Annotated in this window: 105 protein-coding genes (2 of these 105 running past the window's edge); 52 read left to right on the top strand and 53 right to left on the bottom strand. The window is 70.7% G+C overall.

What is annotated here, in order from left to right; genetic code table 11:
* From OHS16_RS17925 to OHS16_RS17915, 3 genes are all read right to left on the bottom strand, one after another.
* On the bottom strand, positions 1-133 hold the start of the coding sequence (locus tag OHS16_RS17925; RefSeq protein ID WP_328538217.1) for a hypothetical protein. 191 nt of this gene lie to the left of the window's left edge; only the first 133 of its 324 coding nucleotides appear in the window; it begins with the start codon at positions 131-133; the stop codon falls past the left edge of the window.
* Entirely contained in the window at positions 130-741 is a 612-nt protein-coding gene (locus OHS16_RS17920) for a hypothetical protein (RefSeq protein ID WP_328538216.1), read from the bottom strand. Before OHS16_RS17920 ends, OHS16_RS17925 begins: the two co-directional genes overlap by 4 nt.
* A gap of 505 nt (positions 742-1,246) precedes the next feature.
* Positions 1,247-2,077 (bottom strand): TIGR03619 family F420-dependent LLM class oxidoreductase, encoded by an 831-nt coding sequence (locus tag OHS16_RS17915; RefSeq protein WP_328538215.1) that lies wholly within the window; start codon positions 2,075-2,077, stop codon positions 1,247-1,249.
* A 205-nt stretch (positions 2,078-2,282) separates the two neighbouring features.
* Between OHS16_RS17915 and OHS16_RS17910 the strand changes: the two genes are divergently transcribed.
* The 3 genes from OHS16_RS17910 to OHS16_RS17900 all read left to right on the top strand — a co-directional run bounded on the left by OHS16_RS17910 (position 2,283) and on the right by OHS16_RS17900 (position 7,441).
* Complete coding sequence (locus OHS16_RS17910; RefSeq protein WP_328538214.1) at positions 2,283-3,785, top strand: CehA/McbA family metallohydrolase; 1,503 nt, start codon at positions 2,283-2,285, stop codon at positions 3,783-3,785.
* A 336-nt stretch (positions 3,786-4,121) separates the two neighbouring features.
* Positions 4,122-7,067, top strand: coding sequence for an AfsR/SARP family transcriptional regulator (locus OHS16_RS17905; RefSeq protein ID WP_328538213.1), 2,946 nt, complete (start codon positions 4,122-4,124; stop codon positions 7,065-7,067).
* A 212-nt stretch (positions 7,068-7,279) separates the two neighbouring features.
* The gene (locus OHS16_RS17900) at positions 7,280-7,441 is read left to right on the top strand and encodes a hypothetical protein (protein WP_328538212.1); all 162 of its coding nucleotides are present in this window, start codon (positions 7,280-7,282) and stop codon (positions 7,439-7,441) included.
* Positions 7,442-7,549: 108 nt separating this feature from the next.
* Here OHS16_RS17900 and OHS16_RS17895 read toward each other — a convergent pair whose 3' ends face one another.
* On the bottom strand, positions 7,550-8,059 hold the full coding sequence (locus OHS16_RS17895) for a hypothetical protein (protein ID WP_328538211.1): 510 nt from the start codon (positions 8,057-8,059) through the stop codon (positions 7,550-7,552).
* 195 nt (positions 8,060-8,254) lie between these two features.
* Between OHS16_RS17895 and OHS16_RS17890 the strand changes: the two genes are divergently transcribed.
* The gene (locus OHS16_RS17890; RefSeq protein WP_328538210.1) at positions 8,255-8,884 is read left to right on the top strand and encodes a hypothetical protein; all 630 of its coding nucleotides are present in this window, start codon (positions 8,255-8,257) and stop codon (positions 8,882-8,884) included.
* 81 nt (positions 8,885-8,965) lie between these two features.
* Here the strand turns inward: OHS16_RS17890 and OHS16_RS17885 are convergent, their stop codons facing one another.
* Positions 8,966-11,302: an outer membrane protein assembly factor BamB family protein gene (locus tag OHS16_RS17885; protein ID WP_443042642.1), complete on the bottom strand. Its 2,337-nt coding sequence runs from the start codon at positions 11,300-11,302 to the stop codon at positions 8,966-8,968.
* 446 nt (positions 11,303-11,748) lie between these two features.
* Here OHS16_RS17885 and OHS16_RS17880 point away from each other — a divergent pair, with 446 nt between their 5' ends.
* The 3 genes from OHS16_RS17880 (at position 11,749) to OHS16_RS17870 (ending at position 14,501) form a co-directional block, all read left to right on the top strand.
* Positions 11,749-12,396 carry a TetR family transcriptional regulator gene (locus OHS16_RS17880; RefSeq protein ID WP_328538209.1) on the top strand — a complete coding sequence of 216 codons (648 nt, stop codon included), beginning with the start codon at positions 11,749-11,751 and terminating at the stop codon, positions 12,394-12,396.
* A 96-nt stretch (positions 12,397-12,492) separates the two neighbouring features.
* Entirely contained in the window at positions 12,493-13,152 is a 660-nt protein-coding gene (locus tag OHS16_RS17875) for a pyridoxine/pyridoxamine 5'-phosphate oxidase (RefSeq protein WP_328538208.1), read from the top strand.
* Positions 13,153-13,364: 212 nt separating this feature from the next.
* Positions 13,365-14,501 carry a flavin-containing monooxygenase gene (locus OHS16_RS17870; protein ID WP_328538207.1) on the top strand — a complete coding sequence of 379 codons (1,137 nt, stop codon included), beginning with the start codon at positions 13,365-13,367 and terminating at the stop codon, positions 14,499-14,501.
* On the opposite strand, the gene OHS16_RS17865 is transcribed toward OHS16_RS17870, so the two are convergent.
* Both OHS16_RS17865 and OHS16_RS17860 read right to left on the bottom strand, forming a co-directional pair.
* A complete protein-coding gene (locus tag OHS16_RS17865) occupies positions 14,437-15,729 on the bottom strand; it encodes a hypothetical protein (RefSeq protein WP_328538206.1) in 1,293 nt (430 codons plus the stop codon). The two genes, OHS16_RS17870 and OHS16_RS17865, sit on opposite strands and share 65 nt — an antisense overlap.
* A 170-nt stretch (positions 15,730-15,899) precedes the next feature.
* The gene (locus OHS16_RS17860) at positions 15,900-17,216 is read right to left on the bottom strand and encodes an MFS transporter (protein ID WP_328538205.1); all 1,317 of its coding nucleotides are present in this window, start codon (positions 17,214-17,216) and stop codon (positions 15,900-15,902) included.
* A gap of 207 nt (positions 17,217-17,423) precedes the next feature.
* Between OHS16_RS17860 and OHS16_RS17855 the strand changes: the two genes are divergently transcribed.
* Entirely contained in the window at positions 17,424-18,404 is a 981-nt protein-coding gene (locus OHS16_RS17855) for a GlxA family transcriptional regulator (RefSeq protein WP_328538204.1), read from the top strand.
* A 33-nt stretch (positions 18,405-18,437) separates the two neighbouring features.
* Here the strand turns inward: OHS16_RS17855 and OHS16_RS17850 are convergent, their stop codons facing one another.
* The 3 genes from OHS16_RS17850 to OHS16_RS17840 all read right to left on the bottom strand — a co-directional run bounded on the left by OHS16_RS17850 (position 18,438) and on the right by OHS16_RS17840 (position 21,713).
* Entirely contained in the window at positions 18,438-20,021 is a 1,584-nt protein-coding gene (locus OHS16_RS17850) for an alkaline phosphatase D family protein (protein ID WP_328538203.1), read from the bottom strand.
* Between the two features lie 399 nt (positions 20,022-20,420).
* Positions 20,421-20,912 carry an ATP-binding protein gene (locus OHS16_RS17845; RefSeq protein ID WP_328538202.1) on the bottom strand — a complete coding sequence of 164 codons (492 nt, stop codon included), beginning with the start codon at positions 20,910-20,912 and terminating at the stop codon, positions 20,421-20,423.
* A gap of 405 nt (positions 20,913-21,317) precedes the next feature.
* Complete coding sequence (locus OHS16_RS17840) at positions 21,318-21,713, bottom strand: STAS domain-containing protein (protein ID WP_328538201.1); 396 nt, start codon at positions 21,711-21,713, stop codon at positions 21,318-21,320.
* Between the two features lie 267 nt (positions 21,714-21,980).
* Between OHS16_RS17840 and OHS16_RS17835 the strand changes: the two genes are divergently transcribed.
* Positions 21,981-22,589, top strand: coding sequence for a sigma-70 family RNA polymerase sigma factor (locus tag OHS16_RS17835; RefSeq protein WP_328538200.1), 609 nt, complete (start codon positions 21,981-21,983; stop codon positions 22,587-22,589).
* Positions 22,590-22,615: 26 nt separating this feature from the next.
* Positions 22,616-23,833, top strand: coding sequence for a zf-HC2 domain-containing protein (locus tag OHS16_RS17830; protein ID WP_328540888.1), 1,218 nt, complete (start codon positions 22,616-22,618; stop codon positions 23,831-23,833).
* Between the two features lie 47 nt (positions 23,834-23,880).
* Here OHS16_RS17830 and purU read toward each other — a convergent pair whose 3' ends face one another.
* On the bottom strand, positions 23,881-24,732 hold the full coding sequence (gene purU / locus OHS16_RS17825) for a formyltetrahydrofolate deformylase (RefSeq protein WP_328538199.1): 852 nt from the start codon (positions 24,730-24,732) through the stop codon (positions 23,881-23,883).
* Positions 24,733-24,761: 29 nt separating this feature from the next.
* Entirely contained in the window at positions 24,762-25,208 is a 447-nt protein-coding gene (locus tag OHS16_RS17820; RefSeq protein WP_328540887.1) for an SCO4402 family protein, read from the bottom strand.
* A gap of 170 nt (positions 25,209-25,378) precedes the next feature.
* On the opposite strand from OHS16_RS17820, the gene OHS16_RS17815 reads away from it, so the two are divergent.
* Positions 25,379-26,686 (top strand): ABC transporter substrate-binding protein, encoded by a 1,308-nt coding sequence (locus tag OHS16_RS17815; protein ID WP_328538198.1) that lies wholly within the window; start codon positions 25,379-25,381, stop codon positions 26,684-26,686.
* Positions 26,687-26,801: 115 nt separating this feature from the next.
* Here the strand turns inward: OHS16_RS17815 and OHS16_RS17810 are convergent, their stop codons facing one another.
* Both OHS16_RS17810 and OHS16_RS17805 read right to left on the bottom strand, forming a co-directional pair.
* Positions 26,802-28,229 carry a hypothetical protein gene (locus tag OHS16_RS17810; protein ID WP_328538197.1) on the bottom strand — a complete coding sequence of 476 codons (1,428 nt, stop codon included), beginning with the start codon at positions 28,227-28,229 and terminating at the stop codon, positions 26,802-26,804.
* Positions 28,230-28,482: 253 nt separating this feature from the next.
* Positions 28,483-29,871, bottom strand: coding sequence for a transcriptional regulator (locus OHS16_RS17805; protein WP_328538196.1), 1,389 nt, complete (start codon positions 29,869-29,871; stop codon positions 28,483-28,485).
* Between the two features lie 257 nt (positions 29,872-30,128).
* Between OHS16_RS17805 and OHS16_RS17800 the strand changes: the two genes are divergently transcribed.
* Genes OHS16_RS17800 through OHS16_RS17790 form a run of 3 tightly spaced genes read left to right on the top strand, consistent with a single transcriptional unit; the run spans position 30,129 to position 33,292 of the window.
* Positions 30,129-30,797, top strand: coding sequence for a bifunctional DNA primase/polymerase (locus tag OHS16_RS17800; protein ID WP_328538195.1), 669 nt, complete (start codon positions 30,129-30,131; stop codon positions 30,795-30,797).
* Between the two features lie 54 nt (positions 30,798-30,851).
* On the top strand, positions 30,852-31,628 hold the full coding sequence (locus OHS16_RS17795) for an ABC transporter ATP-binding protein (RefSeq protein ID WP_328538194.1): 777 nt from the start codon (positions 30,852-30,854) through the stop codon (positions 31,626-31,628).
* Positions 31,625-33,292 carry a transporter gene (locus OHS16_RS17790; protein WP_328538193.1) on the top strand — a complete coding sequence of 556 codons (1,668 nt, stop codon included), beginning with the start codon at positions 31,625-31,627 and terminating at the stop codon, positions 33,290-33,292. The genes OHS16_RS17795 and OHS16_RS17790 overlap by 4 nt, the downstream gene beginning before the upstream one ends.
* 31 nt (positions 33,293-33,323) lie before the next feature.
* Here the strand turns inward: OHS16_RS17790 and OHS16_RS17785 are convergent, their stop codons facing one another.
* Entirely contained in the window at positions 33,324-34,190 is an 867-nt protein-coding gene (locus tag OHS16_RS17785; protein ID WP_328538192.1) for an alpha/beta fold hydrolase, read from the bottom strand.
* A gap of 553 nt (positions 34,191-34,743) precedes the next feature.
* Positions 34,744-35,436: a metal-dependent transcriptional regulator gene (locus OHS16_RS17780; protein WP_328538191.1), complete on the bottom strand. Its 693-nt coding sequence runs from the start codon at positions 35,434-35,436 to the stop codon at positions 34,744-34,746.
* A gap of 126 nt (positions 35,437-35,562) precedes the next feature.
* Here OHS16_RS17780 and OHS16_RS17775 point away from each other — a divergent pair, with 126 nt between their 5' ends.
* The 3 genes from OHS16_RS17775 (at position 35,563) to OHS16_RS17765 (ending at position 37,349) form a co-directional block, all read left to right on the top strand.
* The gene (locus OHS16_RS17775; protein ID WP_328538190.1) at positions 35,563-36,333 is read left to right on the top strand and encodes an SIS domain-containing protein; all 771 of its coding nucleotides are present in this window, start codon (positions 35,563-35,565) and stop codon (positions 36,331-36,333) included.
* A gap of 70 nt (positions 36,334-36,403) precedes the next feature.
* Entirely contained in the window at positions 36,404-36,766 is a 363-nt protein-coding gene (locus OHS16_RS17770; RefSeq protein ID WP_328538189.1) for a DUF1304 domain-containing protein, read from the top strand.
* Positions 36,767-36,770: 4 nt separating this feature from the next.
* The gene (locus OHS16_RS17765) at positions 36,771-37,349 is read left to right on the top strand and encodes a TetR/AcrR family transcriptional regulator (RefSeq protein ID WP_328538188.1); all 579 of its coding nucleotides are present in this window, start codon (positions 36,771-36,773) and stop codon (positions 37,347-37,349) included.
* Positions 37,350-37,437: 88 nt separating this feature from the next.
* Here the strand turns inward: OHS16_RS17765 and OHS16_RS17760 are convergent, their stop codons facing one another.
* Both OHS16_RS17760 and pdxH read right to left on the bottom strand, forming a co-directional pair.
* Positions 37,438-38,856: a PAS domain-containing protein gene (locus tag OHS16_RS17760; protein WP_328538187.1), complete on the bottom strand. Its 1,419-nt coding sequence runs from the start codon at positions 38,854-38,856 to the stop codon at positions 37,438-37,440.
* Between the two features lie 516 nt (positions 38,857-39,372).
* Positions 39,373-39,996, bottom strand: a complete 624-nt coding sequence (pdxH, locus tag OHS16_RS17755; protein WP_443042776.1) for a pyridoxamine 5'-phosphate oxidase — start codon at positions 39,994-39,996, stop codon at positions 39,373-39,375.
* Between the two features lie 250 nt (positions 39,997-40,246).
* Here pdxH and OHS16_RS17750 point away from each other — a divergent pair, with 250 nt between their 5' ends.
* Entirely contained in the window at positions 40,247-41,359 is a 1,113-nt protein-coding gene (locus OHS16_RS17750) for a citrate synthase 2 (RefSeq protein WP_328538185.1), read from the top strand.
* A gap of 83 nt (positions 41,360-41,442) precedes the next feature.
* Here OHS16_RS17750 and OHS16_RS17745 read toward each other — a convergent pair whose 3' ends face one another.
* The 9 genes from OHS16_RS17745 to OHS16_RS17705 all read right to left on the bottom strand — a co-directional run bounded on the left by OHS16_RS17745 (position 41,443) and on the right by OHS16_RS17705 (position 52,811).
* Complete coding sequence (locus OHS16_RS17745) at positions 41,443-42,096, bottom strand: TetR/AcrR family transcriptional regulator (RefSeq protein WP_328538184.1); 654 nt, start codon at positions 42,094-42,096, stop codon at positions 41,443-41,445.
* On the bottom strand, positions 42,084-42,824 hold the full coding sequence (locus OHS16_RS17740) for an enoyl-CoA hydratase family protein (protein ID WP_328538183.1): 741 nt from the start codon (positions 42,822-42,824) through the stop codon (positions 42,084-42,086). The genes OHS16_RS17745 and OHS16_RS17740 overlap by 13 nt, the downstream gene beginning before the upstream one ends.
* The gene (locus OHS16_RS17735) at positions 42,821-44,416 is read right to left on the bottom strand and encodes a 4-coumarate--CoA ligase family protein (RefSeq protein ID WP_328538182.1); all 1,596 of its coding nucleotides are present in this window, start codon (positions 44,414-44,416) and stop codon (positions 42,821-42,823) included. Before OHS16_RS17735 ends, OHS16_RS17740 begins: the two co-directional genes overlap by 4 nt.
* Positions 44,417-44,476: 60 nt before the next feature.
* Positions 44,477-45,622 (bottom strand): acyl-CoA dehydrogenase family protein, encoded by a 1,146-nt coding sequence (locus OHS16_RS17730; protein ID WP_443042775.1) that lies wholly within the window; start codon positions 45,620-45,622, stop codon positions 44,477-44,479.
* Between the two features lie 125 nt (positions 45,623-45,747).
* On the bottom strand, positions 45,748-47,661 hold the full coding sequence (locus OHS16_RS17725; protein WP_328538180.1) for an acetyl/propionyl/methylcrotonyl-CoA carboxylase subunit alpha: 1,914 nt from the start codon (positions 47,659-47,661) through the stop codon (positions 45,748-45,750).
* A 7-nt stretch (positions 47,662-47,668) separates the two neighbouring features.
* Positions 47,669-49,270, bottom strand: a complete 1,602-nt coding sequence (locus OHS16_RS17720; RefSeq protein ID WP_328538179.1) for an acyl-CoA carboxylase subunit beta — start codon at positions 49,268-49,270, stop codon at positions 47,669-47,671.
* Positions 49,267-50,958, bottom strand: coding sequence for an acyclic terpene utilization AtuA family protein (locus OHS16_RS17715; protein ID WP_328538178.1), 1,692 nt, complete (start codon positions 50,956-50,958; stop codon positions 49,267-49,269). The genes OHS16_RS17720 and OHS16_RS17715 overlap by 4 nt, the downstream gene beginning before the upstream one ends.
* On the bottom strand, positions 50,958-51,827 hold the full coding sequence (locus tag OHS16_RS17710) for a TIGR03084 family metal-binding protein (protein ID WP_328538177.1): 870 nt from the start codon (positions 51,825-51,827) through the stop codon (positions 50,958-50,960). Before OHS16_RS17710 ends, OHS16_RS17715 begins: the two co-directional genes overlap by 1 nt.
* A 204-nt stretch (positions 51,828-52,031) precedes the next feature.
* Positions 52,032-52,811 (bottom strand): SDR family NAD(P)-dependent oxidoreductase, encoded by a 780-nt coding sequence (locus OHS16_RS17705; protein WP_328540886.1) that lies wholly within the window; start codon positions 52,809-52,811, stop codon positions 52,032-52,034.
* Positions 52,812-53,147: 336 nt separating this feature from the next.
* Between OHS16_RS17705 and OHS16_RS17700 the strand changes: the two genes are divergently transcribed.
* On the top strand, positions 53,148-53,696 hold the full coding sequence (locus OHS16_RS17700; protein ID WP_328538176.1) for a hypothetical protein: 549 nt from the start codon (positions 53,148-53,150) through the stop codon (positions 53,694-53,696).
* 135 nt (positions 53,697-53,831) lie between these two features.
* On the opposite strand, the gene OHS16_RS17695 is transcribed toward OHS16_RS17700, so the two are convergent.
* Both OHS16_RS17695 and OHS16_RS17690 read right to left on the bottom strand, forming a co-directional pair.
* Complete coding sequence (locus tag OHS16_RS17695; RefSeq protein ID WP_328538175.1) at positions 53,832-54,758, bottom strand: EamA family transporter; 927 nt, start codon at positions 54,756-54,758, stop codon at positions 53,832-53,834.
* Positions 54,759-54,795: 37 nt separating this feature from the next.
* Positions 54,796-57,609 (bottom strand): FAD-binding and (Fe-S)-binding domain-containing protein, encoded by a 2,814-nt coding sequence (locus OHS16_RS17690; RefSeq protein WP_328538174.1) that lies wholly within the window; start codon positions 57,607-57,609, stop codon positions 54,796-54,798.
* A gap of 212 nt (positions 57,610-57,821) precedes the next feature.
* On the opposite strand from OHS16_RS17690, the gene OHS16_RS17685 reads away from it, so the two are divergent.
* The 7 genes from OHS16_RS17685 to serC all read left to right on the top strand — a co-directional run bounded on the left by OHS16_RS17685 (position 57,822) and on the right by serC (position 64,314).
* Positions 57,822-59,255 (top strand): sensor histidine kinase, encoded by a 1,434-nt coding sequence (locus OHS16_RS17685; protein ID WP_328538173.1) that lies wholly within the window; start codon positions 57,822-57,824, stop codon positions 59,253-59,255.
* Complete coding sequence (locus OHS16_RS17680; protein ID WP_328538172.1) at positions 59,252-59,653, top strand: roadblock/LC7 domain-containing protein; 402 nt, start codon at positions 59,252-59,254, stop codon at positions 59,651-59,653. The genes OHS16_RS17685 and OHS16_RS17680 overlap by 4 nt, the downstream gene beginning before the upstream one ends.
* Positions 59,650-60,027, top strand: coding sequence for a DUF742 domain-containing protein (locus OHS16_RS17675; RefSeq protein ID WP_328538171.1), 378 nt, complete (start codon positions 59,650-59,652; stop codon positions 60,025-60,027). The genes OHS16_RS17680 and OHS16_RS17675 overlap by 4 nt, the downstream gene beginning before the upstream one ends.
* On the top strand, positions 60,008-60,619 hold the full coding sequence (locus OHS16_RS17670; protein ID WP_328538170.1) for a GTP-binding protein: 612 nt from the start codon (positions 60,008-60,010) through the stop codon (positions 60,617-60,619). The genes OHS16_RS17675 and OHS16_RS17670 overlap by 20 nt, the downstream gene beginning before the upstream one ends.
* Positions 60,616-61,830 (top strand): cytochrome P450, encoded by a 1,215-nt coding sequence (locus OHS16_RS17665; protein ID WP_328538169.1) that lies wholly within the window; start codon positions 60,616-60,618, stop codon positions 61,828-61,830. Before OHS16_RS17670 ends, OHS16_RS17665 begins: the two co-directional genes overlap by 4 nt.
* A 46-nt stretch (positions 61,831-61,876) precedes the next feature.
* The gene (locus tag OHS16_RS17660; RefSeq protein WP_328538168.1) at positions 61,877-63,106 is read left to right on the top strand and encodes a cytochrome P450 family protein; all 1,230 of its coding nucleotides are present in this window, start codon (positions 61,877-61,879) and stop codon (positions 63,104-63,106) included.
* 89 nt (positions 63,107-63,195) lie between these two features.
* A complete protein-coding gene (serC, locus tag OHS16_RS17655) occupies positions 63,196-64,314 on the top strand; it encodes a phosphoserine transaminase (protein WP_328538167.1) in 1,119 nt (372 codons plus the stop codon).
* A 66-nt stretch (positions 64,315-64,380) separates the two neighbouring features.
* Here the strand turns inward: serC and OHS16_RS17650 are convergent, their stop codons facing one another.
* The 3 genes from OHS16_RS17650 to OHS16_RS17640 form a co-directional block, all read right to left on the bottom strand.
* Positions 64,381-64,959 carry a TetR/AcrR family transcriptional regulator gene (locus tag OHS16_RS17650; protein WP_328538166.1) on the bottom strand — a complete coding sequence of 193 codons (579 nt, stop codon included), beginning with the start codon at positions 64,957-64,959 and terminating at the stop codon, positions 64,381-64,383.
* The gene (locus OHS16_RS17645; RefSeq protein WP_328538165.1) at positions 64,956-66,455 is read right to left on the bottom strand and encodes an MFS transporter; all 1,500 of its coding nucleotides are present in this window, start codon (positions 66,453-66,455) and stop codon (positions 64,956-64,958) included. Before OHS16_RS17645 ends, OHS16_RS17650 begins: the two co-directional genes overlap by 4 nt.
* 77 nt (positions 66,456-66,532) lie before the next feature.
* Positions 66,533-67,051, bottom strand: a complete 519-nt coding sequence (locus OHS16_RS17640) for a GNAT family N-acetyltransferase (RefSeq protein ID WP_328538164.1) — start codon at positions 67,049-67,051, stop codon at positions 66,533-66,535.
* A 154-nt stretch (positions 67,052-67,205) separates the two neighbouring features.
* Here OHS16_RS17640 and OHS16_RS17635 point away from each other — a divergent pair, with 154 nt between their 5' ends.
* The 3 genes from OHS16_RS17635 (at position 67,206) to OHS16_RS17625 (ending at position 68,807) form a co-directional block, all read left to right on the top strand.
* Positions 67,206-68,024: a pentapeptide repeat-containing protein gene (locus tag OHS16_RS17635; RefSeq protein ID WP_328538163.1), complete on the top strand. Its 819-nt coding sequence runs from the start codon at positions 67,206-67,208 to the stop codon at positions 68,022-68,024.
* Positions 68,025-68,145: 121 nt separating this feature from the next.
* Positions 68,146-68,280 (top strand): hypothetical protein, encoded by a 135-nt coding sequence (locus tag OHS16_RS17630; protein WP_328538162.1) that lies wholly within the window; start codon positions 68,146-68,148, stop codon positions 68,278-68,280.
* A gap of 113 nt (positions 68,281-68,393) precedes the next feature.
* On the top strand, positions 68,394-68,807 hold the full coding sequence (locus tag OHS16_RS17625) for a PPOX class F420-dependent oxidoreductase (protein WP_328538161.1): 414 nt from the start codon (positions 68,394-68,396) through the stop codon (positions 68,805-68,807).
* Positions 68,808-68,815: 8 nt separating this feature from the next.
* Here the strand turns inward: OHS16_RS17625 and OHS16_RS17620 are convergent, their stop codons facing one another.
* The gene (locus OHS16_RS17620) at positions 68,816-69,805 is read right to left on the bottom strand and encodes a WD40 repeat domain-containing protein (RefSeq protein ID WP_328538160.1); all 990 of its coding nucleotides are present in this window, start codon (positions 69,803-69,805) and stop codon (positions 68,816-68,818) included.
* Between the two features lie 50 nt (positions 69,806-69,855).
* Between OHS16_RS17620 and OHS16_RS17615 the strand changes: the two genes are divergently transcribed.
* Positions 69,856-70,545, top strand: coding sequence for a GDSL-type esterase/lipase family protein (locus OHS16_RS17615; RefSeq protein WP_328540885.1), 690 nt, complete (start codon positions 69,856-69,858; stop codon positions 70,543-70,545).
* Positions 70,546-70,675: 130 nt separating this feature from the next.
* Here the strand turns inward: OHS16_RS17615 and OHS16_RS17610 are convergent, their stop codons facing one another.
* On the bottom strand, positions 70,676-71,083 hold the full coding sequence (locus OHS16_RS17610; RefSeq protein WP_328538159.1) for a hypothetical protein: 408 nt from the start codon (positions 71,081-71,083) through the stop codon (positions 70,676-70,678).
* 84 nt (positions 71,084-71,167) lie between these two features.
* Between OHS16_RS17610 and OHS16_RS17605 the strand changes: the two genes are divergently transcribed.
* The 4 genes from OHS16_RS17605 (at position 71,168) to OHS16_RS17590 (ending at position 74,019) form a co-directional block, all read left to right on the top strand.
* Complete coding sequence (locus OHS16_RS17605; protein ID WP_328538158.1) at positions 71,168-71,983, top strand: helix-turn-helix domain-containing protein; 816 nt, start codon at positions 71,168-71,170, stop codon at positions 71,981-71,983.
* A complete protein-coding gene (locus tag OHS16_RS17600; protein WP_328538157.1) occupies positions 71,980-72,243 on the top strand; it encodes a DUF397 domain-containing protein in 264 nt (87 codons plus the stop codon). The genes OHS16_RS17605 and OHS16_RS17600 overlap by 4 nt, the downstream gene beginning before the upstream one ends.
* A 79-nt stretch (positions 72,244-72,322) precedes the next feature.
* Positions 72,323-72,979 carry a hypothetical protein gene (locus OHS16_RS17595; protein WP_328538156.1) on the top strand — a complete coding sequence of 219 codons (657 nt, stop codon included), beginning with the start codon at positions 72,323-72,325 and terminating at the stop codon, positions 72,977-72,979.
* Complete coding sequence (locus OHS16_RS17590) at positions 72,961-74,019, top strand: hypothetical protein (RefSeq protein ID WP_443042774.1); 1,059 nt, start codon at positions 72,961-72,963, stop codon at positions 74,017-74,019. Before OHS16_RS17595 ends, OHS16_RS17590 begins: the two co-directional genes overlap by 19 nt.
* A gap of 188 nt (positions 74,020-74,207) precedes the next feature.
* Here OHS16_RS17590 and OHS16_RS17585 read toward each other — a convergent pair whose 3' ends face one another.
* Genes OHS16_RS17585 through OHS16_RS17575 form a run of 3 tightly spaced genes read right to left on the bottom strand, consistent with a single transcriptional unit; the run spans position 74,208 to position 76,514 of the window.
* The gene (locus OHS16_RS17585) at positions 74,208-74,978 is read right to left on the bottom strand and encodes a contact-dependent growth inhibition system immunity protein (protein WP_328538155.1); all 771 of its coding nucleotides are present in this window, start codon (positions 74,976-74,978) and stop codon (positions 74,208-74,210) included.
* 43 nt (positions 74,979-75,021) lie between these two features.
* On the bottom strand, positions 75,022-76,191 hold the full coding sequence (locus OHS16_RS17580) for an RNase A-like domain-containing protein (RefSeq protein WP_328538154.1): 1,170 nt from the start codon (positions 76,189-76,191) through the stop codon (positions 75,022-75,024).
* Entirely contained in the window at positions 76,191-76,514 is a 324-nt protein-coding gene (locus tag OHS16_RS17575) for a hypothetical protein (RefSeq protein WP_328538153.1), read from the bottom strand. Before OHS16_RS17575 ends, OHS16_RS17580 begins: the two co-directional genes overlap by 1 nt.
* Positions 76,515-76,960: 446 nt before the next feature.
* On the opposite strand from OHS16_RS17575, the gene OHS16_RS17570 reads away from it, so the two are divergent.
* Positions 76,961-77,959 carry an aldo/keto reductase gene (locus OHS16_RS17570; RefSeq protein WP_328538152.1) on the top strand — a complete coding sequence of 333 codons (999 nt, stop codon included), beginning with the start codon at positions 76,961-76,963 and terminating at the stop codon, positions 77,957-77,959.
* Between the two features lie 189 nt (positions 77,960-78,148).
* On the opposite strand, the gene thpR is transcribed toward OHS16_RS17570, so the two are convergent.
* Positions 78,149-78,694: an RNA 2',3'-cyclic phosphodiesterase gene (thpR, locus tag OHS16_RS17565; protein WP_328538151.1), complete on the bottom strand. Its 546-nt coding sequence runs from the start codon at positions 78,692-78,694 to the stop codon at positions 78,149-78,151.
* 116 nt (positions 78,695-78,810) lie between these two features.
* Here thpR and OHS16_RS17560 point away from each other — a divergent pair, with 116 nt between their 5' ends.
* The gene (locus OHS16_RS17560; RefSeq protein ID WP_328538150.1) at positions 78,811-79,392 is read left to right on the top strand and encodes a Uma2 family endonuclease; all 582 of its coding nucleotides are present in this window, start codon (positions 78,811-78,813) and stop codon (positions 79,390-79,392) included.
* Positions 79,393-79,475: 83 nt separating this feature from the next.
* Here OHS16_RS17560 and OHS16_RS17555 read toward each other — a convergent pair whose 3' ends face one another.
* On the bottom strand, positions 79,476-80,804 hold the full coding sequence (locus tag OHS16_RS17555) for an MFS transporter (protein WP_328538149.1): 1,329 nt from the start codon (positions 80,802-80,804) through the stop codon (positions 79,476-79,478).
* Between the two features lie 40 nt (positions 80,805-80,844).
* Positions 80,845-81,282, bottom strand: coding sequence for a MarR family winged helix-turn-helix transcriptional regulator (locus OHS16_RS17550; protein ID WP_328538148.1), 438 nt, complete (start codon positions 81,280-81,282; stop codon positions 80,845-80,847).
* A 133-nt stretch (positions 81,283-81,415) separates the two neighbouring features.
* On the opposite strand from OHS16_RS17550, the gene OHS16_RS17545 reads away from it, so the two are divergent.
* Positions 81,416-81,598: a ribbon-helix-helix protein, CopG family gene (locus OHS16_RS17545; RefSeq protein ID WP_328538147.1), complete on the top strand. Its 183-nt coding sequence runs from the start codon at positions 81,416-81,418 to the stop codon at positions 81,596-81,598.
* A 22-nt stretch (positions 81,599-81,620) separates the two neighbouring features.
* Here the strand turns inward: OHS16_RS17545 and OHS16_RS17540 are convergent, their stop codons facing one another.
* Positions 81,621-83,066: an NCS2 family permease gene (locus OHS16_RS17540; protein ID WP_328538146.1), complete on the bottom strand. Its 1,446-nt coding sequence runs from the start codon at positions 83,064-83,066 to the stop codon at positions 81,621-81,623.
* 195 nt (positions 83,067-83,261) lie between these two features.
* Between OHS16_RS17540 and OHS16_RS17535 the strand changes: the two genes are divergently transcribed.
* Positions 83,262-83,525: a DUF2530 domain-containing protein gene (locus OHS16_RS17535; protein ID WP_328538145.1), complete on the top strand. Its 264-nt coding sequence runs from the start codon at positions 83,262-83,264 to the stop codon at positions 83,523-83,525.
* Positions 83,526-83,671: 146 nt separating this feature from the next.
* A complete protein-coding gene (locus OHS16_RS17530; RefSeq protein ID WP_328538144.1) occupies positions 83,672-86,086 on the top strand; it encodes an HAD-IC family P-type ATPase in 2,415 nt (804 codons plus the stop codon).
* A gap of 37 nt (positions 86,087-86,123) precedes the next feature.
* Here OHS16_RS17530 and OHS16_RS17525 read toward each other — a convergent pair whose 3' ends face one another.
* The 4 genes from OHS16_RS17525 to OHS16_RS17510 all read right to left on the bottom strand — a co-directional run bounded on the left by OHS16_RS17525 (position 86,124) and on the right by OHS16_RS17510 (position 92,451).
* Complete coding sequence (locus OHS16_RS17525) at positions 86,124-86,867, bottom strand: calcium-binding protein (RefSeq protein ID WP_328538143.1); 744 nt, start codon at positions 86,865-86,867, stop codon at positions 86,124-86,126.
* A 123-nt stretch (positions 86,868-86,990) separates the two neighbouring features.
* On the bottom strand, positions 86,991-87,842 hold the full coding sequence (locus OHS16_RS17520; protein ID WP_328538142.1) for a DUF5707 domain-containing protein: 852 nt from the start codon (positions 87,840-87,842) through the stop codon (positions 86,991-86,993).
* A 172-nt stretch (positions 87,843-88,014) separates the two neighbouring features.
* Positions 88,015-91,200: a sacsin N-terminal ATP-binding-like domain-containing protein gene (locus OHS16_RS17515; protein ID WP_328540883.1), complete on the bottom strand. Its 3,186-nt coding sequence runs from the start codon at positions 91,198-91,200 to the stop codon at positions 88,015-88,017.
* Positions 91,201-91,542: 342 nt separating this feature from the next.
* A complete protein-coding gene (locus OHS16_RS17510; RefSeq protein WP_328538141.1) occupies positions 91,543-92,451 on the bottom strand; it encodes a DUF3027 domain-containing protein in 909 nt (302 codons plus the stop codon).
* Between the two features lie 440 nt (positions 92,452-92,891).
* Between OHS16_RS17510 and OHS16_RS17505 the strand changes: the two genes are divergently transcribed.
* Genes OHS16_RS17505 through OHS16_RS17490 form a run of 4 tightly spaced genes read left to right on the top strand, consistent with a single transcriptional unit; the run spans position 92,892 to position 96,268 of the window.
* Positions 92,892-94,235, top strand: a complete 1,344-nt coding sequence (locus tag OHS16_RS17505; protein ID WP_328538140.1) for an MFS transporter — start codon at positions 92,892-92,894, stop codon at positions 94,233-94,235.
* Positions 94,236-94,261: 26 nt separating this feature from the next.
* Entirely contained in the window at positions 94,262-94,744 is a 483-nt protein-coding gene (locus OHS16_RS17500) for a DUF2771 domain-containing protein (RefSeq protein WP_328538139.1), read from the top strand.
* Between the two features lie 5 nt (positions 94,745-94,749).
* The gene (locus OHS16_RS17495) at positions 94,750-95,388 is read left to right on the top strand and encodes a futalosine hydrolase (RefSeq protein ID WP_328538138.1); all 639 of its coding nucleotides are present in this window, start codon (positions 94,750-94,752) and stop codon (positions 95,386-95,388) included.
* Positions 95,381-96,268: a 1,4-dihydroxy-6-naphthoate synthase gene (locus OHS16_RS17490; RefSeq protein WP_328538137.1), complete on the top strand. Its 888-nt coding sequence runs from the start codon at positions 95,381-95,383 to the stop codon at positions 96,266-96,268. The genes OHS16_RS17495 and OHS16_RS17490 overlap by 8 nt, the downstream gene beginning before the upstream one ends.
* 121 nt (positions 96,269-96,389) lie before the next feature.
* On the opposite strand, the gene OHS16_RS17485 is transcribed toward OHS16_RS17490, so the two are convergent.
* Positions 96,390-96,773, bottom strand: coding sequence for a cold-shock protein (locus tag OHS16_RS17485; protein ID WP_328538136.1), 384 nt, complete (start codon positions 96,771-96,773; stop codon positions 96,390-96,392).
* Between the two features lie 150 nt (positions 96,774-96,923).
* On the opposite strand from OHS16_RS17485, the gene OHS16_RS17480 reads away from it, so the two are divergent.
* Complete coding sequence (locus tag OHS16_RS17480) at positions 96,924-97,181, top strand: hypothetical protein (RefSeq protein ID WP_328538135.1); 258 nt, start codon at positions 96,924-96,926, stop codon at positions 97,179-97,181.
* Here OHS16_RS17480 and OHS16_RS17475 read toward each other — a convergent pair.
* Positions 97,151-97,795, bottom strand: coding sequence for an HAD family hydrolase (locus tag OHS16_RS17475; RefSeq protein ID WP_328538134.1), 645 nt, complete (start codon positions 97,793-97,795; stop codon positions 97,151-97,153). The genes OHS16_RS17480 and OHS16_RS17475 overlap by 31 nt on opposite strands.
* A gap of 57 nt (positions 97,796-97,852) precedes the next feature.
* Positions 97,853-98,884, bottom strand: a complete 1,032-nt coding sequence (locus OHS16_RS17470) for a hypothetical protein (protein WP_328538133.1) — start codon at positions 98,882-98,884, stop codon at positions 97,853-97,855.
* 177 nt (positions 98,885-99,061) lie between these two features.
* On the opposite strand from OHS16_RS17470, the gene OHS16_RS17465 reads away from it, so the two are divergent.
* The gene (locus OHS16_RS17465) at positions 99,062-101,617 is read left to right on the top strand and encodes a helicase C-terminal domain-containing protein (RefSeq protein ID WP_328538132.1); all 2,556 of its coding nucleotides are present in this window, start codon (positions 99,062-99,064) and stop codon (positions 101,615-101,617) included.
* Here the strand turns inward: OHS16_RS17465 and OHS16_RS32140 are convergent.
* The gene (locus OHS16_RS32140) at positions 101,598-102,473 is read right to left on the bottom strand and encodes a VanZ family protein (RefSeq protein ID WP_443042639.1); all 876 of its coding nucleotides are present in this window, start codon (positions 102,471-102,473) and stop codon (positions 101,598-101,600) included. The two genes, OHS16_RS17465 and OHS16_RS32140, sit on opposite strands and share 20 nt — an antisense overlap.
* 94 nt (positions 102,474-102,567) lie before the next feature.
* Between OHS16_RS32140 and OHS16_RS17455 the strand changes: the two genes are divergently transcribed.
* A complete protein-coding gene (locus tag OHS16_RS17455) occupies positions 102,568-104,226 on the top strand; it encodes a DNA repair helicase XPB (RefSeq protein WP_328538131.1) in 1,659 nt (552 codons plus the stop codon).
* 466 nt (positions 104,227-104,692) lie between these two features.
* Positions 104,693-106,759, top strand: a complete 2,067-nt coding sequence (locus tag OHS16_RS17450) for a HelD family protein (protein ID WP_328538130.1) — start codon at positions 104,693-104,695, stop codon at positions 106,757-106,759.
* Positions 106,760-106,807: 48 nt separating this feature from the next.
* On the opposite strand, the gene OHS16_RS17445 is transcribed toward OHS16_RS17450, so the two are convergent.
* Complete coding sequence (locus OHS16_RS17445; protein ID WP_328538129.1) at positions 106,808-107,497, bottom strand: copper homeostasis protein CutC; 690 nt, start codon at positions 107,495-107,497, stop codon at positions 106,808-106,810.
* A 129-nt stretch (positions 107,498-107,626) separates the two neighbouring features.
* Between OHS16_RS17445 and OHS16_RS17440 the strand changes: the two genes are divergently transcribed.
* The gene (locus tag OHS16_RS17440) at positions 107,627-108,274 is read left to right on the top strand and encodes an HD domain-containing protein (protein ID WP_328538128.1); all 648 of its coding nucleotides are present in this window, start codon (positions 107,627-107,629) and stop codon (positions 108,272-108,274) included.
* A gap of 24 nt (positions 108,275-108,298) precedes the next feature.
* On the opposite strand, the gene OHS16_RS17435 is transcribed toward OHS16_RS17440, so the two are convergent.
* Positions 108,299-108,550: a hypothetical protein gene (locus OHS16_RS17435; protein ID WP_328538127.1), complete on the bottom strand. Its 252-nt coding sequence runs from the start codon at positions 108,548-108,550 to the stop codon at positions 108,299-108,301.
* A 128-nt stretch (positions 108,551-108,678) separates the two neighbouring features.
* Here OHS16_RS17435 and OHS16_RS17430 point away from each other — a divergent pair, with 128 nt between their 5' ends.
* Positions 108,679-109,890: a Cmx/CmrA family chloramphenicol efflux MFS transporter gene (locus OHS16_RS17430; RefSeq protein ID WP_328540882.1), complete on the top strand. Its 1,212-nt coding sequence runs from the start codon at positions 108,679-108,681 to the stop codon at positions 109,888-109,890.
* Positions 109,891-109,907: 17 nt separating this feature from the next.
* Here OHS16_RS17430 and OHS16_RS17425 read toward each other — a convergent pair whose 3' ends face one another.
* A complete protein-coding gene (locus OHS16_RS17425; RefSeq protein ID WP_328538126.1) occupies positions 109,908-110,174 on the bottom strand; it encodes a DUF4031 domain-containing protein in 267 nt (88 codons plus the stop codon).
* Positions 110,171-110,521, bottom strand: a complete 351-nt coding sequence (locus OHS16_RS17420; RefSeq protein WP_328538125.1) for a hypothetical protein — start codon at positions 110,519-110,521, stop codon at positions 110,171-110,173. The genes OHS16_RS17425 and OHS16_RS17420 overlap by 4 nt, the downstream gene beginning before the upstream one ends.
* Positions 110,522-110,606: 85 nt before the next feature.
* Between OHS16_RS17420 and OHS16_RS17415 the strand changes: the two genes are divergently transcribed.
* The 3 genes in view from OHS16_RS17415 to OHS16_RS17405 are tightly spaced (at most 51 nt apart) and all read left to right on the top strand, a layout consistent with a single transcriptional unit that may run on beyond the window.
* A complete protein-coding gene (locus tag OHS16_RS17415; RefSeq protein ID WP_328538124.1) occupies positions 110,607-111,530 on the top strand; it encodes a MurR/RpiR family transcriptional regulator in 924 nt (307 codons plus the stop codon).
* Between the two features lie 35 nt (positions 111,531-111,565).
* Positions 111,566-112,525, top strand: coding sequence for an N-acetylmuramic acid 6-phosphate etherase (gene murQ / locus OHS16_RS17410; RefSeq protein ID WP_328538123.1), 960 nt, complete (start codon positions 111,566-111,568; stop codon positions 112,523-112,525).
* Positions 112,526-112,576: 51 nt separating this feature from the next.
* Positions 112,577-112,600, top strand: the 5' end (the start) of a protein-coding gene (locus OHS16_RS17405; protein ID WP_328538122.1) for a PTS transporter subunit EIIC. 1,566 nt of this gene lie beyond the right edge of the window; the window shows 24 of its 1,590 coding nt (coding positions 1-24); it begins with the start codon at positions 112,577-112,579; its stop codon lies off the right edge, out of view.

Genomic DNA, 112,600 nt, shown 5'->3' with positions numbered 1-112,600 from the left:
CGCCGGCGCCGGGGGCCGTGGGCAGGCGGGGCGGGATCTTGTCGTGGAGGCGGCGGCGTACGAGGGCGGCCGGGGAGGCGACCCGGACGGGGAGGCCGGAGGTGAGGGCGTGGGTCAGGTAGTCGGTGGTCACCCCCCGGTCCAGCCACCCGGCTGCCAGCTCTTCCAGTGCCCCGCAGTCCACGGCCGAGAGGCAGAGGCGGGGTTCGACCCGGCCGAGTCGGGCCAGGGCGAGATAGGCGGGCGAGAATCCGTCCGTGGACGAACCCAGGGCTCGATGCCCCGGTACGGAAGGTCCGGTAGTGCGGAAGGTCCGGTGAGCACGGGAGCGGGCGGGGCGAGCCGGGGTGAGTGCTCGGGAGGGGCTACGGGAGCCTCCGCGCCGGTCTGTTCGGTGGGGGCGTCCGTGGGGGCCCACGGCGATGGGGGCACGGTCTCGGCCGGGGCGGCTTCCCGGGCGGCCCGGCCGTTCTCGGCTTCGGCGAAGACGTCCCACCACGCGTTGTCGCGGGCGGTGCGGGACCAGTACGTGAGGGTGACCCAGCGGCTCTCGCTCTCGCCGACCCGGCAGCGGGCGTGCCGCAGGTGTCCGGCGACGGTGAGTGCCCGGAGGGCGCTGCCGACGGCCATCTGTCCGTAGAGGGGGATGTTCCTGGCCAGCGTCTTGATGTCCATCGGCGCACCGTCGGGCAGGTGGTCGACGTATCCGGCGATGTAACGCTCCCGCTCGGGCAGCAGCATGAAGTCGTCCGACCGCGACGGGTGTTGACCCGGTGCGGATCGTTTGCCGTAACGGTGGTGGGCGGCCGGGCACGGGCGAGTGGACGCGGGTGCGCTCAGGGCAGGGCTAAAGTTCTCGGTAGCCACGAGATCGCTCTTTTCGATCTTGGGGTGAGACCCCGGCCTGGTGCTCTAACACCGTGTCGGGGTCGTTTCGTTGGGGGCACCGTAAGCAGGCGTGACAGTGCGCCGCAAGCTGTCACGATTAGTCATACTTGCCTGGCCGGGACGGCTGGGGAGGGCGGGCGGTTTTTCTCAACCCCCGTCATTCACCCCCCGGTTGACCAAGAGCGCTCGGGTCCCGGCCCCCGGGTCCCGACACTCGGATCCCGAAGCTCGAGCGCCGGGCCCGGCCCTCTCCGCGTACCCACGAAAGAGTGAGTCTGCCGGTCCCGGAGCTCGGGTCCCGAGCCCCGGGACCCGAGCACGGTGGCGGCACGGGAGGCATGTTCAGTCCGCGAGGGCGTCAGCTCAGGTACTGCGCGTAGTCGTCGAGCACCTTGAGCACGGTGGCCTCGTCCGCCGGTGGCAGCTGGAGCACGACCTCCTCGATGCCCAGTTCCGCGAAGTGCGCAAGTTTTCCCGCTCCCGGCAGCACGGCGTACGGCACGATGTGCAGTTCCCCCGGATCACGCCCCGCGTCCTCCCACACCCGGCGCAGGGCCGGGATGGACTCGCCCAGGCCTCGGCCGCCGATCGGCAGCCAGCCGTCCGCATGCTCGGCGATGCGCGAGAAGAGCTTGGGCCCGGCGGCCCCGCCCACCAGGGTGCGTACCGTGCCGCCCTTCGGCTTCGGATAAGCGTGGCTGGCCCGCACCGAGCCGAACTCCCCCGCGTACGCGGTCGGTTCGGCCGCCCAGAGAGCCCGCATCAGCGACACCCGCTCCCAGCCGAGTTCACGCCGCTCCGCCCACTCCACGCCGTGGTCCGCTGCCTCCTCCTTGTTCCAGCCGAAGCCCAGCCCCAGAGTGAAGCGGCTGCCGGACAGATGGTCGAGAGTGGCGATCTGCTTGGCCAGGTCGATCGGGTCGTGCTGGGCGATGAGGGTGATCCCGGTGCCCAGGGTCAGGGTGTCGGTCACAGCGGCCGCCTGGGCGAGTGCCACGAAGGGGTCGAGCGTCCTGCCGTACTCCTCGGGAAGTTCACCTCCGGCCGGGTACGGCGTGGTCCGCTCCACCGGGATGTGGGTGTGCTCGGGCAGATAGAGGCCGGCGAAGCCCCGCTGCTCCAGCTCCCGTGCGAGGCGCACAGGGGCGACCGTCCGGTCGGTCAGGAAGATCGTGGTGCTCAGCCGCATGCTGTCAGCCCTCTCCGTCGCTCTGGTGGCCGCCCGAGGGTATGCCGTGGACGGCGGGAAACCGAGGGGGCGTGTCCGCGCCGCCGCCGGGTCTCCATCTGCGCGCACTCTTCCCTTCTCGCCGCGTTCACGGCTCAATACCAGGGTTCTCCACCGCACCGTTCATGTCCCCCACGGACCCCCACACACCCCTGGAGCCGTCGGTATGACCACTGGAGAGATGGGCAGGCGAGGACTGCTCGTGACAGGCGCCGCCACCGCCCTTACGTTGGGAAGCGTGAGCTTCGCGGACGCCGAGGGCACCCCGGCCGGAGGCGGAACCCCCGAGGACCGGACCGAGACCGTGCACGGCACGCTCCCGCCCGGCGCACCGGACTACGTGTATCTCCCGGTGGACGTACCGCCGGGGGTGCGGGAGCTGGCCGTCGCGTACACCTACGAGAAGCCGCCCGTTCCTGCCGGAACCCAGGGCAACGCCCTGGACATCGGCATCTTCGACGAGCGGGGCACCGCGCTCGGCGGGGACGGCTTCCGCGGCTGGTCGGGCGGCGCCCGCAGCGAGTTCTTCATCCGCGCCGACGAGGCGACCCCCGGCTATGTGCGCGGGCCGGTCGGGGCCGGCCGCTGGCATATCGCGCTCGGCCCCTACACCACCGCACCCGACGGCCTGCCGTACACGGTCACCGTCACCCTGAAATTCGGTGCGACACCGGCGACACCTGAGCCCGTCTACCCGCCCGAGCGGGCCAGAGGGCGCGGCCGTGCCTGGTACCGGGGCGACTGCCATATCCACTCCGTGCACTCGGACGGAAAGCGCACCCCCGCCGAGATCGCGGCGCTGGCCCGGGCCGCCGGGCTCGACTTCATCAACACCAGCGAGCACAACACCAGCTCCGGGCACAGCGCCTGGGACGGACTGTGGGGCGACGACCTGCTGATCCTCACCGGTGAGGAGATCACCACCCGCAACGGGCACGTGGTCGGCATCGCCACCGACCACGGCACCTGGGTGGACTGGCGCTACCGCGCCCGCGACAACCGCTTCGGCCACTACGCGCGGGAGATCCACCGCGCGGGCGGCCTGGTCGTCCCCGCCCATCCGCACGCCACCTGCATCGGCTGCAACTGGAAGTTCGGCTTCGCCGATGCCGACGCGGTCGAGGTCTGGAACGGCCCCTACACGGTGGACGACGAGGTGTCGGTGGCGGACTGGGACAACACCCTGGTCAGCGGGAAGGGCTGGACCCCGGCCATGGGCAACAGCGACGCCCACCGGGACCCCGACAGGATCGGCACCCCGCAGACCGTGGTGCTGGCCGACGATCTGAGCCGCGAGTCGATCCTGGCGGGCATCCGCGCGGGCCACTCCTACATCACGGAGTCCTCGGCCGTCTCCCTCGGCTTCGGCGTATCGGGCGGCCGGGCGCAGCATGCGGGAATCGGCGAGCGGCTGCGGGTCGATGCGGACACCCCGGTGACGGTCCGTCTGGAGGTCGCGGGGGCCCCCGGATGCACCGCACAGTTCGTCACCGACCAGGGCACGCTGTACACAAGCGCGCTGCCCGGCTCGGGGTCCGGGGTGATGGAGTGGCGGACGACTCCCGCCTACGCGGCGTATGTGCGGGCGGAGGTCCGCCATGCGCCCACGGTGGCGGGGCTGCCGGGAGCGCTGGCGGCGCTCACGAATCCGGTCTTCCTGGGGCGGTGAGGGCGGACGGCGGGCTCCCGTGTGTGAGAGGTGGCGGCGTCCGCGCCGCGCACCGGAAGAACGACACCCCACCGGCCTGCTCGACCCGGCACTGCGGCGCCGCCGACCGTCCGAACCCCGGAGGGACACCCGGTCCGTTTCCGTACAAAGCGCCATGTTTGCCAGGGCGGAAGCTTTTTGACGGCGCCTCAGTCGCAGGCCGGGAGCCCTGCCCGCGCGAAGAGCTTGTGCAGAGGGACCACCCAGAGCTGACGTACTCGCCATGAACAAGGCAAACTGGGCTCAGCGACTTGAGCGATACCAGCAGGGCCGGCATGGCAGGGGGCAGAGGCAGCTATGGACCGTGACAGCGGGCCGCGCGTGCCGGAGCAGAGGGCTCCGCAGCAGGGCCGGGGTACGGGGCTGGGTTTCAGCGTTCTCGGACCCGTGCGCGCCTGGCGCGACGGCGAGCCGCTGCCCTCCGGGTCACCCCAGCAACGCGCCCTGCTGGCCGCGCTGCTGATGCGGGACGGGCGGACCGCGACGGCCGGTGAGCTGATCGACGGGATCTGGGGCGAGGAGTCCCCCTCGCAGGCACTCGCCGCGGTACGCACCTACGCCTCCAGGCTGCGGAAGGTTCTCGGCCCCGGCGTCCTGGTCAGCGAGTCCGGCGGCTACGCGATCCGGATCGGCTCCGACACGGTCGACGTCAACCTGGCCCAGCAGCTGGCCGTGAGCGCGGAGAAGGCGGCCGCGTCCGGGGACCGTGCGCGGGCTCGTGAACTGATCGACGAAGCGCTGCGTGTGTGGGACGGCGAACCGCTGGCCAACGTGCCGGGACCCTACGCCGAGACCCAGCGCGCCCGCCTGGAGGAGTGGAAGCTCCAACTCGTCGAGTCGCGCCTGGACATGGACCTGGAGGTCGGCGCGCACGCGGAGGCCGTGTCCGAACTGACGGCCCTGACCGCCGCCCATCCGCTGCGTGAGCGGCTGCGCGAGCTGCTGATGCTCGCCCTGTACCGCAGCGGCCGGCAGGCGGAAGCCCTGGCGGTGTACGCCGACACCCGCCGGCTGCTCGCCGACGAACTGGGCGTGGACCCACGGCCGGAGCTGTCCCGGCTCCAGCAGCGGATCCTCCGGGCGGACACCGAACTCGCCCGGCCGGCCCAGGAGGCGGCGCCATCGGCCCCCGGCGCGCTGCGCCCCGCTCAACTTCCCGCCACAGTGCCCGACTTCACCGGTCGCGCCGCCTTCGTCAAGGAACTCAGCGACCGGCTCACCAGCGCCGAAGCGTCCGTGATGGCGGTGTCGGCGCTCGCCGGCATCGGCGGTGTCGGCAAGACCACCCTCGCCGTGCACGTGGCGCACACGGCCCGCCCGCACTTCCCGGACGGACAGCTCTACGTGGATCTGCAGGGCGCCGGAGGGCGCGCCGCCGAGCCGGAAACCGTGCTGGGCGCGTTTCTGCGCGCCCTCGGCACCAGCGACTCGGCCATCCCCGACTCGCTCGACGAGCGCGCCGCGCTCTACCGCTCCGCGCTGGACGGCCGCCGGGTCATGGTGCTGCTGGACAACGCCAGGGACGCGGCGCAGATCCGCCCGCTGCTCCCCGGCACGACGGGCTCGGCGGCCCTGGTCACCAGCCGGGCCAGGATGGTGGACCTGGCCGGGGCCCATCTGATCGATCTGGACGTGATGTCGCCCGAGGAGGCACTCCAGCTCTTCACCAAGATCGTCGGGGAGGAACGCGTCACCGGCGAACGCCAGGCCTCGCTGGATGTGGTGGCTGCCTGCGGATTCCTGCCGCTCGCCATCCGGATCGCCGCCTCCCGTCTTGCCGCCCGCCGCACCTGGACGGTCTCGGTACTGGCCGCCAAGCTCGTGGACGAGCGCCGAAGGCTGGACGAGCTCCAGGCCGGCGACCTCGCGGTCAAGGCGACCTTCGAGCTGGGCTACGGCCAGCTCGAGCCACAGCAGCAGCGGGCGTTCCGGCTGCTCGGCCTCGCGGACGGCCCGGACATCTCGCTCGCCGGGGCCGCCGCCGTACTGAACCTGGAACTCCACCAGGCCGAGGACCTGCTGGAATCGCTCGTCGACACCTCGCTGCTGGAGTCGGCCGCACCGGGGCGGTACCGCTACCACGACCTGGTGCGCCTCTACGCGCGTGCCTGCGCGGAGCGCGACGAACAGCCGCCGGTGGAAAGGGAGCTGGCGCTCTCCCGTCTGCTGGACTTCTATCTGGCGACGGCGGCCCGGGTGTACGCGATCGAGCGGCCCGGGGACCGGTCGGTCGACCATCTGGAGCCCACGACGTACGAGGGGCTGGTGTTCCCGGACCGGCCGTCCGCGGTGGACTGGCTCTACGCCGAGGCCGGTTGCCTGCTGGCGTGCGCACATCAGTGCGCCTCGCACGGCATGCTGAGGCGGGCCACCGACCTCCTTTGTGCGGCGAAGGATCTCGCGGAGTCGGGGACCAACTCGCGTCAGTACGAGATCACGGCCATCTCGCTGCGCGACGCCGCGCAGGCGGCGGCGGACGGGCACGCGGAAGCCCGGGCCCGTGCCGCCCTGTCCACCGTGTACCTCGTCTCCGGAAGGTTCGCTCAGGCCGAGGAGGAAGCGAAGAGCGCGATGAAGCTGGCGCACGGTTCGGGGGACCCGATCCCCAGCTGCTGGGCGCCCAACGACCGCGGGATCATCGCCTTCTACCAGGGCCGCCACGTCGACGGGGAGACGTTCCTCCGTGAGGCGATCAGCAACTACCATGCCGACGGCAATCAGGTCGGCGAGGCTGCCGCCCTGTGCAACCTGTCCCGCATCCACGTGAACATGGGGCGCACGTCGAGCGCGGTCGAACTCGCCCGGCAGGGCACGGCCATCTTCGATGCCATGGGCTTGAGCCTGCGCACCGCCAACGGCCGGTTCGCCCTGGGCATCGCGCTCACCCGGGCCGGCCGGTCGGACGAGGCGCTGAAGGAACTCTCCAAGGCGCTCGAGGTCTTCCAGGAGAACCGCCAGCGCCTCTGGGAGGGTTCGACGCACTTCCGTATCGCGGAGGCGCATCTCGCCGCCGGGCGGCCCGCTCAGGCGGCTCCACGCGCCGAACAGGCCCTGGCGCTGCGGGTCATCGGCGGTGACTGGATGCGGGGGAACGTCCTGACCGTGCTGGGCCGCGCGCTGGAAGAGCTCGGTCAGTCCGACCGGGCGCGGGCCTGCTGGCGGGAGGCACTCGCCATCTACGAGCAGTCGGGTGCCGCGGAAGCAGACGACGTCCGGCGGCTGCTGAGCCCGGCAGCCGCGTAACGTACCCTCACCGGCTGGGCGTTCATCGATCGTTTATCGCCCTCCGGCAGTCTTCTTCTCAGCGGCCCGTAGCGTCGGGGGACAGACGGTTCGCCGCGGGGACACACCGTTACGGTGAACGGCCCCAATGTGCCCGTCCGGCAGCCCCCGGGGGAGTTGCCGGACGGGCACAGCCGATCGCACAAGCCTTGATCTCGATGGAGCTGACGACGATGACCGAAGCCAAGAAGGCCACGACCACCACCAACCAGGAGAACCACGCGGGGAGCCCCGCCGCCGACGGCGCCACGGCCACCCCTCTGGAGAACCACGCGGGCTCGGAGCCGAAGGTCATCAAGCCGGCCGAGAACCACGCGGGTTCCGAAACCGCCTAGTAACCACATCGCGGGGGCGACGGCCGCGGTGGCCCGGAGGGGGTGCCACCGCGGCCTCTGCGCGTCCGGGCACCGGGCACCGGGCACCGCCGACCGGTCGGTGCGCGATCAGTACAGCGTGCGTACCGAGCGGACGACACACTTCGTGACGCCGGAGACCTTGGCAGGGTCGTCCATCGGGACCTTCAGGGTCGCCCGCGATCCGCTGTACACCTGAACTGCCGCTTCGCCGCTGTCGACGGTCGTGCCGTCCGCTCCGAGGAAGTCCATCGTGACCTGGTAGTTGTGCGTACCGCTGCCCCGCGAGGCGGACACCTTGACGGTCGCCGATGTGGAGCCCTTCGTCACACACGTGACGACGGTCGCAGCGGCCGACGGCGTGGGACCCGGTGTCGGCGTGTACCTGCTGGACGTCGACCCGCTGGTCGACCCGCTCGACGAGCCGGAGTAGTCGTCGTCATCGTCGTAGTAGTGGTGGTGAGTGGTCGAGCTGCTGTGGCTCTTGCTGCTGGAACAGCCGCCGCCCGAACTGTGCCCGTGGTGGCTCCGCGAGAACCCCGTCAGTGAAAGCACCACCGCCACCAGGACCGTGCCGAACCTCAAACGCCTTGCGAACATGATGTCTCCCCCGTTTCGGCCGTCAACGTAGCAGCCCTCCGACCGCAGTCCCAGGTGCCGGGTTCCTTGCATGCCGTGCCTGTGTCCGGATCGGTGCAGGGCTGATACACCCCGGGTACACGGGGCATACGGTCCCTATGGCGGGGCCCGGAGCCCCGGCGTAGCGTCTGCATTGAGATCCGCCGAAGGAGACCGATGATGATCCGCAATGTCCTTGGCTCTCTGGTGGCTCTCCTCGGAGCGGCGGCCGCCGTATTCAGCCCCTTCCGTATCTGGTACGACGGCCGTCACGGCAGCGCCTACCGCATCCAGGACCTCTTCAACGGCATCACGGACAACAGGCCCGACGCGGGCGGATCCATCCTGATCCCGTTCGCCTTCGCTGCCCTGGTCGTCCTGATCGGCGTGCTGCTGCGCTCGCGGCTGCTCGTCCTGCTGGCCGGACTGATCACCATCGGGTTCACGGTGCTGTGGATGGTCCGGGTCGGCATGGCCGAGCACACCCTGGCGATCAGCAGTGACGGCTCGGGGCTCGGTGTCGGCGTCGCTTCCGCACTGGCCGGCGGGTTCCTGATGCTGGCCGGCGCCGGGCTGATGAGCGGGCGCCGCCGGGCCCGCGCGGAGCGGGCGGAACGGACCGACAGTGCACCCGGGGCTCCCGAGGCCCCTGGGGCGCCCGGCTACGAGCCGTATCCGCCGTACGAAGGCGAGGCCGGGCCTGACACGATCCGGTTCTCCTCGTCCGATCTGCCGGCGGACCTGACGGCTCCCGACGAGCCGGGTGCGACGAGGGCACAGCCGGGCACCTGGCAGCCGCGCAAGTAGCAGCGGCCCTGCCGGGAGCCTCCGGTCCGGCCCGGGGACGGAACGGCGGCGTAACAGCCCCCGGACCGGCCCGTCCCGGTCTCAGCGTCCCGTCCCCGTGCCCTTCACCGCGTCAAGCGCGTACACACAGCGGTCCTTGCTGCATGCGTACACCACCCCGGCACGGGCCACCGGAGACCCGGTGATCTCTCCCCCGGTAGCCAGCTTCCAGCGCAGCTGCCCGCCCACCGCGTCCAGCGTGTACAGACAGTGGTCCGCCGATCCGAAGTGCAGGCGGCCGTCGGCCACCACGGGCGCACCCACGACCTCGGCGCCCGCCGCGAACCGCCACTTGGGGGTTCCGGTCACGGCGTCGAGTGTGTAGAGCGCGCTGCCGCTGCCCACATGGACGTTGCCCTGGACGACCAGTACGGGGTGCACCGACTGGCGCGACTCCGTGGCGATGCGCCAGCGGTCCTTCCCGGTGGTGGCGTCGAGCGCGTACACCGTGCCGAGGTAGTCGGCCAGGTAGACACCCCCGCCGGCCACCGCGGGACCCGGTACGAAGGCCGGGGCGGAGAGGAAGACCGCGGGGGCCTCGAAGTGCCAGCGAACCCGGCCGGAAGCCCGGTCGATGGACAGGACCCGGGTGCCCGCGGCCACATAGACGCAGCCGTCCTCCGCGGACGTGATCCGCACCGGTACGCCTCCGCAGGCTGCCGCGTCACCGACGGGGTACGACCAGCGCTCGGCGCCGGTGCGCGGGTCGAGGGCGAGGAGTCTGGCGTCCTTCCAGACGTACGCCGTGTCGTCGTGGACCGCGGGGCCGGCCTCGGGCGTCTCGAAGTCCGTCTGTGCCCCGGCGATCTCCCACAGCTTCTCGCCGTTGGATGCCTCCCAGGCCTGCACACCGCCACCGCGGGTGCCGGTGACCACAGTGCCGCGGTCGACCTGGAGCGAGTAGACCCAGGCGTCGGTCGTCAGCCGCCAGAGGTCGCTGCCGTCGGCTCCGTCGAGTGCGTAGAGGGTCGGCCCGTCGGACGCGTGAATACGGCCGCCGGACGCGGCCATCGCCCAGGCGACGTCCTTGGTCTTGAACTGCCGCCGCCCGCTGGCCACATCCAGGGCGTGCACCTCGAAGGAGGTGACGTACAGCAGGTCCCCTTCGACGACCGGGGTGCCCCACACGTCGTTCGACATGCGGAAGCGCCACGGCCGCCAGCGGGCAGGCCCCTCGGGGGCCGGGACGGGCTGCGGTGCGGGAGCGGGCAGCGCCGCATCGGCGCTGCTCACACCGGCGGGTGGCCGCACCCAGCCGGTGGCGGGCCCGGTCTGCAACACGGCGTGCGCACGGGCCTCGGCGACCCGGGGGCCCGGTCCGATGGGCAGCTGCGCGCCGGGCAGCCTGACCGGGCCTTCCGGCGGGCCGTGCTGCGGCTGATGGTGCGGCTGCTGCCGGTGCTGACCGCGCTGCGGCGCGGGCGGCTCGTAGGCGGGCCTCGGCGGTGGCGAGGGACTCGCGGGCCTGGGCACCACGGCGGGCCGTCCGCCCCGGCGGGTCTCGATCATGGCGGTGGCCCGCTCGGGCAGCCATGCCGACGCCGTCCCGCTGTCGTCGCCGCCCGAAGCGAAGAGGTGAGGGGCCAGCTGGGCCTGCAGATCCTCCGGGCTGGGCCGCCGGAGGAACTCCGGCTGCATACACGCGTCGATCAGCGGTCTCAGCTCATCGGGCAGGCCCTCCAGATTGGGGCCCTCCCTGAGCAGCATGAACACCGTTTCGACCGGATTGGCGCCATGGAAGGGCGCATGGCCGGTCGCCGCGAACACCAGCGTGGAGCCGAGCGAGAACACATCGCTCGCGCCCTTCACGTTGCGCGAGTCCTTCGCCTGCTCGGGCGACATGTACGCCGGTGTGCCGACCGCGACGTTCGTCATGGTCAGCCGGGTGTTGGAGACCCCCGATGCGATGCCGAAGTCGATGACCCGCGGCCCGTCCTCCACCACCAGCACGTTGGAGGGCTTGAGGTCGCGGTGCACGAGTCCCGCGCCGTGAATGGACTGCAGCGCCTCGGCGATACCGGCCGCCAGCCAGCGGACCGCCTGAGCGGGCATCGGCCCGCACTCATTCACTATTTCCTCGAGCGAGGGCGCGGGGACATAGGCGGTGGCCAGCCAGGGAACGGCGGCCTTGGCGTCGGCGTCCACGACGGCCGCCGTGTAGAAGCCGCTGACCGCACGGGCGGCCTCCACCTCGCGCGAGAAGCGGACGCGGAACAGCTGGTCCTCGGCGAGCTCGGTCCGCACCGTCTTGATCGCCACGCGCCGGCCCGACGCGGAGCGCGCCAGGTAGACCAGCCCCATGCCGCCGGCCCCGAGCCGCCCGAGCACCTCGAACGGGCCGATCCTCCGCGGATCGTGCTGCGTCAGCTGCTCCACCACGTGCCTGCCACCTCCCCGTACGGGACCCGGGGAAGGGGGCCCGCGAAATACAGCTGCGTTCAGCGTCTCACCACTGGGCACCGGTGAGCGGTGCGCACCCTGATTGTTGCTGGCGGAAGCGGTGGTTGCGAACCCGGGGGCGGACCGGGGTGTCTCACCATGTTCCGGACATCCGAGGGTGTCCGGCGCTCACTTTCCCGCTCTGCCCTGCCCGAGCGGCCTTCCGCCGCCGGGCACCGTGGGCCGCCTTCGCACTCCATCCACAGATAAATCGAACATCTGATCAGAAATTACCCCGGGGCGGCCTTGGTCCCCCACTTGTCCACGGATGTTATCCACAGCCTGTTGATAACATTACTGATGCCGGAACCCGCCCCATTACCAGCCCGAACCCCATTTGCAGTCGGCCGAATCGCGCTCCGATCACCCCTCGGTAAGCTGACGGCATGACAGGACAAGTACGCACCGTCGACGGCCGCGTAGCCGGACGACGCGGCCAGGCGACGCGGCAGAAGCTACTCGACTGCCTCAGCGAAATGCTCAGCTCCTCGCCGTACCGGGACGTCAAAGTCATCGACGTCGCCCGGAAGGCGGGGACTTCACCCGCGACCTTCTACCAGTACTTCCCGGACGTCGAGGGCGCCGTCCTCGAGATCGCCGAGGAAATGGCCAAGGAGGGTGCCGGGTTGACCGGCCTGGTCTCCGGCCGCTCCTGGGCCGGCAAGGCCGGCCGGCAGACCGCCGAGGAGCTCGTCGAAGGTTTTCTCGACTTCTGGCGGCGCAACGACGCGATCCTCCGGGTCGTCGACCTGGGCGCGGCGGAGGGCGACAAGCGGTTCTACAAGATCCGCATGAAGATCCTCAACTCGGTCAACGGCTCACTCACCGAAGCGGTGAAGGAACTGCAGGCCAAGGGCAAGGTCGACAAGGACGTCAGCCCCGCCGCCATGGCGGGCTCGCTGGTCACGATGCTGGCCGCCGTTGCCGCGCATCAGAAGGGCTTCCAGACCTGGGGCGTGAAGCAGGCCGACCTCCGTCCGGCCCTCACCCTTCTGGTCCACATGGGCATCACGGGAAAGAAGCCGACCAGGTAGGCGCCGGCCACCCTCCTCGTCCTGTCGCACCGATGGCGGACCACTGATGTGGTCCGCCATCGGTGTTCCCCGGGGTTCACCGCGAGAATGAGCCGCATGGACGACTTCACCGCCTTTCTGCACACCTTGCGGGTCTGGGATCTCCCCGAACTGCCGCGGTTCGACCCGGACACCGCCCCTGCGGCACCCCTGCCGCTCTTCCGGCAGTGGCTCCGCGCCGCGGCAGGAGCGGGGCAGCCCGAGCCGCACACCATGACGCTGGCCACCGTCGACGAGGCGAGCCGCCCGGATGTCAGGACCGTGATGCTGCACGGTGCGGACGAACAGGGCTGGCACTTCGCCTCGCACTCCACCAGCGCCAAGGGCCGTCAGCTCGCCGCCCACCCGGAGGCCGCGCTCGGCTTCTACTGGGCGGCGCAGGCCCGCCAGGTCCGGGTGCGGGGTCCCGTCACCGCGGCGCCGTCCGCCGCCGGGCAGGCCGATCTGCACGCCCGCTCGACCGGCGCACTGGCAGCGGCGCTCACCGGACGGATGAGTGGAGTGCTCTCATCGCAGGCCGAGTTGGAGCAGACGTCGGACGAAGCATGGGAACGCGCTCAGGCCGATCCAAAGACCCCGGCGCCGACCTGGACGCTCTATGTACTGGACCCCGTCGAGGTGGAGTTCTTCCAGGGCGACGCGCGCCGACGCCATGTCCGCCTGCGCTACCGGCGCGCCGGGGGCGACGGCTGGACGAAGGAGCTGCTCTGGCCGTGAGCCGGCGGGAACCCGGGAGCCTCGCCGCACACCGGGCCGGTCGACGGATGAGGACCGCCGTGACAGTGCGCCGGAACACCGCAATATGACGGTGCGTCAGGCCTTGGCGGTGAAGATGTCTCACGCAGAACGTGCACATGCGTGATCAATTCGCAATCGCTTGTGCCCTTGACCGAGACCCACCACCCGAATCGGCGATTACGCTCCGTTTCATGGACGATACGAACGACGGTCGGCCCGTCTATGTCATCGGCGCCGGGCCAGGGGGGCTGGCCGCTGCGGCCGCACTGCGCGAGCGGGGCGTACGGGCCGTCGTGCTGGAGAAGTCCGAGGACGTCGCGGCTTCGTGGCGCAGACACTACGACCGCCTTCATCTGCACACCACCCGGCGGCTCTCCTCTCTGCCAGGACTGCCGATACCCCGCTCCTTCGGCCGGTGGGTGTCCCGGGACAACGTCATCCGGTATCTGGAGAAGTACGCGCAGTTCCACGAGCTGGAGATCGTGACGGGCGTCGAGGTGACCGGCATCTCCCGCACCGAGGGCCCGGGATGGCTGCTGCACGCGACCGGCGGACGGGAGCTGACCGGGCGGGCCGTGGTCGTGGCCACCGGGTTCAACCACACCCCGAAACTGCCGGACTGGGCGGGCGCCCGGACGTACGGCGGAGAGCTGGTGCACGCCGGCGAGTACCGCAACAGCGCGCCGTACACGGACCAGGACGTGCTGGTCGTCGGGGCCGGGAACACCGGCGCCGAGATCGCGGTGGATCTGATCGAGGGCGGTGCGGGGCGGGTGCGGCTCGCGGTGCGTACGGTGCCGCACATAGTCCGGCGCTCGACGGCGGGCTGGCCCGCGCAGGCCACCGGCATCATGGTGCGGCGGCTGCCGACCGCTCTGGTGGACCGGGCGGGCAGCGTCATCTGCCGGATCTCGGTGCCCGACCTCTCCGCGCAGGGGCTGCCGCGCCCGGACACCGGTCTCTACACGCGGGTGCGCCAGGGCGCGATCCCGGTGCAGGACGTGGGTCTGATCGATGCGATACGGACCGGCCGGGTCGAACCGGTCGCCGCGGTGGACTCCTTCGACGACGGGAAGGTGGTGCTGGCCGACGGCTCCAGGATCTCGCCCGACGCGGTGATCGCCGCTACCGGCTACCGGCGCGGGCTGGAAGGGCTCGTCGGAGGTCTGGATGTGCTCGACGCGCGCGGCCGTCCGGTGGTGCACGGCGGCCGTGCGCCGAAAGGGGCGCCCGGCCTGTACTTCACCGGGTTCACCAATCCGATCAGCGGGATGTTCCGCGAACTGGCCGCCGACGCACGGAAGATCGCATCCGCTCTCGCGAAGTGAGCAGGAGCGCACCGCCGGCCAGCAGCGCCCCGGCTGCCGCTCCCCCGGCGAACAGGGAGTCACCGGCCCCGGTGTCGGCAAGCTCGTCGCCCCCCGCCCCACCGCTCACGGACGCGGAGCCCGCGGAAGCGGAGCCCGCGGAAGCGGAGCCGGGCGGGGCACTCGCGTGCGGGGTGACCGGGCCGCCCCCGGTATCCGATGCGTTGACGACGATCTCCGCGGTGTTGTCGGCCGGGTTCCTGTCGAACGGCAGCGTCCCCCAGCGGTGATCGCCCCTCACGAACGCGACTGTGCCGGTGGCGTTCCTGACGACTCTGTCGATGCGCAGCCGGAACGGATACGCACGCTCGCTGTGTGCGTCGGCGTAGTCGTAGGGGGTCGTGCAGCGGTAGACGGAGCCGCTGCCGGTCGCGCTCCTGCCCTTCGCGCCGCCGGCCCCGGCCGGACGACAGAAGTCGGGGGCCCCGGTCACCCTGGTGCCGGGCGGGAGCCGGACGTCGAAGACGCCGATGGGTGAGGAAACGTCGTTGGCCACCCACGCCGGCCCCCGGTTGGCGAACGTCACACCGGCCGTGACGGTGGCGCCCCTCTTTCCCCTGAGCCTCGCCCCGGTGAGCGCGAAGTCCGCGCTGCTGTCCGCGGTGATCGGCACGCTGAGCCCGTAGTCGCCGTGGACCGCTCCTGGATCGGCGGGCGGTTGCTGCTCGACGAGGCGCAGTACCGGGCCGGTCCCCGCTGCGCGCCCTGTCCCGCCGGGGAAGGAGGGCGAGTCCGCCTGGGCGTTCACGCCGAACCTCTCGTACAGCGCACGGTCCAGGATGTGCAGACCCACCGGCTTCTCCGGCGCATAGACCGCGCCGGGCTCCAGTGTCTGCCCGACGGCGCAGACCGCGTTCACCTGGGCGGGGCCCTCGTCCTGGGCCGGGGTGTCCTCGTATGCGCAGTTCGTGTACCTCTCGGCGAAGGCGAGGCCCTGTGAGCCGTTGAGATAGAGCACCACCCGGGTGGCGGGGGCGTCCCCCCGGTTCTTCACCGCGAACGACATCCCCGTCGAGCTGCCCGGCCGCACGCCGCTGACCGGTGCGTGCTCCGCGATGACCAGGTCCGGGCCCGCTGCCGCCCGGCCGGCGCCCGCGGCGGGGACTGCCGTCAGCGCCCCGACCAGCCCCGCGGCGCTGGCCGCACCGGCCGCGACCCGCAGCGCACGAACTCCTGTGGCAGATCGCATGATGCCCTCCGGACAGAGACACACGGAAAACGTGCCCGCGCGGCCGCGCGGCTGTGTGAAGAGACCCGCACGGCACCCGGACGGTTGTACGGGAATCCCCGCCCCGCCGTACGTGGGGTTCTCCCCTCGTGTCCCCCGGCAGCGGGATGCTCCCCCCTGCCTGACCCCGGTCAGGCCGCCGGCACCACAGGCATTACCGGCACCGCAGGCCGCTGCCTGATCACCAGCGCCATCAGCGCCGCCACCGCGCACAGCGCGCCCGAGGCGTACCAGACCACGTCGTACGAACCGAAGACATCGCGCGCCAGCCCGCCGAGGAACGCGACCAGTGCGGCGCCGACCTGGTGCGAGGCCAGGACCCAGCCGAAGACAATGGCGCTGTCCTCGCCGTAGTACTCACGGCAGAGGGAGATCGTCGGGGGGACCGTCGCCACCCAGTCCAGACCGTAGAAGACGATGAAGAGCACCATCGGCGGGTGGATGGACGGGTGGAGCAGCAGCGGAAGGAACAGCAGCGAGATGCCGCGCAGCGCGTAGTAGATCGCCAGCAGTCGGCGGGACTCGAAGCGATCGGTGAACCAGCCGGATGCGATGGTGCCGACGATGTCGAAGACACCGATCACGGCCAGCAGCGAAGCGGCCATCGTGACGGGCATGTGGTGGTCGTGTGCGGCGGGCACGAAGTGTGTCTTGACCAGTCCGTTCGTCGATGCGCCGCAGATCGCGAAGGTCCCGGCGAGGAGCCAGAACGGGCCGGTGCGGGCCGCTTTGACGAGCACCGTGACCGTGCGGCGCGCGGCCCCGGTCGCCGGCGGCGGCTTCGGCACGAACACCGCGGAGCCGTACGGCGCAGTCCCCACGTCCGCCGGGTGGTCGCGCAGCAGGAGCCAGACCAGAGGCACCACCGACAGCGCGGCGAGCGCCACGGTGACGGCTGCGGGGCGCCAGCCGTGGTGCGTGACCAGCCAGGAGAGACCGGGCAGAAAGACCAGTTGGCCCGATGCCCCGGCGGCTGTCAGTACGCCGGTGACAAGGCCGCGCTTGGCGGTGAACCAACGGTTGGTGACGGTGGCCGCGAAGGCGAGTGCCATCGATCCACTGCCCAGCCCGACGAGCAGCCCCCAGTACAGGACCAGTTGCCAGGCCGCCGTCATCCACACCGTGAGCAGTGATCCGACGGCGATCACGGTGAGGGCGACGGCGACCACCCGCCGGATGCCGAACCGGTCCATCAGGGCGGCGGCGAACGGAGCGGTCAGTCCGTACAGAGCGAGGTTGACCGACACCGCGAAGCCGATCAGGCCGCGCGACCAGTGGAATTCCTGGTGCAGCGGGTCGATCAACAGGCCCGGGAGCGAGGCGAACGCAGCGGAGCCGATGATCGTGACAAAGGTGACCGCCGCGACGAACCAGGCCCGGTGCAGGCGCGGTCGGCGTACGGCGGGCTGCTGATCCTCTGTGCCCAGGGTCTCGCTTGTCTGCGTCACGGCCTCAGCATCACCGGTGCGGGCAGCCCGAACGAGTGGCCCGAAGGACAGGCTTCGCTAGGATCGGGCCACGCACGGGCCGCCCATCCGTCAGACCTCCGTCGTACGGGGAATGGCCTGGCCGGCCGGGCGCTTGTCAGTCACAGTGAATGTGCATATCAAGGAGTGGTCTGGACCACCAGGCCCGTCTCACGGGGGAGGAACCCCATGTCCCGACCGCACCGGGTCGTCGTTCTCGCGATGGACGGACTGCTCCCCTTCGAACTCGGCATCCCGCACCGCATCTTCACCCGCCCGCTGGGCTCCGCGGGCCGCCCGCTCTACGAGGTGGCGACCTGCTCCGTCCGCCCGCCGGGTCCGGTCCGCACCGACGCGGACTTCTCGATCATGGTCGAGAACGGCCCGGAGGCACTCGGCAGCGCCGACACCGTGGTGGTGCCCGCCTCGTACGAACTGGGCCCGGTGCACACCGAGGGCCGGCTGACGGAGGAGCTCGCCGCCGCCCTCGCACACATCGCACCCGGCACCCGGCTGGTGTCCATCTGCACGGGTTCCTACGTACTGGCCGCCGCCGGATATCTCGACGGGCGCCCGGCCACCACCCACTGGGCGTCCGCCGAGCACTTCCAGCGGCTCTTCCCGTCCGTCCGGGTCGATCCCGGTGTCCTGTTCGTCGACGACGGCGACGTGCTGACATCGGCCGGGGTGGCTGCCGGCATCGATCTGTGCCTGCACCTGGTGCGGCGCGATCACGGCACGGCAGTCGCCAACGAGGTGGCCCGACGCACCGTGGTACCGCCGCACCGCGACGGCGGCCAGGCGCAGTACATCGAACGCCCGCTTCCCGAACCGGGGTTGGCGAACACGTCCGCCGCCCGCAGCTGGGCACTGGGACGGCTGCACGAACCGATCCAGCTGCGCGACCTGGCCGAGCGGGAATCCATGTCGGTGCGTACCTTCACCCGCCGCTTCCGCGAGGAGGCCGGGATCAGCCCCGGGCAGTGGCTGACGCGCCAACGGGTGGAGCGAGCCCGGCATCTGCTCGAGTCGTCGGATCTGCCGATGGACCAGATCGCCCAGGACGCCGGATTCGGCACGGCCCAGTCGATGCGGCAGCATCTGCAGGCCGTTCTGGGTGTCCCGCCCACCGTCTACCGGCGCACCTTCCGCAGCGGCGCCAAGACCTGACCTCGCCCCGGCCGGCGGGCGGAGCCGCCGCCCCTAGGGCAGCAACTGCACACCCGGCCGTCCCGACCGCACCAGCAGCCGGGCCTGCGTGCTCGCGCCGGACTTCTTGCCCAGCACCGTGTCGACCACCCGGACCTGGGCGAACACCGTCTCATGAGCGATGTCGAAGAGGTGGTAGCCGCGGTGGGCGTCGATGACCTTCCAGTGCGGGTTGTCGGCCTTCAGCGGGTCCCACTGCTGGTGGAAGGCCGCCTGGTCCTGGTCTCCGCCACTCGAGATCGAGGTGCCGACGAACTCCGCACCGACCACGGCCGACGAGGGGTCGGCGAAGTCCTTCTTCAGATCGCTGATCATCGTGAAGTGGCGGTCGCCGGAGAGCACCAGCGGGTTGCGCACGTGCTGGAACACCTTCAGCATCGCGTCGCGTTCGGTCTGGTAGCCGTCCCACGCGTCGTAGTACCAGAGCTTGCCCGCACCCGGCTGGAGGTCGGTCTCGGCCATCATGATCTGCGAGGCGATGACGTTCCAGCGGGCCGGTGAGCGGTTCAGCCCGCTCAGCAGCCAGGCGCGCTGTTCGGCTCCGAGCATGGTCAGGGCAGGGTCCTGGGCGCCCGCCTGGGTGATGGCCTGGTCGCTGCGGAACTGGCGGGTGTCGAGGACGTTCAGCCGGATGAGCCGCCCGTAGTCGAAGCGCCGGTACATCTGGATGTGCGGGCCGTCAGGCACCGCGGCGGCCCGCACCGGCATGTGCTCGTAGTACGCCTGGTACGCGGCGGTGAGCCGGCTGACGAAGGCGTCGTGCGACTGCTTCGCCGGATCCTGCGGCACCTGCCCGGCGTAGTCGTTGTCGACCTCGTGGTCGTCGAAGGTCACCACCCAGGGGGCGTGGGCGTGCATCGCCTGGAGGTCGGGGTCGGTGCGGTACTGGGCGTACCTGTTGCGGTACTGGGTCAGGCTGTACGGCTCGCCCGTCCCCTCGTGGACGCGGACCGACGTCGCGACGGGCGTCGACTCGTAGATGTAGTCGCCGACGAAGAGGACCAGGTCGGGGTCCTGGGCGCGCATGTCGGCGTACGCGGTGAAGAAACCCTGCTGCCAGTTCTGGCAGGAGGCGAGAGCAATACGGAGCCTGCCGCCGCTGGAGAGCGGACTCGGCGCGGTACGGGTGCGGCCGACCGGCGAGATCTGGCCGCCGCAGCGGAAGCGGTACCAGTACTGCCGGCCCGGCCTGAGCCCGGTGGCATCCACGTGCACGCTGTGTCCGCGCTCCGGGACGGCCTGCGCGGTGCCCTTGCGCACGATCTTGCTGAAGCGCCTGTCGTCGGCCACCTGCCACTCGACGGTCACCGGCGCATCAGGCATCCCACCGCCGTTCAGCGGATCGGGAGCGAGCCGGGTCCACAGCACGACGGCGTCCGGGAGCGGATCACCGGATGCGACACCGAGCGTGAAGACCCCGTCGGGGAGAGCGGGCGCGACCGCCCCGGGCACCACCGCGGCCGCGGTGCCGGAGAACGGAAGCTGCGCGACGGCCGCTGCGCCGAGCGCGAGGGCCGATCCGGCCAGGAAGCGGCGGCGGGCGGGCTGGGCGGGGAGGGCTCTGTCATCAGCGGGCATACGGATGGACTCCCTTGGCTCCTGTGTCCTCTTGTCATATCGAAGGTTCACAGGCCGGGAGGGCCGAGCGGCTGAACGGCACGCGTCGTCCGCGTGACGCTTCCCGGAAGGGTGGAGCGGACGGCTCAGCGAAGTCCTCTGCGCGGAGCCGCGGGTGTCGGAGTGTCAGAACACCTCGCGGCCCCCGTTGTGTCCCGGACGGCGGCCCATCACGGTGACCGCCGCCCGGTCCGGCGTAAGCCCGTTCCCCCCTGCCCCGGGGGAACCGCCGCCGAATCGCGATCCGCGCCCGCCGAGGCGGAGCCCCCCGGCTCCCTCGGCGCCCCTTGGCGGCGCATCGCTGCTCCAAGAGTGATCAGACCAGTACGCCGCGTCAACAGCAGGGCAGGGCTTTGCGTGCTATGCCCTATTGATGACGGCGCACGGGGGGTCGTAGACACCGACCCCGAATGCATCATCCGCGCCCACCGGTGCGCCCCCGATCCCGTTGCAATCGGCCCGGTCCAACTCGCACCAGATGGACTTGCCGTGCCCCTCGGGCTGCCAGCCCCACCGGTCCGCGAGGCCGTCGACCAGTTCCAGACCGCGGCCGTTGGTGTCCCCGCCCTCCGCGTGACGCGGCCGGGGCGGACAGGTGCTGGCGTCGACGACCTCGACCCTGACCGTGCCCGCACAGTCGGCGGGACCGAACAGCAGCCGCAGCACGGCCGGACAGCCGGTGTGCACCACCGCATTGGTGACCAGCTCGGAGATGAGCAGGATCAGTGTCTCGGCCAGCGGCTCGTCGGCCCCTATGCCGTACCCGACGAGCCTGGACCGCGCCCACCTACGGGCCCGTCCCACCTCCGCGGGATCGGGTCCGACCTCCAGCTGAACCTGAAGCACCTGCACCGCTCACACCATCCGAACCGGCGGACACATCGCCTAGCGCCTCCCAGGAGTCACGGACCGTGATTCCTCGGAGAGACAGCATGGTTGACGTACAGTCACCGCAACAAGCGCTTCAGGCATATTCCAGCACGAAGGAGTAGGCGTGGTGCATACTGTGCGACGCCTGTTGCGGACAGTCGAACGAGGGCGCTTTTCGCACCCGCGTACGGTGCGAACGGCGCGCATTCCCCGCCCCGGGGCCGTTTCCCCGGCAGCGACGGCGTTTCCACGCACCACGGTCATTCGCATCCACCGGAGGGTACCGGAGCACGGCCACGACTCCGGCCCGTAACGACCCGCTCGAAGGACACAACCCGGTATCAACGCTCGGTGACCATCTCACGGCCGGGACTTCGCGGACACGGCTCAGGCCGAGAGCGGCTCCGCGTCCTCCGCCGTGGCGTCGCCGACACCCGCGTACACCTCGAAGAGCCGGCGGACACCGAGTGCCGCGAGGACCTTGTTCACATGGGCGGCGGAACCCTGGCCCGACATACCGCCCACCCGGCCCTGGGAAGGCAGCACCAGCCGGAGCCTGCCCTGGCAGGAACGCATCAGCCGACGGGCGGCGATCAGCACACCCACACCACTGGAGTCGCAGAACACCACGTCGGAGAGATCGAGCACCACATCGTGGCAGCCGACGGCGACCGCGTCGTGGACACGCTGCCGCACCGCGGGAGAGCTCACCAGGTCCAGTTCACCGGAAACACGCAGCACGACCCACTCGCCGTGCCGGGCTTCGTCCACGTTCAGCATCACGTGACTGGACCTTTCACCTGTCGGTCCGGAAGATCCGGAAGTTTCGCTTCCACCTCGCGGCTGCCCACCACCCTCACCATGAAACACCGGACCCCTCAAGAAGACACAGAAGATTCCAGACAGAAAAGATCGTTCGACCGGCGCTCGACCGGCGGATTCCTCCCTGCCCACGGCATCCTCAAGGCCGCACTTGGTGCAAAGGGGGAGCACTCATCCGGCACACCCGACTACTGTCGAAACGACAAGAGGCAGATGTTTGGGGGCCTTATGCCGAAGGACGCACCACCTCGGTGGGACCGCAGGATGCAGCAGCGGCTCGCCCGCGGCGAGGCCGCGGCGCTCGGTGAGCTCTACGACCGGTTCGCGTCCCTCGTGCACAGCCTGGCCCACCGTGTGCTGGACGACGACGAGGCCGCGGACCGGATCACCCGCGAGGTTTTTGTCCAGGTCTGGGAGCATCCCGACGCATACGACCCGAAACATGGGTCGATGCGGTCCTGGGTGGCCACACTCGCGCACCGGCAGGCCGTGCAGCGGCTGCGGCAGGCCGAGGTGGCGTCACTGGCCGCGACCGGCGAGGGGACCACGGAGGAGCTGGAGCAGAAGGTGCGCAGGGCGTCGGCGGCCGCCCGCGCCGACTACATCGTCACCTCCATGCCGGCGCCCCTGCGGGCGGCGCTGGAGCTCGCGTACTTCCAGCGCAGGGACTACCGTCAGACCGCGGCCGACCTCGGCGTGACGGAGGACGAGGCGCGGCGCCGGCTCCGCCTGGGGCTGCAACTGCTCTCCACGGCGAACACCCGCACCGAAGAGGGCGGCTTCCCTGCCGGCGGCGCGGGAGACACGTCGCCACCCGGATACGGCCGGGCGCTGTGACCGGGCCCGCCGACGAGCCGGCCGGAATGCCGGAGGAGGATCCTGTGCCCCGTATACCGAGCCCGCGGGGCGCGGCCGACGACCTGCCGATACTGCCGGCGCCACCGATGAACCTCTCCCACCGGGTGCTGAAGTCCCTGCTCGGCGCCTGGGCGCTGTCGGCCTGCTCCTTCGAGGAGACGGAGGCTGTGGAGGCGCATCTCACGGACTGCGCCCCGTGCGCCGACGAGGCGCTGCGCCTGCGGGACGCGGTGGCGCTGCTGCACTCCGAGCGAAACCTGGACCTCGATCCGATGCTGCGTTCCCGGGTGCTCCAGGGGTGCCTGATCCGCAGGCCCGCTCGCATACCGGTGCCTGGCTGGGCCGCTCCCTACGACGCGGAGACCGCCAGGCTCGACGCGCTGCTCAATGACTTCGGCGATGCCGAGTGGCACGCCCCGGTGCGGCTGAAGTGGTACGAGAACGAGCATGCCGCATCCCGCAGGACCACGGTCGCCGGCGTCATCGGGCACCTGCTGACCGTGGACGGCCTGGTCTCCGCGGCGCTCGGCCTGGAGGACTCGCTGAAGAAACTGCTGGGCGACTCCCCGGACGGCGCCCGGGTCGGTGCGCTCCCCCGTTCCCCGGCGGAGCGCACCGCGATGTACTGGCGCACGCTCTCCGCCCCGCCGACCCGCACGATCCGTGAGCCGTGGCGCGAGCAGAGCCACACACTGATCCGCACGGTCTCCTTCGCCGGCGGCGGCGTCGCCGAACTGGGCGTACCGTACGGGGAGTTCACCCTTCCCATGCGCGATTCGCTGCTCGACCGCGCCTTCGAGTGCTGGGTGCACGCCGGCGACATCGCGGACGCCGTCGACTATCCGTACGACCCGCCCGCCGCCCCGCATCTCAACCGGATGATCGACCTGGCCGCCCGGATACTGCCGGCCACGCTGGCCGCCCGCCGGCGCGCGGGCCACGCGGCACCGCCCCGGCAACTGGTCCCCGCCGGTGCGCCGGGCCGTTCACTGCGGCTCGAGATCGAGGGCGCCGGCGGCGGTGACTGGTACATCCCGCTGGATTCCCCCGGTGCGGTGGGATCCAGCGACCACTCCGTGGCCCATGTGGCCCTGGACGGGGCGGAGTTCTGTCGGCTGGCGGCCGGGCACGTGCCTCCGGAGGAGGCCATGGCGGGACAGGACGGTGACCGCGAGGCGATCCGGGACGTGCTGTTCGCTGCCGCCTCACTGTCCCGGCTGTAGCGAACGGCCCGGGGGCGGCTGCCCGGCCGGCCGCCACGCCGGGCGGTTCAGCCGAAGATCACCGTTCGGTGGCCGTTGAGCAGGATCCGGTGCTCCGCATGCCACTTCACCGCTCGCGCCAGCGCGCGGCACTCCACGTCCCGCCCGATCGCCACGAGCTGGTCCGGGGTGACCTCATGGCCCACCCGCTCGACCTCCTGCTCGATGATCGGGCCCTCGTCCAGGTCGGCCGTCACATAGTGCGCGGTCGCGCCGATCAGCTTCACACCCCGGGCGTGCGCCTGGTGGTACGGCTTCGCGCCCTTGAAGCTCGGCAGGAAGGAGTGGTGGATGTTGATGATCCGGCCGTTCAGCGCCTTGCAGAGATCGTCGGAGATGACCTGCATGTAGCGGGCCAGCACCACCAGCTCGACGTTCTCGGCACGGACGAGCTCCAGCAGCTCGCCCTCGGCGGCCGCCTTGTTGTCCTTCGTCACCGGAATGTGGTGGAACGGGATCCCGTACGAACCGACCAGCTCGGCGAAGTCCGGGTGGTTGGAGACGACCGCGGCGATCTCCACGGGCAGTGCGCCGGTGCGGGAACGGAACAGCAGGTCGTTCAGGCAGTGGCCGAACTTGCTGACCATCAGGACGATCCGCATCCGGTCATCGGCGCGATGGATCTGCCAGTCCATCGTGAAGGCGTCGCCGACCGCGGCGAAACTCGCCCGCAGCTTGTCCAGCGTCACCGGCCGCTCGGCCGTGAAGTGCACCCGCATGAAGAAGAGGCCGGTGTCCCGGTCCCCGAACTGCTGACTGTCCTCGATGTTGCAGCCCGTGATGTAGAGATAGCTCGACACGGCATGCACAATGCCCTGTTTGTCCGGGCAGGAAAGCGTGAGGACGTACTCGTCGGTCATGCCCAGTAGGGTGCCACAACCGTCCGGCGTCAGACGGCCGTGGTCATGATGCGGAGCACTTCCAGGGTGTGCGGGGACACGTCCGGGTCGTCGGTGTCGGCCGCGGCCAGCCGCACATGCGCCTCCCGGGCGGCCCTGACGGCCTCCGGCCAGCCGTGATGTTCCATATAGACGGACACGGGAGCATCCGCCCCCACCTGGTGCATGATGCGCAGCACCCGCAGCACGGCCACGTCGACGAGCGCGGCCTCCCCCGAGTCCCGGAAGACCGTCCCGACGTACTTCTCCGCCGACCAGTTGTCGAGCCAGGTGTCCTCGACGAGGCGGTAGACGGCGTCGGTGATGTCCCCGTACTCCTCGCGGCCGGCCAGCCAGCACTCCTGGTGGAAGACCGGGTCGGAAAGCATATGCAGCGCCGAGCGCACATTGGCGCGCCAGCGCCACCACGGCATGTCGTTGAGCGGCATGCCGCCCATGGTGGTGGAGCGACGGCCGTGACGGGAAGCGTTCGGGGAACCTTGCACGATTTCGATCGTACGTTCCCCCGTTGTGGAGGTTCCCCGCCCCCCGCAATTCACTCCGCGGTCACCGAGCGTTGAGAAGGGGCCACCGTCGCGTTACCCGGGAGGCGGAAGGGTGCTTGCACATGACCGGTTGGCGACGTTCCTTCACCGTCCTCGCACTCTGCATGACTGTCGGGGCACCGCTGCTCACCGGCTGTGGCGGTGGCCCTGGAGGCTCAGGGGGCTCCAGGGACCCCGTCACGATCATGACCTGGGCCCCCGAGGACACCCGGGCGACCAATATGCCCGGCATGCCGGCCATGGCGACGGCGTACGCCCGCTGGGTGAACGCCCGGGGCGGGATCGACGGGCACGTGCTCAGGATCATCACCTGCAACGACCACAACAGTCTGGTCGACGCGGCCAGGTGCGCCAAGCGGGCGGCCGACGAGGACGTGGCCGCGGTCGTCGGCTCGTACAGCGTCCATGGGCAGTCGTTCATGCCGGCACTCGAGGCCGCGGGCATCCCGTACATCGGCGGCTACGGCGTGACCACCGAGGAGTTCCGCTCGGCGCTCTCCTTCCCGGTCAACGGCGGCCAGGCATCGCTGCTGGCCGGCAACGGCAGGCAGCTCGCAGGTGACTGCGAGCGGGTCGCGCTGGTGCGCCCGGAGAGCGTCGACGGCGACGACCTTCCCCTGCTGCTCGACACCGGCCTGGCCGAGGGACACAAGGGCCCGGCCACCGACATCCGGACCACCGAGGACGCCGGGGAGTACACGGCGCAGGCCGAGTCGGCACTGAACGCCGTGGGTGCGGGGCCCGGGCTGCCGGCGCAGATCGGGCCGGCGGCCGCGTCCGCCCGCGCGGCCAAGGGCTGTGTGACCGCGGTGCTGGGCGATCGCACGGAGACCTTCTTCGACTCCTTCAGGCGACTGGAACAGCCGGGCCAGAAGGTCAGGGTGGCCTCGGTACTCGGCAGTGTCAGCCAGGGGCTCATCGACAGCACCGGCGGCAGGAGGAGCCCGTACGAAGGGGCGTACGTCACCGGCTGGTATCCGCAGACGACCGACCCGCGCTGGCAGCAGATGCGCGATGTGATCAGCAGGTACGCGTTCGGCGACGACCGGATCGACCCGGCCGACGCGGGCGTCCAGACCACCTGGATCGCCTACACGGTGCTGCGGCGGACCATCGAGTCGCTGAACCAGGACCACATCTCGGCCGACGACCTCGTCCACGCACTCAACTCCGGCCTCTCCGTGCACACCGGTGGGCTGACACCCACGCTGCGGTGGAGCTTTCAGGACATGCTCGCCTCACGGGACTTCCCCCGGCTGGTCAACCACGACGTGACCTATCAAGTGGTGCGCAAGGGGCGGCTGGTGGCCGTGAAGCGGGACTCCGTCGACGTGGGCCGGACGCTGGAGCAGGCGTCCCTGGAGGAGTGAACTCCGGCCCGGCGGAACGGACCCGGCGAACGGACCGGTGACCTCCGGCCCAGCGGAACGGGACGCGGAGCGGACGAGCCGGCGCCCTTCAGGACGCCGGCTCCGCCGCTTCCGGTCAGAGCTGGTCGCCCCGGCGGGCAGTCAGGCCGTACTTCCCGGCGATGGCGTTCCACAGGCCTGACGCCTGCTTCTTGGCCGCGGTCGCCTCACCGCTCGCCTGGTCGCCGCGTCCCGCTTCAGCGGTGCGCTGGGCATGGCCGTGCTTGCAGCCCTTCTTGCCGTTGGCCGCGACCCTGTGCGCCCAGGCGGCGTACTGCTCGTCCGCGGTGGCCGACGCGTTCCACGCCTTGGTGAGCGACGACGTCAGCTGCGCGTTGTCCGGCAGCTTGTCGACGGTGAGGGCGCCGAGCCTGGTGACCAGGCTGTGCCGCTGCTTCGCCGCGCCCCGCAGGGCTGCCGCCGCCTGCGGAAGGTTCTGGCAGGCCCTGATGCTGCCGACAGCGGCCACCACGGCCGAACGGCTGTCGTTGCTGTCACCGAGAAGCTTGTCCAGTGAGACGGCCTGCGGCTTGGCCGGGTCCTGAGCGGCCTGGTCCGGAGCCTGCGATGCGGCGGTCGATGTGGAGGCGACGGGCTGTTTGTCGTCCTTCTTGTCGGATCCGCCCCCGCTGAGCAGGGCGCCGGCGCCGAGGCCTATCACCGCACAGCCGACCACCACGGCCGCGATCAGCGGCGTACGGGACGACTTCCGCCGCCCCTCGCCGGCCGCCGCGCGGGACGGAGGCTGCGGCTGCGGGGCGTACTGCCGCGCCTGCGGCGGCTGCTGGTACTGCTGCTGTCCGTACGGGCCGCCGCCCGGCTGCTGCTGCTGCTCGAAGCGCGGCAACTGCTGGGTCTCACCCGCGGCTTGCGGGTCGGCGGAACGGTCCGACCGGAAGAGGCTGTCGAACTCGGCGGGCGGCTGACGGTCCTCCGGCGCTCCCGGCCTGATCCCGTACGGGGCCGAGGCCGGCGCCGCCGGGACCGGAGGCAGGAACTGTGTGGGGTCGGCCTCGGACCCCGCAGGGGCCGGCGGTTGCGCCGACTGCTGCCGGTAGCCCAGGAATTGGGTCGATTCGGCCGGGTTCTCGGGCGGGAGCGCGACCGGCGCGATGTACTGCGTGGCGTCGCTGTCCCCGGCACCCGGAACGGCTTCAGGAGGCAACGGCTGCGCGTAGGAGGGTGATTGCGCGGGCTGCTGGTACGAGGACTGCGACGGGTACGGGTCCTGCGGCTGGTACGGGCCCTGGTGCTGCGGAGCCTGGAGCTGCGGAGCCTGGTGCTGCGGAGGCTGAAGCTGCGGCGCCCGGTGCTGCGGAGGCTGCTGCTGGGAGTCCTGCGGCCCCCAGGGCTGCCCCCACGGCTGTCCGCCGGCGGGCACGGTGTGCTCACCGGCAACCTCGGGCACGTAGGGCCCACTTCCGTCGGACGGCATCACGACACCCTCGTGCGCGCGCCGCACAGCGGGATGCTGCGGCTCGTCGCCCTGTCCGTTCTGCGTCACCGGGACTCCTACTGCGCGTGGACCTACGGAATCGTCGGTTCACGCTACCGGGTGAATGGAGGGGCTTGCTACGAGGCGCTGTACGGGGGTGTGGGATGTAACACATGCAGCCCGCGAGACGCTGCTATCGGGGGCGGTCATCGAGTGGGCGGGCCGCATGTGGCTTGATCTGCTCCCGGCCGGCCCGTGGACCGCCCGTTCCGGGCCCGGCCGGGCGCCGGGCGGAAGCCCTGCGACCGACCGGTATCCGCCACTATGCCGCCTGGATCTCCATCCGGGCCCCCAACTCCCTCACCACCGGCTCCTGTCCGTAGGGCTCCAGCCGCCGCCGCAGGTCATCCAGATACTCCGCCCCCCTGCTCGACCGCACGGTTCCCAGGAGTTCGAGCGCCGCGGTACCGGTCCGGCATGCCTCCTCGACCTCTCGTTGCTGGACCTGGGCACTGGCCAGCAGGACCAGACCGATGCCGCGGCGCCGGGCCTTGGTCTCGGGGAGGCCGGAGAAGGCCTCCTCGGCGCGGCGGGCAGCGGCCGCGCCCTGGCCGAGGTCACGGTGACAATGCGCCAACTCATCGGCCAGGTAGGAGCTGTCGAAGTGGGCGATCCAGGCGGGGTCGTCGCCCGATGGGCCACCGGACTCCGCGCGGTCCATCGCGGCCAGCGCCTGAGCCGCCACCTCCTGGGTGGCGCGGGCGTCGCCGAGCAGCGCGTGCCCGCGCGCCTCCGCCGCGTAGAACATCGCCTCGGCGCGGGGCGTGACCCTCCCCCTTGCCCCCTCCTGCGCGGCTCGCGCCAGCTGCGCGATCTCGCGGGGATTGCCCAGCTGGGCGGCCAGATGACTCATCGAGGCGGCCAGCACATACCCGCCGTAGCCACGGTCGCCCGCCGCCTGGGCGAGCCGCAGCGCCTGAATGTAGTAGCGCTGGGCAAGACCGGGCTGGCCGGTGTCCACGGCCATGTATCCGGCGAGTTCGGTCAGCCGGGCCACCGCGGCGAAGAGCTCCCGGCCCACCGCGTCGCGGTACGAACCGGCCAGAAGCCCGGACACCACGCTGTTCAGGTAGTGGACGACGATCGGCCGCACATGCCCGCTGCCGAAACGGTGGTCGAGGTCGGTGAGCGCGGCGGTCGTCGCCTGCACCGCCGCCACGTCCGACGCTCCCACCCGGGCCCCCGCGGCGCGCGCCACCTGGGGATCCGCCCCGGTGATCAACCAGTCACGGCTCGGCTCGACCAGCGCGGACGCGGCGACCGTCGAACCCGAGAGGAAGTCGCGGCGCCCCACATCGCTGCGCCACAGCTCGCAGACCTGCTCGATCGCGCCGAGCACGGTGGGCGAGAACTGCAGTCCCACACCGGAGGCAAGGTTCTTGCCGTCGGCCATACCGATCTCGTCGACGGTGACCGCACGGCTGAGTTTGCGGCCGAGCGCCTCGGCGATGATCACCGGCGCCCGGCCACGCGGCTGCTGACCGCGCAACCACCGTGCGACGGACGTCTTGTCGTAGCGCAGATCGACACCGCGCTCGGCGCCGACCATATTGACGCGACGGGCGAGACCGGCATTGGAACAGCCGGCTTCCTGGATGAGTGCCTGCAGCCGTTCGTTGGGCTGACGGGCGACGAGAGGCCTGGCGGCCATGAATACCCCCTGTGGCGTGCGGCGATCGGTGGACGGTCGGTTGATCACTGCCCGGCAGATGTCGGGAGAATGCGGTGGAAGGCGGGAGTAATCCCGGCATTCTCCATGCGTCCCCGCAGAGGGATACCCGTTCATCGGGGCGCATCCTCATGCGCGCCCCCGCACGTGCCTCCATGCGCCCCATATGCGGGAACGTTGCCGCGCCGCCCGTCGGAGACCGCCCGTAACCCCGGGTGACGGCGGGAGTTGAGCCGTTCATGAACGAGCCCATCACAGGCACGCAAGCCCCGCGGATCCCCGGGCAACGAGGTGAACGGCTGCTGGACAGCGCCGTTCGGTACGCGGAGGAACGCCACTGGGACGTGCTTCCCGGCACCTGGCTGGAGGCGATAGAGGGCGTCGAACGGTGCTCCTGCGCCGAGTCCGGGTGCCCCGCGCCCGGCGCGCACCCCACGCGCCCCGACTGGGCGGCCCAGGTCACCGGCAGCGCCGTCGCCGCCCGCAGCCTGTGGTCCGAGCAGCCCGCCGCATCAGTACTGCTGCCGACCGGGCGTACTTTCGACGCCATCGACGTCACGGAGACCGCCGGCTTCCTGGCGCTCGCCCGCATGGAGCGGATGGGCATGGACCTCGGCCCCGTGACCCGCACCCCGGCCCGCAGAATGCAGTTCTTCGTGCTGCCCGGCGCCGGGGCCAAGGTGCCGGATCTCGTCAGCAGGCTGGGCTGGACCCTCTCCTCGGTGGATCTGGCGGTACTCGGCGAGGGCGACTACCTGGCGGCGCCGCCCAGCCGGGTCGGGGCGGGCGGAGCGGTGCAGTGGGCACGCCGTCCGACCACCGCCAACCGGTGGCTGCCGGACGCCGACGAGTTGATCAATCCGCTCGCCTACGCCTGCGGCCAGGAGGCCCGGGACCGCCGCGGCTGAGCGGTGCGCCCGTAGGGTGTCCCCAAGAGCAGGGACTCCGAAGGGCGCCGCACCATGCCGGACCAGGCAGCCGTAAATGTAGAGGGACTGTGGAAGCGGTTCGGGGAACAGACCGCGGTCGCCGGGATCGACCTCGAACTGCCCGCAGGCCGGTTCATCGGTCTGGTCGGGCCGAACGGCGCGGGCAAGACGACCACCCTCTCCATGGTGACGGGGCTGCTCCGGCCCGACGGGGGCACGGTCCGGGTGGCCGGTCACGACGTCTGGCGGGACCCGGTCGCCGTCAAGTCCCGTATCGGGGTGCTGCCCGAGGGACTGCGGCTCTTCGAGCGGCTGTCCGGCCAGGAACTCCTCGCCTACAGCGGCCGGTTGCGGGGCCTGCCGGGCAGCGAGGTGGACAAGCGCGCGGCCCAGCTGCTCGAGGTACTGGATCTCGCGGCCTCCCAGCACAAACTCGTCGTCGACTACTCGACGGGTATGCGCAAGAAGATCGGTCTGGCCGCCGCACTGCTGCACAATCCCGAAGTGCTCTTCCTGGACGAGCCGTTCGAGGGCGTCGACCCGGTGTCCGCGCAGACCATCCGCAGCGTCCTGGAGCGCTACACCCGCTCCGGGGCGACGGTCGTCTTCTCCAGCCATGTGATGGAGCTGGTCGAGTCGCTGTGCGACTGGGTGGCCGTGATGGCGGCCGGCCGTATCCGCGCCCAGGGCCCGCTGGCGGACGTCCGGGGTTCCGCCCGGTCCCTGCAGGAGGCGTTCCTGGAGCTGGTGGGCGCCGGCCGCATAGATACCGGGGACAGCCTCGACTGGCTGGGTGGCGGTTCCCGATGACGACCGCCGTCCCGGACCCCACCGTGCCCGGCCCGCTCGAGCAGGGCCCGGCGGCCCGGGCGGCCACCGCGCCGGCCGCCGCTTCACTCACCCCGGTCCTCATCCGTCTGAAGCTCTCCCTGCTCCGCAACGGTCTGCGCCAGTCGTCCGGCCGCAAGGCCGCCTACATCGTTTCGATGGTCCTGGCACTGATCTTCGCCGCGCTGCTGCTGCTCGGACTGGTCCTGTTGCACGGCAACCCGCACGCCGGGGCGCCGGCCGCCGTCGTGCTCAGCGTCCTGGCGGTGGGCTGGGCCGCGATGCCGCTCTTCTTCCCCAGTGGCGACGAAACACTGGACCCGTCACGGCTGGTGATGCTTCCTCTGCGGCCCGAGCCTCTGGTGCGGGCGCTGCTGGTCGCCTCGCTCGTGGGCACCGGACCGCTGTTCACCCTCTGTCTGGTCCTCGGCTCGGCCATCGCCGTGGCGTCCGGCCCCGCCGCCGTCCTGGTGGCCGTCGTCGCCGTCCCGCTCGCCGTGCTGGTCTGTGTGGCACTGGCCAGGGCCGTGGCCGCCGCCAACGTCCGGCTGCTCACCTCGCGCAAGGGGCGCGACCTCGCCGTACTGAGCGGGCTGCTGATCGCGGTCGGTATCCAGGTCGTCAACTTCGGTGCCCAGCGGCTCGGCAGGGCGGGCGGCCTCGCGGCACTCGACCCGGCCGGGGACGTACTGCGCTGGCTGCCGCCCGCTTCGGCGATCGGCGCCGTGGACTCCGCGAGCCGGGGCTCGTACGGGCAGATGGCCGGCCAGCTGCTGATCGCCGGTGGCTGTCTGGCCCTGCTGCTCCGGGCCTGGCGGCGCACCCTGGTGCGGCTGATGACGTCACCGGACGGCTCGACGCTCGCGGCGGCAGTGCCCGGCCGCAGGGCGACGGCGTCCGGTATCCCGCGGTTCCTGCCCGGAGGCAGGACCGGCACGGTGATGCTGCGGACCCTGCGCTACATCTGGCGTGACCCCAAGACCAAGGCGGCCTGGATCACCTCGCTGGCGATCGGGCTGATCGTCCCGCTCTTCAACTCCCTTCAGGGCAGTGGCTCGGTCTACTTCTCGTGCTTCGCGGCCGGGATGCTCGGCATCCAGATGTACAACCAGTTCGGCCAGGACACCTCGGCGTTCTGGACGGTCGCGCAGACCATCTCGTCCGAGCGGGACGCCTACGCCGAACTCCGGGCCCGCGCCCTGGCGTTGCTGGTGATCACCCTGCCGTACACCGGCCTTGTCACGGTGGTCACCGCGGGCCTGCTGGACAACTGGACCGCGCTCCCCGAGGCCATGGGCCTGGCCTTCGCGCTGCTCGGGGCGATGCTCGGGACCGGTGCGGTGACCTCGGCGCGCTTTCCCTACTCCATCCCCCAGGAGAGTGCCCACAAGAACGTGGCGCCGGGTCAGGCGGGTCTCGCCTGGATCTCGATCTTCGGTGGGATGGTGTCCGCCGCGCTGCTCTGCGCCCCGGTGATCGCGCTGCTGATCACGCTGCATGTCACGGGAGAAGAGGGATGGCTCTGGACACTGCTCCCGCTGGGCACGGCGTACGGCGCGCTGGCGACATGGCTGGGCCTTCGGGTGGCGGCGCCGCAGGCGGCTGCCAGGCTGCCGGAGATCCTCACCGCGGTGAGCAAGGGCTGACGGCGGTCCGCTGCGCGGCCTTCCCGGACCGCTACCTCGCCACCACCGCGTCCAGGAAGGGCTCGATCGCCGCACGCCAGGCCTGGGGCTGGTCGTAGTGGACCAGGTGGGCCGCGTCCGCCACCTCCGCGTACTCCCCCCGGGGGAGCACCCGGACCATCTCCTGTGATTCCGCCCGGCCCAGCTCTCCGTCGAGTCCGCGGACCACCAGGGCAGGGCACTGCACCTGGGCGAGCTCTTCCCAGTGCGCGTCGAAGACCCAGGTCTCGCGTGACATCAGCATCTGCCGGCGGGAGAAGACCGGGCGCCAGCCGTCGGCCTGCTCGGCCATCACCTCGGCGTAGAACTCGCCGCGGGCCGGATTCGGGCGCTCCACCCAGGGGTCGTCCTCGCCGAACCACTTCCTCACATCGGCGAGTGTCGCGAAGGGGACGGGCCAGGACTTGAACCAGTCCTCCCACTCCCGCTGGGAGGCGATGCCCAGGGCGGAGGCGCGCATATCGCAGATGATCACGGCTCGCACCAGATCGGGGCGCTTCGCGGCGAGCTGCCAGGCGGTGAGCGCACCCATCGAGTGCCCGATGAGGGTGACCGGAGCCAGACCCAGCTGGACCACCGCAGCCTCGGCGTCGGCCACATAGGCCTCACGGGTGTACGGGCCGTCGGCCGGTTTGCCGCTCCGGCCGTGGCCCCGCTGGTCCAGGGCGACCGCACGGTGGCGCTCGGAGAGCCAGCGAGCGGTGGACGCCCAGTGCGAGGCGCGCCCCATCAGCCCATGGAGCAGTAAGACGCCTGGCGCGCGGTCGGACTCGTCCCCGCGCTCCTTGGGCGGGTCGGCGAACTCCCAGGCGGCGAGGCTCACGCCGTCGGATCCGGTCACGTCGATGCGCCGCACCATAGTTCTGGCACCCCCTTCATTCCCCCGGGTGGTCGGTCCCGCTCGTCCGGCAGGCCGTTCTCTGAGTCGAGTCACATCAGGCTATCGAACTCGTATTCGAAAACGTGGCTCTGCCGTTCAACACCCCACCTTCGAGTGACAACCGGCGACGGTTGAGGGTTGCTGGCGGGGGGAGATTTCCTGTGGGGGGACGGGCCACTCGGGGATGAGGGCCCGGCAAGCCGGCCTTGGGGGCTCGGGGCTCCGGGTCGGCACAGGGGAGGACAGGCCCCGGCGCTCCAAGGCGCCGGGGCCCTCCGCGTTCCGGATCGCGCACCGTGCGTACGACAGGCCCACTCGCCTGCTCCCTCCCCCAGCCGGACGGGCGGACCGGGCCGGCGCCGTCAGGTCATATGGGCCACCCTTGCACGGCTTGGGCACTGCCGGGGCCTTTACTCCCCATTGCACGGTCGGCTGCACGGTCGTCTGCACAGTCACCGCATACCGGCGGCTTCGGGACCGTTATCGACCGATTGCCGCCCGACTACTGCCGGCCGCCGCCGACCACCGCCGACTACTGCTTGGCGACGAACACGTGCGAGGCCACGTCGGAGTTGAGCTCCGCGGCCTCTCCGCCGCTCCCCACGAGCACCCCGCCCGACGACTCCGTCACACTCACCACCGAACCGGGCTGAACACCGGCACGCCGCAGCGTGTACATCAGCTGAGCGTCCGTCTGAATGGGCTCGCCGATCCGTCGCACGACCACGTTCTTGCCGTCCGCACCCGGGTCCAGGTCGCTCAGGCTCACCATGCCCTCGTTCAGGAAGGGATCCGCCTCGGCCTTCTCGCCAAGCTCCTCGAGCCCCGGGATCGGGTTGCCGTACGGCGACTCGGTGGGGTGCCTCAGCAGCTCGAGGACCCGCCGCTCCACCGCCTCACTCATCACGTGTTCCCAGCGGCACGCCTCGGCGTGCACCTGCTCCCACTCCAGACCGATCACATCGACGAGCAGACACTCGGCCAGCCGGTGCTTGCGCATGACACGCGTCGCCAGCCTGCGCCCTTCTTCGGTCAGCTCCAGGTGCCGGTCGCTGGCGACGGCCACCAGGCCGTCGCGCTCCATCCGTGCCACGGTCTGGCTGACCGTGGGGCCGCTCTGGTCGAGCCGCTCCGCGATCCGGGCACGCATGGGAACCACACCCTCTTCCTCCAGCTCGAGGATGGTGCGGAGGTACATCTCCGTAGTGTCGATCAGCCCGCTCATACGTGCCCCTATGTTCCGCTGCCGCTTGTGCCCCTGGCTCAATTCTGACGCATACCGCCGACAACCGGGCCGCCTGCGGTGAAGCGGTATTGACACTGCACTGGTCCAGACCGCACGGTGATCCGCATGAGCAGCGAGAGCAGCGTGAGCAGCAGGCTTGCCGGGGACTTCTTCGACGCCGCGATCGGTCTGCTGAGGCAGGTGCGGGACCAGGAGTCGGAAGGCGTCGCGGCAGCCGGAAGGGCCGTTGCGGACACCGTCGAGGCGGGCGGCAGGCTCTTCGCCTTCGGCGCCGGCCACTCCTCGCTCGCCGCCCAGGACGTGGTCTACCGTGCGGGCGGTCTGGCCCTGATGAACCTGCTCGCCGTTCCGGGCACGCTTGGCGTCGATGTCATGCCTGCCACGCTCGGATCCGCCCTGGAGCGGGTCGAGGGTCTCGCCGGTGCCGTGCTCGACTCCAGTCCCGCCCGGCGGGGCGATCTGCTGGTGATCATCTCGCTGTCGGGGCGCAACGCGCTCCCGGTGGAGATGGCGATGAACGCCCGCGCGCTTGGGCTCAAGGTGATCGGCGTGACGTCCGTGGCCTACACCAAGGAGACCAGGTCCCGTCATGTGTCGGGCACCTACCTGAAGGACCACTGCGACATCGTGCTCGACAGCCGTATCGCGGTGGGCGACGCGGAACTCAGCGCCGAAGGGGTCGACGCCCCCTTCGCCCCGGCATCGACCGTCGTCACCAGCGCCCTGATGCAGGCCATGATGGCCGCCGCCGCCGGTGAGCTGGCCGACCGCGGCATCGAGCCGCCGCTGCTGCGGTCCGGGAACGTCGACGGCGGTCACGAGTGGAACGGCCGCGTGATGACGGAGTACCGCGACCGGATCTTCTACCGGCACTGACCCCTGCCCCCCACCCCCGCCGACTTCCCGTACAGTTGTCCAGGAAGTCGGGCGGCGAAGGGGAATCGGCATGCATACGGCAGCTCAGCTACTGGTGGCGCTGATCGCACTGGTGCACGTGTATTTCCTGGTGCTGGAGATGTTCCTCTGGGACACCGACCGGGGGCGGAAGGTCTTCGCCACCACCCCGGAGTTCTCCCGGGAGAGCGCCCCGCTCGCGGCGAATCAGGGCCTCTACAACGGCTTTCTCGCGGCCGGACTCGTCTGGTCACTGCTCGCCGGAGACCCCGTTGCCTTCCAGGCCCGCATCTTCTTCCTCAGCTGTGTGATCGTGGCCGGGGTGTACGGCGCCGCCACCGTGAACCGGCGCATCCTGGCCGTCCAGGCCCTGCCCGCGGCGGTCGCGCTCGCCGTCGTGCTCCCGGCCGGGTGACCCGGTGAGCTCAACGAGGCCGCCGAGCAAGGACCCCCGCGGCGTCCGCACCAGGGCCCGCCTCCGCGAGGCGCTGCTCGATGCCTGCGAGGAGCAGCCGCTGGAGCAGGTCAGCGCATCCGAGGTGGTCCGCCGCGCTGGTGTCGGCCGGGCCACCTTCTATCTGCACTACGACGACCTGCACGCACTCGCCCTGGACGCCTGCGCCGCGCCGGCCCGCGACGCGGTGGAGGCCCTGCACACCTGGGACACCCTGCCGCCGGAGCCGGGATCACCACCCGCCGCGCTGCTCGGCCTGCTGGAGTCGGTGTACGGCCGGGCCGGGGTCTACCGCAGCCTGCTGCGGCCCGGCGGTGGCGGTCCGCTCGGCGAACTGCTGCACACCGAACTCATGGAGCGCAGCCTCCACGAACGCCGGCTTCGCCGCGACGGCGGCGAGGCCGACGTACGTATCGCCTGCGCCGTGGCCGCGGCCTTCACCGCGCTGCTGGCCGACTGGGTGCACGACCGGGTTCCCGGCACCCCGGCCGAGCTGGCCGGCCACATCTGGCGACTGCTGGTGGCACTGCACATGACGGCCTGAGGACCTCCGGAATGCCCGCGGCACGCGGGTGAACGCCCCGGGGTCCGCCGGGTGGCGCGCGCCCCGGGCCGGCCGGCGACCGCCCGCGTCAGGGCGTATCGCCCTTGAGCGTCTGCGCCAGATCGACCGCCGACGCCACCCGGATCCCGACGCTCTCCGCGTACACCGCGTCCGGCCGTTCGAAGGCGGTGCGGCTCGCTCCCCGCAGGAACGTCACCACTCCGAGCGTCCGCCCCCGGCTGCGCAGCACCGTGCACAGAGCGTGCACGGTGTCCGCGGGCCACTGCCGGTCCTTCGCCCACCCGGCGGCATCGGGCCCCGCTGCCGCCGGCGCACTGGCACGGACCGCTCCGATGCGTTCCACCGCCTGGAGGGCCGGATGCCCCATCGGATAGCGCACCGGCATGGACGCCCCGGAGACCGGAAGACACGGCCCCGGCGCTCCGCCCGAGGGTGTCGCCGCCGCCCGCACGAGACGCCCACCGGAGTCGCCGGTCGCGATGTCCATCAGCGCGTGGTCGGCGAAACCCGCGAGCGCGTAGTCCAGATACGCCGTCGCCGCCTCCATCGGGTCCTCGCACTCGGCTGCCGCGTGCGACGCGCGGTGCAGCTGGTTGCCGCGGAACCGCAGCCGGCTCGCCTCCTGCTCGGCCAGTTTGGCCTCGGTGATGTCGCGGAACAGCCAGCCGACCCCGAGCGGCACCGGTTCCTCGGCGAGCGGCGACGCGAGCCGCAGAAAGCCGCTGCGCCAGCAGCGCCGCCGCTCACCCTCCGCGGTGCGCAGCGTCACCCACAGCTCTGCGGGCGCGGGCAGCGCCCCCTCGGCCAGCACATGCTGCAGCGTGCCCTCCAGCTCGTCGACGCCCTGCACGATCAGATCGCCCAGCGGACGCCCGAGCAGAGTGGTGCGACCGGCACTGAGCGCACGCGCCGCGTGGGCGTTGACCACGGTCGGCCGCAGATCGGCGTCGACCAGCACCACACCCCAGGACGCGTCGTCGAACATGGCCTCGCTGAGCGCTATCGCCCGCTCCAGATCGATCTGCGCGTGGACCTCGCTGAACGCGCAGTACACCCCCGCGGGCGTCCCGTCGGAGCCGCGCACCCCGGAGGACTGGGTCCGCACCAGCACCCGTCCGCCGTCCTTGCGCAGCAGCGCGAACTCGTGGACCTGCCGCCCGGGGGCCCCCATCGCCGTCATCAGCCGGACCTGCACCTCGTCGGCGTCGGCGGTCCGCACCGCCCAGCCGGCGAAACCCTTCCGTCCGACGGCCTCGTCGGCTGACCAGCCGAGGATGCGCTCGGCCTCGCGGTTCCAATGGGTGATCACACCGTCCGCGTCGAACGCACAGAGCGCGGCGTCCATCCCGTCCAGCAGTGCGGCGAGCAGATCCGTGCCGGGGCCGCCGGACTCGGCACCGGTCTCCGGCTCAGGTCCGGTCCCCGGTCCGCGCTCCGGCTCATCGGGCGCCGGGGCGCTGGTCGCCTCGATCCGGGAAGCACTCACCTGGTACCCCCAACAGGACGTGTCCACTGCATGTACTGCGTGTACCGCTCTACGGATCATTCAACGCGAACGTGATGCGTCACACACCGGGTTCGGTGAAATCTTTGCGTCCCGATAATTCACTTGAGAGCCGCCGGGACCGTGCCTAGTGTGGGAACCACGCTGGAAAGGAGGTGTTCCGGAAGTGATTTCTTCTCGGACTTGCGAGGTGGCTGCGGGCTGACGGCCCGTCGTCGCACTCTGTGCAGTGCCGGCAGACCGCCGGCCGAATTCCCAAGCAGTCACCGACCCGCGGGCTCGCCGGTAAGTCCGGCCGGCTCCTCTCCGGAGGAACCAGAGCCCGCGGGTCTCTGCGTATCCCGGGGTTTCCGCGGCCCGGTCCCCGGCGGCCGACCGGAATTTACGCTTCATGTCCCCGGCGGCCGACCGGAATTTCCGCCTCCCGGTCCACCGGCGGTTCCGGCGCCGCCGGCAGCGGCACCCGGCGCATCGTCCGCGCGGCGCCACCGGCACACCTCAGGGACAGAGCCGCTCCACCCGCCACCCCTCCCCCTCGCTCACGAACCGCAGCCGGTCGTGCAGCCGGTTCTGATGCCCCTGCCAGAACTCCACCGTCTCCGGGACCACCCGGAAGCCGCCCCACTCCGGCGGTACCGGAACCTCGCTGCCCTCCGGGTAGCGGGCCGCCAGTTCCGCGTACCGTGCGGTCAGCTCGTCACGGGAGTCGATCACCGATGACTGTGCGCTGGCCCAGGCACCGAGCTGCGAGCCGTGCGGGCGGGTGCGGAAGTAGGTCGCGGTCTCCTCGCGGGCGATCCGGGACGCCCTGCCCGTGACGACGACCTGTCGGGCGATCTGATGCCAGGGGAAGAGCAGTGACACCGCGGGGTTCGCGGCGAGTTCGCGGCCCTTGCGGGAGCCGTAGTTGGTGAAGAAGACGAAGCCCCGGCGGTCGTACTGCTTCAGCAGGACCGTTCGGGAGGAGGGGCGGCCGTCCGGGGTGGCCGTCGCGGCCACCATGGCGTTCGGTTCGTGCAGACCGGCGGCCACCGCCTCCCCGAACCAGCGGGTGAACTGCTCCATCGGCCCGGAGGCGAGCTCCGACTCCGCGAGGTCGGTGGTGCGGTACTGCTCGCGCATCGCGGCAAGATCCAGATCAGGGTTCGGCACGGTGTCATCCTGCCGCAAAGGCGGCATGTGCCGGATGTCACGCTTCCCCGCGCCCGCCCGAGCCGCCAGACTCGGACCAGGCCGCTGTGGTCCCCGGACGATCTCCGTGAGGAGCGATGGGGTGACCACCCGTTGCGCGGGGCATGACCGGGATGACCGCACCACCGCACCCCCGTTCGAAGACTTCCAGCACGCCGAACGCTTGATGAGGAGCCGCCCGATGTCCGACCTTTCCTCCGCTTTTGTACCCGGACTCGAAGGAGTCGTCGCATTCGAGACGGAGATCGCAGAACCGGACAAGGAGGGCGGTGCGCTCCGGTACCGCGGTGTCGACATCGAAGATCTGGTCGGCCAGGTGTCCTTCGGGAACGTCTGGGGGCTGCTGGTCGACGGTGCGTTCAACCCCGGTCTGCCGCCCGCGGAACCGTTTCCCATCCCGGTCCACTCGGGTGACATCCGGGTCGACGTCCAGTCGGCGCTGGCGATGCTCGCCCCCGTCTGGGGACTGAAGCCGCTGCTCGACATCGACGAGAAGACCGCACGGGACAACCTGGCCCGGGCCGCCGTCATGGCGCTCTCGTACGTGGCGCAGTCGGCCCGCGGCCAGGGCAGCCCGATGGTCCCGCAGAGCGAGATCGACAAGGCCGAGTCGATCGTCGAGCGCTTCATGATCCGCTGGCGCGGCGAGCCCGACCCCAAGCACGTCAAGGCGGTCGACGCCTACTGGACATCGGCCGCCGAACACGGGATGAACGCGTCCACGTTCACCGCCCGGGTCATCGCTTCGACCGGCGCCGATGTGGCCGCGGCGCTGTCCGGGGCGGTGGGCGCCATGTCCGGTCCGCTGCACGGCGGAGCGCCTTCGCGGGTGCTCGGCATGATCGAAGAGATCGAGCGCACCGGCGACGCGACGGCGTACGTGAAACAGGCGCTGGACAAGGGCGAGCGGCTGATGGGCTTCGGCCACCGTGTCTACCGCGCCGAGGACCCCCGGGCGCGGGTGCTGCGGCGTACGGCCAGAGAACTCGGTGCGCCGCGCTTCGAGGTCGCGGAGGCGCTGGAGAAGGCGGCCCTGGACGAGCTGCACTCCCGCAGGCCGGACCGGGTCCTGGCGACGAATGTGGAGTTCTGGGCGGCGATCGTCCTCGACTTCGCCGAGGTGCCGGCCCACATGTTCACGTCGATGTTCACCTGCGCACGGACGGCGGGCTGGTCGGCGCACATCCTGGAGCAGAAGCGGACTGGGCGGCTGGTGCGGCCGTCCGCGCGGTACGTGGGCCCGGGATCGCGTGACCCCCGGGAGATCGAGGGGTTCGACGGCATCAGGGGCTGAGGAACCGGGGCGGTGGGGGCCGGTACGGCAGGGGCAGGGCGGGGCGTCTCCCGGCCGTGGCGGGCCGGGGTCCTCCGTTCGGATCAGGCCGGATCAGTGCGCGGTGCCGGGGCGCACGGGTCCGGCGGTCCGCCGGGGAGGCCCTGGCCCAGCGCCTGCTCCACCAGCACCCCCCACTGCGCCACCACCCGCTCGCGCCGCGCCCCGTCGTCGGTCAGCAGGTTGGCAAGACCCAGCCCCCGCGCCATGTCCAGCACACCCTGCACCGTCTCCCGCGCCCCGGGCACCGACTCGTCCGCACGCAGCAGTTCCACCGCGATGCGATGCGACTCGCGGCCCACCCGGGCCTCCAGTTCGGTGACCCGGGCGTGCAGCTGGGGCTCGTTGGACGCGGCGACCCACAGATGCAGGGCGGCACGGAAGAGCGGGCCGGTGTAGAGGTCGACCAGAGCCGCGACGACCGTGCCGCGGTCCTGCGGGGCAAGGGTGCGCAGTGCCGTCGACCGTTCCTCGGCGACATACTCCACTGCCGCGGTGAAGAGATCCTCGCGGGTGGGGAAGTGATGCTGCGCGGCGCCGCGCGAGACTCCGGCGCGTTCGGCGACGGCGGAGACCGTGGAGCCCGCCCAGCCGTGTTCGGCGAGGCAGGACACCGCGGCCTCCAGCAGGCGCTGCCGGGTGGCGCGGCTGCGGTCCTGTTTCGGGCCGCGGTCCGCGCCCCTGGTCACAGCACCCATGCGGGTTCCCGTCGTTCGAGGAAGGCCTGAACACCCTCGCGGGCCTGCGCCGAGGCGAAGAGGGCCGCGGAGCGGGCGATCAGATCCTCCGTTGTGCGGTCGAAGTTCTCCAGCACCGTAGCGGTGACCAGGGCCTTCGAAGCGGCCAGGCCCTGTGGGGAGGCACGGCGCAGTCCTTCGACGACAGGGGCGAGGCCCTCGTCCACGTCGTCGGCCGCCGCGGTGATGAGTCCGGTACGGGCCGCCTCGGCGGCGTCGAAGCGTTCGCCGGTCAGGTAGTAGCGGGCGGCCGCCCGCGGGTCCATCCGCGGGAGCAGCGGTATCGAGATGACGGCGGGGGCCAGGCCGAGCCGGGACTCGGTGAAGGCGAAGCTGGCGCCGGGGCCGGCCACGGCGATGTCGCAGCACCCGAGCAGGCCGAGGCCGCCGGCCCTGACGTGACCGGTGACCCGGGCGACGACCGGCTTCGGGTGCGCGACGACGGCCCGCATCAGGGCGACGAACGCCGCGGGGTCCGGCGGCCCCTTGAGGTCCGCGCCCGCGCAGAAGGTGTTCCCGGTGTGGGTGAGGACCACCGCCCGTACGGATTCACCGACCTCCGCGAGCGCCCCGCCGAGCTCGTCCACCAAGTGCGCCGACAGCGCGTTGCGGTTCTGCGGCGAGTCCAGTGTCAGGGTGGTGATCCCCCGGTCGTGCTCCGTGCGGACTGCCTGCCGTGCGAGCGTCACACGCCCTCCCTCTGCTGTTCGCGGTCCCTCAGTTCACGCCTGAGGATCTTGCCGGAGGCCGCTCGCGGCACCGCGCCGATGAATTCGGCCCTGCGGACCTTCTTGTACGGGGCGACCCGCTCCGCCACGAAGGCCATCACGTCCTCCTCGGTGAGGTACGCCGACGGCTGGAGGACGACGAACGCCTTCGGCACCTCGTTGCCGTCGGCGTCGTACACGCCGATGACCGCCGCGTCCGCGATGGACGGATGAGCGAGCAGCAGGGCCTCGAGTTCGGCGGGTGCCACCTGGAAGCCCTTGTACTTGATGAGTTCCTTGACCCGGTCGACGATGAACAGCCAGCCGTCCTCGTCCACCCGGCCGACGTCCCCGGTGTGCACCCAGCCGTCGGCGTCGATCATCGCGGCGGTCGCTTCCGGGCGGCCGAGGTAGCCCTTCATGACCTGCGGACCGCGGATGGCGACCTCCCCCTCCTCGCCGACGGCCGCGTCGGTCGCCGGGCCGCCTTCCGGACCGTCGAGGGAGAGGATGCGCATCTCGGTGCCGGGGAAGAGCTTTCCGACCGCTCCCGGGGGCGGGTTCTCGGCGTCGAGCGGGACCACATGCGTACCGGGGGACAGCTCGGTCATGCCGTAGGCCTGGCGCACCGGCGGCAGTCCGAGACGCGCCGAACAGGCTGCCGCAAGGCCGGCGTCCAGCGGCGCGGCCGCGCTGACGATGTAGGTCAGCGACGACAGGTCGTACTGCTCGACCGCCGGATGCTTGGCGAGGGCGAGCACGATCGGCGGGGCGACATAGAGCCCGTTGATGCGGTGCTTCTCGATGGCGGCGAGGAACTGCGGCAGGTCGAAGCGGGGCAGCACCACCACGGTCGCGCCGTACCGCAGCGGGGCGTTCATCAGCGCGGTGAGGCCGTAGATGTGGAAGAACGGGAGGACGGCGAGAATCCGCTCGCCGGGACCCATCTTCGCGAACGGATGCAGCTGGGCCAGATTGGTGGCGATGGAGCGGTGGGTGAGCATCACCCCCTTCGGCACACCGGTGGTGCCCGAGGAGTAGGGCAGCACGGCGATGTCGTCCGCGGGGTCGATCACGGGGTCGGGACAGACGGCGTCCGATGCGAGCATGCCGAGTATCGAACGGTGGCCCTGGGCCTGGTCGCAGACGAATATCTCCTCGATGCCGCCGACCAGTTCGGCGGCCCGCCTGGCCACATCGAGCAGCGGTGAGACGGTGACGATCCACCGTGCGGAGGAGTCCCTGAGCTGTTTGGCGAACTCCTCCGCGGTGGACAGCGGGTGCACGGTGGTGACCGTGGCTCCCGCGCGGGTGGCCCCGTAGAAGACGGCGGGATAGGCGATGGTGTTCGGGCTGTGCAGCGCGAGGACATCACCCTTGCCGACCCCGGCCGCGGCGAGCCCGGCGGCGATCCTGCGATGGAACAGGTCGAGCTGGGTGTAGGTGACGGTGGTGCCGTCCAGCGCGTCGATCAGCGCCGGGGTGTCGCCGTACTCCTGTGCCCGCCCGAGGACCGCCTCGTGGATGGGTTCGTCGAGGGCCGGGACATCCGCGTACTCGCTGTGGAACACCATGACAGTCCTCTTCGGCTTCGAAGCGCTGAGTGTCGCTGTGGAGGGCCAGAATCGCCCCTGTCAGTACGACTTGGGGAGACCCAGGGACTGGTGGGAAACGAAGTTGAGAATCATCTCCCGGCTCACCGGCGCGATACGGGACACCCGCGAAGCGGTGATCAGGGAGGCCAGCCCGTACTCACGGGTGAGGCCGTTGCCGCCGAGGGTGTGCACGGACTGGTCCACTGCCTTCACACAGGCCTCGGCCGCGGCGTACTTGGCCATGTTGGCGGCCTCGCCCGCCCCCATGTCGTCGCCCGCGTCGTAGAGGGCCGCCGCCTTCTGCATCATCAGCCTGGCCAGTTCCAGCTCGATGTAGGACTGGGCCAGGGGGTGCGCGAGGGCCTGGTGGGAGCCGATGGGCTCCTTCCACACCTGCCGGGTCTTCGCGTAGTCGACGGCCTTCGCCAGCGCGTACCGGCCCATGCCGATCGCGAACGCCGCGGTCATGATGCGTTCGGGGTTGAGCCCGGCGAAGAGCTGGAGCAGGCCGGCGTCCTCGTCGCCGATCAGGGCGTCGGCCGGCAGCCGTACATCGTCCAGGACCAGCTCGAACTGCTTTTCCGGGGCCTGGAGTTCCATGTCGATCCGGTTGCGCACGAAACCGGGGGTGTCGCGTGGCACCAGGAAGAGGCAGGGCTTGAGCCGCCCGGTCCGCGCGTCCTCGGTCCGGCCGACGATCAGGGTCGCGTCGGCGATGTCCACCCCCGAGACAAAGACCTTCCGGCCGGTGAGCAGCCAGTCGTCGCCGTCACGCCGGGCGGTGGTGGTGATGCGGTGGGAGTTGGATCCCGCGTCCGGCTCGGTGATGCCGAAGGCCAGGGTGAGCGTGCCGTCCGCGAGGCCGGGGAGCCAGCGCTGTTTCTGTGCCTCGGTACCGAAGCGGGCGATGACCGTGCCGCAGATGGCAGGCGAGACGATCATCATCAACGGCGGACACCCTGCCGTACCCAACTCCTCCAGCACGATGGACAGTTCGGCTATTCCGCCGCCACCTCCGCCGTACTCCTCGGGGAGACTGACGCCGAGATAGCCGAGCTTGGCGGCGTCCGCCCAGAGCGCCTGACGGTCGTAGTCGCGGTGGGTGGCGCCGGCATGACGCCTGCCGAGTGCGCCGACGGCGGCGCGCAGTGCCTGGTGCTCATCTGTTTCGAGGACGGTGCTCATGGCGTGGCTCATACGGGCTGTTCCTCCTGTACGTCCTGCACGGCTTCGGATTGCATGGCTTCGGCTTGCGCGGGTCCGTCCTGCACGTCATCGGATCGCACGGGCTCTGCGTACGCGGGTTCTGCTTACGCGGGCTCGTCCTGCTTCTCGTCGTCCCGCTCCGCGTCGTCCCGCACGACGGCGAGCAGTGCACCGACCTCGACCTGCCGGCCGGGGGCGGCGTGCAGTGCGGTGAGGGTGCCCGAGGCGGGAGCGGTGATCCGGTGCTCCATCTTCATGGCCTCCAGCCAGATCAGCGGCGTGCCCGCTTCGACATGGCCGCCCACCGCGATCCCCGCGACCCTCACCACCGTTCCCGGCATGGGGGCGAGCAGCGATCCGGGCACGGTGCGGGTGGCGGGGTCGGGGAAGCGGGGCAGCCGGGTGAGCGTGTGCCGGCCGACATGGACCCGGTCGCCGGCCACCTCGACGTCGAAGTGGCGGAGCACGCCACCGTCCTCGAGTCCGACCCGGCCCGGCGCCGCGGAGTGCAGCCGGACGCCGGGGAAGTCGTCGGCGACGAGCCCGCCACGGGTGAGGCGGTAGCGGATCTCGTACTCGGCGCCGTCCGGCTCCGAGCGGTAGCGCTTCACCTGCGGCTGCGACGGTAGGTTGCGCCAGCCGCCGATCCGCGCCCCCGCCGCGTCGGCGAGCGCCGCCGCGAGGGCGGCGAGCGGTTCGGGGTCCGGGACGGTGAGGTCCGCCAGATGACGGTCGTAGAAACCGGTGTCGATCCGGGCCGCCGCGAAGTCCGGGTGGCGCAGTGACCGTACGAGCAGATCCCGGTTGGTGGCCGGGCCGTGGATACGGGCCCGGCTCAGCGCATGGGCGAGCTTGCGGACGGCCTCGGTACGGGTGGGGGCGTGGGCGACGGCCTTGGCGAGCATCGGGTCGTAGTGCATCCCGACGCTGTCGCCGTCCGCGTAGCCGGAGTCGAGGCGCACTCCGGGTACACCGAGCCGGTGCAGTACGCCGGTCTGCGGCGCCCAGTCCCGGGCCGGGTTCTCCGCGTACAGCCGGGCCTCGACGGCATGGCCGTGCGGCTCGGGTGCGGCGGCCGGGAGCGGTTCCCCCTGCGCGGTCCGGATCTGCAGCGCGACCAGGTCGACACCGAACACCGCCTCGGTCACCGGGTGTTCCACCTGGAGGCGGGTGTTCATCTCCAGGAAGTACGCGTGCTCGCCGTCCTCGGTGACCAGGAACTCCACCGTGCCCGCGCCGCGGTAGTCCACCGCACGCGCCGCGACGACGGCCGCTTCGGCCAGGGTCCGGCGAAGGGCATCGGACAGACCGGGAGCGGGGGCCTCCTCGATGACCTTCTGGTGCCTGCGCTGGAGCGAGCAGTCACGAGTGCCCAGCGCCCATACGGTGCCGTGCGCGTCCGCCATGATCTGCACCTCGACATGCCGGCCGCGCTCCACGTACGGCTCAGCGAAGACCTCACCGTCACCGAAGGCGGCCCGCGCCTCGGCGACCGCCGCCTCCAGCTCGCCCTCCAGGGCGCCCAGCTCACGGACCACCCGCATGCCGCGGCCGCCTCCGCCGGATGCGGCCTTGAGCAGCAGCGGCAGATCATCCGCGGTCACGATCGCGAGGCCGACGGGAGCCAGCAGCGGTACTCCCGCGTCGGCCATGAGCTTCTTGGCGCGCGTCTTGGAAGCCATCGCCTCGATGGCATCGGCGGACGGCCCGATCCAGGTCAGCCCCGCCCCGGTGACCGCCCGGGCGAAGTCCGCGTTCTCCGAGAGGAAGCCATAGCCGGGGTGGACGGCGTCGGCGCCCGCCGTACGGGCGGCGGCGACGATGAGATCGCCCCGCAGATAGGTGTCGGCCGGGGCGCTGCCCGGCAGCCGCACCGCGCGGTCCGCCTCCCGTACGTGCAGCGCTCCGGCATCCGCGTCCGAGTACACGGCGACGGTGCTGATGCCCAGCTCGCGGCAGGTGCGGAAGATGCGGCAGGCGATCTCGCCACGGTTGGCGACAAGGAGTGTGTCGGTCATCTGCGCCTCACATCCGGAAGATGCCGAAGCCGCCGCGGGCGCCCTCGACCGGTGCGTTGTGGATGGCGGACAGGCACAGCCCGAGGACCGTCCTGGTGTCGCGTGGGTCGATGACCCCGTCGTCGTACAGCCGCCCGGAAAGGAACATCGGCAGGGATTCCGCCTCGATCTGCTGCTCCACCATGGCGCGCAGCGCCGCGTCGGACTCGTCGTCGTACGGCTGCCCCTTGGCCTGCGCCGAGGCACGCGCGACGATCGAGAGGACCCCGGCGAGCTGTTGCGGCCCCATCACCGCCGATTTGGCGCTGGGCCAGGCGAAGAGGAAACGCGGGTCGTAGGCGCGGCCGCACATGCCGTAGTGACCCGCCCCGTAGGAGGCTCCCATCAGCACCGAGAGGTGCGGGACCTTCGAGTTGGACACCGCGTTGATCATCATCGCGCCGTGTTTGATGATGCCGCCCTGTTCGTACTCCTTGCCGACCATGTAGCCGGTGGTGTTGTGCAGGAAGAGCAGCGGGATGTCCCGCTGGTTGGCCAGCTGGATGAACTGGGCGGCCTTCTGGGACTCCGCGGAGAAGAGCACACCCTGGGCGTTGGCGAGGATGCCGACGGGGTATCCGTGCAGTTCGGCCCAGCCGGTGACCAGGCTCGGCCCGTACAGCGGCTTGAACTCGTCGAAGTCGGACGCGTCGGTGATCCTGGCGATCACCTCACGGGGATCGAACGGAGTCTTCAGATCGTCCGGCACGATGCCGAGCAGTTCCTCCTCGTCGTACTTCGGGGGAGCCACCGGCCCCGCAGGACCCGGCCGCGCCTTGCGCCAGTTGAGGCGGGCGACGACCCTGCGGGCCCGGCGCAGCGCGTCCGGCTCGTCGTGGGCGAAGTAGTCCGCGAGACCGGAGACCCGTGCGTGCATCTCGGCCCCGCCGAGCGACTCGTCGTCGGACTCCTCGCCGGTGGCCATCTTGACCAGCGGCGGACCGCCGAGGAAGACCTTGGAACGCTCCTTGATCATGATCACGTGGTCGGACATGCCCGGCACATAGGCGCCGCCCGCCGTGGAGTTGCCGAAGACGACGGCGACGGTGGGGATACCGGCAGCGGAGAGCCGGGTGAGGTCGCGGAAGAGCGCGCCGCCCGGGATGAATATCTCCTTCTGCGAGGGCAGGTCCGCGCCACCGGACTCCACCAGACTGATGGTGGGCAGCCGGTTCGCGTACGCGATCTCGTTGGCCCTGAGCGCCTTCTTGAGGGTCCAGGGGTTGCTGGCACCGCCGCGGACGGTGGGGTCGTTGGCGGTGATCAGGCACTCGACCCCCTCCACGGTGCCGATACCGGTGACCAGCGAGGCGCCCAGCGGGTAGTCGCTGCCCCAGGCGGCGAGCGGGGAGAGTTCGAGGAAGGGTGTGTCCTGGTCGATGAGCAGCTCGATGCGCTCACGGGCCAGCAGCTTTCCGCGCTTGTGGTGGCGGGTGACGTATTTCTCGCCGCCACCGGCGAGGGCCCTGGTGTGCTCGGCGTCCAGCGCGGTCAGCTTGGCGAGCATCGCCTCGCGATGGTCGGTGTGTTCGGCGGACGCGGGGTCCAGCGCGGTGGGCAGCGTGGTCATCGGTTCACCTGCTTCTGCCCCGCCAACAGGGCTTCCGGTATGTCCAGTTCACGGGAGCGCAGCCACTCCCCCAGGGCCTTGGCCTGCGGGTCGAACCGGGCCTGCGCGGCCACGCCTTCGCCCAGCAGTCCCTCGACGACGAAGTTCAGCGCCCGCAGGTTCGGCAGTACGTGCCGGGTCACCGTCAACCCGGCTGTCTCGGGCAGCAGTTCGTGGAAGCGACGCACCGTCAGCGTGTGCGCGAGCCACCGCCACGCCTCGTCCGACCGCGTCCATACCCCCACGTTGGCGTCCCCTCCCTTGTCCCCGCTGCGCGCCCCGGCGACCCGGCCGAGCGCGGCCCGGCGGACCGGCGCGCCGGAAGGCGGTGGGGGAAGGTCTGGTCCGGCCGGCTGCTCCAGCGGCCGGGTCCGCGCGGCCGACGGCACGGCCACCCTTTCGCCGCCCGGCAGTACGGCCACGTGTTCCACATCGGCCCGGTCGACGAACACCGCGTCGAAGACCCCGTAGGGCGCCCCCTTCCCGGGCGGGGCCGTCACATGGAAGCCGGGATAGCTGCCGAGCGCCAGCTCGATCGCCGCGCCGCTCACCACCCGCCCGACCGCCTCCGCGTCCGGGTCCCGCACCACCAGCCTCAGCAGTGCGCTCGCGCACTCCTCGGTGGGGGCGTCGGCCCGGTCGGTCCTGGCCAGTTCCCATCTCACGTGTGCGGGCCGTCCCGCGGTGAACGCCTCCTCGACCTGCGTCCGGACGAGCTCCGCCTTCGCCTCGATGTCGAGTCCGGTCAGCACGAACACGACCTCGTTGCGCCATCCTCCGACCCTGGTCACCCCGGCTTTGAGCGTGGGCGGCGGCGCCTCACCGCGCACGCCGGATATCCGCACCCGGTCGGGGCCTGCCTGCTCCAGCCGTACGGTGTCGAGCCGCGCCGTGACGTCGGGGCCCGCGTACCGGGCGCCGGCCGTCTCGTACAGCAACTGCGCGGTGACGGTGCCCAGGTCGACCACGCCCCCGGTACCCGCGTGCTTCGTGATGACGCACGAACCGTCGGCGTCGATCTCGGCGAGCGGGAATCCGGGACGGCGGACATCGTGTTCACCGAAGAAGGAGTAGTTGCCACCGGTCGCCTGGGTGCCGCACTCCAGTACGTGCCCGGCGACCACCGCGCCGGCCAGCTGGTCCAGATCCTCTTCGCCCCACCCGAAGTGCCAGGCCGCGGGCCCGGTGACCAGGGCCGCGTCGGTGACCCGGCCGGTCACCACCACATCGGCCCCCGAACGCAGGCACTCGGCGATACCGGCCCCGCCCAGATAGGCGTTGGCGGTCAGCGCCCCGCCGGGCAGCGGGAGCGCGTCGCCCTCCACATGGGCGATCCGCACCGGGACCCCCACCTTGTCGCTCAACTCACCTATCGCCGCGGCGAGTCCTGCCGGGTTGAGCCCGCCCGCATTGGTGACGATGCGTACCCCGCGGTCCTTGGCCTCGCCGAGGTTCTCCTCCAGCTGACGCAGAAACGTCCTGGCGTAGCCGAGCCCGGGGTTCTTCAGCCGGTCGCGGCCCAGGATGAGCATGGTCAGCTCGGCCAGGTAGTCGCCGGTGAGCACATCGAGCGGCCCGCCGGTGAGCATCTCCCTCATCGCGTCGAACCGGTCCCCGTAGAAACCGGACGCGTTCCCGATACGCAGCATCACGCGTCGCCGTGCGAGCCGTCGGGATCATCCGGGACCGCGGGGTCCTCCGGGGTCACCTGGGCTGCTGAGGCGCCCGGGGGTTCCGCCTTCGGCGTGCGCCCCGCGCCCGGCGGCCCCGCGAAGGCCTGGGCGATGCCGAGCCACCGGTCGGCATCGAGGCCCTCGGCATCCAGTGCCAGGTCGTCCCGGTGCGCGCGCTGGGTCACCAGCAGGCAGAAGTCCAGGGCGGGCCCGGTCACCCGCTGCTCGGCGCCGGCCGGTCCGTACTCCCAGAGCGCACCGTCCGGCGCGGTCAGCTCGACCCGGAACTCCTCGCCGGGCGACGGGAGACCGTGAACCGAGTAGGCGAAGTCCCGGGCCCGCACCCCGATCCGTGCCACGTGCCGGAGCCGGGCGGTCGGCTCGCGCCGCACCCCCAGCGCGTCCGCGACGTCCTGACCGTGCGCCCAGGTCTCCATCAGCCGGCCGGTCGCCGTCGAAGCGACGCTCATCGGCGGGCCGTACCACGGGAACCGCGCCCCGGGCGGGGCGGCCCGCAGCGCTCCCTCAAGCGCCTCCCGGCCGGCGCGCCAGCGGTCGAGCAGTTCCGGTACCGGCAGCCCGGCTCCCGCCTCCGCGCCCTCGTCGACAAAGGTGTCGGGGGTCGCCAGCGCCTTCCCGACCTCACCGGCGAACGCCTCGGGATCGGTGACGGCAAGCAGCGACGCACGGTCCGTCCAGGCGAGATGCGCGATCTGATGCGCGACGGTCCAGCCGGGGGCCGGGGTGGGCCGCGCCCACCCCGCCTCGCTCAACCCGCCGACCATCAGGTCGAGTTCATCGCCTTCGCTGCGCAGATCGTCGAGCACAGCAGCTGCATCGGACACGGGCGCTCCCTCCGGGACACGGCTTCGTGCCCCGGAGCATGGCAGCGTCCAGAGAAACAATCAAGCATGCTTGTATCTTTTTCTCGCCCTTCACGGGAGGGCGGGCACCGGAACGAGAAGCTCCCGCCGCGCGCCCCGGGCAGCCGCAAGCCGATGCACTGTGCCGTCCCCGCGCGCCTCCTGGTTGCGGAACCCGTTGGGGAGTCACCAGGTGGGGATGAAACCACCGTCCACCGTGACGTTGCTGCCGATCACGTTCGGCGCGCGGTCGCCGGCCAGAAAGAGCACCAGCTCCGCGACCTCGGAGGGGTGCGAGAACCGCCCGGTGACGGTCGCACCGGCGGCCTTCGCCGCCACCTCCTCGGGGGTGAGCTCCGACGCGGCGGACACCGTCGCGGCCACGCCGCCCCCGCCGAGCCACAGTTCGGTCTCCACCGGCCCGGGACTGACCGAGTTGATCCGTACGCCCTGCGGTCCGAACTCCTTGGACAGTGCTTTGGAGAAATTGACCAGAGCCGCCTTGGCCGCGCTGTAGTCGACAACGAGCGGATCGGGCAGTGTCGCGTTCACCGACCCGATCGTGATGACGCAGCCCCGCCCCGCCTCGACCATCCGGGGCAGGACGGCGCGCGTCACGGCCACCGGGACGAACAGGTTCAGCTCCATCGTCCGGCGCCACTGTTCCTCGGTGACACTGAGGAACCCGCCCGGGCGAGCCGGTGCGGAACCCACGTTGTTGACCAGGATGTCGATGCGCCCACCGGCGGCCGCGATCAATGCGGCGGGGCCTTCCGGCCGTGTGAGATCCACCGGCACCCAGCTGGCGTTCCCGTCGGCGACCAGGGCTTCGAGCCCCTCCGACGCGGTCCGCGACCCGGCGACGACGTGCGCCCCTGCCGCGGCGAGCGCCTGCGTCACGGCGAGGCCGATGCCTTTGCTCGCACCGGTCACCACTGCGGTGCGGCCCTGCAGCTCCTTGGTCATGAGATCCACCTCTGTGCTCATGGCGCCCGTCCCCGGAGGGCTGTGCGGCCTGTACGGTCCCGCTCCGTCGACGCGGCCGGGCAGAGCGCGCCCCCTGCACGCGCCCCCGGGGGATGTCGCACACGTGATCCTTCGCGTGACCCGGTCTACGCCATCCGGTCCCGGAATGCCCGGAATACGCCGGACGTTGCCCCCTTCTCACCCGGGCGGACGACTCCGGTCCGCCGAACCCGCACGGACCGTCCCGGCTCGCGCGGGCCGCGCGCCCGGGTGACGCTGCCGTAGGACGCGGATCGCCCACCGCGCGCCGCCCGATCCGGCCCCCGGAGGTCCGCCGTGCTCACCTCAGCCCCGCTCCGCCGCTCGGCTGTTGCCGTGGTTCTGTGCTGCGCACTGCTGGCCGGGGCCGGTGCCTGCGGCAGCGACAGCGCGTCGAGTGCGGGGTCCGCGTCAGCGGCGTCGCCGACCGGCACCGCCGAGAAGCAGAGGCTCGCCAAGACGCGCTTCGTCGCCAACGCGGGCCTCGCGGCCGGTGCGACCTACCAGTGGATCGTGAAGCCGTACAAGAAGGGCAAGTTCAAGAAGGGCGCGAACGGCAGGACCTTTACGGTGATCAAAGCGGGGCTGGCCGGCGCCTTCGCGTACAACAGGCTCAAGGCCGCACTGAAGAACGCCAAGGGGGACCCCCTGCTCTCCAGGGCGGTCGCGCCGCTCGCCGCCGGAGTGGAATCGCTCAAGAGCCTGCCGGGCAAGCTGCGCAAGGGCGACGGCGCTGCGGCGGGCACCTTCGACAAGGTGATCAACTCGGTGAAGGACGCGGGAAAGAGCGCGGGCGCGGAGGTCAGGAACAAGGTGCCGTCCAGCGGACAGCTGTCGGTGGGCTGACCCGGAGCGGACCGCGCCGGCGTCCCCTCCCGGGGCGCTGCCGCCGCCTCGCCCGCCCCGGTGCTCCCCGACCGCAGCTGGTCCGCCCTCGCCGGAGCACCGGAGGTGGCGTCCGAGCGGCCCCCGCCGCCCCGGCTACTTCCCCGAGACCTGCGTCCGTACGGCCCCCATGCTCGCCACGATGACGAGCGCGATCGCCAGCGCGTCGACGGCGGACAGGGCCTGGTGGAGTACGAGGAAACCGGCGGTCGCCGCGATCGCGGGCTCCAGGCTCATCAGTACGGCGAAGGTCGACGCGGGCAGCCGGCGCAGGGCGAGCAGTTCCAGCGTGTACGGGAGTACGGACGACAGCAGGGCGACGGCCGCGCCGAGACCGAGGGTGCTCGGCACCAGCAGCCGGGAGCCGGCGTCCGCGATACCCATCGGAAGGATCAGCAGTGCGCTGACCACCATCGCCAGCGCGAGACCGTCCGCACGCGGAAAGCGCGCCCCGGTCCTGGCGCTGAAGATGATGTAGGCAGCCCACATCCCGCCGGCGCCGAGCGCGAAGGCCACCCCCACCGGGTCGAGACCGCCGAAACCGCCGCCGCTGAGCAGCACCACACCGCACAGCGCGAGACCGGCCCAGAGCACGTTCACCAGACGGCGCGAGGCGATCACCGAGAGGGCCAGCGGGCCGAGGACCTCCAGGGTCACCGCGGCGCCCAGCGGGATACGGTCCACCGCCTGGTAGAAGAGGCCGTTCATCCCGCCCATGGCGACCCCGAAGACCAGGACGGTGCCCCAGTCGGCGCGGTTCAGCCCGCGCACCCGGGGCCGGCAGACGACGAGCAGCACCACGGCGGCGAACGCGAGGCGCAGCGAGACGACCCCCAGCGCCCCGGCCCGCGGCATCAGCAGGACCGCGACCGCCGCCCCGAACTGCACCGAGATCCCCCCGGACAGCACCAGGCCGAGCGGCCCCAGACGCGACCGCAGCCCGGGTGATGCGAGATCGGGGGCGGCCTCGGTCGTCCGGGCGGCGTCGAGTGTCCTGGCGTCGGCGGGGGCTATCGGATCCATGGCCTCCACAGTAAGGGGCCTGCGGCCGATTCCGCACTTACCCCGGGGGTTCCTCCAGGCCCTCCGCCAGCACCTCCGCCAGATGCCGGGCCTCGCGGCCCGCCAGCTGCTCCAGCTGAGTACGGCAGGAGAAGCCGTCGGCCAGTACCTCGGTCCCGGGTCCGGCCGCCCGGACCGACGGCAGCAGCTGTTCCTCGGCGCAGGCCACCGAGACGTCGTAGTGGCCGCGCTCGAAGCCGAAGTTCCCGGCCAGGCCGCAGCAGCCGCCGCTCAGCTCGCCGGTCAGCCCGGCCTTTTCGCGCAGCCTTCGCTCGGCCGCTTCGCCGAGCACCGCGTGCTGATGGCAGTGCGTCTGGCCGGCCACGGCACGGTCGATACGCGGCGGCTGCCAGTCGGGGGCGTACTCCTCCAGCGCCTGCGCGAAGGTCCGCACCGCGCCCGCGAGCCGGGCGGCACGCGGGTCGTCACCGAGCAGTTCGGGCAGATCGGTCTTGAGCGCCGCGGCGCAGCTCGGCTCGAGGACGACCACCGGCAGACCCGCGTCCAGCAGCGGTTCCACCCGGTCGAGGGTGCGGCGCATCACCTTGCGCGCCCGGTCGAGCTGCCCGGTCGACACATAGGTGAGCCCGCAGCACACCCCGGTGGGCGGCAGCGCGACACCGAGACCCGCCGACTCCATGACCCGCACGGCGGCCCGGCCGACCGAGGGCGAGAGGTGGTCGGTGAAGGTGTCGGGCCACAGCACGACCCGGGCGGGCGGCTGTACGCGCCTGCCGAACCAGCGGCGGAAGGTCTGCGGGGCGAGCGCCGGGATGGTCCGCTCGGGGGCGATCCCGGCGGCCCGTTTGGCGAGTGCGGCCAGCGGGCCGGTCCGGGCCAGCGCATTGGCGAGGCGCGCGTGCGGCGCGGCGGCGCGCAGCCAGCGCGGCAGCCCGCCCATGGCGTAGTGGGAAGCGGGGCGGAGCCTGCCCCGGTAGTGGTGATGCAGGAACTCCGCCTTGTAGGTGGCCATGTCGACGCCGACCGGGCAGTCGCTGCGGCAGCCCTTGCAGGAGAGGCAGAGATCGAGGGCGTCGCGTACCTCTTCCGAACGCCAGCCGCCGGTGACGATCTCACCCGCGAGCATTTCGTGCAGCAGCCGGGCGCGCCCCCGGGTGGAGTGCTGCTCGTCGCCGGTGGCGCGGAAGGACGGACACATCACATCGGCCCCCGATGCCGACTCCGTGCGGCACTTGGCGACGCCGACACAGCGGCGCACGGCGGCCGGGAAGTCACCGTTGTCGTGCGGGTATCCGAACTCCACGTCCACCGGCTTCTTCGGCAGCACCGCGAAGCGGAGGTTCTCGTCGATGCGGTGGGGCCTGGCGAGCATGCCGGGGTTCATACCGCCGGCCGGATCCCAGATGTCCTTGAACCGGCCGAAGAGGGCGACCAGTTCGTCCCCGTACATCGTCGGCAGCAGTTCGGCACGGGCCTGTCCGTCACCGTGTTCGCCGGAGAGCGAGCCGCCGTGCGCGACGACCAGGGCGGCCAGTTCCCCGGAGAAGGTACGGAAGCGCGCGATGCCGGGCCCGGTCAGCAGGTCGAAGTCGATGCGCACATGGATACAGCCGTCCCCGAAGTGCCCGTACGGGGTGCCGTGCAGGTCATGAGCGGCGAGCAGCGCCCGGAACTCGCGGAGATAGGCGCCCAGGCGGGCGGGCGGCACCGCGCAGTCCTCCCAGCCGGGCCATGCCTCGCCCCCGCTGTCCTGCATCCGGGTGGCGGTGCCGCTGGCGTCCTCACGGATCCGCCAGAGGGTGCGCTGCTGCGCCGGGTCGTCGATGACCACGGCGTCGAGTGCGCCCGCCGCCCGCACCAGCCGCTCCGCGTGCGAGCGGGCCTCGGCCGGGCTGCCGCCACCGGTCTCCACGAACAGCCAGGCCCCGCCGCGCGGCAGCCCGGCCGGCTCGCGCACCAGGTCGGCGGCCATCCCCTCGACGGTGAGCGGACCGTACGGCAGCAGTCCGGCCGCCGCGTCGGCCGCGTCCCCCTCGTGGGCGTAACCGAGCACGGCGAGCGCGCGGGCCCCGGGCGCCTCCACCAGCCGTACCGTCGCCTCGGTGAGCACCCCCAGGGTGCCCTCGCTGCCGCAGTGGGCGCGGGCCAGGTCCACACCGTTCTCGGGGAGCAGCGCGTCGACCGCGTAACCGGAGATACGGCGGGGCAGGCCCTCGGGGTAGCCGGTACGCAGCAGGGCGAGGTTGGCGTCCACCAGTTCGCGCAGCCCGGCCGGTGCTCCGCCCTCCCAGCCCTGGCCCAGGTGATGGACATCGCCCTGGTATCCGACCGTCGTCAGCCGGTGGACGTTGTCGGCGGTGGTGCCCCAGGCCACCGAGTGGGAGCCGCAGGAGTTGTTGCCGATCATGCCGCCGACGGTGCAGCGGTTGTGGGTGGAGGGGTCGGGGCCGAAGGTCAGTCCGTGCCTGCCGGCCGCGGCCCGCAGCTCGTCCAGGATCACCCCGGGCTGCACCACCGCGGTCCCGGCCTGCGGATCCAGCGCGAGAATCGACCGCATATGGCGGGTGAAGTCGAGGACGACCCCGGTCCCGGTGGCTTGTCCCGCGATGGACGTACCGCCACCGCGCGGCACCACAGGCACCCCGTGTTCCCGGCAGACGCCGAGTACCGCGGCGACGTCGTCGGCGTCTCTCGGCGCGACCACGCCGAGGGGGACCCGGCGGTAATTGGAGGCGTCCATCGTCATCAGCGCACGGGCGGTCGTCCCGAACCGGACATCTCCGCGCACCGTCTGACGCAGCGCCTCTTCCAGGCCCTTGTCGCTCTCTGTGCTGCCTCGCTGCTCACCCATGGTTCCAGCATGCCCCTGTGCAAAATATGTACCGGAGTCAACAAATTCCACACCCATAACTTCCCAAAGTGATCACCAACCCTCCTATAGTTGCCTGGCGTTGAGCAGAAACACGACGCTTGACGCAGGTCCGTTTTGCCGCACCCACCCCGGTTACGACCCCTCCTACCATCCCCCCTCCTGCCCCCATCCGTCCATGAGGACTCCGCCAGATGACAGAGCGCCCCACGCTCCGCCCGACCGCACTGGCTCTGCTGATCTCCGTGATCGCTTCGGGCCTGCTCTGCGTATGGGCGGTGGCCGCAGCCCCCGGCCACATACGCACCCCACTCGCCTGGTGCTCCGCAGCGGTCGCGGTACTGCTGAGCGCCGCCGTCGCCACCGCGGTGCACGCGACCAGGACCGCCGGGGCACTCCGCACCCGGGTGGACCGGATGAGCGCCGAAGCCGCGCAGTTCGGCGCCCGGTCGGCCGAGCTCACCCACCGCTGCCACGCGACGGTCGCCGAGCTCACCGCCGACCACGAGGCCAGGACCGCCGAACTGACCGCCCGGTGCGACAACAGGATCGTCGAGCTCACCGCCGAGTTCCGCGAGAAGAGCGCCGAACTCACCGCCCGTACGGCCCGCGCGGAGTCGGTCCGCTCCGCGGCCATGTCCGCCGCGGCCAACGCGGCCGGCCGTATGCAGGCACTCGCCACCGGGATGCTCGCCGACCTGCGCGAGATGGAGCACCGGCACACCGACGAGGACGTGCTCGGCGATCTCCTCCACCTCGATCACCGCACCGCGCAGGCGGGCCGCCTCGCCGACTCCATCGCGGTGCTCGCCGGCGCCCGCTCCGGTCGCCGCTGGGCCAAGCCCATCGTCATGGAGTCGATCCTGCGCGGCGCGATGGGCCGTATCGCCGGCTACCAGCGCGTCCGGCTGCACTCCACCAGCGAGATCGCCATCGCCGGCCACGCCGCCGAAGGCGTGATGCACTGCCTCGCCGAGCTGCTTGACAACGCTGCCAACTTCTCGCCGCCCACCGCGGAAGTGCATGTGTACGTCGAGGAGGTCCCGGCCGGCATCATCCTCACCATCGAGGACAGCGGCCTGGTGATGAGCGATGTGCAGCTGCGGCGCGCCGAACGCGCCGTCACATCGGAGACCACCCAGCAGATCGACCTCGCCGGGCTCTCCGGAACCCGGCTCGGACTCGCCGTGGTGGGACGGCTGGCCCGTAAGCACGGCCTCACGGTGTCCTTCCGGCCGTCCGCCCGCGGCGGCACCGGGGTCCTGGTACTGCTTCCGCAGGAGCTCATCACCCGCCGTCCGCGGGTGCAGGAGCCTGCGCCCACCCCGGCGGCGCCGCCCACTTCCCTGCCGGTGCCCGAGCCGGCCGGCCGGACCGCCTCCGGGGACACCCCCACAGCAGCCGCCGAGCCCGAACCCGCCCACTCCACAGCTGAGTTGGGCATCAGCGGACTGCCCAAGCGGCGCCGCGGCCAGACCATGGCAGCCGCACACCCCACCGGGACGATCCCCGGCAGCACCCCCCAGCCTCGCAACACCACCACGTCCACGACATCCGCCGCGAGGTTCAGCACCTTCCGCCAGGCCGTACGTGGCGAATCCCCGGATCCGGAAGGCAGCACCTCATGAGCACCACGACCACCGACGAGAGGCTCAACTGGCTGCTGGAGAGCCTCCTGGAGCGCACACCGGGCGCCCGCCACGCCCTCGTGCTCTCCCGGGACGGTCTCAAGCTCTGCCGCACCCCCGGGCTCTCCGTCGACCAGGCCGACCAGCTGGCCGCCATCTCGGCCGGCATCCAGAGCCTCTCGCACGGCGCCTCCATGGAGTTCGGTGACGGCACCGGGGGCGTACGGACCGCCATGGCCGAGTTCTACGGCGGGGTGCTCTTCATCGTCGAGGCGGGTGACGGCGCCCATCTCTCGGTGATCGCCGACGAGTCGGCCGATGTCGGCCTGATCGGACACAACATGAGTGAGCTGGTCGAGCAGCTGGGCGAATACCTGAGTGCGGAGCCGCGAGCGTGAACCCCCCGGGCGCGAACAGGCCCAGGCCGGGGCGGGACGACGACCCGGACCGCCTCTACACCGTCACCGGTGGCCGCAGCAGGTCCGACGCCGCCGCCTTCGACCTGGTCACCCTGGTGGTGGGCGAGTGCGGTCCGACCCCGGGGATGCAGTCGGAACACGCCGCGATCCTGCGGATGTGCGAACACCCCACGGCGGTCGTCGAGATCGCCGCGGGGCTCGGTCTTCCCGTCTCCATCACCAGGATCCTGCTCTGCGACCTGCTCGACACAGGCCGGATCAGCGCCCGCCATCCGCGTACCGCACGCGGCGCCGACCGCCTTCCCGAACCTCACATCCTGGAGCAGGTGCTCGTTGGACTCCGCAACCTCTAACCAGAACGCCCTGGCCGGCACGGCCGACAACGGTCTGAAGATCGTCATCGTCGGTGGCTTCGGCGCAGGGAAGACCACCATGGTCCGCTCGGTCAGCGAGATCCGTCCGCTGAACACCGAGGAGACCATGACGCAGGCGGGGGCCGCGGTCGACAACCTCAACGGCGTCCACGCCAAGACCGCCACCACCGTCGCCTTCGACTTCGGCCGGATAAGCATCGACGAGCGGACCATCCTCTACCTCTTCGGCGCACCGGGCCAGGAGCGCTTCTGGTTCCTGTGGGACCGGCTGTTCTCCGGCACCCTCGGCGCCGTCGTCCTGGTCGACACCCGCAGGCTCGCCGACTCCTGGTACGCGATCGACCGCCTGGAGCACCACGGCACACCCTTCATCGTCGCCTGCAACGACTTCGGCGGCCCGGTGCACACCCAGGAACAGCTGCGGGACGCCCTGGATCTCTCCCCCGACATCCCGCTGGTCGACTGCGACGCCAGGGACCGCACGTCGAGCAAGTACGTCCTGATCACGCTCCTCCAGCACCTCCACGCCCTGTCGTCCGCGCCATCCGTCCGGGAGCCCAGCGCCACATGACCACCGAAACGCCGCCCACCGCACTGAGCGGCCCCCGCTTCCAGACGGAACCCACCCAGCTGTACCGGGAGATGCGCGGCGCGCACGGCCCGGTGGCCCCGGTACTCCTCGACGGCGACGTACCGGCCTGGCTGGTGCTCGACTACCGCGAGCTCCACCAGGTCACCGTCGACCCGGTGCTCTTCAGCCGCGACTCGGACCTGTGGAACCAGTGGGACCGCATTCCCGCCGACTGGCCGCTGCTGCCGATGATCGGCCGGAAGCAGCCTTCGATCCTCTACACCGTGGGCGAACGTCACCGTGAGCGCGCCACGATGATCGGCAACGCGCTCGAGGCGGTCGACCCCTTCGAACTGCGCGGGATCACCGAACAGTTCGCCGACGAGCTGATCAACTCCTTCTGCGGCACGGGCCGGACGGAAATCATCGGCCAGTACGCGATGCTGCTGCCGGTCCGGGTACTCGCCCATGTCTACGGCTTCGCCGACGAGGAGGGCCCGGCGCTCGTCAAGGCCCTCAACGACATGATCGACGGCCGTGAGCACGCTCTCGCGGGCCAGCAGCACCTCGGGGAATCCATGGCCCGGCTGCTGACCGACCGGCAGGCGGAGCCCGCCGACGACGTGGCCTCACGCATGCTGGCCGACCCCTCGGGCTTCACCGTGGAGGAGATCGCCCAGGATCTGATGGTCATGATGGCGGCCGGCCATCAGCCCACCGCCGACTGGATCGGCAACTCGCTGCGGCTGATGCTCACCGACGACCGGTTCGCCGCATCGCTCTCCGGTGGCCGGCACAGTATCGCCGAGGCCATGAACGAGGTGCTCTGGGAGGACACTCCCACCCAGAACGTCGCGGGCCGCTGGGCCTCCCGCGACACCACGCTGGGCGGCCGGCACATCCAGGCCGGCGACATGCTGCTGCTCGGTATCGCCGCCGCCAACGCCGACCCCCAGGTGCGCACCGACGGTTCCGCGCTGACCGGCGGCAACAACGCCTTCTTCTCCTTCGGTCACGGCGAGCACCGCTGCCCGTTCCCGGCGCAGGAGATCGCCGAGGTCATCGCCCGCACCGGCATCGAGATCATCCTCGACCGTCTTCCCGACGTCGATCTCGCGACCGACGCGTCCGCGCTCACCAGGCGGCCCTCCCCCTGGCTGCGGGGGCTGTCCACGCTGCCCGTCACCTTCACCCCGGTTCCGGCGCTGTGACTCCCGAGGCGCCACAGCACGCCCTTCCCCGCCCTTGGAGGCATCCATGACCTGCCCGGTCGACCACGACTCCATCGCCCTGGACCCCCTCGTCCAGGACCTGGACGCCGAGAGCGCCGCCCTGCGCGCGGCCGGCCCGCTGGCCCGCGTCGTCCTGCCGGGCGGGGTGGCCTGCTACGCGGTGACCCACCACGCGGCGGCCAGGCAGCTGCTCACCGACGCACGGCTGGTCAAGGACATCAACGCGTGGGGCGCCTGGCAGCGCGGCGAGATCCCCCTGGACTGGCCGCTGATCGGTCTGGCCAATCCGGGCCGCTCCATGCTCACGGTGGACGGCACCGAGCACCGCAGGCTGCGCACCCTCGTGGCGCAGGCGCTGACCGTACGGCGGGTGGAACGGCTGCGCGCGGGCATCGAGAAGCTCACCACCGGGATGCTGGACCGGCTGGCGGAGGTACCGGCGGGCGAGACCGTCGACCTGAAGGCCGAGTTCGCCTATCCGCTGCCGATGAGCGTGGTCAGTGAGCTGATGGGGGTGGACGCCGCGGACCACCCCCGGCTGAAGACCCTCTTCGAAAAGTTCTTCTCCACCCAGACGCCGCCGGAGGAGGTCCCGCAGATGATGGCGGACCTCGGGGCGCTCTTCGCCAAGATCGTCGAGTCGAAACGGGCGAACCCGGGCGACGACCTGACCAGCGCGCTGATCTCCGCGTCCGAGGACGGTGACCACCTCACCACCGAGGAGATCACCAACACCCTTCAGCTCATGATCGCCGCCGGCCACGAGACGACCATCAGCCTGATCGTCAACGCGGTGGTCGCCCTCCAGTCCCACCCCGAGCAGCGCAGGATGGTGCTGAGCGGCGAGGTGCCCTGGGAGAACGTCATCGAGGAGACACTGCGCTGGTCGACCCCGACCTCGCACGTACTGATCCGGTTCGCCGCCGAGGACATCGAGGTCGGCGACACCGTCCTCCCCAAGGGCGAGGGCCTGATCGTCTCGTTCGGTGCGATCGGCCGGGACGAGCAGGCGCACGGTCCGACCGCGGGTGACTTCGACATCACCCGGGCCCCCAACCGGCACATCTCCTTCGGACACGGACCGCACGTCTGCCCGGGGGCGGCGCTCTCCCGTCTGGAGGCCGGTGTCGCCCTGCCCGCCCTGTTCGGCCGCTTCCCGGAACTGCATCTCGCGGTCCCGGCGACGGAGCTGCGCAACAAGCCCGTCGTCACCCAGAACGACCTCTACGAGCTGCCGGTGAAGCTCGGCGGCTGACGGGCCGGCCCCGTTCACGAGTCGGAGCGCCCGTCTCACCCGGCGGACCTGTCGTCCATTTCCGCCCGGAACCGACTACGCTCCGGCTCGTGGCTGAGATCCGGATTCCCGCTGACATCAAGCCCGCCGACGGCCGTTTCGGCGCGGGCCCCTCCAAGGTGCGTACGGAGGCGCTGGACGCCCTCGCTGCCACCGGCACCTCACTCCTGGGTACGTCCCACCGCCAGGCCCCGGTCAAGAACCTGGTCGGCGCTGTGCGCTCGGGTGTGCGCGACCTCTTCCAGCTCCCCGATGGCTACGAGGTGATCCTGGGCAACGGCGGCTCCACCGCCTTCTGGGACATCGCGACGCACGGGCTCATCGAGTCCAAGTCGCAGCACCTCAACTTCGGCGAGTTCTCGTCCAAGTTCGCCAAGGCGTCGAAGCTCGCCCCGTGGCTGGCCGACCCCACCGTCATCGCCTCCGACCCGGGCACCCACCCGGACCCGAAGGCCGAGGCGGGCGTGGACGTCTACGCCCTCACGCACAACGAGACATCGACCGGTGTCGCGGCCCCCATCAAGCGGGTCGCGGGCGCCGACGAGGGCTCCCTCGTCCTGGTGGACGCCACATCGGGCGCGGGCGGCCTGCCGGTCGACATCACCGAGACCGACGTCTACTACTTCGCCCCGCAGAAGTCCTTCGCATCCGACGGCGGACTGTGGATCGGCATCTTCTCCCCGGCTGCCCTGGAGCGCACGGCACGCGTCCACGCCTCCGGCCGGCACATCCCCGAGTTCTTCTCGCTGCCCACGGCGATCGACAACTCGCTCAAGAACCAGACGTACAACACGCCTGCCCTGGCCACGCTGTTCCTGCTGAACGAGCAGCTGAACTGGATGAACACCCAGGGCGGCCTCGACTTCACGGTCGGCCGTACGGCGACCTCCTCGCGCACCCTGTACGGCTGGGCCGAGGACTCGAAGTACGCCACCCCGTTCGTCACCGACCCGGCGAAGCGCTCGCAGGTCATCGGCACCATCGACTTCGCCGACGAGATCGACGCGACGGCCGTCGCCAAGGTGCTGCGCGCCAACGGCATCGTGGACACCGATCCCTACCGCAAGCTGGGCCGCAACCAGCTGCGGGTGGCCATGTTCCCGGCGGTGGACCCGAAGGACGTCGAGGCGCTGACCGCGTGCATTGACTACGTCATCGAGAAGCTGTAACGACACGACTGCCGCTCGTACGGTGTGGGCCCGGGAGCTGTAGCTGCCGGGCCCACGTCCTGTCCCTCAGCCGTCGATCAGCCGCTGCAGCGCCGGCGCGCAGAGATCGGCCAGCCGCTCGGGGGTGGCGTCCTCACCCGCGCCCGGCCGGTGCAGGCTGAGCGCCGCGCCGAGTCCCAGCAGCTGCCCGGCGATCAGCTCCGCCCGCAGCTCGCGCTCCGCGCCGGGCAGCCGGGCGGCCAGCCGGGCGGTGACCTGCTCGCGGAAGCGTTCCTTCAGCAGGGAGCGCTCGTCCTCGATGCCCAGCGAGAAGACCACCCGCAGCAGCGGGTCGGCCTGCTGGGCCCTTCTGCTGCGCACGAGGGTGAGCACCAGGTGCCTGCCGAGACCACCGAGCGGGGCGCCGAAGAGCTCGTCGGCCGCCGCCCCGAAGTCGGCGACCGTGTGGAACAGCTGCTCCTTGGTCCCGAACCGTTTGACGATCAGCGAGGCACTGACCCCTGCGTCCGCGGCGATCCCGCGCATGGTCACCTCGGCGTACGGACGCCGGGTGAAGGCGCGCCGCGCGGCGAGCAGGATGGCGTCCCGGCCCGTCGGCGCGATCTGCGAAGCCGCCGTGCCGGTATCGGTACCGCGTGCGGTCATGCGCCCTCCTGAGCCGGCACCCTCGGTCCCCGGACCCCGACGTTACCGGCGGGCCCCACCGAACGGCCCGGAAGGCAGAGCGTTACGGCCAGCGCGGCGAGCGCGGCGCCGCCCGCGATGAGGAAGACCAGCAGATACGCGTGCAGGGTGGGCGCCGTTCGGCCGCCGGCCCGGAAGGTGAGGTTCGCCAGTACGGCGGCGACCACCGCGCTGCAGAAGGCCTGGCCGACCGAACGCATCAGCGTGTTCAGCCCGTTGGCCGCCGCGGTCTCACTCACCGGTACCGCGCGCATGACCAGCGAGGGAAGCGCGGAGTACGCGAGCGCCGTGCCCGATGACACGACAGTGGCGCCCACGATGATCAGCCACAGGCTGTGGCTGGTGTAGAAGCGCACCACATAGCCCACGGCCAGGACCACCGATGCCACCGCGAGCGTCACCTTGGGCCCGTAGGCGGCGGACATCCTCGCGGACACCGGTGACAGAGCCACCATCGAGAGCCCGCCGGGCAGCAGACACAGCCCGCCGACCACGATGGACGCCCCCAGCCCGTATCCGGTGCTCTTCGGCTCCTGCACCATCTGCGCGGTGGCCAGCGAGTTGGCGTAGAAGGCAAACCCGATCAGCAGGGCGGCGACATTGGCGAACAGCACCGAGGGCCGTGCCGAGACCCTCAGGTCGACCATCGGCGAGGAGACGCGCAGCTCGTACCGGCCCCACACCAGCGCGATCACCACGGACGCCGCGAACAGCCCGACGACCCGGGTGGACCCCCATCCCCATCCACCGCCCTGCGTGGTGGCGAGCAGCAGACAGACCAGCGCGGCGCTCAGCCCGACGGCCCCCACCGCGTCGAAACGGCCGCGGGTGCGCAGCGGCGACTCCGGAACGACGAGCATCACCAGCACGATGTCCAGCAGCCCGAGCCCGGCCGACGCCCAGAACATCGTGTGCCAGTCGGAGTGTTCGACGACCAGCGCGGCGACCGGCAGACCCACGGCCGCGCCGATGCCCATCGTCGAACTCATCAGCGCGACGGACGACAGCACCCGAGCGGGCGGCAGCTCGTCCCGCATGATGCTGATCCCGAGCGGTACGACGGCGATCGCGGCGCCCTGGAGGGCGCGCCCGACGATCAGTACCCCGATGTGCGAGCTGACCGCGCAGAGCGCGGACCCGACGACGAGCACCCCGAGCGCGGCGACCAGGACCCGCCGCTTCCCGTACATGTCCCCGACCCGCCCGAGCACCGGTGTGGCCACGGCCCCGGTCAGCAGCGTCACGGTGACCAGCCAGCTGGCTGCGGAGGGCGTGCAGCCGGTGAGCGCGGGAACGTGCGGCAGCAGCGGCACGACGAGCGTCTGCATCACGGCGACCACGACGCCGCAGAAGGCGAGCACCCCGACGACGAGACGAGGGTGCGGGGCCTCTTCGACCTCTTCGGCGGAGCCCGCGGGTCCGGCGGGCCGGGCGGGCTCGGGTATCTCCGGGGGCATCGCTCTCCGTCGGTCCTTCCTCAGGGGTGCACAAGCGTTCACCCCAGGGTAAACGCTTGTGCACCCCGTCGGTACCCTCAGGTCACCCCAGCCGGAGCGCACCACCGCACCTCGCCGTCCCGCCGCTCCCCCGTCGGCACGAGACCCACCGCACGGGCGACGGCGGCGGACGCCGAGTGATCCGGGTGGATGTGCGCGACGACCGTATGCACATCGGGCTCGGCGGCGAGCCGCGCCACCAGCCCTGCCGCGGCCTCCCTGGCGATCCCCCGCCCCTGCCACGCAGTGCCCACCACCCAGGCGAGCTCCGCGACACCCCGCCCGACCGTGGCCTGCACCGTCCCCGTCAGGCACTCGTCGGCGCGCAGCCGGATCACCCAGTTCCACCAGGTCACCGCGGGATCGGACGAGCCCGCGAGCTGCCGGGCGTACCGGGCGCGCAGGCCGTCCACGGCTTCGGGCCGGCCGCCGATGAAGCTGTGCAGGGCCGGGTCGGACAGCACATCGGCCATCTCGTCCGCGTACGCGGCGCGCAGCGGCAGCAGGTCGAGCCGTTCGGTGGAGAAGGCCGGGGGGCCGGGTCTCGGAGGCGGCATGGGGGCGAGACTACGCAGCGGCGGCCGGCCGCCGCACGGCCGTTCCGGCCGGCCGGGCGCGCGGCCGTAACGGCGTGCGGGGGCGGCCGTAAAGTGAACCCTCCGGAGCCGCCCGCCCCCGTCAGCCGACCACCCGTCAGAAGGACTCGCCCCCGTGCCCGAAGAGCTCACGCCGCTCACCCTGCGAGGCGACTGTGCGAACTGCTTCGGGCTCTGCTGTGTCGCGCTTCCCTTCGCCGCCTCCGCCGACTTCGCGGTCGACAAGCCGGCCGGCCGGGCCTGCACCAATCTGCGCACCGACTTCCGCTGCGGCATCCACAGCCGCCTCAGGGACGAGGGCTTCCAGGGCTGCACGGTGTACGACTGCTTCGGCGCGGGCCAGCACGTCTCCCAGGTCGTCTTCGGCGGACGGGACTGGCGGCGGGATCCCGGGACCGCCCGGCAGATGTTCGACACGTTTCCGGTCGTACGGCAGCTCCATGAACTGCTCTGGTATCTGGCCGAAGCGCTCACCCTGGCCCCGGCCCGCCCCGTCCACACCGATCTGCGCCGGCTCGCCGGCACCATCGAGGCCCTCACGCACGGCACCCCCGATGCGCTCACCGCACTGGACGTCGGAGCGCACCGCGCGGAGGCCAACACCCTGCTGCTGCGCACCAGCGAACTCGTGCGCGCCCAGGCCGGCGGCAAGAAGAAGAACCGACGGGGCGCCGACCTGATGGGTGCCCGGCTGCGTGGCGCCGACCTCAGGGGCGCCAACCTCCGCGGGGCCTATCTGATAGCGGCCGACCTCACCGGCGCGGACCTGCGGCTGGCCGACCTGATAGGCGCCGACCTGCGCGACACGAACCTCAGCGGCGCCGACCTCACCGGCAGCTTCTTCCTCACCCAGCCCCAGCTGAACGCCGCCAGGGGCGACACCGCGACCACACTGCCCCCGTCGCTGACCAGACCGGGGCACTGGGCACCGTAGCGTCCTGACGTACTGCACGGATGTCCGTCGTTCACCCGGACGGACGGTCACGAGCGCTCCCGGCATGCCGGGCCTGCCCACCCCACCACGATGCTCTGAGAGCATCCCTCAGGAGGCCCTCATGGCTGCCGCAGCAGTCGAGCACCCCTGTGACGGCGAGCCGCCGACCCTGGCACCGCTCCCGGCCTCCATCGGTGCCGAGGTCACTCTCGACGTCGCGGCGCTCCTGCTTGCGGGCACCAGGACCCCCGCCTAAGGCTGAAAGGACCGGGCGTTGCACCGGGCCCGCTCGGCCCGTTCACACCCGGCCGACCCACTGGACGCCCGCCACGGGGTGACACGGCGCGGAGACCGTGCATCCATGGAGGCATGACCCCATCACCGCCCAGCCCGGCGACCGGCCCACTCGCCCCGCTCGCCAAGCAGAAGGCCATCCTGCTCACCACCCGCAAACGCGACGGCACGACCGTCGGCACACCGGTCTCCATCGCCGTCGAGGGCGACCACGCCTACATCCGTACGTACTCATCCGCCTGGAAGGTCAAGCGGATGCGGAACTTCCCCGAGGTGGAGATCGCGCCATCCACGATGCGCGGCAAGCGGACCGGTCCCGTCGTCAGGGCACGCGTGCGGCTGCTCGACCCGGGCAGCGCGGAGAACACCCACGCCGCGCAGGTCATCGCCCGTAAGTACCCGATCGTGCACGGCGCCCTGGTGCCGTTCGCCCATCGGCTGAAGCGCGAGCGGACCCTGCACTACGAAGTCCGCGCCCTCGACACCTGACGGCCGGCTCAGCGGCGCCGGAACAGTTTCCGCACCGCCAGGAACAGCACGAACAGGCCACCGAAGACCGCCACGCCCCATGCGGTCGGGGAGAGCCCCGATCCGTCTCCGCCGTCCGCGGAACCGGCGCCCTGGGGCGACGTCCCGGACCCCCCTCGCGGCCCCTTCGGCTTTTCCACCGCGAACCGCTCCACTCGGCTCTGCGCCCCCTCCGAGCCCATCATCAGCGCCGACCCGTCGGGGGTGTAGGTCACCGACTCGGCCTGGCCCTGGAACGGCACACTCAGCTCGTGCACGGCGCCGAGCCCGCCGTCGCCGCCCGGCTTCCAGGCGTACGTCCATGCCCCCAGGTAGCCACGCACCGTCAGCTGCTTGCCGTCCGGCGAGAACGCCCCGTCGGTCACCCACGGCACGTGGCCGATCCGCCGGAAGACATTGGTCTTCGCCGCCGAGAGCTTCCCGGGCCCCACGTACAGGCCGCCGCCCTTGTCCTCGTTCTTCGACGCGATGTAGACCCGCCCGGTCTTCGGCTGGACCATCAGCGCCTCGGCGTTCCGCGCGCCGTCGGCGTACTTCACGGTGTACTGGGTGGCCCGGACCGTCGCGTCCTTCAGCTGCTTGGGCTCCGGGAAACGGTAGATCCAGACGTGGTCCCAGGCGCCGTCGAGGTTGTCCCCGATGTCCCCGACATAGATGTCCCCGTCGGGCCCGATCGAGATCGCCTCGACATCACGCGGCGCCCCGACCCCGCGCATGGTCACCCTCGCCACCGTCTCGCCGGTCCTCGAGTCGACGGCGTAGACGTACGGGCCGTCGCTGCTGTCGTTGTGCGTCCAGTAGATCCCCGGGTGCAGCCGGCTCGCGGCCAGACCGCTGGACTCCGTGATGCGTGGGTCCCTGAGGGTGAACCCGCCGTCGTCGGCGGCGGCGGGGACGGCGGGAACCATGGCGAAAAGGACAGAGGCCGCGGCCCCGGCGACGTACGGAAGCGAACGCATGACCCCAAGATTGCCACCCTTTCGCCATCGGCGATGATGACCGGATGCGTCTGAGGATGATGTTCGTCGGTGACTCCATGACCATAGGCCGCGCCGGCGATTACACCTGGCGCTACCGCATGTGGCAGCACCTGGGTGACGGCTGCGAGTTCGTCGGCCCGAGCGTGGAGCTCCACGAGGCGAGTACGGCCTATGCCGACCCCGCTTTCCCCGCCGACGCCCGCCGCCATCTCGCCGGCTGGGGCAAGGGCTGGCAGCACATGGCCCCGCTGATACGTGAGGCGCTGGCCGACCATCCCGCCGATGTGCTGCTGATCTCGCTGGGCCTGATAGACCTCGGCTTCTACACCGACGCGCAGGAGACCGCCCGCAACGCCCGCCGGTTCATCGACGAGGCGCGGAAGGCGAACCCGCACATCCGCGCAGTGATCCTCCCGGTGATCCCGAACGTCAGGGCCGAGACGGACGCACCGTTCGCGGCGGAGGTCGACCGCTTCAACGCCTTCCTCGCGGAGGCGGTCGCGGACCTGGACCGGCCGGTGTCCCCACTGCTCCTGGCCTCACCACCCGAGTCCTACGACATCCACACGGACACCTACGACGGCACCCACCCGAACGCGAGCGGCGAGCACAAGCTGGCGGGTGCCCTCGCCGACGCGATGTACCGGGCGTGGGGAGTGGGGGCAGCGTACCGGCAGACGGCACCCGAGGCCGCTCCGGAGGCGCTGATCTCCGGCTGAGGCCGCCGTCGCAGCCCTGGCCCCCGGCAGCCCGATCCCGTCACTCGCGGTCCGGCAGCCCTGCACACGCGGGCGGAAGCCTCTGACACCTCCGGTGACGGTTGCCCTTCCACGGGAAACGATGACGCGTTCACCGCACCGCATCGAGGGCACGTCCGACCATTTCATGCAGTAAGCCGGCATCGACGAACGGAACTTCGCCCGTGGGCGGCGACTGCCACGCCAGCGGCCAGGTCGCCCCGTCCAGCGCCGGCACTCCCACGTACGCCGCACAGCCTCCTCCACGGCCGAGTGCCCGCGCCCCGGCGGGCCAGCGGTACGCGGCGGCGGTTTGCGGCGGCAACAGGAAGTACGTGTTCCGCGCGCCGGTCTCCTCACGCACGATCGGCCCGGCCCTGAAGTCCGTGAACTGCATGATCTCGTAGGCCACTTGTTCGCCCAGGAAGCCCTCGATCCGTACGGCGTCGAAGTGAATACCGGCATGTCGCAGTGCATGCCCGGAGGCCGGAACCCAGGATGGGGAAGTTTCGCGGTTCATGAATCAGACAGTTGCGCACCGGGGTTGAATGTGACCAGCACCACACGATGACCGTGCACGTCTGTGCACTCGGGGGAGGACGTTGTGCACACCGGTGAACGCAGTGCCGGCACCCAGCGGATGTTCGGCTCGTTACTCCGCTTCCACCGGGAAAGGGCCGGGATCTCACAGGACGCTCTGGCTCAGCGCGTCGGGTTCTCGAAGTCCCAAGTGGCCATGGTGGAGCGCGGGGAGCGGCCCCCGAAGGGAGATTTCGTTCCGGTCGCGGACGAGGCGCTGGGTGCACAGGGTGCACTTCTCGCGGCTGCGAAAGAGCTGCGGGTCAGCCATTTGCCTGCTTGGACGGAGGAGTACGCGGAGGAGGAGAAGCGGGCCACCGCCCTCCACACGTACGCGAATCACGTGATCCCGGGCCTCCTTCAGACCGAGGCCTACGCTCGAGCAGTCTTCAATTGCAATTACTGCCCACCGCTGGACGACGAAGAGATCGAAGCGCAGGTAACAACCCGGCTGGAGCGCCAGAACCTCCTCACCCGAAGGCCTCTGCCGGTAGTCGGCTTCGTACTCGAACAGGCCACACTCACCCGCCCGCTCGGCGGACCTGCGGTTCTCAAGGGGCAGCTCCAGCACGTCATCGACGTGGGGCGATTGAGGAACGTCGAGATCCAGGTCATGCCCCACGACCGGCGGTCGCACGCCGGCCTAGCCGGCCCGATGATCCTCTTGGAGACAACGGAACGGCCGCAACTCGCCTATGTGGAAGGGCAGAACGGGGGCTACTTCGTAAGGGAACAACCCGACGTGGGCCGTCTGTTCGGCAAATATGGCATTCTGCGAGCCCAGGCTCTCACGCCCGAAGAATCCGCGGCACTCATCGAACAGGTGGCACAAGGCCTATGAGCACGGCATCGGACTGGTTCAAAAGCAGCCACAGCGGCAGCCACGGTGAATGTGTCGAAGTCACGGCGCTATGGACCAAGTCCACCTACAGCGCTGAGCAGGGCGAGTGCATAGAGGTGGCCGCCACGCCAGCCGCCATTCACGTTCGCGACTCCAAGGACATCGCCCGCCCCGCCCTCGCCTTCTCCCCTGCCGCCTGGGCAGCCTTCACGCAGACTGCTACGGGAACCGATATGCCAGCTTTCTGGCCCCTCACGTAGAAGTTCGCACTGGTGAACTCGCCACCCCCCAGTTAACGTTGGTACGTCTGAGTAACTTTCCCCCCACTGGGAGTCGCTAGTGAACCGCCGCCCCTTGCCTGTCGCTGCCGCACTTACGGCTGCAGCAGCCCTCCTACTGACGGCCTGCGGCAGCGGCGACGACAGCCCGAAGGGCAACAACAAGATCGCAGGCGCCGACAGCAGCGCCACTGCGAAACCGGCGTCGCCGAGCGCGAGCCCCTCTGACACTGCGGGCCGCCCGAAGATCACGCTCGCCAAGGACATGCAGAACGTCTTCGAGGGCGGGAAGACCGGGGACCCGGTGAAGGACGCGATCCTCCACGACAGCTCGCAGCGAATCAGTTCGCTCGACGATGCGATCAATGCCCGATCATTGAAGAGGCCTGCGTTCGGCTTCTACAACGCGGAGGATGCAGCTCTGTCCGCAGCGAAATGGGTGCAAGGATTCTTCGATTCCGGCATCACCTGGACGGGAAGAGTTCGCTACTACGACCGCAAGGTCACTTCGTTGAAGAGCAACGTGGCAACGCTGACGTACTGTTCGGATGAGTCGAAGTCATACAACAAGGACCTGAAGACTGGCAAAAAGTCCGGCGAAGTGGCTAACTCTGCCGACTCCCTGGTCTTCTACAACACGCGCTTGAAGAAGAACAGCGACGGTGTCTGGCAGACCACCGACGTCTTCTCGCAGCGGGGATCCAAGCAGTGTCAGTGACAGCCAAGTGGACAAGGCCCTGGATCGGCCTCGCGCTGGGAGTCGCGTTGTCGCTGACAGCCCAACCAGCCTTCGCCGGCGGCAGCCGCGGAGCGGGAGGCGCGACAGAGAGTGACCCTAAGGATCCAAGCGGGCCGAAAGACACCCTCTACGCCACGGCGATCCAATTCGACGAGTCAAAGAACGGCACCAACAAGTCGGCCGCGCCGGTGACACCTGTCACGAACTGGACCCCGCCCGCCTGCTGGTACGAGCCGAAGTGGTCTCCTGCCCAGTTCAAGAAGGAGTTCCAGAGACGCTGGGACATACCGGACTTCAGTGGTGCGGGCGAGGCCCACTCGATGGACCAGGACCACTACATCAAGGGCAACCCCTACAAGGACTTCAACAAGTCCCAGACGGGGAAGGGCATGTGGTGGGACGCCGTTCGGGACAAGACCCGGGAGGAGGCAGGCGACCCTGCCGCCTTCGAGTGCGACACAGCCACCTTCTGGGTCAAGAACGGCGAGACTCCCAAGGTCAAGAACGCCGTCACACCCGAGATCCTTTCCCAGCTGGCCTACAACAAGATCAAGGTCCCCGACACCAGGGTCACCCTCGCCCCCGGCAACACCACCAAGGTGAACCTCCCCACCTGGGCATGGCTGGACAAAGCGCAGTTCAAGCCGGTCTCCGTGACCGCCGCTCTCAACGCAGGCGGTGTCAACATCCAGGCCACCACCACGGCTGAGCCCACATCCCTCACCATCGAGCCCGGCACCAGCGACGCGAGCACATTCCCGGCCTCCGGCGAGTGCCCGATCGACGACAACGGCCACATCGGCGAGCCCTACGCCACGGGCAAGGCAGACAAGACGCCGCCCTGCGGAGTCGAGTACCTGCGGTCCTCCGGGAACGGCACCTACCGGCTCAAAGCCACCATCACCTGGAAGATCCACTGGACGGGCACCGGCGTGACCGGCGAGAAGCCTCTGCCGGACGGCGAGTTCGGGGCCACCCAGGACGTGACCGTCCAAGAGATCCAGGCCATCAACCGGTAGACCGGTACAGGAGAGAACCGAGCGAAACGGATCTGCGGACGTTCGTTGAACGCCTAGCCGCCCGCCACCGATGCTCGTCGCCCGCCTGCCCTGCCCAATCGACCCAACGATGTGTCAGCCACCTGCGCGGGCGCCTCGGTCGGGGCCTTCATCGACAGGCCGTCATTTTCACTCTTCGGACAGTCGACTCATCCCAGCTGAGCGGCCGACCGCTTGTCGTGCGGCGGATACGCAGGGTTCCGGCCTATGGGGGGTTCGTAGCCCACCTCTTCGATATGGGAGCGCAGCCGTTTCGCAATGTGGTCCATCCACTGGGTATACGTCAGGCCGTCCGGTGGCATGAGTCCGCAGCCGAGCTCTACGACCGCATGATCCAAACAGCCTTCATCGGGGCAGAGTTCGCGCAACTCATCAACCTCCCGCGCCACGGCCACGATTTCGAAATCCGCCCCATCAGCCCCAGTTCCTGCTGCAACCCACTCGTCCAGTACGTCATCGTGTGGAGCCTCGACGTCCTGATGAAAAGAACCACCAAGGAGGTTCGACAGATTGGGCAGAAGCTCACGCCACTCCCAGCTGGTCTCGGGAATCGCCGTCTCGGCCACCTCGCCACCCTCGGTGAACGCGGCAAGGTGGGGCAGCATCGCGATCAGGCAGTCTTCGCGGGTGCGGCCGGGGGGCGTGATCATCGGCGCCATGGAGGCCAGGTTGGAGGCCACATCAGCCTCGTCGAGACCGTACTTGAGCACATCCAGAATCTCGCGGCTCGCCCGGAACGCCCGGCCCGGATAGTAGGTCGCCATCCGCAAATAGCTGCGCATCGCCTTCGACGGGACTTCATCGGTGTCGGTGTATGCATTCTCGTCGACCACCGCCGAGTAGGCCTCCAGCAGCAGCCGCAGCTCCGGCAGCCACTCTGCCCACGGCGCCTCATCGTCGAAAATATCTGGTTGCGTCATGTTCCACGGCCTCCTGCGGTCACGCAAGTGACCGCACGCCTCGTCAGCCTAGCGGGTGGGTAGTAAGGATGTAATAGCCACCAGGCGCGTTAGGGTCGGGTTTCAACACAACCCGGACACCCTGAACATCTTGAGCGCCCCTGCCTGATTGCCAATCCTCTCGGGACAGCGAACGTCCGGTAACTTCGCCGGAATTTTTCAGTTCGAATGGCCTCGGCGCACCCTTGGTCTGCGTCTTAAGCCATTTTGCTATTTGATATTTGTTGGCGTCAATGGCTCGCTGTGAGAACCGTTGGGCATCAACCACACTCTTGTACGTAGAAACCGACTCTGGCCCGTCCTTCGATTTGGCAAGGCGATCGCCCATTTGTTGCTCGCTCCGGCCCACATGCTCCGTGACGCCGTGGCCGCCGTACCCCTCATCCTTGAGCGGGTCTGCTTCACGGGGCTGTTGAGGCTGGGGTCCCTTACGGCTGGAGCGGCTCCAGGCGTTGTAGTCCCCCTCGGACATGGCCGTCATGAAGTCGCCCAGGCCCTTGTAGGCGAGGGCTCCACCGCCCGCGATGGCTGCGGTACTGACGACATTCACAGGTACCCCGATGAAGGCACCCACCCCGGTGGCGTCGAGGGCTCCACCGGCGATATCGCCACCGGCGCCGACACTCATCAGCCAGACCCCCGCCGCAGTCTCGAAAACGCCCGTGAGGGATTCCTGGCTGAAGATCACCTGCATTACATTGGCGACTTCGACTCCGGTGTCTTCCAGTGGGTCGACCACCCACTTCTTCCACCAGGGATGCTTCTTCGGTTCTTGCGTCGCCTCCGGCTTGGCCCGCGTGGTGATGCCGTTGAACGCGTCAAGCGGCGAGATCCCGTCGCCGAAGTCGTGAGGCCCCTTCGCCTCATCGAACATGTGCAGCCGAAGCTTGATCTCCCCGGACACGTTGTGCAATTCCGTCCCCAGTGAACCGGGCAAGCCCACGAACGGAGAGATGGGGGCGGTCGGCAGGAGCACCCCGCTGCCGGCGGAGGTCTCCTGGACGCGTTGCAGTTCGGGGCTATTGGTAGCCCGCTTACCGGGGTCGAGTGCACCCTGAACCTCGGTGAGTATTGAACCGATGTGGCGGTGCAGCGCGGCAGCACCGGAGCTCGCCTTTTCCAGATCCCGCGCGAGCTTCGCGACCTTTTCCTCGTCGAACCCCCTGAAGTCCATCAGTGGCCACTCTGGTGCTTAGCGGCGTGCTTCGCTCGTTCGTCGAGGTCGCGGGCGTCGTTGTCCCAACGCCGGGCATCAGCGACCAGTTCATCCGCCATCTTGTGGAGCGCACGACTACGCTGCTGCAGCGTCGCCGTGGTGGAACTCGCGTAAGGCCCTTTCCATATTGCTATTCGGCCCTTGCCAGTACCCGCTGCCTGCTTCACCTCACTGTCGAGATAAGTACCTAGGCTGTGCGCGGCAGTACGGGCCCGACGTGCTGCTGAACGTAACGTCTCAGCACGGTTCTTCAGTTCGGCTGAAGAATCTGCCTCTGCCATGAAACCCCCATAGTGTCAGCGGGTGCACTGCGCACCCAATCCTAGGGTTCGGCTGAGCGCGACTCCAGTCGGTCCTGCGGAGGGTCGCAGTGCACCTCTGCGCAAGAGCGAGGGCCGGGCTGGTGGCTTGCTCAACTGGCGCTGCTGAAGTGGTGTTCGCGATTTCAACGAACGTCCGCTGCGGGAGTCGTCCCACGACAACGATTGATTGAATGCATGGCCAGGTGCTCCGAGTAGTTCCTGGGTCGAAGACGCTCTCCCGCCCGAACTCACCGGCCAGTTGGCGGCGAGCACACCAGGGGTGGTGGTGTAACACCGCATGCCCCGATTGCGCCTCCGGGTTTCCCCTTCCGCGCACCGGAGCCGGAAGGGGACAACCCCCCATCCACACACCCCCGCCCCGCGTCCTTGATTCGAGCGCACTCCAAGGGGTTGTCTAGGACCTCATGAAGTACACGCAGCTTGGACGCACCGGACTCAAGGTCAGCCGACTGGTCCTCGGCACGATGAACTTCGGGCCTCTGACCACCGAGGCCGACAGTCACACGATCATGGACTCCGCGCTGGACGCGGGTGTCAACTTCTTCGACACCGCCAACGTGTACGGGTGGGGCGAGAACAAGGGCCGCACCGAGGAGATCCTCGGGACCTGGTTCGCGCAGGGCGGTGAGCGGCGCGACAAGGTCGTGCTCGCCACGAAGATGTACGCGAACATGGCGGCCACGAGCGATGCCTGGCCCAACCACGACAAGCTCTCCGCGGTGAACATCCGCCGCTCCGTCGAGGCGTCGCTGAAGCGGCTCCAGACGGACCACATCGATGTGTACCAATTCCACCACGTGGACCGGAACACCCCGTTCGAGGAGATCTGGCAGGCGATCGACGTCCTGATCCAGCAGGGCAAGATCCTCTACGCGGGGTCGTCCAACTTCCCCGGTTACAAGATCGCCCAGGCCAACGAACTCGCCGCCCGGCGCGGCTCGGTGGGCCTGGTCAGCGAGCAGTGCATCTACAACCTGATGGAACGCCGTGCCGAGATGGAGGTCATCCCGGCCGCGCAGGAGTACGGCCTGGGAGTCATCCCCTGGTCGCCGCTGCACAGCGGGCTGCTCGGCGGGGCGATCCGCAAGGAGCGCGAGGGGGGCGGCAGCTCGCGGAGCTCGTCCGGCCGTTCGGCGGACGCGCTGGCGAACCCGTCGGTGCGGGCGCAGGTCCAGGCGTACGAGGACCTGCTCGACAAGCACGGTCTGGAGCCGGGCGAGGCCGGTCTGGCGTGGCTGCTGACCCGACCGGGGGTGACGGGGCCCATCGTCGGACCGCGTACCGGCGAGCAGCTGGCTTCGGCTCTGCGCGCGGTGGAGCTGGAGCTTCCCGAGGCCGTGGTCTCCGGGCTCGACGAGATCTTCCCGGGCCCGGGGCCCTCGCCGGAGGCCTTCGCCTGGTAGGCGCCGGCCGCGGGCGTCAGCCAGCAGCGCGCGAGAGACACCGCTGTAGCGCGTGAGGGTGCCGCACAACCCTGGCGGCCGCCGCCGGTCCTACTGGCCGACGGCGGCCGCCACAGCCACGACTACGAACAGCAGCACAAGCGTGATCGCCATGATCCGGTTTCTGGTTTTCGGGTCCACGCACCGAGGTTACGTGGCCGCCCCGAGCGGCCATCCGCCGACCACCTGGTACCGGGACTCCTCACCGCTGCGGACAAGGACCAGCTCCCGCACGGTCCAGGGGGCGCTTTCGAACCCTGTCAGGGCTCTCACGTACGGCCGCAGGTCAGCCGGGGCCCGGCTGTGGGCGAGGGTGAGATGCGGCACGTAGGGCCGGTCGGCCTCCATCATGATCCCGGCCTTCTGCGCGGCCGACTTCACGTCGGTGGCCAGCCGGGTCATGGCACCGACGTCCCCGGCGGCCCCGGACCACAGTGCCCGGCCGCCGAAGTTCCCCCCGCCGGCCAGCCGGAGCCGGAACGGGTCGTGATCGCCGGCGGTACGAGCGAGGCCCGCCTCCAGTGCCGGGACCAGGGTCTCGTCGACCTCGCCCATGAAGGCGAGCGTGAAGTGCCAGCCGGGGCGGCCGGTCCAGCGGAGGCCGTCGGCGCCGGGCCGCGACCGTAAGGGGATTATCCGCGAGTCCAGCTGACGAGCGGCCTCTTCCGGGGGCAGCAGCGCCGCGAACAGTCTCATGAGGAGCAGTGTCCCGCCCCTGTCGCTGCCGGAGAGGCGGGCGGGTCCTGGTCACCGTGCGTATCGTTGTACTGCGCGACTGCCCGCGCCCTGCGGCAGCGGGGAGGAGCGCCACGATGACCGTCGTCGACGACAGGATCGAGATGGCCGACACCAGCGACGAGCGCACTCTGGACGGCATGTTCGAGTGGCTCGAGCCGACCCCCGAGGGATTCAAGGTCGAGATCGTCGGGGGGAACATTTTCATGTCGCCGCAACGGGACACCCACTGGGACATCATCCTGGACGTCGTCGAGCAATTGCGTGCTGTCTATCCCCGGAAGCGGGTGAAGTCCGACGTGCGTATCGACTTCCCAGGCCGGCTGAACGGCTTCGCCTCGGACGTCGTGGCTCTCGTGGACGGTGCCGTCAAGGACGCCAAGGGCCGTTGGCGCTACCAGGACATCGAGTTCGTCGCCGAGGTAATCTCCGAGGGCACTGCCGCCAACGACTACGGACCGAAGAAGGCCGCCTACGCCGCGGCAGGAGTGCCCGTGTATCTCATCGCCGACCCGTACACCGGGAAGTGGCACCTTCACACGCTCCCGAAGGACGACGGGTACCACGGCACGGTGACGCTCGACTTCGGCTACCAGGTCGACCTCACCGGCACCGTACTCGGTCTCACCCTGCAGACCGGCGACTTCCCCCGCGACTGATCGGTGTGACTGCAGCGGGCCCGCGTCACGCCGGCTCGGGCACGGCCGAACCGGCCGGGACCGAGCCGACGGGCTCGGGCGGCCTACGCCGCCGTCGCCAGGTGCTCGCGCGGTACGAACCCCACATGCCGGCGCCCGCGCCGCAGGTCGACCTCCAGACGGAGATTGGCCGCACGGGCCAGCATCAGGCCGACCCCCATCGCCGCGAGTGCGCAGATCCCGCCGCCCAGGGTGAAGCTGATCCGCACTCCGTAGGTGTCGGTGAGCCAGCCGAAGAGCGGGCCGCCCAGCGGGGTGCCGCCGGTGAAGACCATCATGAAGAGGCTCATCACCCGGCCCCTCATCTCGGGGTCGGTGCCCATCTGGACAGTGGAGTTGGCGGTGACGTTGACCGTCAGGCCGACGACACCGATCAACGCGATCATCGGTGCGAACACCCAGACCGAGGGAAGCCACGCGGTGCAGACCTGGAGCAGGCCGAAACCGATCGCGGCGCCCACCAGGATCCGCAGTCTGGACGTGCCCCGGCGGGCCGCTAGCAGCGCGCCGGCCAGCGAGCCGACGGCCATCAGCGTGTTGAAGAGGCCGTACATCCCGACACCTCCGTGGAAGGTGCCGTTGGCGAAGGCACTCAGCCAGATCGGGAAGTTGAAGCCGAAGGTGCCCACGAAGCCGACCAGCACGATCGGCCAGATCAGGTCGGGGTGCTTGGAGACGTAGTTCAGCCCCTCGCGCAGCTGTCCCTTGCCGCGCGGCCTGCGCGGGGTGTGGTGCAGCTCGTCGGTCCGCATCAGCAGCAGGCCGGTGAGCGGAGCGAGGAAGGAGAGCCCGTTGGCGAGGAACGCCCAGCCGGGACCCACGGCCGCGGTGAGCACACTCGCGACGGCGGGGCCGAGCAGCCGTGCGGACTGGAAGTTGGCCGAGTTCAGACTGACGGCGTTGCGGACCTGGTCCGGACCGACCATCTCGGAGACGAACGACTGCCGGGTCGGGTTGTCGATGACCGTGACAAGGCCGGTGAAGAACGCGGTGAGGTAGACGTGCCAGACCTCGACATGGCCGGTGAGCGTGAGCACGGCCAGGAAGAGACCGCCGAGGCTCATCGCACCCTGGGTGCAGAAGAGCAGGCTGCGCTTGGTGAAACGGTCGGCGATGACACCGCCGTACAGACCGAACAGCAGCATCGGCAGGAACTGCATGGCCGTGGTGATTCCGACGGCCGCCGACGAACCGGTGATGCTGAGCACCAGCCAGTCCTGGGTGATACGCGCCATCCAGGTGCCGGTGTTGGAGACAACGGCGCCGGTGGCGAACAGCCGGTAGTTACGGATCTTCAGCGAACTGAACATCGACGTCCGGGTAGGGGATTCTCGCGGTGCGGGGGCGGAGTGTGCTCCGGGTCCCGAACTCAACAGTGGTCGCCTCCTGGGTATGGGTAACGGTGTGCGGGTGTCAGAGCTGCGCCAGCTTTTCCAGTACGGGCGCAGCCGCTTGAAGTTTGGTCCAGTCGTCCTCGTTCAGCCCCTCGGCGAGCTGGGCCAGCCAGACGTTCCGCTTGCGGCGGCTCTCCGCGAGCATCGCTTCGGCCTCCTCGGTCTGGCTGACGACCTTCTGCCGGCGGTCGTCGGGATGCGGCTCCAGCCTGACCAGCCCCTTCGCCTCCAGCAACGCCACGATGCGGGTCATGGACGGCGGCTGCACATGCTCCTTGCGGGCCAGCTCCCCGGGGGTCGCGGAGCCGCAGCGGGCAAGGGTCCCGAGCACCGACATCTCGGTCGGGCTCAGCGACTCGTCGACCCGCTGATGCTTGAGGCGACGGCTCAGTCGCATCACGGTGGAGCGAAGGGAGTCGACGGCCGCAGCCTTGGCGTCGGGCGAAAGCTCAGACATGTTCGTTAGCGTAACTTATTACCTTTACTAAAGACCACCCGTCATGCCGTCCGGTGAGGGAGATCACCCATATGAGTGAGGCAGGGCGCGAAAATGACGCACGACGGCACACGGCCCGGCGAACCTGTCCGGTATGGGATCGACGGTGCTCAGCCTGCGCATAGACGGTGTCCTGTTCGACAGGCTCCAGGATCATGCCGCCAAACGCGGAATGAGCGTCCAGGACTACGTGGTCCGGACGCTCATTCGCGACGACTTCGACGAACGCTTTCAGTCAGCGGTCGACAAGACGGAGAAGTTCTACGGGCACACCTGAGGCAGCCCGTTCACCGGGACGGTCAGGTGAGACCCAGCGCCGGCATGGCGTAGTAGAAGACGAAGATCAGCGACACGATGTACATCGTGACCGGCACCTCACGCCAGCGCCCGGCCGCGGCCCGCAGCACGGAGAACGCGACGAAGCCGATACCGATGCCGTTGGTGATCGAGTAGGTGAACGGCATCATCACCATGGCCAGGAAGGCCGGCACGGCGATGGTGAAGTCGGTCCAGTCGATGTCCCTGACGGAGCCCGCCAGGATAAGGAAGCCCACGGCCAGCAGAGCAGGGGTCGCCGCCTGGGAGGGGACCATGGTCGCCACCGGGGTGAGGAACAGCGCCACCGTGAAGAGCAGACCGGTCACGATGCTCGCCAGGCCGGTACGGGCACCCTCGCCGACACCGGCGGTGGATTCCACGAAGCAGGTGTTGGCCGACGACGAGGTCGCACCACCCGCCGCGACCGCGATGCCGTCGACGAACAGCACCTTGTTGATGCCCGGGAAGTTGCCGTCCTTATCCATCAGCTTGGCCTCGTCACCGACGCCGAGGATGGTGCCCATCGCGTCGAAGAAGGACGACAGCAGCACGGTGAAGACGAAGAGAATGCCGGTGAGGATGCCGACCTTGTGGAACCCGCCGAACAGACTGACGTGACCGATCAGGCCGAAGTCCGGTGACGAGACCGGGTTGCCGGGCCACTTCGGCGTCGTCAGACCCCAGCTGGGAACCGTGGTCGAGGCATCGATGATCATTGCGGCGATGGTCATCACCACGATGGAGATCAGGATCGCGCCGGACACCTTACGGATGATCAGCGCGAGCGTCAGCAGCGCGCCGAGCACGAAGATCAGCACAGGCCAGCCGTGCAGGTGGCCGTCGGAGCCGAGCTGCAGCGGAACGGTGGTCTGCGCGGCGTCCGGGACACGGGAGACGAAGCCCGAGTCGACCAGGCCGATCAGCATGATGAAGAAGCCGATACCGATGGCGATGCCCTTGCGCAGGCCGAGCGGCACCGCGCTCATCACCCGCTCCCGGAGCCCGGTGGCAACCAGCAGCATCACCACGATGCCCGCCAGGACGACCATGCCCATGGCATCCGGCCAGCTCATCCGGGGCGCGAGCTGAAGGGCGACGACCGTGTTCACCCCGAGGCCGGCCGCCAGCGCGATCGGCACATTGCCGATCACACCCATCAGCAGCGTCGAGAAGGCCGCGGTCAGCACCGTGGCGGTGACCAGCTGGCCGCCGTTGAGCTGGTGTCCGTACATGTCCTTCGCGCTGCCCAGGATGATCGGGTTCAGCACGATGATGTAGGCCATCGCGAAGAAGGTGGCGAGCCCGCCGCGGATCTCGCGGGCGACCGAGGATCCCCGCTCCGAGATCTTGAAGAAGCGGTCGAGGGCATTGTGTCCGCCGGGGGACGGCGGCTGGGTGTCGACCGGAGCGGTGGCCGAGGGAGACATGCGCTGACCTCAGTTGTCATGGGGCGATGAAACGGCCATATTTGGACGTTTGCACGAATGGAATGAGTCATTCGAAAGCCGTTTCAGTATGAATACATAAGGCGAAGATCGCTATCTCCGCGCGTAGATCCTTGCGCCGATCGGCCTGAGCCGGTGCCGGGCTCTGCCGGACAGGCCCCGCATAGACTGTGGTCCATGGCGAAGTGGACACCAACACATGAGGCACCCGAGCCCCTTGAGGGACCCGTGGTCGCCACGGTCACCGGCGGCACGGTCATCTGGTTCGTCCTCTTCCTCGTCCAGGTCCCCTTCTACGGCTGGTTCGACGACCACGGGCACCTCTGGTGGCTGTGGACCTGCGCGGCCGGTGCCGGACTCGGGCTGATCGGCATCTGGTACGTACGGGGGCGCGACGCCGCGCTCAGGCGGGCGTCGGCCGCACCGGATCCCGGCGCCTGACCTCACCGGAGCCCGCGCCCGACACGCACCGCAGCCCGGTTCCGCACCGGGTCCGTACCGCGGCAGCACGGTCCACCCCGTCCCGGGTTACGATCCGTCCGCCGCTCACCGGGTGAAGCCACCATTCCGGCCGTACCGTCGGACCCATGACGCATGGGCCGCATATCGACGCCGGTTCCGAGCTCGACCCCGTCCATCCCATCGCGCTGCCCGCCCCCGCACGTGCGGCCGGGCTGACCACGGCCGAGGTCGCCGAACGGGTGGCCCGGGGCGAGGTCAACGACGTGCCCGTGCGTTCCAGCCGGTCCACCACCGAGATCGTCCGGGCCAACGTCTTCACCCGGTTCAACGCGATCATCGGCGTGCTCTGGCTGATCATGCTCTTCGTCGCACCGTTCCAGGACAGTCTCTTCGGCTACGTCATCATCGCCAACACCGGCATCGGCATCATCCAGGAACAGCGGGCCAAGCGGACCCTGGACGGGCTGGCCGTGATCGGCGAGGCCAAGCCGACCGTCCGCCGGGACGGGAAAGCCGCAGCGGTCTCCACATCCGAGATCGTCCTGGGGGACCTCATCGAGCTGGGGCCGGGCGACAAGGTCGTCGTCGACGGCGGGACCATCGAGGCCGACGGGCTCGAGATCGACGAGTCGCTGCTCACGGGTGAGCCCGATCCGGTGCTCAAGAAGCCGGGCGACCGCATGATGTCCGGCAGTTTCGTCGTCGCGGGCAGTGGTGCGTTCACCGCCACCAAGGTCGGACGGCAGGCGTACGCGGCGCAGCTCGCCGACGAGGCGTCCCGCTTCACCCTGGTCCACTCGGAGCTCCGGAGCGGGATCTCCACCATCCTCAAGTACGTGACCTGGATGATGGTCCCGACAGCGATCGGCCTGATCATCAGCCAGCTCGTCCGCGAACGCCACGACTTCAAGGACTCCATCGCCAGGACCGTCGGCGGCATCATCCCGATGATCCCCGAGGGGCTTGTCCTGCTCACATCGGTCGCCTTCGCGATCGGCGTCGTCCGGCTCGGCCGCAAGCAGTGCCTGGTGCAGGAGCTGCCCGCGATCGAGGGCCTGGCGCGGGTCGACGTGGTGTGCCTGGACAAGACGGGGACGCTCACCGAGGGCGGAATGAACGTCACAGGACTGCGGGTGCTCGGCGGCGAGGACAAGGCCCACACCGAGAAGGCGCTCGGCGCGCTCGGCGCTTCGGACCCCCGGCCCAACGCCAGCCTCAAAGCGGTGACCGACGCCTACCCGGACGGCTCGGGCTGGCGCTGCACACAGGCGCTGCCGTTCTCATCCGCCCGCAAGTACAGCGGCGCCTCCTTCGGTGAGGACGGCGGCGGGACGTCGACCTGGCTGCTCGGCGCACCCGATGTGCTGCTGCCGGCCGATGACCCGGCGCTCAAGGAGGTCGGACAGCTCAACGAGGAGGGGCTGCGGGTGCTGCTGCTGGCGCGGGCCGCCGGGCCCCTGGACGACACCGACGCGGTGGCCGGCGCGCGGCCGGTCGCCCTGGTGGTGCTGGAACAGCGGCTGCGCCCCGACGCGGCCGACACCCTCGCGTACTTCGCCGAACAGGATGTCGCCGCCAAGGTGATCTCGGGGGACAACGCGGTGGCGGTCGGCGCGGTGGCCGGGAAGCTGGGCCTGCCCGGCGCAGCGGACGCGGTCGACGCACGGCGGCTTCCCGGGGAACCGGAGGACATGGCGGAGGCGCTCGACACCCATTCGGTCTTCGGCCGGGTCTCCCCGCAGCAGAAGCGCGCGATGGTCGCCGCGCTGCAGGGACGCGGACACACGGTCGCCATGACCGGCGACGGTGTCAACGATGTGCTGGCGCTGAAGGACGCCGACATCGGTGTGAGCATGGGGTCGGGCTCGGAGGCGACCCGTGCGGTGGCCCAGATCGTGCTGCTCAACAACAGCTTCGCGACCCTTCCCTCGGTGGTCGCCGAGGGCAGGCGGGTCATCGGAAACATCACCCGCGTCGCCACGCTCTTCCTGGTGAAGACGGTCTACTCGGTGCTGCTGGCGGTCCTGGTGGTCTGCTTCCAGGTCGAGTACCCGTTCCTGCCGCGCCATCTGACCATGCTGTCGACGCTGACGATCGGTATCCCCGCCTTCTTCCTCGCGCTGGCCCCCAACAAGGAACGGGCGAAGCCGCACTTCGTACGGCGGGTGATGCGCTATTCCGTGCCCGGTGGCGTGATCGCCGGCGTCGCCACCTTCGCGGCGTACATGATCGCGCGGCACTACTACACGGGGGCGGGCGCCCTGGACGCCGAGACCAGCATCGCGACGCTGGCCCTCTTCCTGGTCTCGATGTGGGTCCTGGCCATCATCGCCCGCCCCTACACCTGGTGGCGGGTCCTTCTGGTGGCGGCGATGGGGGTGGCGTTCCTGCTCGTACTGGCCGTCCCCGGGCTCCAGCACTTCTTCGCGCTGAAGCTGGTGGGGACGGTCATGCCGTGGATGACCGTGGGGATCGCGGCGGTCGCCTCGCTGGGCCTCGAAGTGGCCTGGCGGTGGGTCGACCGCCGCTACCCCGGATGAGCGGTCGGGGTGTCACCCGGTCAGTCGGTTCACCCGGTCACTTGACGTCGACGAAGTCACCGGCGGCGACGGCCGCGGGCGTGGTGGTCGTACCGGCGAAGTTGTAGCGCCAGTAGCCGTCCTCGACCGCCTTGACGGTGGTGGAGAGGTTGCCGGTGCTGTTGGTCTTGACCGTCTTGACCGTGGTGTAGGTGCTGCTGTTCTTCTTGCGGAACTGCAGCTTCACCGGCTGGACGGTGTAGCCGTGGTACTTGAAGTCGTCCCAGTTCGCCCGGGCCAGCTTGCCGGTGACCGTGATGGTCTTGCCCTTCTTCACGGGCTCCGGGGCGGCGTTGACCGTCTGGGTCGAGGCACGCTGGACCTTGAACGAGCTTGCCTTCTCGGTCCACACGTAGTCGTAGTCCTTGGCCACCACCATCGCGTCGACGTACCAGGTGCCGGCCACGTCGTTCGCGTACGCGAGGTCGACCCTGGGGTCGACGGTGAAGGTCCCGGTGCAGGTGGATCCCGAGCAGTGCGTATTGCTCGTCGTGAACATGCCCGACCCGGGCCCGTAGAGCGTCAGGTCGGCGTTGTCGATGCCCGAGTTGTCCCTGGCGGTCACGGTAACCGTGAACTTCTTGACGGCGGTGGTGCCGATGACCACGTTCTTGCCGCCGTTGACCGTCACCTTGGTGATGGCGGCGTCGCCGTACTTGCCGTCCGCCTGGGCCGCGGGAACGGCGAGAGCGGTGAGAGCCAGGGCGCCGACGGCGGCGGCCGAAAGGGTACGCATACGCAAGGGAACTCCCCTATCTGATGGGTGGCAGAGAAGCGGGTGGCAGAGAAGCGTGCTCCGGGGACGGTGGCCGTCCCCGGAGCACTGACCGGACGGGCGACGGCTCAAGAAGCCGTGCGCGAGCGGTTACTTGACGTCGACGAAGTCACCGGCGGCGACGGCCGCGGGCGTGGTGGTCGTACCGGCGAAGTTGTAGCGCCAGTAGCCGTCCTCGACCGCCTTGACGGTGGTCTTCAGGTTGCCGGTGCTGTTCGTGGTGAGGGTCTTGACGGTGGTGTAGGTGCTGCTGTTCTTCTTGCGGAACTGCAGCTTCACCGGCTGGACGGTGTAGCCGTGGTACGCGTAGTCGTCCCAGTTCGCCCGGTCCAGCTTGCCGGTGACCGTGATAGTCCCGCCCTTCTTCACGGGCTCCGGCGCGGCGTTCACCGTCTGGCGGGAGGCGCGCTGGACGTGCACGGTCTTGTACGCGTCCGTGTTGGTGTAGTCGCCGTCCTTGCCGAGGGCGGCCGCACTGACCTTCCACGTTCCGGCGAGGGTGCTCCAGAGGTCGGCCCGCGGGTCGATCCTGAAGGAGACCGTGCAGGTCGATGTCGTGGCGTTCACCTTGGTGCAGGTGGCGATCTGCGAGCTGTCGTCAGGACCGAGGAACTGGTCGTAGCTGCTGTCCGAGTCCAGGCTGGTGCCGTGCCAGACGGCCGCGTAGGCGTCCTGGATGCCGGAACTGTCGGTGGCGGTGACGCTCACCGAGATGGTCTTGGGGACCGTGGTACCCAGGACGATGTCCTTGCCACCGTTCACCACGACGTTCGTGATCTTGGTGTCGCCGACGGTGTCGTTGGCCGGCGTGTTCGCGGCGAGGGGCGAGAGCGCCGCGGCGCCGCCGGCGGGGGTCTCGTCCGCCTGCGCTACGGCCGGAAAGACAAGAGCGGAAAGAGCCAGGGCGCCGGTGACGGCGGCCACAGTGGCACGTATGCGCATGTTTTGTTCCCCATGTGGAGAAGGGGACCCGCGGCGGTTGTCCGCTCGCGTAGCCCGAGTGGTCTGTGGAGCCTGATGGCTCCACAGACCAGATCGCTGACGCGAGTAAATGGTTGTGCTGTCTGTGAATATTTTGAAACTTGTTGATGGAGGTGTCGCATGTTCCGCCGGATCAGTCGAACCAGCGGTCCCTGGCCAGCTCCTCGGTGCGTGACGGGTCCTCGATCAGGGCGGCCACCTCGAACCGGCGCGGCCACTGCCCCGCCGACCAGGCGAGACCGGCCGCGACACCCTCCAGGGTGGCGGCGTGCAGCACGCCGTCCCGGGTGCGGTGCCAGTCCAGTTCGACACCGCCCGCCAGAAGTTCCTCGTGCTCGACGTAGGTCTCCGGGGTGCCGGGGCCGAGCAGCACCCGGATCGCGCCCGGAACCGGGTGCTCCTCGCCGGCCGTGGTCACCTCGGGCTCCACCGTCTCACTGAGCCTCCTGACCTGGAGCAGTTCGGCCAGGTCGGCCGCCCGGTCCGGGGACACCGGAAGGAGCGGAACACCGGAGGTCAGCGGCAGCAGGTCCGGGGCGTCGGCGACCAGCGCGTCGGCCGCATCCACCACTCGCACCTCGCCGTCCACCACGGCGCGCAACTCGTCCGGGAGAGTGACCTGTTCCGGGTCGAGCCGGGCCAGTTCACCGTAGATCGAGTGCAGCTGACGGCCGGACACCTCACGGCCGGGATCCGCAAGGCGCCCGAGCAGTTCGGCCGCACCGCCCGGCTCGTCGAGCAGGGAGGGCAGCGAGGTCCGAACGCCCAGCGCCCGGAGAACCTGCTCGTCGTCGAAGCCGCCGGCATCCGCATCGTCGTAGAGACCGGCCAGCAGCGGGTCGCCGCCGGCCGAACGCAGCCCGGCGGGGCGGCGGCCTTCGAGCACCGGATGGTCGCGCAGCCACCAGGCGGTGTACGACCGCACCGAGGTGGTCGTCCCGTCCGGGAGCAGCACCCTGACCGGCTGGGTGAGCGCGTCGCGCAGCGGCGGCCGGCTCAGCAGGGCGAGGGCCTGCGGCCATTTGCCGTCGTCGACCAGGTCCAGATCGCGTACCGCGATGATCTCTGTCGCGACCGGCGGCACATTCGCCTCGGGCAGCTGGTCGAGTACGTCCTCGCACCAGACGTCCACCGCGTCGAGCAGGCCGGCGTCGTCCGGCTCGGCGAAGTCGCCTTCGCGCGGGTCGAGTTCATCGGGGTCGAGTACGACGTCCGTGGCGTGCACGAGTCCGAACGTGGCGAGCACGCCGCAGGCGGTCAGCGGCTGCTCACCCCACCGCTCCGCCAGCTCGCTGTCACAGAGGGCCAGTTCGCCCTCGCGCATGATCCCGGCGAACGGGGATCCGGGCAGGACCAGTTCGCCGGCCGGTGCGGTGTCTCCGTCCTCGTCGGGGAGGGCGAGCGCGGCGAGCCAGGGCTCGTCACCGGGCTGCAGATTCGCCTCGCGCACCAGGGCGAGCACCACATCGGCCAGGTCATCGGCGCCGAGCGGTTCCTCGCTCCGCTGCGATCCGCCCTCGCGCTTCGCGAAGTCCATGGATGCGAAGCCCCAGCTCTCGCCCTCGTCCATCGACGCCGCGACCGCGGCCCGTACCTGAGGGGTCGTCAGAACGGCCCTGGGGGTGGCGGGCAGCGCACCGAGCTTCTCCAGCAGCGGATGCGCGGCGTCCGGGTGGGCGACCTTCAGGCCGAGCCGGGCCAGGTCGGCCGGTGTCTCGGCGAGCGGAAGCAGCACCTGCCTCGGGCCGACCGCCGTACGGCCGGACGCGAGCGGCACCGGCAGTCCGGCAAGCCGGTCCGGGTCGACACCGGCCAGGGTCTCGTAGAGCCGCCGCCACCAGGACGGTTCGCGTTCGGCGCCACCGATCCGGTCGATGGCGTCACCGAGCGGCAACCGGCCGACCCCCAGGGTGCGCAGCTCGGGCCGGCGCTCCAGGCCGGCGGGCAGCAGGGTGGGCAGCACCTCGGCGAGCACCCGCACGGTGTCGGCGCCGGCCCCTTCGACGACCTCGGCCTCGAAGGGCCGCAGCGCGCCCGCCCGCTCGTCCTGGTCCTGATCCTGACCTGGCTCGTCGTCCGGCGGCGCGGCGGGTGCCAGAAAGGCCACCCGGGCCAGCCGGTCCAGGATCGCCACCCGCAGTACGCCGTCCAGCTCTCCCTTGCCGAGCGGACCGGGCACCAGGTCGATCGTGCCGACCGAGACCGGCTCCCATCCGCCGAGCAGCCGCGCGTACGCGTCGGCCGCGCGCTGCACCAGGAAGTCGGTGAGCGGCCCCGGCGCGGGGTGGCGGCGGGCGGTGTCCAGCGGCAGCGAGGCGATCAGCAGCGCGGGCACACCGAGCGGTTCGTCGGTGGGAGTCGGCGCGTGCACCACGGGCGCGGTGCGCGGACGGGCCGGTGCGCCTTCCGCGTCCACCGGGACGGCCCAGGTCACCGACCAGTGCGGGCGCAGCCGTTCCTCCACCGGGCGGCCCTCGAGGAGCTTGCGCTCCAGGGGGCCGTGGTCGCTCACCGTCCGCCAGCGGTTGACTCCGGTGTCCGCCGCGGTGTCCTCGATGTGGACGTACGGACCGTGCACCGAGCGGGTCAGGGTGCGGGTGCCCTCCGGGGTCTCGACGGTGATCTCGGCAAGACCGGGCAGGGTCAGCAGCAGCGCGTCGTCGATCGCCGCGATCAGCCGCTGGGCCAGATCCTCCGCACCGCCGTCACGCAACGGCAGGATGACCACGGTGTCGTAGCCGTCGGGGGCGGTGCCCTCGGTGGGCAGCGGAAGACGCAGCAGCGGTACATGGCCGTCCCGGCGGCGCAGCTCTTCCTCCAGGCCCGGGGCCCGGACCGCGGCGTCCGCCGCCAGCTCCCGGGCCTCGGCGAGGGACCACCGGACCCCGCCGTGCCGGCCGACGACGGCCGGCTCGTCACTCACCGCGAGGACCGCGGCGAACCCGACACCGAAGCGCCCCACCGAGCCCTGCGCATCGGCGTCGGTGCGCTTGGCGGAGGCGCGCAGGGTGCTCAGCGATTCCACACCGGCCGCGTCCAGCGGGGCGCCGGTGTTGGCCGCGACCAGCACGGCCGGGTCGTCCCCCACGCCCGGCCGCAGGGTCAGCCGGAACCTTCCCGGCAGGCCGGCCCTCGCCGCCGCGTCGGCCGCGTTCTGCGCCAGCTCCACGACGAGACGGTCGCGGTAACCACCCAGCGCGAGGTCCTCCTCGGCGTTGGCGTCCTCGCGGAAACGAGCGGGAGTGGTGGCCCAGGCGTCGAGCACGCCGCGCCGGATACGGGCCGTGCCGAAGGGGTCGGCTCCGTCCGTGGCTTTCACGATCACGGCGTGTGCTCCTTTGTGGGGCGGCGTGGTTCCGGGTGAACGTATCGCGTGCGTCGGGGTGCGGACCGGGCACCTGCCGCGGCCTCTTTCCCCGTGCCCCGCTCCCCGAACCCAGGGTGGCGCCCGGCGCCCCGTGCCACGGCACGGGGGTGATCAGCACGAAGGGGTGACCGGCGTCAGGGACGGCCGGCCGTGCGGGGTTGCGGTGAGGGAGGCACCACGGCGCGGCACCGGCACCTCCCGTACGGCGGAGCGAGCCGACGGCGCGGCGGGAGGGGTCAGCGGACGGAGACCGGCGCGGGCGGGGCCGGCCCGCTGCCGTACGTCACCTGCCCGTCAGGAGTGCCCCAGGTCCTCGGGGCCTGAGGACTCCACGGGCACCGAACCGCCCTCGGGATCGGGGCGCAGGGTGAACGGGTCAGCAGCGGTCGAGTCGAGCACCAGCGCGGCGGGGCGCGGCGGCGCGGGCATGACAGCGGCCTCGGAGTGTCCCCCGCACCCGTACGCGAGCGACACCACATGGCCGTCCGCGGGACCGAACTCGTTGGCGCACACCCCGAAGGCCTGCTTGAGCGAGCCGGAGAGCGGCACCAGGAAGGCACAGGTCACACAGGAGGCGGGGGCCGCCTGGGCCATCGGGGTCTTGGGGCCGTACTCCTCGTCCCAGCGGTCCGCGGCGACGTGCAGGCCGTAGCGGGAGAGGACCCGCGCGCGCCGCATGCCGAGTTCCTCGGCGACAGCGGAGAGGGTGCCCCGGGCGGGCAGCGGCACCCGGTCGGTGACCTCGGCGTCCTCCGCATCGACCCGTTCCGCGAGCTCTTCGGACACGACCGAGTTCGGCGGCGGCGCGTCCTCGCCGGTGTAACCGGGCTCCAGGCGCAGATCCTCGGCCTCGGTGGGCAGCAGATCGCCCGGACCCATGTCGCCGGGGCGCAGCCGCTCGCTCCACGGCACCCACTCGGGCGCCTGCAGCGAGTCCGGGCCCGGCAGCAGCACTGTCTCGTTCAGGGTGACGAACTTGGCCCGCGAAGCACGGGCGACCGTTACCGCCCAGCGCCAGCCCCGGTAGCCGGCCTCCTTGCATTCGAAGTAGTGGGTGACGACCCGGTCGCCCTCCGCCACCACGGAGACATGCTCACCGACCACCCCGGGGAACGCGGCCTCCTCGGCCGCCTCGCGGGCAAGACCGACTGCCTCGGCGCACAGGCGGTCGGGGGTACGGCTTCTCGTCGTCGCAGCACTCACAGGTCTCGCTTCTCTCCTACGCCGTCTCACGGGTGCGCCGGACGAACATCGTGCAGGGACAGCGGGCGGAGCGGACCTGGGGACCGCGTCAACGTCCGCGCCCGACATGCCCGGGGCGGCACCTTCTCCCACCCATTCTGCGGGATAACGGAGAGGCGCACAGCCAAGGGCTACCGCCGGTGGCGCGCTGGAGGCTGCCGATCACTCCCGGGCGGATGAGCCCGCGGCGTCCGGCGCCGTGCTCGCAAGGCGGAGATCGCCCGAGTAGCGGACGCTACTGGGAGGACTCCGACAACGCAGCGAAGTGCGGTGACAGGCGTCGTGGGCCCGCCCGGGAAAGGTCAGCGGCCTCCGTGCACGCTACCCCCTCCACGGCTCCCGTCCCACCTGCACGTCCGAATCCCGGTTCGGGTCGTACGGGGTTGGGGCACTATGACGGGGTGACCACCGCAAGGTCGTCCGGCGAAATCAGCACGGCCCGTAGGGCGGGCCGGGCAGTCGGTCATGCCCTGCACCGGCCGTTCACCGGTACCGCCAAGGGCATCAGGAGGGCGACCCACGCCCACGGGGCCGGAGAGTCCGGGCTCGGCAAACTGATCGAACTGCACGCGGTGAACAGCGCGGGCGACGTGATGATCACGGTCGCGCTCGCCTCCACCGTCTTCTTCTCCGTCCCCACGGACCAGGCCCGCGGCCGGGTCGCCCTCTATCTGGCGATCACCATGGCGCCCTTCGCGCTCCTCGCCCCGGTGATCGGCCCGCTGCTCGACCGCATCCCGCACGGCCGGCGGGCCGCGATGGCGGGCGCGATGCTGGCCCGGGCGCTGCTGGCGCTCACCATGTCCGGCGCGGTGGCCACCGGCGGCCTCCAGCTCTATCCGGCCGCGCTGGGTGTCCTGGTGGCGTCGAAGGCCTACGGAGTGGTGCGCAGCGCCGTGGTGCCCCGGCTGCTGCCACCCAATTTCTCGCTGGTGAAGGCGAACTCCCGGGTGACGCTCGGCGGTCTGCTGGCGACCGGCATCGGCGCGCCGATCGGTGTGGTGCTCCAGCACATCGGCTCGTCCTGGCCGCTCTACGGGGCGTCCGTCGTCTTCGGCTGCGGCACCTTCCTGGCGTTCACGCTGCCGCCGAAGGTCGACTCCGCGAAGGGCGAGCGCAAGGCCCAGCTGGTGGAACAGCAACGCAAACCGTCGCTGCGCACGGTGGGCCCTTCCGTCTTCAAGGGGCTGCTGGCCAACGCCACGCTGCGCTGCCTCTCCGGCTTCCTGATCTTCTTCCTGGCGTTCCTGCTGCGGGTGCATCCCATGGCCGGACAGAGCGCCGCGGTGTCCCTCGGGATCGTCGGCGTCGCGGCCGGCACCGGCAACGCGCTGGGCACCGCGGTCGGCGCGCTGCTGCGCTCCCGCGGCCCGGAGATCATGATCGCCACGGTACTGACGGTGGTGCTGGGCACCGCGGTCGTCACCGCTGTCTTCTTCGCACCGGTGCTGGTGGCGATGCTGGCGGCGGTGGCCGGCGTCTCGCAGGCCCTGGCGAAGCTCTCCCTGGACGCGATGATCCAGCGCGATGTGCCGGAGGAGGTGCGGACGTCGGCGTTCGCCAGGTCCGAGACGCTGCTGCAGATGGCCTGGGTGGTGGGCGGCGCCATCGGGATCTCGCTGCCGCTGAACGGCACACTGGGCATGTCGGTGGCTTCCGCACTGGTCGCCGCCGGGGTCTTCGCGACCGTACGGGGGCTGCTGCGGGCGGCACGGCGCGGCACGCCGCACCCCCGCGTGGCATGACCTGTACCGGACGATAGCCTTCGGCCATGACCGTTGCGCTTCTTTCTGGTAGGGGCCGCCGCACTGCTGCCGCCCTCGGTGTTGTGTCCGCCGGGCTCCTCGTGCTGTCCGCCTGCGACAAGCCGACCCCCATCGCCACCGTGACGGTCGGCAGGGACTCGGTGCACACCGAGGCCGCCTGCTACAACGACGGCAAGGCGCTCGACCTCGCCGCGTCCAAGGCCTGCGCCGCGGACAAGAAGGACGTCAAGTCCATCGAGGTGGACCCCGACGCGACGGTGCGCATCGGTGTGGACCCGAAGATCGCCGACAAGGGCTGGACGCTCCTGATGAACGGTCAGCCGCTGACCGCCAAGAGCACCAAGACCTTCACCAACATCCCGGGCAGCGTCTTCTTCAACTCGCAGTACGGCGCCAAGGGCAACTCGACGACGGTCGCGGTGGCCATGGGCGACGGCACCAGCAAGATCTACGGCCTGTGGTCGTTCAAGTTCAAGAAGGACGCCTGACCACCTTGCGCGTACTGGTCGTGACCGCGGTTCCCGCCGAGCGGGACGCGGTCACGCGCGCGTCCGGGGCCGTGCCCGGGTACCAAGTGATCGCGGCCGGCGTCGGTCCCGCGGCGGCTGCGGCAGGCACCGCGAGGGCGCTGGCAGCCGGCCCGTACGACCTGGTCGTGTCGGCGGGCATCGGCGGCGGATTCCGATCCCCGCCAGGCTCTCTGCTGGTCGCGGACGCGATCGTGGCCGCCGACCTGGGCGCCGAGACCCCGGCGGGGTTCGTCCCGGTGACCGGCCTCGGCTTCGGCACGGTGGAACACCGCCCGCCCGCCGGCCTGGTGACAGCGGTGGCCGCCGCGACAGCCGCCACCACCGGCACCGTACTCACCGTGTCCACCGTCACCGGCAGCGCTGAACGCGCCGCCGCCCTGCTGGCCGCGCACCCCGCGGCCGTGGCCGAGGCGATGGAGGGCTTCGGGGTCGCCGAAGCCGCAGCGCAGGCCGGCGTACCGGTACTGGAGATCCGGGCGGTCTCCAATGCCGTCGGCCCGCGCGACCGGGAGGCCTGGCGCATCGGGGAAGCGCTGGCCGCACTCACCGAGGCTTTCGGAAAGCTTCCGCCCGTACTGGAAGGTTGGACCGCACATGACTGAGCAGCCGCTGCAGATCGCTTTCTCGCCCTGCCCCAACGACACCTTCGTGTTCGAGGCGTGGGCCCATGGCCGGGTGCCGGGCGCGCCCGCGATCGATGTGACCTTCGCGGACATCGACATCACCAACGGCATGGCGGAGCGCGGCGAGTTCGACATCCTGAAGGTCTCGTACGCGGTACTGCCGTGGGTGCTCGACGAGTACGCGCTGCTGCCCTGCGGGGGCGCGCTCGGGCGTGGCTGCGGGCCGCTGGTCCTCACCCTTCCGCCGGTTCCCGGCTCCGCGGGGGCAGGGCGGTCCCCGATGGGCGGGGTGGATCTCACCGGCAGGACGGTCGCCGTCCCGAGCGAACGCTCGACGGCATATCTGCTCTTCCGGCTGTGGGCGGCGGAGGCCGTCCCCGGCGGGGTGGGCGAGATCGTCGTGCTGCCCTTCGACGAGATCATGCCCGCCGTCCGGGACGGCAAGGTCGACGCGGGCCTGGTCATCCACGAGGCGCGCTTCACCTACCAGGAGTACGGACTGCACTCACTGGCCGACATGGGCGAGCACTGGGAGTCGACGACCGGACTGCCGATCCCGCTGGGCGCGATCATCGCCAAGCGGTCGCTGGGCGAGGACCGGCTGCGGCAGCTGGCGGACGTGGTGCGCGCTTCGGTGCGCAGCGCCTGGGACACGCCCGAGGTCTCGCGTCCCTATGTGCTCGGCCATGCGCAGGAGATGGATCCCTCGGTGGCCGACCAGCACATCGGCCTCTACGTGAACGAATTCACCGCGGATCTGGGTGAGGCGGGCTACGCCGCGGTTCGGGGACTGCTGACGCGGGCCGCCGCGGAGGGGCTGGTACCGGCCCTGGCGCCCGGGGCCCTGACCTTCGCCTGACCTGGACGCTTCACGGAGCCCGGCGCGATTCCGGCCTGGTGATGGCCCCGCGCCTCGGGGTCATCACCAGGTGGGTCATCACCAGGTGGGTCATCACCGGACGGTCATCGCCGGCGCAGGGTCAGACGTCCAACTGGTCGGCGACGGCGCGCAGCAGGCCCGCGATCTTCGCCCCGGCCGCCTTGTCGGGGTAGCGGCCCCGCTCCAGGCTCGGAGTGATGTTCTCCAGCAGCGTCGTCAGATCCTGCACGATGGACGCCAGTTCGTCCGGCTTGCGGCGCTGCGCCGCGGCCACCGAAGGCGCCGGGTCGAGCACGGTCACCGAGAGCGCCTGGTCACCCCGCTGGCCCGCGACCACGCCGAACTCCACGCGCTGGCCCGGCTTGAGAGCCTCGACACCGGACGGGAGCACCGACGAGTGGACGAAGACGTCGCCTCCGTCGTCGCGGGAAAGAAAGCCGAAGCCCTTTTCCGAGTTGAACCACTTCACTTTGCCGGTCGGCACCGTCTGTCCTCGTTCTCGCACTCGTAGAAAACGGCTCTGGATAGCACTGCAGCGGGTCCCTGGACCCGCCACGACCCAGGCTAATGGTCCTGGGGGTGGTGACAAGACGTCGCCGGATGGTTCCTCCGCGCAAGGAACTACCCTGACTGGGTGAGCAATGAAACCCAATCGTCCGAGGCCCGTGCCGGTGACCGGCTGGTTCAGGTCGGCGCGATCATCTTCTTCGTCGGAGCCGTGGCCACCCTGGTGACGGTGGCTCCGCTGTTTCTCGGGACGGATCCGTTCCCCTCGATCGCCTATGCGGTGTGCATGCTGATGGGCGTCGGGTTCCTGGTGGCCGCGGCCGGTGTGCTGAGGTCGGTCGCGGCCCAGCGCCGTCAGGGGCGTGCGTCGGCCTCGGCGACGTAGCTCTCCAGCCAGCCGGGGAACTCCGTGAGGTCGGCCAGAACGACCTCCGCGCCCGCCGCCCGCAGCTCGTCGGCGCCGATCGGGCCGGTCGGTACGGCCACGGAGAGCGCGCCCGCCGTACGGGCGCCGCGGACGTCCCCGATGTGGTCGCCCACGTACACCGACGCGTTGTGTTCGCTGAGCGCCTCCGCCTTGGCCTCCGCCCAGAGCCAGCCGATCACGGCGTCCGGCTCGATACCCAGATGGGCGAGATGCAGCTTGGCGTTCGGCTCGTGTTTGGCCGTCACCACGATGGCCCGGCCGCCCAGCCGCTGGACAGCCGCCACCGCCTCGGCCGCACCGGCCATCGCCGTGGTCGGCTCGATCGCGTATGTGGGGTAGATCTCACGGTAGCGCTCGACCATGGCCGGAATCAGCTCCTCCGGGAACCACTGCGCCAGCTCGAGTTCGAGCGGCGGGCCGAGCCGGGTGACCGCGAGATCGGTGTCGATGTACGTATCGGTCTCGGCGGAAAGGGCCTGGTAGGCGGCCTTGATGCCGGGCCGTGAGTCGATCAGGGTCATGTCGAGGTCGAAGCCGACGGTCAGCGGTCGGAGCGGCAGATGAGAAGGCATGCCTCCCATCCTCTCCCCACCGCCGCCGGGCGCCCGGTCCGGCCGCTGTCCCCGGCCTCAGGCCACGGGCCTCCGTGCCCGCCAGACCAGATAGAGCGCCGAAGCGCCGGCCGCCACCCGCAGCACGACCGGCCACACCCCGGTGAGCGCATCGGCCATGCCGTGCGCCGGGATCGGCGTGCCCCAGCGGCCGCTCGACCGCCCCCACAGCCAGACCAGTCCGCCGACGGCGGCCAGCCCGGGCAGTCCGAGCACCGCCCACTTCGCCTCGGCCCGGCTGAGCCGCCGCGAGGCGTACGCGAGAAGCCAGCCGACGCCCAGCACCAGCAGGTTCCCCAGAACCACACCGGCCACCAGCACGGCCGCGGCGAACAGCAGGTACGGGCTGGAGAAGGCACGGCGCGCGGGCACATCCTCCACGGCAGCGGGCAGCCGCCGCCGCAGTGCGAACCGCCTGCGCGGTCCTGGTTCCTCTTCGGTCTCCTCGTCGGGCTCCGCCTCGACCCCGGCGTCCTCCGTCTCCCGGTCCGGCGGCCGCAGTATCTCGGGGATCTCCACGCCCCCGGTGAAGCCGGGCACCGAGTCGCCGGGGCCGAAGGGACCCGACTCGATACGCCACCAGTCGGGCCGGTCGCCCGAGGGGCCGAGCTCGTCCTCCCCGGCCAGATGCGGTGGCCGTGCCGCCGTGGACCGGGGCTGCGGGGCGGCCTTCTCGCCGCGCAGCGGGCGGGGAATCCGGCGGGTCCTCTCCCGGACGCCACGCTCCGCCACGTCCTGGTCACCGGTTTCGCGCTTCCCGGCGCCGCGGGCCCGCTCGCCACGCACCTCAGCCGGCTCGGGCACGGGTGACGCGCCCGGCATCGGACCGCCCGCCGCCGCGGCCACCTGCTCCGCGGGCGTGCCCAGCCGGCCCAGGATCCGGAGTACATCGGCCGTTTCGGCACCCCCGGCCCCGGCCCGCTGCCGGTCGATCTCACCGCGCAGCGCGGAGACCAGCCGCATCCGATCGCCGGAGGACAGCTGGCGCTGGGCCAGGTCACCGACCCTGCTCAGATAGTCGTAGACGAGTTGATCGCTCTCGATCCCCACGAAAGTCGCTCCCCTTCACGCCGCCTGCTCCGACGGTAGCGCCCCCGCCCCCGCACAGCGGTTCTCACCCGCCGTAGGGGCCGAAGTCGGTGGGCCGGGGTGGGGCAGTGCGCCATCCCCCGGTAAATCTCAGTAACGTGGGCCGGATGGGAACGGTCAGTTCTATGGGAGGCGCACGTGCCGGAACGAACACGCAGCACGCCACCGCGCACCCTCGCCGAGGCCTTGCGGCTTCGTGACGACGCGTCCCTCACGGGGCTGCTGAGGGCACGGCCCGATCTGCTCACGCCGGTACCCGGCGATATCGGCGCGCTCGCGACCCGGGCAGGAACGCGCGCTTCGGTGGTCAGGGCGCTGGAACACCTGGACCGGTTCACCCTCCAGACCGCGGAGGCGCTGGCCGTCGCGCCGGACCCGGCCCCCTACGCAACGCTCCTCGCGCTGATGGGCGGTGACGAGTGCGACCCGGTGGTGGAGGCCGAACTGCCCGGCGCCGTCGGGGTCCTGCACGAACAGGCGCTGATCTGGGGTGATGACGACCGGCTGCGACTGGTCCGCACCGCCCGCGAACTGCTCGCCCCCTCCTCCACGCATCCCTCACCGACCGGTCTCGGACCGACGGTGGCCGAGGCTGCCACAGGGATGTCGCCCGGCCGAGTGCAGGAGATCGTGGCCGCGGTGGGCCTGCCGGGCACTCATGACTCGGTGTCCGCCGTCGCCGCTCTGACCGCGCTCTTCACCGACCGGCAGCGCATGTCGGAGCTGCTGGACCAGGCGCCCGTCGATTCGCTGAACGTACTGAGCAGGCTGGTCTGGGGTCCGCCGTACGGCACGGTGACATCGGCGGCCCCCGGCGCGGGCGCCGCCGACCCGGCCCGCCCGGTGCGCTGGCTGCGCGATCACGGCCTGCTGCTGCCCGCCAGCGCACAGACCGTCGTGCTGCCCCGGGAGGCAGCCCTGCACCTGCGGGCCGGACGCGCCCACCGGAGCACCGAACCGCGACCGCCGGCCGTCGCTCCCGCCCGGGACTACGGTCCACAGGCTGTGGACGCGGCAGCGGCCGGGCAGGCCTTCACCGCGCTCGACACCGTCGAGGAACTCTTCAAGGACTGGAACGAGGGCGGCCCCACCGTGCTGCGCTCGGGCGGTCTCAGCGTCCGCGACCTCAAGCGCACCGCGACAGCACTCGACACCACCGAGCAGCTGGCCTCTTTCTGGATCGAACTCGCCTATGCGGCAGGCCTGCTGGCCGCCGACGGGGAGGCCGACGAACGCTTCGCCGCCACCCCGGCGTACGACGTCTGGCTGGAGTCCCCCGCCCAGGACCGCTGGGCCCAGCTGGCCACCGCCTGGCTCACCGCCACCCGGACACCCGGCCTGATCGGCGGTCTCGACGCCAAGGGCCGCGCCCTGTCGACACTCGGCCCCGATCTGGACCGCTCGGCCGCCCCCGAGGTGCGCCGCAGGGTCCTCGCCCTGATGTCCACCCTGCCGCCCGGCACCGCCCCCGAACCGGAATCGCTGCTGGCCCGGCTGCGCTGGGAGCGACCGGTACGCGGCACCACAGCGGGCCGCGGCCCCACGCAGAGCCCGGCCGCGGACCTCGCGGCTGCACGGTACGCGCACGGCGCGACGGCGGTGGGCGACCTCCGCTCACGTATCGCCCAGTGGACGATGAACGAGACCGAACTCCTCGGCATCACCGGCCGCGGCGCCCTCTCCGCCCACGGCAGGGCCCTGCTGGGCGAGGCGGCGCCCGACCGGGCACTGCCCGCGCCGACCGCCGCCGCGCTCGCCACGGCCCGTACCCTGGCCGCCGACGCGCTGGCCCGGCTCCTGCCCGTACCGCTCGACCATGTGCTCCTCCAGGCCGATCTGACCGCCGTCGCACCCGGCCCCCTCGAACGCCCGCTCGCCGAGCTGCTGGGGGTCGCCGCGGACATCGAGTCCAAGGGCGGTGCCACCGTCTACCGCTTCACGGCGGGGTCGGTACGGCGCGCCCTGGACGCCGGGCAGTCCGCGTCCGACCTGCATGCCTTCCTGGCCGCTCACAGCCGTACGCCGGTACCGCAGCCGCTGAGCTATCTCATCGACGACGTCGCCAGGAAGCACGGCCATCTGCGGGTCGGTGCCGCCTCCTCCTACGTGCGCTGCGACGACGACGCGGTGCTGACCGAGATCCTGGCCGACACCCGGTCACAGTCGCTGCGGCTGCGCCGCCTCGCGCCCACCGTGCTGGCCGCGCAGGCCGATCCGTCCGAACTCCTCGAAGGGCTGCGCGCGATGGGCTTCGCCCCGGCAGCGGAATCCGCCGAAGGCGATGTGCTGATCACCCGCGCCGACGCCTACCGCACCGCGCCGCGCACCGCACCCGCACCGGTCCCCGAAGGCCCGCCGGCACCCGACGACACGCTGCTCGCTGCGGCGCTGCGCGCGATCAGGGCCGGTGACACGGCCGCCACCGTGATCCACAAACCGGTACCCGAGTACGGCGACCTGCCCCGCACCCCCTCGGCGGAGACCCTCGCCACGGTCCAGGCCGCGGCGATGACCGGCGCGGCCCTGTGGATCGGTTACGTCAGCGCTGACGGCGCGGCCAGCAGGCGCGTGATCGCGCCGGTCCGGGTGGAGGGCGGTTTCGTCACGGCCTACGACCACACGGCCGACGACGTCCGCACCTATCCACTGCACCGCATCACCGGAGTCGCCGAGCTCACCGACGACCAGACCTGAACGACTGCCACCAGGGACCGGCCGCCGGTTTTCCGGCGGCCACAGTCCGCTTCCCGCCCGCCTTCCTGGCGGCCGGAATCGTGGCCCTGGTACTCCTGGCGGCCGGCTTCCCGGCCGAGGACTTCTTCGTTGCGGCCGGCTTCTTCGTTGCGGCCGGCTTCTTCCCGGCAGGCTTCTTCGTGCCGGCAGGCTTCCTGGTGGCCGCCGACCGCTCCCCGGCCGCGGGACGGAACATCGCCCTGAGCCGGTCGGAGAACGCGGCCTGCGCCACCGGCCCGGCCTTCTTCCCGGACCCGGACCCGCCGGACCGGGATTCCGGTGCGGGCTCGCGCTCCGCCGGGTGCCTGTCGGCCCGGGAGGACCGCTGCCACCAGTGGCGCCGGCGCGGGTGCAGCGCCCGCCCGAGACGACGCCCCAGCAGCAGATATCCGATCAGCGCGCCGGTCGTATTGAGGATCACGTCGTCGACGTCGAAGGCGCGCCCCTCGACCAGCGCGCCCTGCGCCGCCTCCACCATCAGCATCACGAAGGCGGTGACCAGCACCACCCGCAGCAGTCCCCTGGCTTTGGGGATCAGCACCGGGAGCAGCACCCCGAAAGGCACCCCGAGCAGCAGGTTGCCGCCGATCTGCTTGACCGTGTCACGGAACGCTGGCTGGTCGAGATAGGTCCGGATCGAATCGCCGGGGCGAAGATTGGTGTGGGTGAGATCCACCGAAGCCGCCGACGGCTGGAGCGTCACCTTCGCCAGTGCCACGGCGAAGCCCACCATGCACACGAACCCCACCAGCAGAACCAGGGTGCGCATCACCGTCGAGGCCCAGGTGCGGCGCTGCAGCCGCGGTTCGGTTTCCATGGGCAGCGTGTACCCCCGGCCGAATGCGCGACACTGGTGGTTTGGCCGCAAGGAAATGGCCTGCCGCAAGGCGTGACGTGAAGGGACACATGGCGTGAACGGACCGCTCATCGTCCAGAGTGACAAGACGCTCCTCCTCGAGGTGGACCACGACCAGGCGGACGCCTGCCGGCGTGCCATCGCGCCGTTCGCCGAACTGGAGCGCGCGCCGGAGCACATCCATACCTACCGGCTGACCCCGCTCGGCCTGTGGAACGCCCGTGCTGCGGGCCACGACGCCGAGCAGGTGGTGGACGCGCTGGTCGAGTTCTCCCGGTACCCCGTGCCGCACGCGCTCCTGGTGGACGTCGCCGAGACGATGGCCCGCTACGGGCGTCTCACCCTCTCCAAGCACCCGGTGCACGGTCTGGTACTCACCTCGACCGACCGCCCGGTCCTGGAGGAGATCCTCCGCTCGAAGAAGATCGCCCCGCTGGTGGGCACCCGTCTCGATCCGGACACGGTCGCCGTGCACCCCTCCGAGCGCGGCCAGATCAAGCAGACGCTGCTCAAGCTGGGCTGGCCCGCCGAGGACCTCGCGGGGTACGTCGACGGCGAGGCGCACCCGATCGACCTGGCCGAGGACGGCTGGGCCCTGCGCCCCTACCAGCGGCAGGCCGTCGAGAACTTCTGGCACGGCGGCTCCGGCGTGGTCGTACTGCCCTGCGGTGCGGGAAAGACGCTTGTCGGGGCCGGAGCGATGGCCGAGGCCAAGGCGACAACGCTGATCCTGGTCACCAACACCGTCTCGGCGCGCCAGTGGAAGCACGAGCTGATCAAGCGGACCTCCCTCACCGAGGAGGAGATCGGCGAGTACAGCGGCACGAAGAAGGAGATCCGCCCCGTCACCATCGCGACCTACCAGGTGCTGACCACCCGCAGGAAGGGCGTCTACCCGCATCTGGAGCTCTTCGATTCCCGTGACTGGGGCCTGGTCGTCTACGACGAGGTGCACCTGCTGCCCGCTCCGGTCTTCAAGTTCACCGCGGACCTGCAGGCGCGCCGCCGGCTCGGTCTGACCGCGACGCTGGTCCGTGAGGACGGCCGTGAGTCCGATGTGTTCTCGCTGATCGGCCCCAAGCGGTTCGACGCACCGTGGAAGGAGATCGAGGCGCAGGGCTACATCGCGCCCGCCGACTGTGTGGAGGTCCGGGTCAATCTGACCGACTCGGAGCGGCTCGCCTACGCCACGGCCGAGGCGGAGGAGAAGTACCGCTTCTGCGCGACCACCGCCACCAAGCGGAAGGTCACCGAGGCCCTGGTCCGTAAGCATGCGGGCGAGCAGACGCTGGTCATCGGGCAGTACATCGACCAGCTGGACGAGCTGGGCGAGCATCTGGACGCGCCGGTCATCAAGGGCGAGACCTCGAACGCACAGCGCGAGAAACTCTTCGGGGCGTTCCGGGAGGGCGAGATCAGCGTGCTCGTCGTCTCCAAGGTCGCGAACTTCTCCATCGACCTGCCGGAGGCGACGGTCGCCATCCAGGTCTCCGGAACGTTCGGTTCACGCCAGGAGGAGGCGCAGCGACTCGGGCGGGTGCTGCGTCCCAAGGCGGACGGGCACGAGGCCCGTTTCTACTCGGTGGTCGCCCGGGACACCATCGACCAGGACTTCGCTGCGCACCGCCAGCGGTTCCTGGCGGAGCAGGGGTACGCGTACCGGATCGTCGACGCGGACGACCTGCTGACGGGGTCCGGTGACGAGGCCGCGTAAGCGCCGGCCCAGCCAGTAAAGGACCGGCGGCGGATGCGTCGCGGCGGATGCCTCGCCGGGCACGGCCTCGCCGGCCCGACGCGGGCGGCTCAGTTTCCGTGCTCACCGAGGATGACGACGCTGAATGCGGCGGAGACGAAGGCCTTGACCGCGCGGAGGGCTGTGGTTGCTGTGTTCATGTCTCCATGATGGTTTTCGGCCATGCGGTACGCGTCGGGCCGGAGTCGGAACATGCCGGTTGCCGCGTACGTCTCAGGACCCATGCGACCCCCTACGGGGGGGGAGGGTGCGGACGGACGCACGGACGCACGGGCGGGGCGGGCCGGGACGGGAAAACCGTTCGCCCCGACCCGTCCGCGGCACTACACTCGCCTCTTCCCCCGCCTCCCCCCGGGAGCGCCGCCGCCCGGACGGAAACCGGCGGCTGTCACGCCGTGATCAGCCGTACCCGCCCGGAGGCCATACCGTGCCCACGCACGCTTCGCAGGACATCCCCCGTGAAACCGGCGACCCCCTCGCCCGCGAACGCGCCCATCTCGCCGCGTCCAGAGGGGCCCTGCGCGCCATGCGGGAGGACGTCGAGGGGCTCGACATCCGGGATGTCACCGCGAACTGGGTCAACGCGGCCGTCCTCGAGGCGCAGATCGCCGATCGCATCAAGGCGCTCGCCGACCTCTCGCACACCCCGCTGTTCTTCGGACGGCTGGACTATCTCCATGCTCCGGGCGCCGATCTCGCCGAAGGGGCCGAGGGCGAGCGCTTCTACATCGGACGGCGGCATGTGCACGACGGTGACGGCGACCCGATGGTCATCGACTGGCGTGCCCCGGTCTCGCAGCCCTTCTACCAGGCATCGGCCAAGAACCCGCTGGATGTGGGGTTGCGGCGCAGATTCGGATACACCGCGGGCGAACTCACCGCGTACGAGGACGAACACCTCACCGACCCGCAGGAGACCACCCGGACGAGCAAGCTGCTCCAGGCGGAGATCGAACGGCCTCGTGTCGGTCCGATGCGGGACATCGTGGCGACGATCCAGCCGGAACAGGACGAGATCGTCCGGTCGGGGCTCGGTGGGTCCGTCTGTGTGCAGGGCGGGCCCGGCACCGGGAAGACCGCTGTCGGACTGCACCGGGTCGCGTACCTGCTGTACGCACACCGCGACCGGCTGGCCCGCACCGGCACCCTGGTCATCGGGCCGAACAAGTCCTTCCTGCACTACATCGAGCAGGTGCTGCCCGCGCTGGGCGAGCTCGAGGTCAAACAGGCGACGGTCGACGACCTGGTGGCGGGGGTCGAGATCAGCGGCACGGACACGGCTGCCGCCGCGGTGGTCAAGGGCGATGCCAGGATGGCGGAGGTGCTTCGCCGGGCGCTGCGTTCGCATGTGACCCTGCCGGACGAGCCGGCCGTGGTCGTGCGGGGTTCGCGCCGCTGGCGCATCCCGGCCTATGAACTCGCGGAGATCGTAAGTGAGTTGCTGGACCGGGACATCCGCTACGGCGCCGCCCACGATGCGCTGCCGCAGCGCATCGCACATGCTGTGCTGGTCCGGATGGAGCAGGCGGGCGAGGCGCCCGACGACCGGGTGCAGGACGCGGTCGCCCGCAACCCGGCGGTGAAGGCCGTGGTCAAGGCGACCTGGCCGGCGGTCGATCCGGCGAAGCTGGTGCTGCGGCTGCTCTGCGACGCGGAATTCCTGGCCGTCCACGCCGAGGGGATCCTCGACGCGGAGGAGCAGAAGACGATTCTCCGGGACCGGCCGGCCCGCTCGGTGAAGTCCGCCAACTGGTCACTGGCGGACGCGGTGCTGATCGATGAGGCCGGCGACCTGGTCGCCCGTACGCACTCGCTCGGCCATGTGGTGCTCGACGAGGCCCAGGACCTCTCCCCCATGCAGTACCGCGCGGTCGGCCGCCGATGCAGCACCGGATCGGCAACCGTGCTCGGCGATCTGGCGCAGGGCACCACCCCGTGGGCCACGTCGAGCTGGGACGAGGCACTGCACCATCTGGGCAAGGGTGACGCGCTGGTCGAGGAGTTGACGGCGGGCTTCCGGGTGCCGCGCGAGGTCATCGCCTATGCGTCCCGGCTGCTGCCGCACATGTCGCCGGGGCTCGCGCCGGTGTCGTCCGTACGGGAGAACCCGGGCTCGCTGGACATCCGTGCGACGGACGACCCGGACGAGGCAGCGGTAGCCGCCTGCCGGGACTCGCTGCGCCACGAGGGTTCGACGGGCCTGATCGCGGCCGACGCCCGGATTCCCGCACTGGCGCAGGCGCTCGCCGCGGCCGGGATGGCGTACCTCGACCCCGGCGAGGAGACGAGCGCGGAATCCAGGCTGACTCTGGTTCCCGCCTCGCTGGCAAAGGGTCTGGAGTACGACTACGTGGTGCTGGACGAACCGGCCGCCGTGGTCGACGGCGAGCCCGACGAGAGGACCGGGCTGCGCCGGCTGTATGTCGCGCTCACCCGGGCCGTGTCGGGCCTGATCGTCACGCACCGGGCGCCGCTGCCCGGACAGCTCGCCTGACGCGGCCCGCTCGGGCCGCGGATGAGCGCGGCCCGGGCGGCGCGGACCTCAGCCGTCCAGCGCCGACCGCCACTGCCTGACCGCACCCTCGTCGACCGCCCCTTCCCAGCCCAGCGGCCGGGCCGCTCCCCCGATGTGCAGCGCGTCGATCCCGGCCGCGACCAGCCGCGGCAGATGTTCGAGCCGCAGCCCGCCGCCCACCAGGATCCGCGCCTCGTACCCGGGTTGACCGGCCCGCGCCGCCTCGGCCTCCAGGGTGGGCAGCCCGTCCGGCACCCCGGAGGCCGCACCCGCTGTGAGATAGGTGTCGAGGCCGGGCAGGTCGGCCAGTTCCTTGCGGAGTGCGTCACGGTCGGCGGCCCGGTCGACTGCCCGGTGGAACGTCCACCGGCAGCCGTCGATCTCGGCGAGGATCCGCTCCACCGCGACCAGGTCGGGATTGCCGTCCGCGTCCAGGAAACCCAGGACGAACTCCTCCGCCCCCTCGGCTCGCAGCGCCCGCGCGGACGCGACAAGCGCCCCGATGTCCCCGGCAGCGAACCCTTGCGCCTGACGCAGCATCACGCGCAGCGGGATGTCGACGGCCGCGCGGATCGCGGCGAACGTCTCAGGGGGTGGCGTCAGACCGTCGGCCGCCATATCGGTGACCAGCTCAAGGCGGTCGGCCCCTCCGGCCTGGGCGGCGACGGCGTCCTCGGCCGAGAGGGCGATCACCTCCAGAAGTGCACGGTTGCTCATCAGATCCCTATCTTTGAGGGCTATAGGTCTAGTCCAATGGACAGCCTACGGCCCGAACTCCTGTCAGCGCAGCTTGCACTGTCCACCCGGAGAGATCCCATTCGGTACGCCGCGAGCGCGGGACGCACAATGGTCCGCATGCCCGAAGATCTCACCACCCGCTGGCACCACACCCTGGTCGCGGCCCGCGAAGGAGCCACGGCGCCCGACCCTGCCCCCTACGCCGAGAACCTCCTGGCCCGCTGGGCCGAGCCGCAGCGCCGCTACCACACCACAGCCCACCTCACCGCGGTCCTCGACCACATCGACACCCTTGCCGGCCATGCCGCCGACCCGGCTGCGGTACGGCTCGCGGCCTGGTTCCACGACGCCGTCTACCGTCCCGACCGCTCGGAGAACGAGGCACGCAGCGCCCAGCTCGCCGGGCGGGCGCTCACCGAAGCGGGGGTGTCCGCCGCCCGTACGGACGAGGTTGTCCGGCTGGTCGAGCTGACCGTCAGCCATGACCCACAGTCCGGTGACTCCAACGGTGAGGTGCTCTGCGACGCGGATCTGGCCGTGCTGGCCGGCAGCTCCGCGGCATACGCCGCCTACGCCGCCGCGGTGCGCGCGGAGTACTCGTTCGTCCCCGACGAGGCCTTCCGTGCGGGGCGGGCCGCCGTGCTGCGCCAACTGCTCGGGCTGCCTGAGCTGTTCCGCACGCCTCATGGGCAAGCCGAGTGGGAGGAACCCGCGCGCCGGAACCTGGCAACCGAGCTGGCGCTGCTGACCGTCTGATCCGGCGGCCCCGGACCGCGCCGCTCAGCGGCAGACGTCTCCGCGGCTGCGCGCGTTGGCCAGGGCCGTCCGCGCGGCAAGATGCTCACGCGCGGTGACTTTCCTCACCGCGTCCGCAGGGCAGTCCCATTCGCGGCCCCCCGCCGGCAGCCGCAGCCGCAGATCATGCCCGCTCTGCCCCACCACCTCGCCGACCTCGCCCCGCAGGGTGTCCATGACGTACGCGCCCTTCATCGGCCCGCCGTCCGCCTCCTGGGCATCAGTGCTCACCGTCATGACAGTTCTCCTCCCCGAACTGTCCCGTCGCATGCACAGCGTGAGCGACCACCACTCGCCCGCGCGGGAATGTCACATCCCCTCGCGGTGTTTGCTCCGTCATGCCTGCCCCTGCCGAACGCGTCCGCATGCCACTCGCCGTCCACATCCTGGGGCTCGCGGTCTTCGCGCTCGGCACCAGCGAGTTCATGCTGTCCGGGCTGCTGCCCGACATCGCCGACGACATGAACGTGTCCATCCCGCGAGCGGGGCTGCTGATCTCGGCCTTCGCGATCGGCATGGTGGTGGGCGCCCCGCTGCTCGCGGTGGCGACACTGCGGCTCCCCCGGCGCACCACACTGATCGCCCTCATCACCGTCTTCGGCCTCGGCCAGGTGGCCGGTGCGCTGGCCCCCGACTATCCGCTGCTGTTCGCGTCCCGCGTCGTCTCCGCCTTCGCCTGCGCGGGCTTCTGGGCGGTCGGAGCGGCGGTGGCCATCGCGATGGTGCCGGTGAACGCCCGGGCCCGCGCGATGGCCGTCATGATCGGCGGCCTGTCGATAGCCAACGTTCTCGGCGTGCCGGCGGGCGCCTTCCTCGGCGAGAACCTCGGCTGGCGCTCGGCGTTCTGGTCGGTGGGCGCGGCATCCGCGATCGCCCTGGTGGGGGTGGCGACGCTGATCCCACGCATTCCGCTGCCCGCCGTGAAGCCGCGGCTTCGCAGCGAGCTGGCCATCTACCGGGACCGTCAGGTCTGGCTCTCCGTCGTCATCACCGCGCTCGCCGCCGGCGCGGTCTTCTGCGCCTTCAGCTATCTCGCGCCGCTGCTCACCGACGTGGCGGGCCTGAGCGCCGGCTGGGTCCCGGCGGTGCTGGCCCTGTTCGGCGCCGGCGCGCTGGTGGGCACCACCATCGGCGGCCGGGTCGCCGACGCGCATCTCTTCGGTGTGCTGCTCACCGGCATCGCCGCGTCGGCCGTCTTCCTGGTCGCCCTGGCGCTGCTGGCGCACAGCCCGGTGGCCACGGTGATCCTTTCCTTCCTGCTCGGCACTTCGGCCTTCTACACGGCCCCCGCCCTGAACGCCCGGATGTTCAACGTCGCCGGCGCCGCCCCGACCCTGGCAGGCGCGACCACCACGGCCGCGTTCAATCTGGGCAACGCGGGCGGTCCCTGGCTGGGCGGTCTGGTGATCAGTGCCGGTTTCGGGTTCGCCTCCACGGCGTGGGCGGGCGCGGCGATGGCGGCGGTGGCGATAGCGGCGGTGACGGTGTCGCTGCGGCTGCAGAAGTCCCGGTCACGGCTGGTCGCGCGGTCCACGAACCTGGCCGTCGAGACGGCAACGCCCGAACCCGTCCGGTAACGCACCTCACCGACCGGCTATGCCGGGCGCCCCTTCGGCCGCCGCAGTCCGGCATCCGTGAGCCTGCGCACGATCTCCTTCGAGCCGACCTCGACGGCTCCCGCCGCCACGGCGTCCGCGTAACGGTGCGACGGCACGTCGTAGTGGTCCCGCTCGAACGCCCGCCGCGGGCAGCCGATCGATCCGGCGAAGGCGTGCAGTTCCTCGTACGAGACATCACTGATCAGGTGCGACCACATGCGCCCGTGCCCGGGCCAGGTCGGCGGGTCTATGTAGACCGTCATCGGAGGGACCCGACGGCGGCGACGATCACGGCCTCCTTCGCACACACCCAATGCGGATCGGGCCCCAGTTCCGGCTCCACCTCCAGGGCGTGAGGGTCGTCGCACACCGGACAGAGCGGCCAGCGGCCGAACTTCTCCAGGAGAGCGTCCTGGACGTCCTGGGCGACCAGCCCGGCAACGAACCCGGCACCGGCCGGCCACTGCTCGACCCACCACCGCCGGTGCGTCACCGCGTCCTCCACCAGCGATACGACATCGGCCTCGGCCACGTCCCGCGCGGCGAGATCGGCGAGCACCAGCGCCCGTGCTTCGTGCAGGGACTGTTCCAGCGGGGTGACGGGATCCATGGCTCCATTGTCACCGTTCCCCGATCGCCACCGGTCTGGACCGGAGGGGGTTGACGATCCGATGGACCGAAAATATCTTTCAGATGTGACCAACAATGTGAAGGAAATTTTCACCGACGTCGCCGCGCCGCCCGCTCCCGCGGCTCTGGCCGCCAAGGTTCGTACCCTCGCGCCGTCCATGACCCGCTCGATGCAGCTGGTCGCCGAGGCGGTGGCGGGCGATCCGGCCGGCTGCGCGGCCCTCACGGTCACCGGTCTCGCCGAGCTCACCGGCACAAGCGAGGCCACTGTGGTCCGCACGGCCCGCATCCTCGGCTATCCCGGATACCGTGATCTGCGGCTCGCACTGGCCGGGCTGGCCGCCCAGCAGCAGTCCGGCCGGGCGCCCGCCGTCACCGCGGACATCGCCGTGGACGACCCGATCGCCGATGTGGTCGCCAAGCTGGCCTACGACGAACAGCAGACCCTCGCCGACACCGCAGCCGCCCTGGACACCGTCCAGCTCGGTGCCGCGGTCTCAGCGCTCTCCACGGCCCGCCGGATCGACATCTACGGCGTCGGCGCCTCCTCGCTGGTCGGTCAGGACCTGGCTCAGAAGCTGCTGCGCATCGGGCTGATCGCACACGCCCACTCCGACCCGCACCTGGCCGTCACCAACGCCGTGCAGCTCCGTTCGGGCGACGTGGCCATCGCGATCACCCACTCCGGCTCCACGGGCGATGTCATCGAGCCACTGCACACCGCTTTCGAGCACGGCGCCACCACCATCGCGATCACCGGACGCCCCGACGGACGGGTCTCCCAGTACGCCGACCACATCCTCACCACCTCCACGGCCCGCGAGAGCGAACTGCGACCGGCCGCGATGTCGTCCAGGACCAGCCAGCTGCTCGTCGTGGACTGCCTGTTCATCGGTGTCATGCAGCGGACCTACGACAGGGCGGCACCGGCACTCTCCGCTTCCTACGAGGCGCTCGCCCACCGCCACACCCCCCGCACCAGCCGCTGATCCGGTCCGCTTAACCAGAAAGAGCCGCACAGACCATGACCCCCACCGCCTCCGCCTCCGCCTCCGACAACTACGGAGCACTGCGCGCCCAGCTGGCCACCCTGACCACCGAGGCGTTCCGGCCCGAGCTCGCCGAGATCGACCAGCTGCCCACCGAGGAGATCGCCCGGCTGATGAACGGTGAGGACGCCACCGTCCCGGCCGCGGTCGCCGCACGCCTCCCGCAGATCGCCGCCGCCATCGACGCCACGGCAGCGCGGATGGCGCGTGGCGGCCGACTCGTCTACGCGGGCGCCGGGACTGCCGGCCGGATGGGCGTGCTGGACGCGAGCGAGTGCCCGCCCACTTTCAACACCGACCCGTCGGAGGTCATCGGCCTGATAGCGGGCGGCCCTTCCGCCATGGTCAAGGCGGTCGAGGGCGCGGAGGACTCCAGGGAACTCGCCGCCGGGGACCTGGACACACTGGGGCTCACCGCGGACGACACCGTGGTCGGCATCTCGGCCTCCGGCCGTACCCCGTACGCGATCGGCGCGGTCGAGCACGCCCGCGTTCTCGGCGCGCTCACCATCGGCCTGTCCTGCAACGCGGACAGCGCGCTGGGGGCGGCCGCGGAACACGGTATCGAGGTGGTCGTGGGGCCCGAGCTGCTCACCGGCTCGACCCGGCTCAAGGCGGGTACCGCGCAGAAGCTCGTACTCAACATGCTCTCGACGATCACCATGATCCGGCTCGGCAAGACCTACGGAAACCTGATGGTCGACGTCCGGGCGTCCAACGAGAAGCTGCGCGCCCGCTCACGCCGCATCGTCGCTCTGGCGACAGGCGCCGAGGACGCGGAGATCGAGGCCGCCCTCACCGCGGCCGAGGGAGAGGTGAAGACCGCCATCCTCATCATCCTCGGCTCCGTCGACGCTCCCACCGCTGTGAGCCTTCTCGGCGACACGAAGGGTCATCTGCGCGCCGCGCTGCAGTCCACGACCCGCACCAGCTGAAGCTTTAACTCCGCACCTCCCGCACCACCGGAACCAAAGGCACCACGCACCATGAGCACTTCCGAAGACAAGAAC

This window comes from Streptomyces sp. NBC_00344 (assembly GCF_036088315.1).
GTDB lineage: Bacteria > Actinomycetota > Actinomycetes > Streptomycetales > Streptomycetaceae > Streptomyces.
This window is presented reverse-complemented; position numbering and strand designations above follow the sequence as displayed.

What these genes read in the sequence shown, in the direction of transcription:
- OHS16_RS17645 (WP_328538165.1), bottom strand. Translation starts at nt 66,455, where the DNA reads ATGCCCCCGGAGATACCCGAGCCCGCCCGGCCCGCCGGACCCGCGGGC.
- OHS16_RS17500 (WP_328538139.1), top strand. Translation starts at nt 94,262, where the DNA reads ATGACCGTTGCGCTTCTTTCTGGTAGGGGCCGCCGCACTGCTGCCGCC.
- OHS16_RS17420 (WP_328538125.1), bottom strand. Translation starts at nt 110,521, where the DNA reads ATGGATCCCGTCACCCCGCTGGAACAGTCCCTGCACGAAGCACGGGCG.
- OHS16_RS17425 (WP_328538126.1), bottom strand. Translation starts at nt 110,174, where the DNA reads ATGACGGTCTACATAGACCCGCCGACCTGGCCCGGGCACGGGCGCATG.
- OHS16_RS17630 (WP_328538162.1), top strand. Translation starts at nt 68,146, where the DNA reads ATGGCTGCCGCAGCAGTCGAGCACCCCTGTGACGGCGAGCCGCCGACC.
- OHS16_RS17475 (WP_328538134.1), bottom strand. Translation starts at nt 97,795, where the DNA reads ATGCCTTCTCATCTGCCGCTCCGACCGCTGACCGTCGGCTTCGACCTC.
- OHS16_RS17900 (WP_328538212.1), top strand. Translation starts at nt 7,280, where the DNA reads ATGACCGAAGCCAAGAAGGCCACGACCACCACCAACCAGGAGAACCAC.
- OHS16_RS17805 (WP_328538196.1), bottom strand. Translation starts at nt 29,871, where the DNA reads ATGGCCGCCAGGCCTCTCGTCGCCCGTCAGCCCAACGAACGGCTGCAG.
- OHS16_RS17580 (WP_328538154.1), bottom strand. Translation starts at nt 76,191, where the DNA reads ATGGACTTCAGGGGGTTCGACGAGGAAAAGGTCGCGAAGCTCGCGCGG.
- OHS16_RS17650 (WP_328538166.1), bottom strand. Translation starts at nt 64,959, where the DNA reads ATGACCGCACGCGGTACCGATACCGGCACGGCGGCTTCGCAGATCGCG.
- OHS16_RS17660 (WP_328538168.1), top strand. Translation starts at nt 61,877, where the DNA reads ATGACCTGCCCGGTCGACCACGACTCCATCGCCCTGGACCCCCTCGTC.
- OHS16_RS17695 (WP_328538175.1), bottom strand. Translation starts at nt 54,758, where the DNA reads ATGGATCCGATAGCCCCCGCCGACGCCAGGACACTCGACGCCGCCCGG.
- OHS16_RS17920 (WP_328538216.1), bottom strand. Translation starts at nt 741, where the DNA reads ATGCTGCTGCCCGAGCGGGAGCGTTACATCGCCGGATACGTCGACCAC.
- OHS16_RS17535 (WP_328538145.1), top strand. Translation starts at nt 83,262, where the DNA reads ATGGCGAAGTGGACACCAACACATGAGGCACCCGAGCCCCTTGAGGGA.
- OHS16_RS17685 (WP_328538173.1), top strand. Translation starts at nt 57,822, where the DNA reads ATGACAGAGCGCCCCACGCTCCGCCCGACCGCACTGGCTCTGCTGATC.
- OHS16_RS17745 (WP_328538184.1), bottom strand. Translation starts at nt 42,096, where the DNA reads ATGGGTGCTGTGACCAGGGGCGCGGACCGCGGCCCGAAACAGGACCGC.
- OHS16_RS17585 (WP_328538155.1), bottom strand. Translation starts at nt 74,978, where the DNA reads ATGACGCAACCAGATATTTTCGACGATGAGGCGCCGTGGGCAGAGTGG.
- OHS16_RS17575 (WP_328538153.1), bottom strand. Translation starts at nt 76,514, where the DNA reads ATGGCAGAGGCAGATTCTTCAGCCGAACTGAAGAACCGTGCTGAGACG.
- murQ (WP_328538123.1), top strand. Translation starts at nt 111,566, where the DNA reads ATGACCCCCACCGCCTCCGCCTCCGCCTCCGACAACTACGGAGCACTG.
- OHS16_RS17770 (WP_328538189.1), top strand. Translation starts at nt 36,404, where the DNA reads ATGCATACGGCAGCTCAGCTACTGGTGGCGCTGATCGCACTGGTGCAC.
- OHS16_RS17735 (WP_328538182.1), bottom strand. Translation starts at nt 44,416, where the DNA reads ATGGTGTTCCACAGCGAGTACGCGGATGTCCCGGCCCTCGACGAACCC.
- OHS16_RS17540 (WP_328538146.1), bottom strand. Translation starts at nt 83,066, where the DNA reads ATGTCTCCCTCGGCCACCGCTCCGGTCGACACCCAGCCGCCGTCCCCC.
- OHS16_RS17780 (WP_328538191.1), bottom strand. Translation starts at nt 35,436, where the DNA reads ATGAGCGGGCTGATCGACACTACGGAGATGTACCTCCGCACCATCCTC.
- OHS16_RS17490 (WP_328538137.1), top strand. Translation starts at nt 95,381, where the DNA reads ATGACTGAGCAGCCGCTGCAGATCGCTTTCTCGCCCTGCCCCAACGAC.
- OHS16_RS17785 (WP_328538192.1), bottom strand. Translation starts at nt 34,190, where the DNA reads ATGGTGCGGCGCATCGACGTGACCGGATCCGACGGCGTGAGCCTCGCC.
- OHS16_RS17560 (WP_328538150.1), top strand. Translation starts at nt 78,811, where the DNA reads ATGACCGTCGTCGACGACAGGATCGAGATGGCCGACACCAGCGACGAG.
- OHS16_RS17830 (WP_328540888.1), top strand. Translation starts at nt 22,616, where the DNA reads ATGCCGGAGGAGGATCCTGTGCCCCGTATACCGAGCCCGCGGGGCGCG.
- OHS16_RS17880 (WP_328538209.1), top strand. Translation starts at nt 11,749, where the DNA reads ATGACAGGACAAGTACGCACCGTCGACGGCCGCGTAGCCGGACGACGC.
- OHS16_RS17910 (WP_328538214.1), top strand. Translation starts at nt 2,283, where the DNA reads ATGACCACTGGAGAGATGGGCAGGCGAGGACTGCTCGTGACAGGCGCC.
- OHS16_RS17600 (WP_328538157.1), top strand. Translation starts at nt 71,980, where the DNA reads ATGAGCACGGCATCGGACTGGTTCAAAAGCAGCCACAGCGGCAGCCAC.
- OHS16_RS17790 (WP_328538193.1), top strand. Translation starts at nt 31,625, where the DNA reads ATGACGACCGCCGTCCCGGACCCCACCGTGCCCGGCCCGCTCGAGCAG.
- OHS16_RS17550 (WP_328538148.1), bottom strand. Translation starts at nt 81,282, where the DNA reads ATGTCTGAGCTTTCGCCCGACGCCAAGGCTGCGGCCGTCGACTCCCTT.
- thpR (WP_328538151.1), bottom strand. Translation starts at nt 78,694, where the DNA reads ATGAGACTGTTCGCGGCGCTGCTGCCCCCGGAAGAGGCCGCTCGTCAG.
- OHS16_RS17610 (WP_328538159.1), bottom strand. Translation starts at nt 71,083, where the DNA reads ATGAACCGCGAAACTTCCCCATCCTGGGTTCCGGCCTCCGGGCATGCA.
- OHS16_RS17620 (WP_328538160.1), bottom strand. Translation starts at nt 69,805, where the DNA reads ATGCGTTCGCTTCCGTACGTCGCCGGGGCCGCGGCCTCTGTCCTTTTC.
- OHS16_RS17435 (WP_328538127.1), bottom strand. Translation starts at nt 108,550, where the DNA reads ATGACGGTGAGCACTGATGCCCAGGAGGCGGACGGCGGGCCGATGAAG.
- OHS16_RS17835 (WP_328538200.1), top strand. Translation starts at nt 21,981, where the DNA reads ATGCCGAAGGACGCACCACCTCGGTGGGACCGCAGGATGCAGCAGCGG.
- OHS16_RS17715 (WP_328538178.1), bottom strand. Translation starts at nt 50,958, where the DNA reads ATGCTGCGTATCGGGAACGCGTCCGGTTTCTACGGGGACCGGTTCGAC.
- OHS16_RS17640 (WP_328538164.1), bottom strand. Translation starts at nt 67,051, where the DNA reads ATGCCGCCTCCGAGACCCGGCCCCCCGGCCTTCTCCACCGAACGGCTC.
- OHS16_RS17890 (WP_328538210.1), top strand. Translation starts at nt 8,255, where the DNA reads ATGATGATCCGCAATGTCCTTGGCTCTCTGGTGGCTCTCCTCGGAGCG.
- OHS16_RS17895 (WP_328538211.1), bottom strand. Translation starts at nt 8,059, where the DNA reads ATGTTCGCAAGGCGTTTGAGGTTCGGCACGGTCCTGGTGGCGGTGGTG.
- OHS16_RS17750 (WP_328538185.1), top strand. Translation starts at nt 40,247, where the DNA reads ATGTCCGACCTTTCCTCCGCTTTTGTACCCGGACTCGAAGGAGTCGTC.
- OHS16_RS17870 (WP_328538207.1), top strand. Translation starts at nt 13,365, where the DNA reads ATGGACGATACGAACGACGGTCGGCCCGTCTATGTCATCGGCGCCGGG.
- OHS16_RS17625 (WP_328538161.1), top strand. Translation starts at nt 68,394, where the DNA reads ATGACCCCATCACCGCCCAGCCCGGCGACCGGCCCACTCGCCCCGCTC.
- OHS16_RS17430 (WP_328540882.1), top strand. Translation starts at nt 108,679, where the DNA reads ATGCCACTCGCCGTCCACATCCTGGGGCTCGCGGTCTTCGCGCTCGGC.
- OHS16_RS17570 (WP_328538152.1), top strand. Translation starts at nt 76,961, where the DNA reads ATGAAGTACACGCAGCTTGGACGCACCGGACTCAAGGTCAGCCGACTG.
- OHS16_RS17815 (WP_328538198.1), top strand. Translation starts at nt 25,379, where the DNA reads ATGACCGGTTGGCGACGTTCCTTCACCGTCCTCGCACTCTGCATGACT.
- OHS16_RS17850 (WP_328538203.1), bottom strand. Translation starts at nt 20,021, where the DNA reads ATGCCCGCTGATGACAGAGCCCTCCCCGCCCAGCCCGCCCGCCGCCGC.
- OHS16_RS17690 (WP_328538174.1), bottom strand. Translation starts at nt 57,609, where the DNA reads ATGGGTGAGCAGCGAGGCAGCACAGAGAGCGACAAGGGCCTGGAAGAG.
- OHS16_RS17720 (WP_328538179.1), bottom strand. Translation starts at nt 49,270, where the DNA reads ATGACCACGCTGCCCACCGCGCTGGACCCCGCGTCCGCCGAACACACC.
- OHS16_RS17445 (WP_328538129.1), bottom strand. Translation starts at nt 107,497, where the DNA reads ATGAGCAACCGTGCACTTCTGGAGGTGATCGCCCTCTCGGCCGAGGAC.
- OHS16_RS17725 (WP_328538180.1), bottom strand. Translation starts at nt 47,661, where the DNA reads ATGACCGACACACTCCTTGTCGCCAACCGTGGCGAGATCGCCTGCCGC.
- OHS16_RS17875 (WP_328538208.1), top strand. Translation starts at nt 12,493, where the DNA reads ATGGACGACTTCACCGCCTTTCTGCACACCTTGCGGGTCTGGGATCTC.
- OHS16_RS17915 (WP_328538215.1), bottom strand. Translation starts at nt 2,077, where the DNA reads ATGCGGCTGAGCACCACGATCTTCCTGACCGACCGGACGGTCGCCCCT.
- OHS16_RS17905 (WP_328538213.1), top strand. Translation starts at nt 4,122, where the DNA reads ATGGACCGTGACAGCGGGCCGCGCGTGCCGGAGCAGAGGGCTCCGCAG.
- OHS16_RS17795 (WP_328538194.1), top strand. Translation starts at nt 30,852, where the DNA reads ATGCCGGACCAGGCAGCCGTAAATGTAGAGGGACTGTGGAAGCGGTTC.
- OHS16_RS32140 (WP_443042639.1), bottom strand. Translation starts at nt 102,473, where the DNA reads ATGGAAACCGAACCGCGGCTGCAGCGCCGCACCTGGGCCTCGACGGTG.
- OHS16_RS17820 (WP_328540887.1), bottom strand. Translation starts at nt 25,208, where the DNA reads ATGGGCGGCATGCCGCTCAACGACATGCCGTGGTGGCGCTGGCGCGCC.
- OHS16_RS17440 (WP_328538128.1), top strand. Translation starts at nt 107,627, where the DNA reads ATGGTCCGCATGCCCGAAGATCTCACCACCCGCTGGCACCACACCCTG.
- OHS16_RS17665 (WP_328538169.1), top strand. Translation starts at nt 60,616, where the DNA reads ATGACCACCGAAACGCCGCCCACCGCACTGAGCGGCCCCCGCTTCCAG.
- OHS16_RS17775 (WP_328538190.1), top strand. Translation starts at nt 35,563, where the DNA reads ATGAGCAGCGAGAGCAGCGTGAGCAGCAGGCTTGCCGGGGACTTCTTC.
- OHS16_RS17730 (WP_443042775.1), bottom strand. Translation starts at nt 45,622, where the DNA reads ATGAGCACCGTCCTCGAAACAGATGAGCACCAGGCACTGCGCGCCGCC.
- OHS16_RS17520 (WP_328538142.1), bottom strand. Translation starts at nt 87,842, where the DNA reads ATGCGCATACGTGCCACTGTGGCCGCCGTCACCGGCGCCCTGGCTCTT.
- OHS16_RS17865 (WP_328538206.1), bottom strand. Translation starts at nt 15,729, where the DNA reads ATGCGATCTGCCACAGGAGTTCGTGCGCTGCGGGTCGCGGCCGGTGCG.
- OHS16_RS17530 (WP_328538144.1), top strand. Translation starts at nt 83,672, where the DNA reads ATGACGCATGGGCCGCATATCGACGCCGGTTCCGAGCTCGACCCCGTC.
- OHS16_RS17680 (WP_328538172.1), top strand. Translation starts at nt 59,252, where the DNA reads ATGAGCACCACGACCACCGACGAGAGGCTCAACTGGCTGCTGGAGAGC.
- purU (WP_328538199.1), bottom strand. Translation starts at nt 24,732, where the DNA reads ATGACCGACGAGTACGTCCTCACGCTTTCCTGCCCGGACAAACAGGGC.
- OHS16_RS17800 (WP_328538195.1), top strand. Translation starts at nt 30,129, where the DNA reads ATGAACGAGCCCATCACAGGCACGCAAGCCCCGCGGATCCCCGGGCAA.
- OHS16_RS17545 (WP_328538147.1), top strand. Translation starts at nt 81,416, where the DNA reads ATGGGATCGACGGTGCTCAGCCTGCGCATAGACGGTGTCCTGTTCGAC.
- pdxH (WP_443042776.1), bottom strand. Translation starts at nt 39,996, where the DNA reads ATGCGCGAGCAGTACCGCACCACCGACCTCGCGGAGTCGGAGCTCGCC.
- OHS16_RS17855 (WP_328538204.1), top strand. Translation starts at nt 17,424, where the DNA reads ATGTCCCGACCGCACCGGGTCGTCGTTCTCGCGATGGACGGACTGCTC.
- OHS16_RS17705 (WP_328540886.1), bottom strand. Translation starts at nt 52,811, where the DNA reads ATGACCAAGGAGCTGCAGGGCCGCACCGCAGTGGTGACCGGTGCGAGC.